Raw genomic sequence first — 115,343 nt, 5'->3', positions numbered from 1 at the left:
CCCGTCGCTGTACTCGGCCGTCCACGAGCAGGCTCGCCGGCTCGACGCGGCCCAGGTGCCGTGGGACATCACCCCCGGCGTGCCCGCCTACGCCGCGGCCGCCGCCATCGTGGGTGCCGAGCTGACCGTTCCCGAGCTGGCCCAGTCCGTTGTGCTCACCCGCGCCCAGGCCCGCTCGACGGCGATGCCCGAAGGGGAGAAGCTCGCCGCTTTCGCGGCGACCGGCGCGACACTGGCGCTGCACCTGGCGATCACCCGGACCCGGGAGCTGGCCGCCGAGCTGGCCGAGCATTACGGGGCGACCTGCCCTGCCGTGGTGGTGTCCCGGGCCACCCAGCCCGGTGAACTCGTGCTGCGCGGGACGCTGGCTGACATCGGAGAGCAGGTGGAGGCCGCACAGTTGCGCCAGGCCGCCGTCATCCTCGTCGGGCCGGCGCTGGCGCCAGATGTCCGCGGCGGCGAGTCGTTTCTGTACGCGGCCGGCCGCGAGCGGCGCGCCCGCGCCTGATCACCGCACGAATCGAGGACTCCAGACCTGGCCGTTGTCGGTGACGCGGGTGGCCGAGGCGCCGATGAGCACGAGACACCTCATGTCGATCGTCTCCGGCTCCAGCTCGCCGAGAGTCGTCACGGAGAGGCTCTCGCCGGGCCGTCCGACGTCGCGCCCGACGACCACGACCGTGGCCGGCGGCTTCTGTTCCAGCAGTACCGCCTTGGCCCGTGCCAACTGCTCGGTGCGTGAGCGCGAGCGCGGGTTGAACAGCGCGAGCACCAGGTCGGCCTCGGCCACGGCGCGCAGTCGCTTCTCCACCACCTCCCACGGCTTGAGCCGGTCGGAGAGGCTCAGCACCGCGAAATCGGCGCCGATCGGCGCGCCCGCACGCGCCGCGACGGCCTGGACCGCCGAGATGCCCGGCACCACGCGGACCGTGACGTCGGCGTAGCGAGGGTCCTCGGCAGCTTCGAACACGGCCGACGCCATGCCGAAGATGCCGGCGTCGCCACCGGATACCACCGCGACCCGCGCACCGGCCAACGCGAGATCGAGCGCAGCCCGGGCGCGGTCCACCTCGACGCTGTTGCCGGACGCGTGCCGTACCAGCCCGGGCCGTTGCGGCACACGCTGCACGTATGGTCCGTAACCGACGACGTGGTCCACCTCGGCCAACACGTGCGAGGCCTCGGGGGAAAGCCACTCGTCCGGTCCGGGCCCCAGCCCTACCACGACGACCTCCGCGCCGGGCACCGCCCGGACCGGCTCGCGTTCGGGCCGGTCGTAGCGGGCGACGCCGGGACGCGTGTCGCCCGGCACCAGGACGATAGAGAAGTACGGGACCGTCGCGGGGTCGACGTCGGAGACGGGGAGCACCCGTTCGGCGTCCGTCGAGGCGCGTTCGACGTACCAGGAACCCTCGATGCGGCCAGCCTGCTCCAACGCTGAGCGGACCTTCGCGAACGTGCGGCCGAGCTTCATGATCACCGCGCCGTCGGTGTCGGCCAGGCGCCGTGCCAGCTCCGGCTCGGGCAGGGTGCCTGACAGCACCGTGAGCACGTCGGTCTGGCGTACCAGGGGGAGCGCGGTGGTGGCGGTGGCGGCCGCGAACGCCGGGACACCGGCGACGACGTGCGTCTGGAATTCGTCGCTCAGGCGGTCGTGCAGGTACATGAACGATCCGTAGAGCATCGGGTCACCCTCGGACAGCACGACGACGTCGCGGCCCGCGGTCAGGTGGCGACGCAGGCGCTCGGCGCACTCGAGGTAGAAGTCGGCCATCGCGCCGGCATACCCGCCCAGGTGATCGGTCGCCTGCGTCGTGACCGGGTAGACGAGGGCCTCCTCGACCACGCCGTCCGGCAGCAGGCCAGCCGCGATCCGCCGGGCGTTCGAACTCTTGCCGACGCCTTGGTGGTAGGCCACCACGTCCGCCGAGCCGATGATCCGGGCGGCCTTGAGCGTGATCAGCTCGGGATCGCCGGGGCCGACGCCGACGCCGTACAGGACGCCGCTCATTCCTGCTCCTGTGCGAGGGCGTTGAGGGCCGAGGCGGCCATCGCCGAGCCGCCGCGGCGGCCGGTGACGACGAGGTACGGCACGTCGAGGTCCGGGTCGTCGCAGGCAAGGTCGATCAGCGCCTGCTTGGCCTCGGCGGCCCCGACGAAGCCGACCGGAGTGCCGATGACCGCAGCCGGCCGCGGTGCGCCGTCGTGCAGCATCTCCAGCAGGTGGAACAGCGCGGTCGGCGCGTTGCCGAACGCGACGACGGCGCCATCGAGGTGTTCAGCCCACAGCGAGACGGCGGCGGCCGAGCGCGTGGTCGACCAGGCGCGGGCGATGCCGGGGACGCGGGCGTCACGCAGCAGGCAGCGGACCTCGTTGTCGCGCGGCAACCTGGCCCGGGTCACGCCCGATGCGACCATCTGCGCATCGGTGAGGATCGGGGCGCCCGACTGCAGCGCCGAGCGGGCCGCGGCGACCAGCGCCGGGTGGATGACCAGGTCGCGAGCCAGGTCGGTCTGCCCGCACGCGTGAATCATCCGGACCGCGACTTTCTCCGCGTCGACCGGGATGCCCGACAGGTCGGCCTCGGCGCGGATGGTCGCGAACGAATCGACGTAGATCTGCGCGCCGTCGGTCACGTAGTCGTAGCGGCGTGTGGGCGGGGCGAGGGTCATGCGTTCTCCAGGTCGGGCACGATCAGGGTGCGCCACGGCGTGACGACGACGTGCGGGGTGCCCCAGGCGACGATCTCGTTTACCAGGCGCCGGTCCAGGCCGCTGCCGGGCACGGCGAGGTGCAGCGCGTGGCGCCCGTCGTCCTGGGTGATCATGCCAAGGGTCGGCGGGCCGGTGGCCACCCGGGTGCCGGGGAGGGCCGCGACGCGGTTGCCCAGCAGGGTTTCACCGCCTGCGGGCAGCTCGTCAACATGCCACGGGGACCCCGGCTGCGTTCCGGCGGCCTCGACGAAACGAGCGGCGAGCCTCGTCAGGGCCGGCGCGGCACGGTCGAGGGCCACCACTTCGCCCCAGTCCGAGCGGCCGGCACGGATCTGGGCATGGTCAGCGTCGACGGCGACCAGACCGAGGTCGAGGTCCCGGCCGGCCACATCACCGCGCCCGTCGTCGAGGACGAACAGGAACCGGCCGGGCAGTTCGACGAGACCGGCCTCGGCGCACACCAGTTCATCGAGCTGGCGTACGACCGGCCGCAGGTCGACCCGTCCACCGACCCGTCCGGTCAGCGGAGAGACCATGATGTTGCGCACCCGCTCGTGGGACGGCGACGGGATCAAATCCGTGGACATCACCGCATCGACGACCGGGTCGGGCAGAAACCCGCCGTCGTGGTCAAAGCCCCGCAGCTGGAGGTTGGCGCGGCTGGTCAGGCGTATCGCACCGTCGCCGTGCTGCTCGGCCACGTCCGTCAGGGCCACGAGCGCGCCGGTGGGAAGGATTCCCCCCGGCAACCGTACGCGGATCAGTGCGCCGTCCTCGGCGATCCACGGCCGCAGCAGGCCCGGACACAGGTCGCGTCGGGTGCGTGGAGTCATGGCGTCATGGTGCCAGGATCCGGCTGTTTCCTGCCTGACGGCCGGGCTGCTACGGTCCTCTCGCCAGTCGAACTCAGCGATGAGCCAGGGAACCCGGTGCGAATCCGGGACTGACGCGCAGCGGTGTGGGTGACGGGCGGAGCACGACGCCACTGGACCGACCGGTCTGGGAAGGCGCTCCGTCCGGACGATCCCGAGTCCGAAGACCTGCTGGCCCTCACGGCACTCGCCGTCTGGTCTGACCGGGCTTCGCGAAACAGCCCCCGACCTCGTAAGGGGAACACGTGCGGGTACCTCCGTCCGCCGTCGAGCGGTACAACCTCATGGACCTGGCGATGGGGCAGCGGCAGCCGTGAGCGTGCTCGTCCATGTCGCGACGCTGCTGCAGGACGCCGCCCGCACCGACCAGTTGCACCGGCGTGCGCAAGCCGCCGGCGCCCAGCTGGCGTTCCTGCAAGGCGGTGACCCGACGCTGACCCACCTGCTCGATCGGCTGCACGCCGACGGCGTCCGTGCCATCCGGTTGGAGCCGGTGAGCACGGAGGAGCGTGCGGATGCGCGATCCTGGATCGGTCGGGTTGCCGGCCACTGGCACCGACAGCAGGTCGACCCGCCGGTGATCGAATTCGTCGGTCGCACCATCACCGGCGGCGAGGCGTCCCTCTCGTCACCGGCGTGGGAGCGGCCGCCGCGGTACCGGCATCACCTGTTGGTCTGTCGCGGCCCGCGGTGCAGCGCCCGCGGCGCGGACGAGACGTACCGCGAGATCCTCCGCTGCCTCGTGGTGACGGGCCTCACCGACACCGACGTCCTGATGGCACAGACCGGTTGCCTGTTCCCGTGCAACCACGGGCCGGTGGCCGTGGTGCATCCCGACGGCACCTGGTACGGCCCGGTGCGCACCGACAGCGCCGAGCGGCTGGTCCGCGAGCACCTGGGCGCCGGCCGGCCCGTCGACGACCTGCGCATCCCGAGCATGCCTGCGCCCATCGAAGGAGAAGCATGACCCGTATCGCTCTGATGTCGACTTCGGACACCGACCTGCTCTCGGCACGTGCCAGCGGGGCGGGCTACTCCTGGTTGAACCCCGCCCGGGCCACCGACGAGCGCCGCGACGCGCTCGTCGCCGACGCGGATCTCGTCGTGCTGCGAGTCCTCGGGTCACCCGAGGACGTTCGCGACCTCACCGCGCTGGTCCACGCGTCCGGCCGTCCCTGCGTGGTGCTCGGCGGTGAACGCACGCCCAACGCCGCCCTGATGGAGCTGTCGACGGTTCCGATCGGGGTGTGCGCCGAAGCTCACCGTTACCTCGCCGAGGGCGGCCCGGAGAACCTGCGGCAGATGCACGCCTTTCTCTCCGACACCGTGCTGCTGACCGGCGAGGGCTTCGATCCCCCGGCGGTGCTGCCCGAGTGGGGGGTATCCCGCAAGGCCACCGGCGACCGGCCGCGCGTCGGCATCGTGTACTACCGGGCCCATGAGGTGAGCGGCAACCGCGGCTTCGCCCACGACCTGGCCGACGCGGTCGACGCCACCGGCAAGGCCACCGGCGTCCCGCTCTTCGTGTCGTCGCTGCGCGCGGCCCCCGACGACCTGTTCGACGAGCTCGCCACCCTCGACGCGATCGTCGTCACCGTGCTCGCGGCCGGGGGCTCCAGACCCGCCACGGCCGGCGCCGGCGGGGACGACGAGTCGTGGGACGTCGAGCGGCTCCGGGCACTGGACGTCCCCGTACTGCAGGCACTCGCGTTGACCTCGACGAAGGCCGAGTGGGAGGCCTCCGACGACGGCGTCACCCCGCTGGACTCGGCCACCCAGATCGCCATCCCCGAGTTCGACGGCCGGCTGATCACCGTACCGTTCTCGTTCAAGGAGGTCGATGACGACGGCCTGCCCCGCTACGAGACCGACGCCGAGCGGTGCGCCCGGGTCGCCAACATCGCGGTGAACCACGCGCGGCTGCGGCACCTGGCGCCCGCCGAGCGCAAGGTCGCGCTCGTGCTGTCCGCCTACCCGACCAAGCACAGCCGGATCGGCAACGCCGTCGGCCTGGATACGCCCGTCTCCGCGATCCGGCTGCTGCGTCGCATGCGTGCGGCCGGCTACGACCTCGGCGCGCCCGGCGAGATCCCGGGCCTGGACCCGCTGCCGGCGGTCGAGGGCGAGGACGCAGACACCACGTCGGGCAACGCGCTGATCCACGCACTCATCGCCGCCGGTGGTCAGGACGAGGAGTGGCTCACCCAGGCTCAACTGAGCGAGTCCCACGTCCGCATCAGCCGCGAGGAGTACCTGCGCTGGACCGCGGACCTGCCCGCCGCGCTGCGCGACGCGATGACCGAGACCTGGGGTGCGCCGCCCGGCTCGCTGTTCGTCGACGACGCCGGCGACATCGTATTGGCGACCCTGCGCGCGGGCAACGTGGTGATCCTCATCCAGCCGCCGCGTGGCTTCGGGGAGAACCCGATCGCGATCTACCACGACCCGGGCATGCCACCCTCACACCATTACCTGGCCGCCTACCGCTGGCTCGAGAACGGCTTCGGCGCCGATGCGGTCGTTCACCTCGGCAAGCACGGCTCGATGGAGTGGCTACCGGGCAAGAACGCGGCGCTGTCGGCCGCCTGCGCCACCGACGCGGCCATCGGCAGCATGCCACTCATCTACCCGTTCCTGGTCAACGACCCCGGCGAGGGAGCACAGGCCAAGCGCCGCGCCCACGCCACGATCGTCGACCACCTGGTTCCGCCGATGGCACGCGCCGAGGGGTACGGCGACATCGCCAAGCTGGAGCAACTGCTCGACGAGCACGCCAACGTCGCCGCAATGGACCCGGCCAAACTCCCGGCGGTCCGCCAGCAGATCTGGACCCTCATGCAGTCCGCCCAGATGCATCGTGACCTGGGTCTGGAGGAGCGCCCCGGCGACGAGGAGTTCGACGACTTCCTGCTGCACGTCGACGGCTGGCTGTGCGAAATCAAAGACGTGCAGATCCGCGACGGGCTGCACGTCCTGGGCCAGGCACCGGTCGGCGAGGCCCGCGTCAACCTCGTGCTGGCCGTACTGCGGGCGACCCAGGTCTGGGGCGGGCAGGAGAAGGCGCTGCCCGGGCTGCGCACGGCGCTTGGCCTGACCGAGGACGCCCCACTCGCCGAGGTCGACGCGGTCGAGACCCAGGCGCGAGCCCTCGTGAGCGCGATGGAGAAGGCGGGCTGGGACGTCGCGGCCGTCGAGTCCGTGCATCAGGACCCGGTAGTGCGAAACGTCCTGCGGTTCGCCGCCGAGCAGGTAGTTCCCCGCCTGGCGGCCACGACCGACGAGCTGAGCAACGTGCTGCACGCCCTGGACGGCGGGTTCGTCCCGGCCGGCCCGTCCGGGTCCCCGTTGCGCGGCCTGGTGAACGTCCTGCCCACCGGGCGAAACTTCTACACCGTCGACCCGAGGGCGGTGCCCTCCCGACTGGCCTGGGAGACCGGCCAGGCGATGGCGGAGTCGCTCGTCGCCCGGCACCTGGCGGACACCGGTGAGCACCCTCGCTCCGTCGGCCTGTCGGTATGGGGGACCTCCGCCATGCGTACCTCCGGCGACGACATCGCCGAGGTGCTCGCGCTGCTCGGTGTTCGGCCCACGTGGGATCCTGCCTCTCGGCGGGTCAACGGCCTGGAGGTCATCGACCTGAACGAGCTGGGTCGCCCCCGCATCGACGTGACCGTCCGCATCTCTGGCTTCTTCCGGGACGCCTTCCCACACGTCATCGAGATCCTCGACGACGCGGTGCAGCTCGTCGCGCAGCTCGACGAGCCCGACGAGCTCAACTTCGTGCGCGCCCACACCCGCCAGGACCTGGCCGAGCACGGCGACCTGCGCCGCGCCACGACGCGGATCTTCGGCTCGAAGCCCGGCTCGTACGGCGCGGGGATCCTGCAGGTGGTGGAGTCCGGCACCTGGCGCGACGACGCCGACCTCGCCGAGGTCTACACCGCGTGGGGCGGCTTCGCCTACGGCCGGGGGCTGAACGGGGTCGCCGCCAGCGACGAGCTGCGCAGCAGCTACCGACGCATCGCGGTAGCGGCCAAGAACATCGACTCCCGCGAGCACGACATCGCCGACTCCGACGACTACTTCCAATACCACGGAGGCATGATCGCGACGGTCCGCGCGCTGACCGGGACCGAACCGAGAGCGTACGTCGGCGACTCGACGACCCCCGACGCCGTACGCACCCGCAGCCTGCAGGAGGAAACGAACCGGGTCTTCCGTTCCCGGGTGGTCAATCCACGGTGGATCGCCGCGATGCAGCGCCACGGCTACAAGGGCGCATTCGAACTCGCGGCGACCGTCGACTATCTCTTCGGCTTCGACGCCACGGCCGGTGTCGTACACGACTGGATGTACGAGTCGCTGGCCAAGGAGTACGTCCTGGACGAGACGAACCAGCAGTTCATGCGCCGGGCAAATCCGTGGGCGCTGCGTGGCATCGTGGAGCGGCTGACGGAGGCGGCCGACCGCGGCCTGTGGGCCGAGCCGGACGCCACGGTGATGGCCGAGATGGCGCGTGTGTACCTCGAGATCGAGGGCGATCTGGAGGACGCTTCATGACCCGTCGCCTCGCCCTGGTGGGGCTCGGACCGGGAGATCCCGACCTGGTGACTGCCCAGGCCGTCCGGGTGCTCAACGAGGTCGACTACTTCCTCGTCGCCGACAAGACCGAGCAGCATCCCGGTACGGCGGACCTGATCGCCATGCGCGAGGCGATCTGCGCGCGGCATGTGCGGAAGAAGTGGCGCCTCGTTACCGTGCCCGACCCGGAACGGGATCGTACCGACCCGGCCGACTACCCGGACGCCGTCCGGGCCTGGCACGACGCCCGGGTCGTCCGCTGGGAGCAGACGCTGCTGGACCACCCCGGTGACGCCGCCGTCCTGGTGTGGGGCGACCCCGCGCTGTACGACTCGGCGATCAGGCTGGCCCACCGCATTGTCGAACGGGGAGTCGTAGACGTCGAGGTGGAGATCGTGCCGGGACTCAGCAGCGTCCAACTGCTCGCGGCCCGGCACGGCCTGGTCCTCAACACGATCGGCGGGCCGATCATGATCACGACCGGCCGACGCCTGCTCGAGGACGCCGCCAGCGGCGACAACCTGGTCGTCATGCTCGACGGGGCGCTGACCTGCCGGCGCCTACCCGACCCGGCCGGGTGGCGGATCTGGTGGGGCGCGAACCTCGGCTCGTCCCACGAGCAGCTCGTCGCAGGCCACCTCGACCGAGTCGCCGATGACATCTGGGCACGACGCGCCATCGCCCAGCGCGCCCGCGGCTGGGTGATGGACACCTATCTGCTGCGCCGAGGAGGAGCGTGCAACTAACCGGTTGACCGGGCTGCGGTAATCAGCGGTCCGTCTCGGCTGGGCCGGCCCTCCCAGTGACCTACGGCTCGGCACCGGCGGGCTCCAAAGGCGGCCGGCGCGGACAGCAGCAGCCCGGGCCAGCACCGCGACCACCACGACCTGCAGCAGCAGCGTCTGCCCTTGCGAGATCGACGTGGCGAAGCTGACCACGGTCGCGGCGCTCGACCGGTCGACCGGCAACAGGACGCACTTGCGGACTGGCCGTCAACTGTTCCGCTCGTCAGTGGCCGCTTCGGCGTCGCCGCGAGGGTCGTCGCATGTGGCAAGGTTGCCGCATGACCATCGAGCCCGCACCCGTGGACCGGCCCGCGCTGCTCGGATTCGCACCCATCTTTCCCGTCGCCGACCTGCGAAAGGCAGTCGTACACTATGAACGGCTCGGCTTCGAGGTGACGCCGTACGCCGACGGCGCGGAGTACGCGTTCGCGGTGCGCGACGGCGTTCAGCTGCACCTGGCGCACACCCCGGACCACGATCCGGCAAGCGGAGCAGCCTGCGTCTACCTCTACGTCGATGACGCCGCCGCGCTGGCGGCGGAATGGCACCAGCCGGGCATCGACGGCCGGACCGGCCCGCCCCGGGACATGGAGTACGGCATCCGAGAGGCCGTCCACATCGACCCGGACAACAACATGATCAAGTTTGGCTCCCGCATCGTCGACTGAGCGCGCTGTCCGCCGCCTTTCAGCAGGGTCGACGCCGGCACGTTTCTGATCACCCGTCCACGCACGACAATCAGAGTCGGCTCGCCGGTGCCACCGGCGCGATCATCGCGCCGGCGCTGCTGACCCTGGACCGGTCGCCGCTCGCCGCGCTCGGCATCGTCACCGCGCTGTCCGGCGCGGCCGAGGCGATGTCGCGGCCGGCCATCCGGTCCCTGATCCCCGGCTCCGCCCCGCCCGCGACAGCGCACTCGATCAGACCGACATCAGCGTCGTCCGCTGCGGCATGCAGCAGCGGCAGCCGGTCGTAGCGTCCCAGCCCGTCGGCGATCAGATCCGGATCCTCCGTGAGCACGCAGCTCGGACCAGCGGTGACGGCCGGTTGCGCGCCGGAGGCGTGTTGTCGAATTGGCAGCTATCGACGGCACCTACACCGGCGGGCGGGCGCAGCGCCGGCTCAGGGCCTCGCGGGCGTTCGGAGCGTACGAGTCGACAAACTCGGCGATCTCCACCTCAGCGAACGTGTCAGCGGCCTGCCGTTCTGCTACCACCGTGATCGCCCCGGTTCGACGCCGCTGCGGAGCCGGATGGGGGAGCGGCATTGGTCGTATATGGATCAGTTCGCGCCACGACATCCACGAAGCCTTCCCCCCACCCTCGCCTGCACCATCGTCTGCTGGCGCCGACTCCAACGCTCGAAGAGTGAGAAGCTTCAAGACGTCGTGGGGATATTCCTGTTCACGCCAGGCAGGAGGGTGCAGAGCACCGGCAGCTGACGGGAGGCACCGAGGACACTCCCGTCGGGGCGGACAATTGCTGCGTGGGCACCGCCGCTTCTGAGCCATCGCTGTAGTTCGCTGCCCGGTGGGGCGGCGAGGAGGACTGCTCCGCGCCGTTCGATGTCTGCTCGCTGCGTGGCGGAGGGCTCGGTGGACGTGACGATGACGAACCGGCCGGCGGCCACGTCGTCGAATCGGCGGTCGCCGTCGAGGATGGCGTTCGGGCACAGTCGACCCGCGAGGGTGCGGCGCAGGCGCGGCCGCTCCACCAGGTCGGACCGGCACAGCGGGGGTGTCTGGCTGTCGGTGGCCAGTTCCCTGAGGCCCGGTACGAGGTGCAGCCGTGGCGCCACCGCGCGGCGGATGACGTCCCCGACCCTGCCGCCGGCCGTCATCGCAGCACCGATGATCTTCGCCAGTCTGATCATGGCGCGGGCGTGGTGCTTGCGTTCGATCTGGTAGGTGTCGAGGACGTTCTCGGGCAGGTTTCCGTCGAGGACGCCGGTGAGTTTCCAGGCGAGGTTCATCGCATCGCGTAGTCCGGCGCCCATGCCCTGGCCGATGAACGGTGGGGTGAGGTGGGCGGCGTCGCCGAGCAGGAACACCCGTCGGTCGCGCCACCGGTCGGCGACCTGTGCGCGGAAGGTGTATTCAGCCGCACGGACGACCTCCAGCTCCCCGGCAGGGACCTTTCCCGTCCACGGCGCGATCAACGGATGCAGCCGGGTCAGGTCGCGGAAGTCGTCGGCGGTCTCACCGGACGCCAGTCGGAACTCCCAGCGGTAGCGGTTCTTGCCGACGCGCATGTACGTGCCGGCGCGGGCCGGATCGCAAAGCTGGTGTACCCCTTCCCACTGGTGGAGGTCGGCCTCGGTGACGACGTCGACGACGAGCCAGCGTTGTGTGAATCCCAGGTCCTGCATGCTGGCGCCGATCGACGCCCTGGTCAGGCTGTTGGCGCCGTCGCAGCCCAGGACATACGCCGCGCGGATGACCCGGTGCTCGCCGGTGGCCGGGTCGGCGACGTCGAGCCGTACGCCGGTGGCGTCCTGGCTCAGCGCGGTGACCTCGGTGCCGCCGTGCAGGGTGACGCTGCTGTGCTTCTGGAGATTCTGGCGGAGGATCGCCTCCAGCTCCGGCTGGTCGAACATGCTTCCCTGGGGGTAGCCGTGCCGGCCTGGCCCGACGTCACGCGAAAACTCGGCCAGCACCCGCATGCTTCGGTCGACGAGCCGTAGGCCCCGGTGTGGCCTGGAGATGGCGGCGAACTCGTCCCGGAGTCCGAGACGCGCCAGGATGCGGTGGACCTCGTCGTCGAGGGCGACGGCGCGGGGCAGGGGATAGACCGAGTCCCACCGGTCGAGAATCAGGCACTCCACGCCGTATTGGGCGAGCAGCGTCGCGGCGGTCAGCCCGGTGGGTCCCGCGCCGACGATTGCGACCGGAACTTCGCTCATCGTGTCGTCAGCACCTGAAGTACGAGGTAGGCCGCGACCAGGATTCCGCAGACGACGGCCGGGGCGTACTTCTGCGGGCCGTCTCCCTTGCGCAGGTGTACGACGAGGGCGCCACCGAGCAGAAGCAGCAGACCGGCACCGGCGAGGATACCGATCAGCGGCTGAACCAGGCCGACGAGCAGCCCGATCACCGCGGCGACCTCGAGCATGCCGATGCGGCGGTAGGCCGCGACGGAGAAGCCGGCCTCCGCGGCCAGCGCCCGCATCGGTTGCAGGGCCAGGATCTTGGCCGTGCCCAGGGCGGAGAAGATCAGCACGAGCAGCACCGCAAGGATGATCGAGGCGAGCGTCATGACACAACCACCAATCGCCATTCAATGGCATATCGACCCAGGATGTCCTTGACGGCGTCCTCCTGGGCAGTGGGATGAATGTTCACAGTGGCCACGATGGAGCTGCCCTCGATCGTGGCATCGATACCCAGCACTCCAGGGGTCCGCTCGAGCGCGGCACGGAGTTCCGCCCGGGCGGCGTCCCTGCGGAGGGCCCGTCCGGCGAGGAAGTTGAGCTCCAGAGCTGCTCCTGTTGTTACCGCGTGGCAAGCTCCTCGCCATGATCGATGACTTCGCGAAGGACTTCCTGCACGGCCGGTTGAAGGTGATCCGTGAGGCGCTGGTCTGGAAGCTCGATGGCCTGTCCGAGTACGACATCCGGCGTCCCCTGACGGCGACAGGGACCAACCTCCTGGGCCTGGTGAAGCATATGGCGACCTTGGAGGCCTGGTATTTCGGTGAGGTCCTCGGTCGCCCATCCCCGGAGCCGCTGGGGCGATGGCAGGACGCGGACGGCAGTGACCTGTGGGTGAGCCCAGATGAGACCCGCGAACAGATCATCGACTTCTACCAGCGTGCCTGGAAGCATGCGGACGCGACGATCAACGAGCTTCCCATCGACGCGCCTGGCCACGTGCCATGGTGGTCACACCCTGACGTGAAGCTGCTCAACATCATGATCCACGTCCTTCAGGAGACCACCCGGCATGCCGGCCACGCTGACATCCTGCGTGAGCAGCTCGACGGCCGGACCGGGCTGAGGGCTGAATACGAGGAGGAGATCGACACGGCGGCCCGGGCGACACACCGCGCGAAGATCGAGCGGGCTGCGCAGGAAGCGGCCGGCGGCGCGGGCCATGCCGGCCTATCTGCCCCACACGGCGCAGTCGAGACTACGCCGTGATCAGCCCGATCACCGGCGGCCCTGGCTGATCGACATGCCGCACGAGGCGGCACCGCCATCGTCACCCTCGACTGCAACCACGTCAGCGTCACCCACGCCTGCTGCCGGGAGCTGATCGACGCCGGTATCGCCCGCGTCGTCATCATGCCGAAGCGCGTTGCACCAACTTCGTGGGCAGGATGATGGACGAGGGTTCGCGCCCCGCGATGAGTTCGACGAGCATCCGGGTCATTTCTTTGCCCAGGGCTTGGACCGACTGGTGAACGGTGGTCAGCGGCGGATCGGTTCGTTCGGCTGTGCCGAGGTCGTCGAAGCCCACCACTGCCACGTCGGCTGGCACGGACCGGCCTGCGTCGACGAGGACGCGTAGGGCACCGGCCGCCGTGTCGTCGCTGGCGGCGAAGATGGCGTCGAGGTCGGGGTGGCTGTCAAGCAGTGATTTCATCGCTGCGGCGCCGCCGGTCTCGGTGAAGTCGCCCTCTGCCGTCGCGTACGGGGTCAGCCCAGCCATGATCATCGCTTCGTGGTAGCCGCGGTGGCGAGCCCGGCCGACGTCGGTGGACATGGGGCCGGTGATGGTGACGATCCGGGTGCGGCCGAGGCCGATGAGATATTCGGTGGCAAGTCGCGCGCCGCCGACGTTGTCTGAGTCGACGTACCACTCTGGCTCGAAATTCAAGGGCCGGCCGCCGTACACCGCGGGAAGGCCGGCCCGACGCACGATGTGAGTCAGCGGATCGTCGCCGTGCAGCGCCATCAGCATGATGCCGTCGACGCCGCGCGTGCGCAGGAGGTTGGTCAGCCGGGACCGGCCCCGGCCGGAGCTGGCAAGGCACAGCAGCAGGTGGAGGTCGGTCTCCTCGAGCGCTGCGGACACGCCGACGATGACCTGCGCAAAGAACGGGTCGGCGAACAACTCGGGATCGTCATGGGAGACCGCGAGCGCGACGATCCCCGTCTGCTGGGTGGCCAGGGCACGGGCGGTGCGGTTGGGTAGATAGCCCATCTCCTTGATGGCACGCTCCACGGCATCGCGCGTGGCGCGGCTGACATGCGGCGCCTTGTTGATGACCCGGGACGCGGCGGAACGTGACACACCGGCGCGCTCGGCCACCTCGTCGAGGGTTGGTTGCCGCCGAGGCCGCTGCGCTGCCATCGCGATGCCGAATCCTTCCTGCCCGACGTCGGGGCAGCCGCTACCACCGGCCGGCGCCGTTGTCGCTGACCGATCGTATCGGCCGGCATCGACGGCGTCGAGGTGGCTTACCGTCGCTCACCGGCTGGAAGCGGTCCCAGGAATCCCTGGATTCGATCTTGTCGTTCGGCTGGCTCCCCTTGACATGTGCCCGATATTTTCCGACGATCGGAACCAAAAGCATGGATGAACATCGCTGGAAGCGCTTCCAGTTTCCCTCGAAGGAGACCTGCTCATGAAACGATTCAGCCGCCCCTGGGGGCTTGCCGCCGCCCTGGCGTTGGCGGTGCCCGCGATCCTGCTCGGGGCATCGGCTGCGCACGCGGATCCGGTCAGCCAGACCAGCGGTTTCTACGTCGACCCCAACTCGAGTCCGGCGAGGTGGGCGGCCGCAAACCCGGGCGACGGACGCGCTGCCGCCATCCGCACCGAGATCGCGCAGAAACCGATGGCCAGATGGTTCGGCAACTGGAGCGGCGACATCGGGAGCGCGGTCAGGAGCTATGTGGGGGCAGCGGACGCCGTTGACAAGCTTCCGCTGCTGGTGGCCTACAACCTTCCCGGCCGGGACGCGTGCGGCGGCCACTCCGGCGGTGGTGCCGGCAGCGTGGCCGCCTACGACTCATGGATCGCCTCCTTCGCCTCCGCCATCGGCAGCCGTCCCGCCGTAGTGGTGCTCGAACCGGACTCTTTGGGCGACTTCAACTGCATGAGCCAGGCGCAGATCAACGACCGAGTGGGTATGCTCTCCCGCGCCGTCGGCCAATTCCGGTCCAAGGCGCCCAACACCTGGGCCTACATCGACGCCGGCAACCCCCGCTGGGTCGACGCCCAGACGATGGCGCAGCGACTCAACATGGCCGGCGTGGGCAACGCACGCGGCTTCGCACTGAACGTCTCGAATTACTTCACCACCGGCGAGAACACCAACTACGGCAATCAGGTCGCGTCCGCGCTGCAGCGGTTCGGGCACAATAAGCCATACGTGATTGACACCAGCCGCAACGGTAACGGCTCCAACGGCCAGTGGTGCAACCCCGGCGGCCGCAGGATCGGCACGCCCAGCCGGCTGGGCGGCGGCGCGGAAATGCTGCTGTGGCTCAAGACGCCGGGTGAGTCCGACGGCAACTGCGGCGTCGGCGGCGGATCCAGCGCCGGGCAGTTCCTGCCCGAGGTGGCCTACAAGATGATCTACGGTTACTAGCGCAGCGCATGGAGAGCATCGGTGTCGCGCGCACCCGATGCTCTCCATGCCCTGGTGTCCGCAGACACCGGGATCCGACTGCCCCCGTGACGGGTGCGCTGCGGCAGAAGCGCGCATGTGACCTTGATCAGCGCGTCCGGTCGAGCTGTCAGGCGTACGAGGGCCGGCGCGGGTCCAGCAACTCGGTGACGCGGCCACGGTCGAGGACTTCGATGAGTGCCTCGTACCGCGCCCTGAAGAGATGAGGCACCGCGGTCGTTTCAGCGGAGCTGTTCGGCCAGTCCGACGAGGATGCCCTCGGGCCCTCGGACATAGCAGAGCCGGTACCTGTCCTCGTACTGCGCCAGCTCGCCGACGAGCTCGGCGCCGTGGGCGCGCAGCCGGGTAACGACGTTCTCGATGTCGTCGACGGCGAACATGATGCGACGAATGCCCAGCGTGTTCGCCGGCGCGTCCTTCGGCTCGGCGCTGATCGCCGGCGGCGTGTGGAACCTCGCCAGCTCGATTCGGCCGTGACCGTCCGGGGTACGCAGCATTGCGACGTCCTGCCGGACGTCGTCGACTCCGATGACACGCTCCACCCAACGTCCCTCGATAGGCCCCTTGCCCTCCAACTCCATGCCAAGCTCGACGAAGAACGAAATAACAGCATCAAGATCGTCGACAACGATGAGGACGTTGTCCATCCGCTGGATCATGCCGGGTCTCCTTGGTCTCGTACGGCGACGGTCGCCGAGCTCGCTCCTGAGACGGAGCCGTCAGGCCGTTCTCGACATCCCTTGCACCACTCTCGTCGGTAGCCACACTCAGCGTGACCGGAAGCCGACGGCTCACCCCCTAGCCCAGACGTGAGGCCATGCCACGAGATACCGATGCCACCCGACGGACCTTCGTCTCGGATCGAGGCATGGTGACAGTCGCGTGTGGGTTGCTGGCCTGCCTCGTGGTGCTGTCATCGGCTGGTTGCGCGTCCGCCTCCGACCGGGCCCGTGAGCAGGTGCTGCAGCAGGCGAGGCAGATCGCCCACGAGACCGAGCCGTGGGCCACCGACTCGCACAACTTGGAGGGCTGGAAGAGCAACGAATCAGTACTCAACCGGCTGGTCCTCCAGACAGGTGGCACGCAGCTCACCTCCGTGGTCCACGACTCCGACGAGCACGGGGTGGGTCTACTGGCCACGGTCGAGGTCGTGATGACGGGCGCGGCCTCTGACGGCTGGTTGAGCGGGCAGGACGTCCACTACAACATCTGCGTGCGTTTCGTGATCAGCCGGGAGGCCACCGGGCCGCGCGAGATCACTCCGACCACGATCCAGTGCCCGCCCACGGTCCCCGCTACTCAATCACCCGGTCACGCCTACGACAACTGACACCGCGATCTCAGGTGTGGAGGCCCAGATCGAGCCGGACGTCAGCGTGCGCCGCGATGTCGGAAGTCGGGTCGCCAGAACTACCTGCCGTCGATGCGTCACGTCCTTTTAGCATGCCGTCATGACATGGTTTCAGATGGTGACCTTCGCTGGTGTGGTGGCTCTCGGTGCCATGTCGCCGGGTCCGGATTTCGTTGTCGTGGTTCGGCAGACGGTAGCCGGTGGCCGGAAGTCCGGCACCGCCGCAGCTGCCGGGGTGGCAGCCGGTGTGTTCCTCTGGGCCGTGGCCGCGGCGGTGGGGCTGATCGCCCTGATCTCGGCAGTCCCGGCGGTGCTGACCACTGTCCGGATCGTTGGCGCGGCGTACCTTGTCTACCTGGGCATCCAGGCGTGGCGCCACACCGCCGACGTGGACGCACCGCACATGCGCCGCGGCTCAGCCTTCCGGGACGGGCTGCTGTGCAACGTGCTCAACCCGAAGGCTGCGGTGTTCTTCGTGGCGTTGCTGCCACAGTTTCTGCCGACACGGCCGGATTCGCTGGACGTTCTACTGCTGTCCATAATGACCGTGGCGATCACGTTGGCCTGGTTCGCGGCGGTGGCGCAGTTGGTCTCGCTGCTACGGCGAATCCTGTCACGCCCCCGCGTGCGCCGCACGATCGACGCCGTCTCCGGCGCGGCTCTGATCGCACTGGGCGCGAGGCTGGCGATGAACACCGCCCGCTGACGTTCCTTCGGGACAACGGCGTGGCCAATGGTGCTCGTTACTATGGCGATGGGCTCCTGTGATTCAGCGCGCCCGGCGGTAGTGCATGGCCACCACGCCGTTGCGCAGCGGGTCCGCCGAGAGCAGCTCGAGCCGCCGCGTGCCGGGTAGCCCGCCCTGGTACAGCATGGGGCCGTGGCCGGCGATCCTGGGGTGGACGAGCAGTTTGTACTCGTCGATCAGGTCCAGTCGGTCGAGTTCGGTCGCGAGCTTGCCGCTTCGAGGAGGACCCCGGCCGGTGTCGCGTCCTTGAGCTTCTGCACGCCCTCGCGTAGATCGCCGGGGATGTCGGTCAGCGAGTCCGAGGTACACGCGCCCAACTCGCGCTCAGCCGGAGTTGTTGGCCGCGCTCGTCCCGGCCCCGGTGTCCTCCGGCATGGTCAGCGCCTCGCGTGCCCGCAGCTCCCAGGAGACCGCCCCGATCTCGGCGAAGACATCGGCACCGTGTTGCAGGCACGCGGCCGCGGCGTCGTCGTCGCCGATGTTGCGCAGCAGCAGCCCTCGCCGGTACGCGGCCATGCCCTCGCCGTACGGCATGTCGCAGTTCCGGAACTGTGCCTGTGCGGCCGCCATGGTCGCCTCGGCGTCGGCCAGCCGGCCCAACCCGGCGAGGTCCTGCGCGATCGACATCGTGGTCATCGCCTCGCCCACCTCAGTGCTGGCGGCGCCTGTCGCCCGGCGCTGCTGGTATGACCGCAACGCCGTACGGTGGATCTCCAATGCCTCAGCGCACCGGCCCAGCGCCGACAGAGCTGCACCGAGCACCCCGAGTGACGACTCGGTGCCGATGGCGAAGCCCAGCTCGCTGAAAATGGCCGCCGCGCGTCGGCTCAGTGCGACGGCCTTGTCGGGTTCGCTGGTCCGCAGCGCGATAGCGGCCAGATAGGCCATCGCCCACGCCTGCTCCCGGTCGTCGCCGAGCTGTTCGGCCTGCGCCCTGGCCTGCCGAAACATGGCCCGAGCGTCGTCGTAGCGCTCGGCGCAGAGGTAGAGCGCCCATCCGGTGAAGTTGCGCAGCGCGACCTCGTCGGAGGGCTGGTCGGCGGCCTGGGCGGCGGCGACGCCGAGGCCGAACACCTCGACCCAGGGGTGGCGGTGGGTGGCCGCGTCGGAGTACCAGTGCAGGGCCCGGGTGGCGGCGACAACTTCCGCATGTCGGCCGAGCCGCAGGCCGTCCCGCAGGGCGGCCAGCCAGTTCTCCGCTTCGTCGTCGAGCCAGGCCCGCGCCTGCGTCCGCTGCTCAGGCGTGCTGGTCGGATCGGCTGCCTCGGTGTCCAACAACCGTCCAGATTCCGTCGTTCGGGCCAACAGCCAGGACAGGATCCGATCTTCGGCGGCGCGCCGCACCGGCGGGGGCTCCTGGTTGAGTCGTTCCCTGGCGTAGAGACGTACCAGGTCGTGGAACCGGTAGCGGATCCCGATCGAGCCGAGCAAACCGGCATCCACCAGGGTTTCCAGCGCCGCCGAGGTGGTGGCGGAATCGTGCCCGGCCACGACGGCCGCCAGGTCCACTCCGAAGTCGTGACCGGGAATCAGCGCCGCGTGCCGGAACACCTGCGCGGCTGCCCGGTCCAGTTGTCGGTACGACACGTCGATGGCGGCGCGGACGCCGAGGTCCCCGGCGGTCAGCGCGGTCAGCCGTTGGTGTTCGTCGCGCAGCCGCTCCACCAGGTGCCGGACGGGCCAGTGCGGGCGGGTGGCGAGCCGGTTTCCGGCGATCCGAAGCGCCAGGGGCAGCGCGCCGCACAGGTCGACCAGTTCGCGGGCCTCGGCCGGCTCCGCAGCGACGCGGCGACCGACGATCGTGCCGAGCAGCCGGTGCCCGGCGGAGGCGGGCAGCACGTCCAGGCCGATGCGGTCGACGCACTCCAGGCCGAGCAGCGGGCGTCGGCTGGTGACCAGCACCAGACAGTGCGAGCCGGCCGGAAGCAGCGGGCGTACCTGTTCCTCGTCGGCCGCGTTGTCCAGCACCATCAGCAGTCGTACCCGGCTGGTGAGCGTACGAAGCAGCGCCGAGCGTTCGGGGAGCGAAGCCGGGATGCCGGCGTCGGACACACCCAACGCCCGGAGGAACCGCTCGACGACCTCACTGCTGTCCAGCGGATCGGGGTCGGTGCCATGCAGGTCGATGAAGAGCTGCCCGCCGGGAAAAAGTTCCCGCACGCCGGTGCCGGCGGACACCACCAGGCTGGTCTTGCCGATGCCGGGCGGGCCATGCACCGACACCACGACACTGGCGGGAAGATCGCCAGCGACGGCCGTACCCGCGTGGGCGCGGAGGAGGGCCAGCTCGCGGTCGCGTCCGGTGAGGTCGGAGACCGCCCCGGGAAGCTGCGCCGGGTAGCGGGAGCGCCCAGCGGGACCGGAGCGGTCCGGTCGGGTGCCGCAGCGCTGGTCGCGGTGCCGCTGCGAGCCTTCGACCGGTGCGCGGCCGGTGCGAGCGGCGGCCAGGAAGCCAGCCCGGAGTTCAGCGGTCAGCCCGAACACGTCCGCCAGCATGGTCACGGTACGCCGTTGCGGGACGCGGACGCGGCCCTGCTCCAGGTCGCGGATCGCCCGCACGCTCAACCCCGACAGATCGGCCAGCTCTTCCTGGGTGAGGCCGCCGATGCGGCGGTGCCGTCGCAGCAGCCGACCGAAGCCGGGCTGACTGTCTGCGCCAGCTGGCTGCGTGCCCACCGGTGCCCCCACCGTCCGGTCGTGTCCGGGCCGGCCGACCGGCCCGAAGGGTATGCGTGTACGTCGATGGTGTCAGCCGCAGCCGTACGGATCATACGATCCGGCCACAAAGGAGACAATCATCACCGGCAGTACTGCCGGTACACCGGCACCCGTACCGCTTCCTGCCGGCAGTTCTTCCTGGCGCGGCCGGCGACCCCACCGCGATGCTGGCGGCGCAGCGATTCCGCTGCCGATTCCACCGATGTTTCTTTAGGGGACGCAATGCGCGTACGAAGACTCGCGGTGCCGCTGGTGATGTCGATGCTGGCGACCGCCGCCGTCGTGGTCGGCACGCCCGGAGCGGCCCAGGCGAGCAGCTCCTACCACAGCATCACCGAGGCGTCGCCGGCCAACAAGACCTGGATGGGCGGGGTGCCGGACAACGCCAGCCTGGCTGATCTCTCCATCCCGGGCACGCATGACAGCATCGCGTTGTGCGGCTACTCGCCGCCCCGGGACGGCTCCGACTGCGACCTGCTGAGCACGAGCATCACGCAGACCCAGGAGCATCACGGCTACAGCGCACGGACCCTCACCACCCAGTTCAACGCCGGCGTCCGGGCCATCGACATCCGGGTGCGGGTGGACCAGGGCAGCGAAGGGCTGACGTTCACCGTCCACCACGGCGTCTACTACCAGTGGGCCAACTTCACCGACGTCCTCACCAAGATCGAGGCGTTCCTGGCGGAGAACCCCCGGGAGACCGTCCTGCTGCATTTGAAGGCGGAGTGCGTGGGCAACGGTCCGACGGACTGTTACGACGCCGACGGGTTCGGCACCCAGGAGTGGCACAAGAAGGTTTTCCGCTCCTACCTGGATGGGGCCTTCTACACGGGCGTCGGCGACGCGACCAGGCCGGCCAAGGCGTGGCGGAACCTGTTCTGGGACAAGTCGGTGACCGGCACCTCACAGGCGGATGTGCCGACCCTCGGCGAGGTCCGTGGAAAGATCGTGCTGCTCGGCTTCCGGGGGCACCGCGGGGGCATCTACAGCGGCTACGGGCTGAGCCAGCCCTATCCCGCCGGTGGGTCCAACGAGGAGTACGTCCAGGACCGGTACGAGGTCAAGAACATCAGCGACATCAACGACAAGTGGGAGACCGTCCGGGCGCACCTGCGGCGTACCAACGGGGTGTGGGACCTCACCCGGGCCGGGGAGCGGGAGTACGGGCACAAGCCGGACGCGCTGTACATCAACTACACCAGCGGCACCGGCAGCGGGGCGCACCCGTACACGGTGGCCGGTGGCACCCCGACGGCGACCGGCGTCAACGAGTTCCTCTACCAGTGCCTGCGCAACACCAACGGCAGGTGTCCGGAGTTCTATCCCGGCCGGGAGGACAAGTTCGGCGGGCGGCCGTCGATGGCCCGCACCGGCGTGCTGATGATGGACTTCCCCGGCGGTGGGCTCATCGACGAGATCCTCAAGCGGAACCCCACCGGAAGCGGGTTGGTCAACGGCGGCGTAGGCGACCCGATGGAGGTCCACCTCGGCGGCGACGACGGCGGGGCTCGGCCGAATCCGCCCAGCGACCATGCCGCGTGCCGCCCCGACGGGATGATCCCGACCGCGAGCGCCGCAGCGCCGTACTGCCGGATCTACGACGGCAACGGGCGGGAGTGGCTGGGCAACGGCCGGTCACGGCGAGTGGTTGCCTACTTCAACGGTGCCCGCACCGGGGCCGACGGCACGCCGTACTACCTGGTCAAGAACATCCCCTGGTCGAAGGTGACGCACATCAACTACGCCTTCGCCACCGTGGAGAACAACCGGATCTCGATCGGTCCGAGCGGGCCCGCCAACCCGGCCACCGGGATGACCTGGCCCGGTGTGCGGGGTGCCCAGATGGACGAGAGCCTGCCCTACCGGGGGCACTTCAACCAGCTCACCACGTACAAGCGGCTGCACCCGCGGGTGAAGACGCTGATCTCGGTGGGCGGCTGGGCCGGCAGCGGCGGCTTCTACACCATGACCACCAACGCGGACGGTACGACCAACCAGGCCGGCATCAACACGTTCGCCACCTCCGTGGTGGACTTCCTGCGCACGTACGGATTCGACGGGGTGGACATCGACTTCGAGTATCCGACGACGCTGGACGAGACCGGCAACCCGGCCGACTGGGGCGTCGCGAAGCCGCGCCGAGCTGGACTGTCGACGGCGTACACCGCGTTGATGAAGACCCTGCGCGAGCGGCTCGACTCCGCCGCCCGCGCCGACAACCGCTACTACCTGCTCACCTCGGCGTCATCCGCGTCCGGCTACCTGGTGCGCGGCATGGAGAACCAGAAGAACCTGCGCTACCAGGACTTCACGAACCTGATGGCGTACGACTACCACGGCACCTGGAACGACGTGGTTGGCCCGAACGCCACCCTGTACGACGACGGCAAGGACCCGGAGCTGGCCGAGCTGTACAACACGCCGGAGTACCAGAAGATCGGCTACTTCAACACCGACTGGGCCTTCCACTATCTGCGCGGCGCGCTGGCGGCGGGCCGGATCAACATCGGGGTGCCGTACTACACCCGGGGCTGGAAGAACGTGTCCGGCGGCACCAACGGGCTGTGGGGGACCGCCAGCAAGACCGGTTGCGAACCCGGCACCGGCATCAAGCGGCCGTGCGGCGACGGCGCGGTCGGCATCGACAACATCTGGCACGACCTGACCGCCAACGGTCGACAGGAACTCGGCTCGGGAACCAACCCGATGTGGCACGCCAAGAACCTGGAGGCCAACATCCTGCCCAACTACGCCCAGAACGTCGGTCTGAAGCCGGACACCGACCCGACGGACCGGCTGACCGGCCGGTACACGCGACACTGGGACGCCACGACCCGCACCTCCTGGCTGTGGAACGCGGACAAGAAGACCTTCCTGTCGACGGCGGACACGCAGGCCATCGACGAGATCGCCGACTATGTCAAGAACAGCGGAGCCGGCGGCGTGATGATGTGGGAGCTGTCCGGGGACTACGAATGCTCGACCAGGGTGACCGCCGCCACGCCGTGCCAGATGGGTTACACCCTCACCAACCGGCTGCACGACAAGCTCAACGGCGCCGGCGACTACGGCAACAGCCGTAGCCAGAACAGCTCCGCCAGGCCACCCACCTCGGCCATCGACGTGTCGGTGGACCTGGTGAACTACCCGGGCGACGCGACCAAACTGTGGCCGGTGACGCCCGTGGTGCGGCTGACCAACAACACCGGCGTGACCATCGGTGGCGGCAAGGACACCACCATCTCGTTCGACCTGCCCACCTCGACCCCCGCCCTGATCAAGGACGGGAACTGGCAGACCGGTGAGCAGGGCGGCCAGTGGAAGGTGACGGCCGGGCACACCGGCGCGAACGCCGGCACCGGCCTGAAGGGCTACTTCCATCGGGTGAGCACCACCCTGGACTACTGCCAGATCATCCCGGCAGGAAAGAGCCTCGACCTACCCATCATCTACTACCTGCCAGCCACCGGTCCGGTGAACACCGTCGTCAGGGTCGGCGGCACCAACTATGCGCCCCTCGCGGACCACAACCGGGGCGCCACGAAAGCGACCCCGGCGGCGGGCGGCTGCTCGGCGCCGGCCTGGAACGCGAACACCGTCTACAACCCGACGACCCAGTCGGTCGAGGCGGTGACCGTCAAGTACAACGGCAAGGTCTGGCAGGCCAAGTGGTGGACCCAGGGCAACCCGCCTGGCACCGGAGCCGACGCCGACCACGAGCCCTGGAAGTACGTGGGGCCGGCGGCCTGATCCCAGCCACCTTGGCAGCTGCGCGACCAGACCGGCCGGCCTGGTCCTCGGCAAGCGGCCGGGTGCGAGGGCGGCGCTGCCGCACTTGACCGGCGAAAACACGGCCCGGGTCACCCTTCGGGGTGACCCGGGACCGGCGTCGGCGTCAGCGCACCTGGTCACCCTCGCCGGTACGTGCCTGGGCCTGGTCCACGCCCTTGTCGATGTGCTGTTCGTACTTGCCACCGGTGCGCTTGTCGGCCATGTCGCCGCCCCGCTCCAGCCCTTGGTCGACCTGCTTGTCGTGCTTGTCCGCGAGGTTCTTGGCCTTGTTCATGAAGTCACCCACGACGGTCCTCCTTCTTCTAGGGGCCACCTTCTGCCGGATTCCCCTGGCCCCGCATCGCAAACGCCGACCGTTCGGACGAATCGCCCGGTATCGCCCGAGCTGGCACTTGGCCTGAAACGGTGATCAGGGATGACGGCTTCACGTCATTCACGGTGGCTGCCACGACAGCGCGAGACTGCTTACTCAGGACGGCGATCGGACCAGCGCGGCTTCACGCCACGGAGTGCGCGGATCGTTGCAACAGCGGATCGGTGCTGATCACTCGGTGAGGAATGCGGACAGGATCTTGAGGTGCTCATCTGGAACGTTCTCGTGCACCAGGTGGCCAGCCTCGATCGTCGCCACCTGGGCGTCGGCCAAACGATCGGCGAGTTCAGCGACGTACTCGTGGTGGACCGGGCTCGCGATACCTACGAGTGCGCCGGCGTCGCCCGCGGTGGTGGCGGAGCCGACCGGCCCGCAGGCGGACGTACCTCCGAACCATGGCGACAACAACGCCTGGAAGCAGCGGCGCGGGCTCTCCGAAGCGGACCAGCGCACCGGGAAGGAACTCATCGTGGTCGTTGTGCTGCTGGTCTCGGCGGTCCTGGGCCGGGTGTTGTTGCAGCGCCCCTGGACGGTGCAGGCGACAGCGGGCCACCGCAAGACTCTCGTCGCGCAGGTCGTGGGATTCCGTGCCGCGCTGCGTCGACGGGACGAGATCGCCCAGTCACTGGCGCGGGGAATCGTCCCTTCCTGCGACGAGCCGGACCGGGTGGGCCCGTAGTCGCTGCAGACCGTGCAGACGCTCGCACCGCAGACGACGACTACCTCCGGCATCGAGTGGAGATCCAGGTGGTACCTGAGCGATGCCCCCGACCTCGGTGACGGGGTCGTTTTCTGATTGACCAGTCGCTGTCTGCTCCCTTGACCACCGAATTACTGCTTTACTATGTTACTGGTAAAGCAGTAAGGGGCTACCGTGTTCGTCTTCCGGCTCGACACCCACTCCGGCGTGCCGCCGTACCTGCAACTCGTCCAGCAGGTCCGCCAGGCGGTGCTGCTGGGCTTTCTCCAACCCGGTGACCGCCTCCCGCTCATCCGCGAGGTGGTTGAGGACCTGGCGATCAATCCGAACACCGTCGCCAAGGCGTACCGGCAGATGGAGCAGGAGAACCTGGTCACCGGCCGGCCCGGCCAGGGCACGTTCGTCAATGAACAGCAGTCGGCCGTGATGCCGGCATCGACGTACACGTCGCTGCGCCGCGGTCTGACGACCTGGCTGCGCCGCGCCTACGCGGCCGGCCTCGACGAGCAGGCGGTCAACGCGCTCTTCACGTCCGTCCACCAGCAGACAAGAAACGAGGACGTGGCGTGACAGCGAATGAGTTCGCGCTGCGCACCGACGGTGTGGGCAAGCGGTACCGGAAAGGCTGGGCGCTGCGCGACTGCACCCTGGCCCTGCCGGCGGGCGGCGTGATCGCCCTGGTCGGGCCGAACGGCGCGGGCAAGACGACGCTGCTGCGCCTGGTCGTCGGGTTGCTGGCACCCAGCACCGGCACGGTGGAGGTCCTCGGCCACGACGTCACCGCCAGCACCCCGCAAACCCTGTCCCGGGTCGGGTTCCTGGCCCAGGACCACCCGCTGTACAAGCGCTTTACCGTCGCCGAGATGCTCCGCTTCGGCCGGGCCTGCAACCTGCGGTTCGACCAGGGGCTGGCCGAGCGTCGGCTGGCGAAGCTGGGCATCCCGCTCGACCGCCGGGCCGGCACGCTCTCCGGCGGGCAGCAGGCCCAGGTCGCATTGGCACTTGCCCTGGCGAAGCGGCCGGACCTGCTCGTCCTCGACGAGCCGGTGGCCAGCCTCGACCCGCTGGCCCGGCACGAGTTCCTCCAGGTCCTCATGGGCGGGGTGGCCGAAGGCGGGGTGACCGTCCTGTTCTCCTCGCACGTCGTGCACGAGCTGGAACGCGTCTGCGACCACCTGGTGGTGCTCAACCAGGGCCGGGTCACGCTCACCGGTGACATCGACACCCTCCTCGCCGAGCACCGGCTGCTCGTCGGCCCGCGTACGCCCACCGACCTCGACCGGGCCGGCGCCGTCGTGGAGGCCGTCCACAGCGACCGGCACACGACCCTGCTGGTACGCGACGGCGGGCTCCCGGCCGCGCCTGGGTGGCAGGCCCGGCAGGTCGCGCTGGACGACCTGGTGCTGGCGTACCTGCGCCGGCCGGCCGAGCCGAGCGCCACGGTTACGTCGGAGGTGGCGGCATGAGGTGGTTGATCTGGCGCCAGCACCGGACCGAGGTCTGCGTCCTGGGTCTGCTCGTCGGCATGTTCGGCATTGCCCTGCTCGTGCTCGGGGTGCAGGCCCACGACCTGTTCTCCGGCGGTGCCGCGCGGTGTGCGGGAGAGGCCGGTACCAGCGAGGCCTGCGCCGCCTCCTTCCGCCGGCTCGACGAGGAGTACGGGTACATCGAGAACCTCCTGGCGGGCTTCTATCTGGTCCCCGTCGTCATCGGTGCGTTCCTCGGTGCGCCGCTGCTCGCCCGCGAACTGGAGGACGGCACCTGGCAGCTCGCCTGGACGCAGGCCGTGCCGCGGATGCGCTGGCTGGCGGCCAAGCTCGCGGCACTGGCCGGGGTCACCGTCGCGCTCACCGGGATGTTCACCGCGGTGCTCACCTGGTTCCGTCAGCCGTTCGACGCGTGGGAAGGGCGGTTCCAGTACGACGCCTTCGACGTGGAGGGACTCGTGCCGGTGGCGTACGCGCTGTTCGCGTTCGGCGTCGCCACCGCCGCCGGGGCGATCCTGCGGCGCAGCCTGCCCGCGTTCGGCGTCGCGTTCGGGGCGTTCCTCGCCGCCCGGATGTCGGTGGCGCTGTTGGCCCGTCCCGCGTACGCCACCCCGCTCACCGCCATGCAGCCGGTCCCCGTCGGCGGCTCGGACCAGGCGGGGTACCGGCCCGTGTCCAACTTCGCCGACTGGGTGATCGAACAGGGCTACGCCGACGCCACCGGGCGCAGGCTGAGCTGGACCGACTACTACGAGTTGGAGGCCGCCGCCGACCGGGCCGGCACCAACCTCAACCAGTTCCTGCACGCGCGGGGCATCCAGCAGTTCGCGGTCTACCACCCGGCCGACCGGTTCTGGACGTTCCAGCTCATCGAGACGGCCCTGTTCGTGGCCGCCGCGGCGATCCTGATCGGTGTGGTGGTGTGGCGGGTACGTCGCCGTGTGATCTAGTGCGGTGTCCACTGACGTTCACCGGGTTTGTGGTGGGTGTTGTGGATCCTCGCCTGGTGGGCGAGCGACTCCCCTCCCGGATGGGTGGGGCGGGCCACCGCTGGCCAACCGATCCCGTGGTGCCGCCCGGGGTGGGCGGCGGGGGTCACGTCGGGACTGACCTGCACCGGGGAGGTGTCGGCCGGCTCGACGGTGCGTGATCACCTGCGGCAGCAGTGTGCTGGGCTGGTGGTGGGTCCGCCGCCCGGTGCCCGGGTGGCGATGGTGGCGGCCGCGGTCAGGTCGCGGTGCCCGCCGGGCCACCGCCCGGCGGCGGGCTTTCGGGTCGGTCAGGGGCATCCGATGCTCGGCACGGATGCCCCTGCCGGACACCAACAACCCCTGCCCGGCCGGCCCAGCCACATTAATGGACACCGCACTAGCCCTGACCATCCTCGCGCGGGTCCGTCGTGCTGCCGGCCGCGACTCTGGCGCCGCCACCCGATATGTTCGCCCGGTGGTGGTGATCGAAGGCACCCGGCTGCTGTTGGTGCGGCACGCGATGCCGGTGGTCGATCCAGCGGTGCCGGCCGAACGTTGGCAACTCAGCCCAGCCGCCCGGGCCGCCGCCCGCGCGCTGCGTCCGCTCGTGACCGGTCCGGCCTACCATGTGGCCAGCAGCGAGCCGAAGGCCGTGCAGACCGTGCAGGAGATCGCCGGGCCCAGCACCGTCGTCACCGACACCGCACTGGTCGAGGTACACCGCCCCCACCAGTGGTCGGACACCTCCAGCTACCGCGCCACCGCCCGCTCCTACATTCAGGGCGTCTGCCCCCACGGCTGGGAACCCCACGAGCAGGTCGTCCACCGCCTCGACGAGGCCATCACCCGCCATGCCGCAACCGCAGCCGACCAGGGCAGAACGCCGGTGGTGGGCACCCACGGAATGGCCGTCACAATCTGGCTGGCCAGCAGGCAGCTCCTCGGACCCGACTCGGTCGAGTTCTGGGCGACCCTGCGCTTCCCCGACCTCATCGAGATCGACCTGTTCAATGGTGTCGTTCGGCGCCTCAGCGACTGAACAGTCACCAGCCGGCACGACACCTCCCTCAGGAGTGCACGGACTGGTCGCTGATGGGGCGTCAGCGGATGTCCGGGAGATAGGTGGGAGGAGACAGTCCCGAACCAGGCGCGCTCGGCCTGTACCGAGGCCCGGCCGGTGCGGTCAGCGGCGGCAGTGGCCGGTGCATGTTGACCTTGACATGATCCTGAAAGGATTATCCGGTCGTTACCGCCCTGCTGGACAGAATTCCTGCATGGACCCCCGATCCGACGATCCGGTGATCGACGTCCGTGGTGCGGCGAAGACGTACCCCGTACCAGGCGGTGACTTCTCCGCGCTGAGCGAGGTGGATCTCCAGGTCCGCGCGGGGGAGTTCGTCGCCGTGGTGGGCCGGTCCGGCAGCGGCAAGACCACCCTGCTGAACCTGCTCGCCGGCATCGACCGGCCGACCGCCGGACAGATCCGGGTGGCCGGGACCGCCGTGCACGAGGTGCGCGAGGCCGGGTTGGCGGCGTGGCGGGGGCGCGCCGTGGGGCTCGTCTTTCAGTTCTTCCAGCTACTGCCGACGCTGACCGTGGCGGAGAACGTGATGCTGCCGATGGACTTCAGCGGCACCGTCCCGGCGCGCCGCCGCCGGCCGCTCGCCCTGGAACTGCTGGACCGGGTCGGGATCGCCGAGCACGCCGACAAGGTGCCGGCCGGGCTGTCGGGCGGGCAGCAGCAGCGGGCCGCGATCGCCCGGGCGCTGGCCAACGACCCACCGGTCATCCTCGCGGACGAACCGACCGGCAACCTGGACTCGGCCACTGCCGAGGCCGTCCTCGAACTGTTCCGCGAGCTGGCCCGCGCCGGCAAGGCCATCGTGATGGTCACCCATGAGCGCGACCTCTCCGGGTACGCCGACCGCCAGATCACCCTGATGGACGGGCGGGTCGCGGGCGACGTGGCGGTGTCGGCATGATGCCGCCGCGGACGGTGAAGATGTGGCGGGACCTGTCCGCCGCCCGCGGCCGGGTCGCGGTCATGGTCGTGGCGCTCGTGGTGGCCCTGTCGGGAGTAGGGGCGCTGCTCATCGCCCGTACCGTCATCGTCCGCGAGGCCGCGGCGGTCTATGCCGGCACCAACCCGGCCAGCGCCACCATCGACGTCGAGGGCGGGGCCGACGCCGCCCTGCTCGGCCAGGTCCGCACTCGACCCGGCGTCACGGATGCCACGACTCGGCAGACGGTCCACACCCGGGTTCGTGTCGGTGATCAATGGCGCCGCATGCTGCTGTTCGTCGTCGCACCGGACGACCCGATGCGGATCGCCAAGATTCGGGTGGAGTCCGGCGCCTGGCCGCCCGCCGACGGTGACCTGCTGATCGAACGAACCGCCGAACCGGTCCTGGACGCGGAAGTGGGCGACAGCCTGGCCATCGCCGGACCCTCCGGCGCGACCACCGCGGTCCGAGTCTCCGGCACCGTCTACGACCCCGCGCAGGCCCCCGCCGGGCAGGAAGCCACCGGCTATGGCTACCTCACCCCGGCAGGGCTGGCCCGTCTCGGCTTCACCGCGACCGCCGACGAGTTGCGCATCGTCACGTCAGCACGTGACCCGGCCGGCGTGGAGGCGACGGCGCACGCCGTGGCCGGATGGCTCACCTCGCAGGGTCACAAGGTGCATCTGATCCAGGTGCCTCCGTACCAGCACCCGCACCACAACCAGTCGGAAACGATCACCGGCATGTTCCTGATGTTCGCCATCGCGGCCCTGTTCCTCGCCGGCGTCCTGGTCGCGGCGACGCTCGGCGGGATGCTGGCGGCACAGACGCGCCAGATCGGCATCATGAAGACCGTCGGCGCCACCACCGGTCAACTGCTTCGTCTCTACCTCGGGGCGGTGGCCGTGATCGCCGCGGCCGCCACCCTGCTGGCCGTCGGCCCGGCACTGCTCGGCGGGTACGGGCTCACCCATCTCGTGGCCGGGATGCTCAACGTCGAGATCACCGACCACGCTTTGCCGTGGTGGGTGCCAGTTGTCTACGCGGCTGCCGGGCTTGCCATCCCGCTCGCGGTCGCACTTGTGCCACTGCTGCGGGCGGCTCGGATCACCGTTCGGTCCGCGCTCGACGAGTACGGCGCGGGCAGCGGTGTGGGAGGCAGGCGCAGTGACCGGTGGCTGACCCGGCTGCGCGGTGGCCGCCTCAGCAACCTCGCCGTCCGCAATCTGCTGCGCCGCCGGGTCCGGCTGGTGCTGACAGTGGCGTTGCTGGCCGCCGGTGGTGCTCTTTTCACCACCGGCCTCAACAGCTCTGCCGCGTGGGACCGCTGGGTCGATGACTCGATGGCCCGCCGCGCCTACGACGCGGAACTTCGCCTCGCCTCGCCGGCACCAGCCGGTACGGTCACGACGGCCGTGACCGCCGTCGACGGCGTCACCGCGGCCGAACCGGTGCTCTCCCTGCCGGCCACACCCGCGACCGCGGACGGACGCATCGAGGCGCAGCAGACCTACCCCGACGACGGGCACGGCCAGTTCGTGATCGCCGCGGTGCCCGCCCCCACCCACCTGCTCGACTTCGAGGTCACCGCCGGACGCTGGCTGCAGGCGGGCGACACCACCGCGATCGTGCTCAACCAGACCGCCCTCGCACGCCTCGACGAGCCCGCCATCGGCGACGACATCCACCTCGCCGTCGACGGCATCGTGCGGCGCTGGCAGCTCGTCGGCACCGTCGTGGAGGCCGGCGGACCGGCCACCGCCTACACCAGCCCGCAGGGCGTCACCGGGCTCACCGAAACGGGCACCACCATCGTGCGCATCAGCACCGCCGGCGACCCGGTAGCCGTCACCAGTCAGGTCGAGGCCGCGCTCGCCGCCGCCGGGCTACCGGTCGTCGACACGCTCCTCACCACAGACCTGCGTGCCGCGATCGACGAGCACGTCGCCATCTTCATCGGCACCCTGATCGCGCTGGCCGTGCTGATGGCCGCCGTCGGTGTCCTCGGGCTCGCGTCCACGATGAGCATCATCGTCACCGAACGCACCCGTGAGTACGGCGTCATGCAGGCCATCGGCGCCCGTCCCGCCACCATCCGCCGCCTGGTCCTCCTGGAAGGAACCCTCACCGGCATCCTCGGCGCCCTGATAGCCGTCATCCTCGGACTACCGCTGTCTCTCCTGATGGGTCGATTCCTGGGCACGCTCTCCTTCGGGCTGCCGCTGCCGCTGCAGCTGTCACCGGGCGGGATCTCCGTCTGGTTGCTGCTCTCAGTCGCCACAGCCGCCGTGGCGACGCTGGCGGCAGCCCGCCGAGCGGCCCGGCTCACCATCCGCGAAACGCTCAACTACCAGTGACGCCCGCGATCACGGCCGAATTCGCGCCCTTACCCGGCCATGGTCAGGCCGGCGGCGAGTGCCATCGGCCGCCGGTCCGCCGGACGCACAGCGGTCGCGCCGCGAGTAGCGCTGCCCTTAGCCTGCTCGGAGCGTGCGCTAATCCGTTGCGTGCTGGACTGCACCAGCAAGAAAGCGCTCGATGCAGCCGCCCGCATACGGATCTCACGCGCCCCGTCCACGGCCTCGCATGCCACGTGGCCGATGGCGCACCGGTCGTGAGCCGCGACAGCTGAACCTTGGTGGCGATCGTGACAACGCCATGTCCAGCCGCGCGCCGCCACCTGTGGGCCACCGGCTGCACACCGTAGCGCGCGGCCGGCGGCAGAGAAGAAGTACGCCGGCCGGAGTTCAGCGCCGCGGTGCGGTGGGCCTGGTGCCGGCGTCGATGTATTCGGCGAGCCGGGCGGCCCCGGTCAGCATGGCCTGGCCGCGCGCGGTCAGTTGTTCCCGCCACTGGCGCAGCGACGCGGCGAGCGGTTCGGCACCACCGGCTTCGCGCACCCGATGCAGCACGCCAGCGATGTGGTCGAGCCGGTATCCACCGCGACGCAGCAGGTGAGCGAGTTCGGCGTCGCGGACATCGTCTGGAGAGTAGACGCGGTAGCCGGTCGCCGGGTCGCGCGCCGGCTGCAGAATTCCAGCCCGCTCCCACTTGCGCAGGGTCGCGGGTCGTACGCCGAGCCGGTGGGCCAGCAGGCTGATCGGCACGGCTTTCCGGTTCTGCGGTCGCGGCGTCGAACCGGTGAGAACGGCGATCGTCGCCTCGACCGCGTCCACGGTTTCTCGGTCGCGTTGCAGCAGCGCATGGCTGTGGTCGATCGTGCGCAGCGCCGCGTCGATCTCGCCCCGGTTGACGGCACGCATGATGTCGCCGCTGGCCGCGTGGCCGTGGCCCGCGATCAGCGCGAGGTAGGCGCTCAGCGCCATGGCGTGCACCTCGGTGAACCGACGGTAGCCGGTCGGGCTGCGCTGGGCCGACGGCAGGACGCCATCTCGTTCGTAGTTGCGCACGGCCTGCGCGGAGAGGCCGTGCCGGCGCGCGAGGTCGACTGGTCGGTGTACCCCAGGGTTGGAGGGTTTCGTGGCTGTCACCGCGCTCCGTCTCTCACAAGTTTCAACCGGCGGTTCAAAGATACGGTTGATGGAATGACAGCCTTTCTCGACCTGTTTGGCGTATCGCCGGATCTGCTCGCGCTCGGCGAGCCGACCCACGGCGAGTCCGCCTTCCTCCAGATCCGCAACGAGGCCTTCATGGCGCTGGCCGAGCATGGCTACCGGTCGATCGCGCTGGAGAGCGACCGGGCTGCGGGGCTGATCGCCAACGAGTTCGTCCAAGGCTCCGCCGCAGTCACGCTCGACCGTGCGCTCGCCAACGGGTTCAGCCACGGGTTCGGCGTCGCCCCGGCCAACCGCGATCTGCTGCTGCGGATGCGCGAGTGGAACGCCGGACGGCCGGCCTCCGAGCGCCTGACGTTCCACGGCTTCGACGCCCCGCTGGAAATCGAGGGCGCCCCGAGTCCGCGGCGCTACCTCACCCAGGTTTGTGACTTTCTCGGTCTCGATCGATCAGCGGAGATCGACGACCTGATCGGGGACGAGGCGCGGTGGAGCGACACGGCAGCGATCTGGGAGCCCGGCAGGTCGATCGGGCGTTCGGCCGACGCCCAGCGCCTGCGGGTGATCGCCGACGACCTGCTGACCGAGCTGTACCAGCAGGCACCCCGCCGCCCCGATGGCTGGCAGGCGGCGTTCGTGCACGCCACGTCCGCCGTCGCGGTGCTGCGCTACCACGCTACGGCCGCCGCACCGCTGAAGCAGGAGGAACGCATCGCCCGCCTGGCCGGGGTCCGGGACGCACTGATGGCCGAGAACCTGCTCGCGATCCGGTCGACCGAGGCACACCGCGGACCCACGCTCGTCTTCGCGCACAACACGCACCTCCAGCGCCACTCGAGCACGATGACCATGGCCGGAACGGACATATCGTGGGCCGGTGCCGGCGCGATCATCGCATCGCTGCTGGACGACCGGTACGCGGTGATCGTCGGTAGCCTCGGCGCGAGCCCCGCGCTCGGCATCGAGGCGCCCGCCCCGTGGACCTACGAAGGTGTGCTCCAGCAGGAAACCACGCTTCCTCGGTACGTCCGGGCCTCCGAGATGGCGGCGGCCGAGAAGAGAACACACGACTACCGCTACTTCCCGCTGGACCAGGCCACCATCGACCACGCCGACGTGGTGCTGCACATCCCGACCGGTGTCGACGTGGCCGTGCTCGCCGACCGTGTTCTCGCGCTGCCCGACGTCGAGCAGGTCGTGGCGAGCGAGGAGAACGGGGCACCCGAGGGCGCCCGGGGTGACCGGTTCTTCTATGTCGGCCCGGACCGCCGCCAGCCCTTCGCCACTATCGTCGAGCACGACGTGCCCGGCTTCGACGAGGCCTCCCAGCTCGACCGTCCGGGCGTCTTCCGCCTCAACCTGGACCTGGGCCGAGCCGAGTTCGAGAGCCTGTTCGGCTTCCCACCCAAGGCCTTCGAGGACCACCGGCACGAGTTCGACTTCGCCCGGCTGGACACTCTCATGCCGCACCCGGGTTACGCGCTGTACGGCGTCGGCAGCATCGTCATGCCCGGCCCGCACATGCTGCCCGAGATCGATCGGCTCCTCGCGATCGCCCACACTCGAGCAGTCGACCGTCACGAGCGCTCAACACGCCGAGCGGCTGACCAGCAGGACTGAGCCACCGACCAGCGCCGCAGCGGTACGTGCGTCTGCCGGCGATCTCCGATCAGGGTCTTGCGGTACACGTCTGGACGGTCCCGTGATCGGTGCCCCACCAGGTGAATAGGTGTGGCGGGTGGTGCACGCCGATGAAGTCCCACGCGTTGAGCAGTTGTCGGAGGCCACTCACTTGTTGGTCCACGGTGCGATGCGTCAACCGCGTGGGGTCAGGCCCCGGCGATCCACGCGGGATAGGTGATCACGACATAGCTGGCGAACCGTCGCCGTCAGTTCCTGGTTGCTGCGTCCCCAGCCCTGGTCCCATTCGTCCGGGATCACGTGCAGGTCGGTGAACGGGCTGCGCAGGTTCCCACCCAGGTCCAGATGTGAGGAGACGAAGGCTGAGGCGTGCTCACTGACGGTGCGCTCGTCCACCACACCGTAGACCAGTTGCTGCGCCAGGGCCGCCAGCCACGCGTCCGCTGCTTCGGCTGCGGACGGGACAGGCGCGCCGGCTTCGATGAGGGCGTCGGGTAGCAGTTCACCGACGGGCCGGGTGTCGGTGTCGTTGAGTCCGGCGAGTTCACGCAGTGTCGGTCCGTCGTGTCCGTTGGCGAGTCAGTCCGCCGCGTACCAGGGCACCCGCTCGAGATCCACGTCACCCAGTGCGTACTCGGCGGCGACCAGGTTGGGTGGCTTACCCATCGGTCGGTTCCTGTTCCCGCAGACTCGTGCGGGTCTGCATGAGGGCGAAGCCGAGCAGGTTCAGCCCGCGCCAGCGTGTGGGGTAGGTGGCGTGCGGGTGGTCGGCGGCCACACCGATGCCCCAGACCCGGTCCAGCGGGCTGGCCTCCACGAGCACCCGCCTACCGGTACCGAGCAGGTAGGCGCGCAGCGCGGGATGCTGGCCGAACTTCGCCATGTTCCCGGCCACCACGATGGCGTAGCGGTGCTGCTCCCACACCTGCGGGTCGAAGCCGGTGACCTGCCGGCCCAGCGTCTTCGCCGCCTGCGGGTGCGCCACGGTCAGGATCTGGGCGGCCGTGGTGTGGTCGTCGAAGAGGCTGGCCTTGCACCACATCATGTAGTGCTCGGCGGTGGCGAAGCGCTGCCCGTCGATGGTGAACGCTGCCGGCCACCACTGACTCAGGCAGCCCGCCCCGATGCTGCCGTCGCGCTGCGACCGGTGGCCCCAGAAGGTGCCCCGACCAGTTGGCCCAGCCAGACACGCCGCTCACCGCCGTTCGGCGTGTTACCTGGTCACGGGGCCGATCCGCTGGGAGCGATACCAACGGGGCGGCAATCCGCACCGTCCGATCGCTACACTCCCGGACAAGGTCCGGAACCGCCCACTGGAACCGGTGCGGTGATCAGAGTCGGATGGAGACGCCGTTGACCCGCGACAAGGCCGCACCTCCCGGAATCGACCCCACCGTTCCCAGCGTGGCCCGGGTCTACGACTACTTCCTGGGCGGTAAGGACAACTTCGAGGTCGACCGGAAGGTCGCCGAGCACGCCCTGCGGATCACTCCGGACGGGCCGGCCGCCGGGCAGGCGAACCGGGCCTTCCTGCGCCGCGTGATCCGTTTCCTCGTCACCGAGGCCGGCATCGACCAGTTCCTCGACATCGGGTCAGGACTGCCCACGCAGGGCAACGTGCACGAGGTCGCCTCCGAGCACAACCCGGACGCCCGGGTGGTGTACGTGGACAACGACCCGATCGTCCTGACGCACGGGCGGGCCCTGCTCTCCGCGGAGGGCACGGCGACGGTGATTCAGGCCGACATCCGGCGACCGCAGGAGATCCTCGACGACCCGGACGTCCGCCGGTTCCTCGACCTCGACCGGCCGGTCGGGCTGTTGCTCTTCGCGATCCTGCACCACCTCGGTGACGACGAGGAGCCGCGAGCGGTGTCGGCAGAGTTGGTCGAAGCGCTGCCGTCGGGCAGCTACGTGGCGATCTCGCACTTCCGTGATCCGGGTGAGCGGGACCCGGAAGGCTCCCGAAAGGCCCGTGAGGTCGAGCGGATCTTCAACGAGTCGCTGGGCACCGGCCGCTGGCGTACCGACGAGGAGATTCTCTCCTTCGTCGATGGGCTGACGCTGCTGGAGCCAGGACTGGTGCCGTTGGCCGAGTGGCGTCCGGATCCGGACACACCCGCGTCGAAGCAGACCGACACCTACCACACCTTCGTCGGACTACTTGCCCGCAAACCGTAGAGCGTCGCGACGTAGCCGGCCGCTACGGCGGAGGTCTGGTTCGACCGCACCGTCGCATCCAGCGTGGACAGTGCTCGGAGGGCGGCCGCCTGGGCGGTCAGCAGCTGGGTGACCGCCGCGCCGAGGGGGCGGTGCGGCTCACGCTCGCCCGTGGCGAGGTGCCACAGGCGGCAAGCACCTCCGGCGAGACCCGTCCATCCGGGTCGGCGTGCGCAGCCGCCAGCCAGGACAGCTCGTGCTCCACCAGAGAGTGGGTGAACAGCCGGTTCGGCAACATCAGTGGGAACTCCAGGTCACCATTGCGCTGCGAATGCGGGATGGTCGCCATGTCGCGCGCTCCGGTAGGCGACCGCAGGCCGTGTCCGGCGTCGTTCCTGACTCCGCCCCGGCCCCAAAAGGGTATCGAATATCGTTTCCAATAGGCTAGATTTGGTGGAGCGGATGAACCGGCCGGTCCACCAAGGAGCCATACGTGCCGTTCGACGAAGGCGGCCAGTGCGCCGCGACGGCACTGGCGGCCCGCCGGCTGGCAGCGCACCCCTGGATCGATGTCGCGCACGTCGAGCCGGGCGGTGTCGTGCTCACGCCGGCGGCGGCCGCGCTGTCGGTCCGGCCGTCCCCCGGTGCGCTCATGCAGGAGTATCTGCGGCACTGGGGAGACATCTACGACTCGGTCTACGGTGAGACGCACGGGCGGACACCAGATCTGGACATTGCCGGATGGCGCAGGTCCGACACGGGAGCTGCGTTCGACGCTGAGCACATGCGGGACTGGGCGGACCAGGCCGCGGCGCTCGCCCTGCGAGACCGGCCACGCTGGGTGTTGGAGATCGGGTGCGGTACGGGTCTGCTCGCGCAACGCCTGCGCGAGCGTGTCGATGGCTATGTCGGGACTGACATCGTTCCCTCGGTTCTGGCGTCGCTCGCGGAGGTCGACGCTGGACGAACCGCCTTCGTTTCCGCCGCGGCCCACGAGGTCGACGATGATTCGGTCCGTCGTGCCCTGAACGCGGTGGGCTGCCCGGTCGACGGCCCGGACTGCGTGGTGCTGAACTCCGTCGTGCAGTACTTCCCCAACCTGGAGTATCTCGGCGTGGTGCTGCGCGCCGCAGTCGATCTGGTGGCTCCCGGCGGCCGGATCGTCGTCGGTGACGTCCGGCACGCGGGGTTGTTCGCCCGGTTCTGCGAATGGGTCGAACGCGGTGTCGAGCCGAGCGCCGATCCGGCGCTGATCGCCAGCCGGGCACGGGCGCGGGCCGACCGCGAACCTGAACTTCTCATCGACCCGGTAGGGCTGGCCCGGCTGCTGTGCCGGATCGCGGCGGAGACCGGTCGTCAGGTGTCGATGGCCGTGCAGCCCAAACAGCTGCGCGCCGACACGGAACTGACCCGCTACCGGTTCGACGCCGTGCTCCTGGTCGACCAGCCCGGGAACCCGGTCGAGCCCCCGGGGGTCGAGTGGGAACGGATCGGCCTCTCCGCGGTCCGGCTGGAGGCGTTGGCCGACCGGGTGGCCAGGGGTCCCGTGCGGATCTCCGGCATCCCGAACCGGCTGTTGGCGGCCGCGCCCGATGCTGTGACCGCGTACCAGCTCGGGCTGGCGGTCAGGGGGACCGGTGCCGTCGTGGCCCTGGAGCCCGGCGACCCGCACACGTTGGGCGTGGTCTGTCCCGCTGCGGCGGCGGCACGGCCGGTTGCGCTGATCGCCGCGAGCGGTCCGGGTGTCGCCCACGAGCCCTTCGAGCTCTTCGTCCGCCGCATGCTGATGCAGGTCGCCCGCCGGGTGTTGCGGGCCGAGCGGCTGGACGGCATCGACGTGTCCGTCGCCGTAGGCGTGCCGCTCGCGCGGTCCGTATCGGAATCCCTGGGGCGGGGGGCTGGAAGAGACCGCGGTCGGCCCTTATGATGACAATGAAAACCAATACCAAACTTGTGTGCGGCGCGGACGCATGACGACGGAAGCGGGTGACCGATGGACCGGACCGACGGTTGGTCCCCGCTCGACACGTCCCCTGCCGACGGCAGCGCTCTGGAACACCTGGTACGCCAGGCGTCAACCGCGGGCGGGCAGACGCTCGAAGATGTCCATCTGCCCGACGTGCTGGCCGTCGCCGATCGGCTCGACGAGGTGGCGCTCCTCGCCATCGCCTACACCCTCGGTCGCTGCGGCCTGTTCGACCGGCCCGAGACGGTCCACCCGCTCGGCACGATCTACGCGGCGACCAAGGTCGCACCGCGGCACCGACGCATCGTGCGACGGTGGCTTTCGGCGCTGACCTCGGCGGGCATGCTGACCGAGGATCCGGCCGGCCATCGCGGGCTACGCCGGGTCTCCGCCGCCGAACTGGAAGAGGCGACCGCCGACCTTGAGGACGGCGTGGCGCGGCTCGAGTACGGCCCGGCCATGAGCCATTTCCTGCTCAGCTCGGTGGCGTACCTGCCGGAGCTGCTGCGTGACGAGATCAGCCTCCAGGCGCTGCTGTTCAACGATGGTGACCTGGATGTCGCCGAGGCCGTCTACCGCGGAAACGTGGGCAGCCGCTACATCAACCGGGCCGCCGGCACGCTGCTGCGCGGCATCGCGAGTCGACACCGCGGCGCCGCGCCGTTGCGGGTGATGGAGGTCGGCGCCGGTATCGGCGGCACCACCCACGAGGCCCTCGCCGCGCTCACCGACGTGCCGGTCGACTACCTGTTCACCGACGTGAGCCGGTTCTTCCTCACCGCCGCGGGCCAGCGGTTCACGCACCCGGGAATGCGGTACGGCCTGTTCGACATGAACCGGGACTTCGCGGCGCAGGGCTACCACCGGGGCTGCGCCGACGTGATCCTCGCCGCGAACGTACTGCACAACTCCCGGCACGCCGGTGACGTCCTCGCCGGCCTCCGGACGCTGGTCGAGCCGGACGGATGGCTGCTGTTCATCGACACCAGCCGGGACCACCTGCAACTGATGACCTCGATGGAGTTCCTCATGTCGCCGGCCGCGGACGATCCGGACGTCGACTTCACCGACTTCCGTCGCGGTACCGACAGGTTGTTTCCCAGCCGTACGGAATGGCTCGACTGCATGCGGGTCGCCGGCTTCGACCCGGTGGCGGCGCTGCCGGCGGAGTCCGACGCCGTCGCCCGGTTCGGCCAGTTCGCCTACCTGGGACGCGCTTCCGCCGGTTGATCCTCAACGAAGGAGACCCCTTGATCGAGCCTGTCGCCGTGGTCGGCCTGGCCTGCCGCTTTCCGGAGGCCCCGGACGCGGACGCGCTGTGGGAGTTGCTGATCGCGGAGCGCGAAGGGCTGACGCGGTTCAGTGCCGCTGAGCTGACCCGGCGAGGGGTGCCCGCCGCACTGCGCCGCAACCCGTTCTACGTGCCCGTCGGCGGAGTGCTCGCCGATCAGGACCGCTTCGACCCGGACCCGTTCGGGATCGGTGCCCCCGAAGCTCAGGTGCTCGACCCGCAGCAGCGGCTGTTCCTGGAGTGCGCGTGGCACGCGCTGGAGGACGCCGGTCACGGCGGCACCCGTGACGCGGGCACCGTCGGGGTCTACGCCGGATCGGCGTTGTCGGCGTACCTGCTGACCAACCTGGCCGGCCGGTTCGACCCGACGGGCGGTGCCGACCCGGCCGGGAATCTGGACCTGCACGGCGCCAACGTCGCGGACTACCTGCCGCTGCGCACCGCGTACCGGCTCGGCCTGACCGGGCCCGCGGTGAGCGTCGGGGCCACCTGCGCCACCTCTCTGGTCGCGGTGCACCTGGCCGCCCAGGCACTGCTGAACGGAGAGTGCGACACGGCCATCGCCGGGGGTGTGTCGCTACGTGTACCGCAAGGGCTCGGCTACCTGTACGTGCCGGACGGCCCGTTCTCCCGAGACGGCCACACCCGCCCGTACGCCGCCGGGGCGAACGGGACGGTCTTCACCCAGGGCGTCGGGGTGGTGGTCCTGCGGCGGCTGTCCGACGCGCTGCGCGACCGGGACCCGGTCCGGGCCGTGATCGTGGGTTCCGCGGTCGGCAACGACGGCGCCGAACGGGTGGGCTTCACCGCTCCGTCCGTCACCGGGCAGGTCCGCACCATCGCGGAGGCACTCGGGACGGCCGATCTGCACCCCACCGACATCTCCTACATCGAGGGACACGGCACCGGCACGCCGCTCGGCGACCCCATCGAGGTACGCGCGCTGGCCCGTGTCTTCGGCAGTGCGCCCCGGCCCTGGTGCGGCCTGGGTTCGGTCAAGGGCAACATCGGCCACGCCGACTCCGCCGCCGGGGTCGCCGGGCTCATCAAGACCGTCCTGGCTCTGCAGCACCGGGTCATCCCCGCCTCCCGGTACGCCGACCAGCCGAACCCGCAGCTGGGTCTCTCCGGATCCGCCCTGCGACTGGTCGCCGAGACCACGCCGTGGGAGCCGGTCAACGGCGCACGTCGAGCCGGGGTCAGCTCCTTCGGCGTCGGCGGAGTCGACTGCCACGTCGTGTTGGCGGAGGCGCCGGCCACACCGTCGGCAGCCCGTGACGAGCGCAGTCAGCTGCTGCTCGTGTCGGCGGCGACCGGCGCGGCCTGCCAGGCCACCGCACTCCGCCTGGCCGACCGGCTGGCCGAAGGCCGCCCCGATGACCGGCTCGACGACGTCGCCTTCACCCTCGCCGCCGGCCGCCGGGAGCAGACGGCTCGCACCGCGGTGGCGGTGCGACCCGGACAGGATCCCGCCGAGGCGCTGCGCAGGGCCACTCCGCTCGCACCGTCGCCCAACCGGGCCGCCCGGGTGATCTTCGCCTTCCCCGGGGGTGACGCGCAGTATGCGGGCATGGCCCGCGGCCTCTACGCCGACGAGCCGGTCTTCGCCGCCGCGGCGGACGACATCGCCGCGGAGCTGTGCCGGCTGACCGGCGACGACCCGCGCGACATCATGCTCGCCGCGCCCGACGACGCGAACGCCCGCGCCGCGGCCCGAGCGCCGCGCACCGGTCTGCCCGCTCTGTTCACCACCGCGGTCGCCACGGCCACGCTGCTGGAGCACTACGACGTCCGCCCGGACCTGGTGCTGGGGCACAGCGTCGGTGAGTACGCGGCGGCGGTCGCGGCGGGGATCCTCTCCGCCGGTCAGGCCGCCGAACTGGTGGCGGAACGGTCCACGCGGATGGGTGAGCTGCCGCCCGGAGCCGTGCTGGCCGCCCAGATCACCGAGGACGACGCGCGCGCCCTGCTCGCCGAGCACCCCGAGTTGGACCTGGCCGCGGTCAACGCGCAGGATGCCTGCGCCCTCTCCGGGCCCCGCGTCGCCGTCGCGGAGGCGGCCAGGCAGCTCGCCGCCGCCGGACGGAACGTCCGGGTTCTTCCGATCGACACGCCGGCCCACTCCCGCCTGGTCGAACCGATCATGCCGGCACTGCGGGCGGTGGCCGCGCGCCTGACGGCCAAGCCGCCGGTGATTCCTCTGATCACCACGCTCACCGGCCGGCAGGTCACCCCCGACGAACTCGCCGACCCTGAACACTGGGCGCGGCACCTGCGCTCCACCGTGCGGTACGCCGAAGCCATGCGGACAGCGCTCGCCGACGGTCCCGCGATCGTGGTCCAGGTGGGTCCGGGCACCGGCCTCGCCTCGCTGGCGGCGCAGGCCGGACGGGAGGCGGTACCGGCCGCGCTGACCACCTTCGCGGACCCGCAGGACGCCTCGGCCACGGCGACGCGGCACGCCTTTCTCGAAGCGCTGGGCCAGCTCTGGTGCCACGGCGTAGCAATCGATTCCGAGGCCCTGGGCCGCGGCGACCGCCGCCGGCTGTCGCTACCCGGGTACGCCTTCCAGCGCGACCGCTACTGGATCGACGCGCCCACCGGTCGGCGTACCCGGAGCGTGATCGGCCCCGACACCGCCGAACCCGACGCCACCGAGCCGCTGCAGGTGCCGGCCTGGCGACAGCTGCCGCCCGCCGACGTCACCGGGCAGCTGGCCGGCACCCGCTGGCTGATCTGGGGCGACACCGACCGGGCACCGGTCTTCGAGGCCGCCCTACGGCGGGCCGGTGTCGACGTCCGGACCTCGACCTCCGACGGCGCGGACCACCGGATCGACGGCGTGCTGTGGGTGGCCGACTCGTCCGCCACGACTGCCGACGCGCAGGCCCGCGTGCGCGAAGATCTGCTCACGGCGGGCCGGCTCGCCGGTCTGCTCGCCGATCTACCCGGCCACACCGCCCCGGCGGGCCTCGCGTTGCTTCAGGTCACCGTGTGCGGGGAACGGGTGGCCGGCGACGAGCCGGTCGACCCGTCCGCGACCGCTGCCCGCGCAGTGCCGCGGGTGCTGGCTCAGGAGCTGCCGGCGATCCGCTGGCGCAGTGTCGACCTGCCCGGCGCGGACCAGGACGCGGCGCTCGACGCGGTGCTGGCCGAGGCCGCTGACCTGGTGGGTCCGGACGCTGCGTCCGGCTGGGAGTTGGCCTGGCGGGGCGGGCGGAGGTGGATCCGCGAGTGGGAGCCGTGGCGGCCGGCCGCCGGGGTGCCCGAACGCGTCGACGCGCCGGTCGTGCTGATCACCGGCGGGCTCGGCAACGTCGGGCTGGCGCTGGCCCGGCGGCTGGTCACCGAGGAGCACGCCCGGGTCGTGCTGGCCGGGCGTACCGGGGAGCCGGACGCCTCGGCCACCGAGCCACGGCTGGCCCACCGTCGAGAGGCGCTGGGTCAGCTTCGCGCCACCGGCGCTGGGGTGTGGGTGGAGACGCTGGACGTCACCGATACCGATGCCGTCGCTCGGCTGCTACACCGGGTTGTCGACCGGTGGGGGCGGATCGACCTGGTGGTCCACGCCCCGGTGGTGATCGAACTGACACCGCTGTCGGAACTCGACGCCGCCGCCGTGGACGCCGTGGTGGCCCCCAAGGTCGGCGGCGCGGTGGCGCTGGCAAGGACGATCGGCGGGCTGCAGCCGCAGGTCCGTCCGCGGGCCGTGCTGCTGATGTCCTCGGCCGCCGGGACGGTGGGCGGCTTCGGGCTGAGCCCCTACGTGGCGGCCAGCCGGTTCCTGGACGGCGTCGCCGTCGCCGGGGGAGCGGCCGAGGCGTCGTCGAGTGCACCGGAGGTCGGGGGGCGGACCGAGGGCACCCGCTGGCTGTCGGTGGACTCCGACCGCTGGCGGTTCGGCACCGCCGAGGAGCGGGAATCCGTATCCGAGATCACGATGCGGTACGCCCTGGACGCCGACGACGCCGTAACCGCGCTGATCCGGCTCGGCGCCCTCGCCCGCTCGGGCACCTGCCCACCCCAGGTGGCCGTCTCACCCGGGGAACTCAACGGCCGCTCGCTGGCTCTCGCCGCCCGCACGGTGCGGGCGACCAGCGGCTCCAGCGGAGCCGACGGCACCCTCGCCGACGACGCGGAGCGCCTGATCGCGGGGGTGTGGAGCGAGGCGCTGGGCCGGCCGGTCACCGACCGCGACGACGACTTCTTCGCACTGGGCGGGCACTCGCTGCTGGCGACCCGGGTGCTCGCGGTGTTGCGGGACCGGCACGGCGTGGAGGTCTCGCTGCGCGACCTGCTCGCCCATCCGACGGTCTCGGCCCTGGCCGGCCTCGTCGCGGTCGGGTCCCGGCAGCGCGGCGAGACCAGCCCGACACCGGCTCCTGCGCCCGCCTCGATCCCGCCACCGGCCGTGGTCACCGGACCGGCGTCCGTCACCGGGCCGGCCTCCGTCACCGGACCGACGAGTCGGCCGGTGCCCAGCGAGCCGTTTCCGCTCACGCGGGTGCAGCACGCCTACTGGATCGGCCGCTCCGGCACCTTCGACCTGGGCCAGGTCGGCTGCCACTTCTACTACGAGCACGACTGTGCGGGCCTCGACCTCGAGCGGTACCAGCGGGCGTGGAACCGGCTGATCGAGCGGCACGAGATGCTGCGCGCGGTGATCACCGACGACGGGCAGAATCTGGTGCTGGACCAGATCCCCACGTACCGGATCCCGGTCGTGGACTGCCGTGCCGTCGGACCAGAGCAGCGGGAGCAGGTGCTGCGGCAGCTGCGCGAGCGGCTCTCCCACCGGGTCGCCGCCCCTGGCCGCTGGCCACTCGTCGAGGTGCACGCCGTCCGGCTGTCGGAGGACGTGACGCGGGTGGCGCTCTCGGTGGACGTGCTGATGTGCGACTCCGCCAGCTACATGATCATGGACCGGGAGCTGGCGACGCTCTACCGCGATCCGCAGACCGAACTGCCGCCGATCGGGATCACGTTCGCGGAGTGCGTGACCGCCCTCGAACAGCGCAGCCACGGCGAACGGTACCGCCGTGCCGCCGCGTACTGGCGCGATCGGCTGGACGTGTTGCCCGGTGCGCCCGAGTTGCCGGCGCGACCTGCTGCGGGCCCGCCGCGGTTCGGACGCCGTCGCGCGGAACTGGAGCCCGACCGGTGGCGACGGTTGCGGGACAGGGCCGCCACGGCGGGAGTCACGCCGACCGCGGTGCTGCTCGCCGCGTACGGTGACGTGCTGGCCGACTGGTCGGGCGGGCAGCACTTCACCGTCACCCTGACCGTCTTCGACCGTCCGGAGATTCACCCCGATGTGGACCGGGTGGTGGGGGAGTTCTCCTCGCTGCTGCTGCTGGAGATGGACCGGCGAACCGGACGCAGCTTCGGCGACCGGGTGCGGGCGGTGCAGGAGCGCCTCTTCGCCGACCTGGACCACCGCGAGTTCTCCGGGCTGGAACTGTTGGCCGAGCGCGCCCGCCGCACGGGCTCCCAGACCAACGTTCCGGTCGTCTTCACCGGCATGCTCGGTCTCGACCGGGCCGGCGGAGCCGAGCCACACGAGCACGACTGGCTCGGCCCGGTCGTGTACGGCGTCAGCCAGACCCCCCAGGTCTGGTTGGACCACCAGGTGTTCGAGTTGCGTGACGCACTGGTGCTCCAGTGGGACGTCAACGAACAGGTCCTCGACCCGGCGCAGGCGGACGCCGCGTTCGGCAGCTACGTACGCCTGCTGGAACGGCTCAGCGACGTCGACGAGGCCTGGACGGACGGGACGCCGCGGCCCACGACGGCGGTCCGCCCCGCTGACCGGAGTCTGCCCGACCAGACCGAGGCCGCGCTGGCCGGCGTCTGGGCCGACCTGCTCGGCCTGGCCCCGGACGGCGTCCCGGTCGACGCGACCTTCCTCAACCTCGGCGGGGACTCGCTGCTGGCGGTCCGCATGGCGGCCCAGATCCGCCAGCGCCTCGGGGTGGGGTTGCCGTTGCCGCAGATCCGACCCACCTTGACCATCCGGCAGCTGGCCGAGCTGGTCCGGGCGCAGCCGGCGGGCACGGCTGCCCGGCCCGGCACGGACATCCGGCTGCGCCGCCGGATCGACCGGGACGCGCCGTTCCCCATGCTGCCGCTGCAGCAGGCGTACTTCGTCGGCCAGCACGGCGGCTGGGAGCTGTCCTATCCGTCGGTGCACGCGTACACGGACATCCGGCTGTCCGGACTGGACGCGGAGAAGGCCGCGCAGGCGTTGGACGACGCGGTTCGTCGGGTGGTCGCGCACCAGCCGATGATGCGCGCCCGACTGTTGCCGGACGGTACGCAGCGCATCCTCGACATCGAGGATCCGTCGGTCTACCGGCCGGTGCGCACCCTCGACCTGCGCGACGCCACCCCGGACGAGGCGGACCGGGCCCTCACCGCGCTGCGCGCCGAGATGAGCCGCCACGGTCCGGACCCCACCAGCGGTCCCGGCTACGACGCCCGGCTGACCTTCCTGCCCGGCGGGCAGGGCCGGCTGCACGTGTCGTTGAGCCTGCTCACCTGCGACGGGTGGGGTGCCGGCGTGTTCGACCGGGAGATGTTCACCTACGTCGCCGACCCGAACACGGTGCTGCCGCCGCTGCTGGTGGACTTTGGCGACTACGTGGCGGCGATGGACCGGGTCCGCCGGACGCCGGAGTGGCGCGCCGACTGGGAGTGGTGGCGGGCGCGGCTGCCGAACCTGCCGTACGCGCCCTCCGTACCCACCGTCGTCGACCCGTACCAGGTCGATCCGCCGCTGATGGGCATGCGGGAAACGCGACTGGACGGCGCGCAATGGACGACACTGCGCGAGCAGTGCGCCCGGCGCAACGTGACGCCGGCGACGGCGCTGCTGACCGCGTACTCGATCGCGCTGTCCCGGCTGACCGGGGAGCGCCGGTTCCTGCTCAACACACTCCAGTTCAACCGGTTGCCGTTGCACGCTGACGTGGATCGCATGATCGGCCCGTTCTCCACCACGGCCCTGGTCGCGGTGGATCTCACCACCGGGACCACCTTCGCGGAGTTGGCGGCGGCGGCGCAGGCCGAGGTCGGCGAGACCCTGGCGCACAACCTGGTCACCGGCGTCGAGGTCGCTCGGGAACTGGGCCGGCTGCGCGGGACGCGGCGTCCCGTCGCTCCGGTGGTGTTCCAGAGCACTCTCGGCATGGACAACGCGCTCGGCGGGGACCTGCCGGCCAGCGCGGGCCCACTGGGCGAGCTGGTCACCGGCGAGTACTACCAGCAGGTCCGGACGCCACAGATCTGGCTGGAGTGCCGGGTGTTCGAGCTGCGCGAGGAGTTGGTGATCAATTTCGCGCTGGTGGAGGAACTCTTCGGCCCCGGCGTGGTCGACCGCGTCGTCGCCGACACGACGACCCTGACCCACGCCCTGCTCGACGGCTCCGGCTGGGAACGACCGATCGATCTGCCCGCCCCGGTGGTCGCACGTCCCGGGGAGACCGGCCCCACCAGCTCCGCTCTGGCCGCCGGCTCAGCCGGCGGCCCACCCGCCGACGATCTGGAGCGCGAGCTGGCCGCCCTCTGGGCCGAGGTGCTCGGCCTCGACGTATCGGACCAGGCCGCCATGGACCGCCGCGCGGACTTCTTCGCGCTCGGCGGGGACTCGCTGCTGGCGGTCCGCATGCTGGGCAGAGTCGCGACCCGGCACGGTGGACCGGTCTCGCCGAGGGATTTCCTCAGCGTTCCCACGCTCGCAGGGCTGGCCGACGTGCTCCGCGACCGAAACACCGCCTCGGCCGTGACCACCGGGGACGTCACCGCTTCGGCGGTGACGGTCGCCGAGCCGGGTGCCGACATCGCGGTCCCGCTGCGGGAGGGCCGGGGAGCGCCGTTGTTCCTGGTGCATCCGTCCGGTGGAGACGTCATCTGCTATGCGGAGCTGGCCCGGGAACTCGACACCTCGCGTCCGATCGTCGCGCTGACCGACCCTGCGCTCGCCGGACACGAGGGGCCCTCGACCATTCCGGCCATGGTGCGGCAGTACCTGGACGTCATCCGACTCCAGCAGCCGGAGGGCCCCTACCTGCTCGGCGGTTGGTCGATGGGCGGCACGGTGGCCCACGACATGGCCGTCGAGCTCCGCCGTCGCGGCGATGATGTGTCCCGGCTCATCATGATCGACTCGAACAGCCCGGACCGCATCGTCGCTCTGGAGGGTCTGGACCGGCCGCGCACCCGAGACGAGCTGTGGCGGCGTTACCTGCGCTCGATCGCCGCCTTCCTCGACACCGATATGCCGGCAGACCTTCCGGCCCTGGAACAGCTGTTGCGCGGGCACGGCGTGCTGGGCCGGGACGAGCCGGCGACCAGCCGGCGCTTCGAGGTGTTTGCCCGGCACCTCGACGCCCTCGCCGGGCACACCGCCCACCCCCTCGGCCCGGAGGTACCGGTCCTCCTGCTGCGTACCGGCCGGACCTCGCCTGCCAACACCAGGGTCGGCATGGGCGTCGACGACGCGTTCGACGAGGCCGACCTCGGCTGGCGACCGTTCGTCGGCGGCGATCTGACCATCAGGGTCGTCGATGCGCATCACTACTCGTTGTTGCGCGCACCGGCGGTGCAGGCGGTCGCGCGGCACATCGGCGCGGCCCTTCCGCCGGCCTGAGAAAACCACTGATCAAGGAGAACGACCATATGGGGCAGATGTCTCGCCGTTCGATGCTTCGTGCAGGAATGCTGATCGCCGGCCTGGCGGCGTCGGGACCACTGGCCGCCGCGTGCGGGTCACGCGACGACAGCGCCACCAGCGGCGCCGAGGCGACCGGTGGCACGCTGCGCTTCGGCGGCATCGGATCCGCCACCGCGGTGACCACCGATCCGCACGGCGGAATCCCCAGCGAGTCGGACTGGGCGCGGATGAGCGCCCTGTACGACGTGCTGACGATGCCCGGCCGGGACGGCACCGTGCTGCCCTGGCTCGCCACCTCGTGGAACACCGAGTCCGGCGCGACGCGACACCGTTTCGAACTGCGCACCGACGCCGCGTTCAGCGACGGACGGCCGGTACGCGCCGCCGACGTGCTCTTCTCCCTGCGGCGGATAGCGGGCAAGAGCACGGAGAACGGCGGGCGCCTCGGCACCATCGACGTCGACCGCTGCCGTGCGGACGGCGACCACGCCGTGGTGCTGACCACCACCGCCCCCGAGGCCGACGTGGCCCGCGCGCTGGCCGGCCAGTGCTTCATCGTCCCCGACGGCACCGAGACCTTCGACGAGCCCGTCGGTTCCGGTCCTTTCCTGCTGTCGTCACTGCGGGGCAGCACGGCGGCGCTGACCCGTAACGATTCGTGGTGGGGCGACGGCCCGAAACTGGACGGCCTGGAGATTCGCGGATTCGCTGATCCGCAGGCGCTGGCCACCGCGGTGACCTCCGGTGAGATCGATCTGGCCGCCAACGTGGGCTACCCGACCGCACGCAGCGCCGAGCAGACCGGCCGGCTCACGGTCGTCCGGCGCAGCGCCGCGGCCAGCTACCCGCTGGTCATGAACATGTCCCATCAGCCGTTCGACCGGATCGAGGTGCGTCGGGCCGTCAAACTGGCACTCGACCGGCAGGCCCTGGTCGACGCCGTGCTACTCGGCTACGGCAGGCCGGGCAACGACGCGCCGTTCCCCGCCGACCCGTCGTATCCGAGCGACCTGCCCGCTCCCGCCCGTGACCTGGACCAGGCCCGTCGCCTGCTGGCCGAAGCCGGGCACGGTGACGGCTTCGAGGTCGTCATCCACGCCACCACCGCCTACCCCAGCATGACCAGCGCCGCGACCCTGATCGGTCAGCAACTCGCCGAGGTCGGCATCCGCGCCACGGTGAAGGAGCACCCGCCCGAGACGTACTGGGCGCAGATCTACACCAAGGAGCCGCTCTACATGGGCTACACCACGGACGCGCTGCCGATCCAGCACTGGGCGCGGGCGACGACGCTCAGCAGCGCCCCGTTCAACGAGACCGGCTGGCGCAACGCGCAGTTCGACGCCGCCTTCGCCGACGCCACGGCCATCACCGACGCCGACCAGCGGCGGCAGCAGCTGAACCAGCTCCAACGACAGCTCGCCGACGAGGGCGGCTGGGTGATGTGGGGGCTCGGCGACGGCGTGGACGTGACCGCCGCCGGCGTACGGGACGTGCCGACCGCCTCCGGCTTCGCGCGCTACTCCATGGCCGGCGTCCGGCTGAACGGGTGACCGGCACGTCGCGGCTGGCATCGGGGGCGCGGCCGAGCCGCGCCCGCCCGGCGCTTCTCGTCGCCGTGCGGATCGTCGCCACCATGCTCGGCATCTGCGTGGCGGTGTTCCTGCTCACGGAGCTGCTGCCCGGCAACGCCGCCACCGTGATCGCCGGCACCCAGGCCGATGCCACCCGCCTCGCCGCCATCGAGGCCAGCACCGGCCTGGACGCTCCAGCTTGGGAACGGTTCGGCCGCTGGGTGGGCGGGCTGCTCACCGGTGACTTCGGACGATCGCTGCACGACGACCGGCCGGTGCGCGAGCTGCTGGTCGAACGGCTCACCGCGACCCTGTGGATCGCCGTACCGGCCTGGCTGTCAGCCGTCACCGGCGGTGTGTTGATCGCCTTCCTGCTGGCGTGGCGGGCGGGCGCCCGCGGTGAACGGGTCGGATCCGGGGTGGTCTCCGCGCTCTGTGGCATGCCCGAGGTCGTGCTCGTCACCGTCCTCGTGGTGTTGCTGGCCGACGGTCTGCGACTGCTCCCCGCCGTGTCCCTGATCCCGGCCGGGGGCACACCCGCGGATCGACCCGAGATTCTGATCCTGCCGGTGCTGGCCATCGCGCTGCCGTCCATGGCCTGGTGCGGACGGCTGCTGCGCGGGCCGGCGGTGGACGTGCTGCGCAGGCCCTTCGTCGCCGACGCGCTGCTGCGCGGCGTACCGCCGTGGCGGGTGACGGTGCGTCACGGGTTGCCGCACCTGGCGGCGCCGCTGGCGCAGCTCGCGACCGTGCTGGCGGCGGCGACGCTCGCGAACACCGCCGTGGTGGAGGCCCTGCTGGCCTACCAGGGGCTGGGTCAGCTGCTGGCCGGCGCGATCGCGGGCCGCGACGTACCGGTGGTGCAGGCGGTCGCGGTGTTCCTGGCGGCCCTGGTGCTCGCGGCGTTCCTGGCCAGCGACGCGCTCGCCGCAGCGCTGGCCCGGCGCGGCGGTGCCCGGTGAGCCGCCGCGCCGCCGTCGCCGGTGGCGTGGGCGTGACGGCGGTCCTCGCCGCCGGCCTCGTCGGCGGCCGGTGGGCGCCGCACGACCCGCAGCGGATCCTCGGGCCACCCTGGTCCGGACCCGCGCCGGGTTACCCGCTCGGCACCGACGTGCTCGGGCGCGATGTGCTGTCCCGGCTGCTCGCCGGCGGCGACGACCTGGTCGTGATCGCCGTCCTGGTGGGCACCGCCACCGCCGTGCTCGGTGCCGCGGCCGGGCTGCTCGCCGCCTGGACTCCCGTCGCGGAGCGGGCCGTGCGTCACCTCAGCGCCGGCCTGCTCGCGGTGCCCGGGTCGATCGTGGTGCTGGTCAGCGCGGTGGCCTTCCCCGCCTGGCTGGCCGTGCTCACCGGCATGCTGCTGCTCGGGGTGCCGCTGTCCGCCCGGGTCGTGTACGCGGCCGCGGCGCCGCTGCGCGCCAGTGGCTTCGTGCAGGCCGCCGTTGCCCGGGGAGAGTCCACCGCGGCGACCCTCGGCCGCGAGCTGCTGCCCGCGGTGTCCGGCACGGTCCTCGCCGACGCGGGCCTGCGCATGGTGGCTGCCCTGCAACTTGCGGTCGCGGTGCACGTGCTGGGGTTCGGGCCGGCACCGCCGGCCGCCGACTGGGGTCTGATGATCCGGGAGAACCTGCCCGGGACCGCCCTCAACCCGCTGTCCGTTCTGGTCCCCGCGTTGGCCATCGCGGTGCTCGCGGTGGCGCTCACGGCCGGACTCGACATGGTCGCCGGTTGGCTGGTGCCGGCGACCACCGTGCCACCCCGGCCGGGCCGCGTCCGGCAGCTCCAGCGTGGCTCAGCTGCGGCTGTCCCGGAGACCGGCCCGCCGCCCGCCGTACGGCTGTGCGGGGTGCGCCTGTCCGACGGCGAGTTCGGGCTGGTCTGCGAGCGTCTGGACGTGCGGCACGGAGAGGTGCTCGGGCTGGTCGGCGGCTCCGGCGGAGGCAAGAGCACGCTGCTGAGGCTGCTCCTCGGCGACCTGCGGCCCGGTCTGCGGCTCGACCGCGGCTTCCTGCTGGTGCATGGTCGCCCGGTACGACCCGGTTCGGCGGCGAGCCGTCGCTGGCGCCGCACCGGGACCGGGTTGCTCACGCAGGATCCGGCGACCACGCTCGACCCACTGCGCCGGACCGGATCAGCCGTCGCCGACGGGTTGCCGCGCGGCGGCTCGCGGCACCACCGGCGTGAGCGCGTCGCGGCGGTCCTGGCCCGGCTCGGGCTCCCGCCCGGCGTCGAGGACCGCTTCCCGACCACCCTGTCCGGTGGCCAGGCGGCCCGGGTCGCCCTGGCCCGTGCGGTGGTCGGCGATCCGGTGCTGCTGCTGGCCGACGAACCGACCAGCGGGCTGGACGCGGCGACGGCCGGCCTCGTTCGGGCCGAGATCGACCGCCGCCGCCGGCTCGGACTGGCGACCGTGGTGGTCAGCCACGACCGGCGGTGGGTACAGCAGGTTGCCGACCGGGTTCTGGAGGTGTCGGACGGGACACTGCGACCCGCGGGCGCGGGCGCGGGGGCCGGGACGGCACGCGTGCCCACCCGGCCGGCCGGTCCGATGGTGCTGCGGGTCCGTGGTCTCGCCGTGGCCCAGCCACCCGACGCCGATCCCCTCCTGCGGGATTTCGACCTCGAGTTGCACCGGGGCGAGATGGTGGCCCTGCTCGGCCCTTCCGGGACGGGCAAGAGCACCCTGCTGCGCGCGCTCTGCGGCCTGCACCCGTGCGCAGCCGGGCAGTTGTCGCTGTTCCTCGACGGAACGTGGCAGCCCTTGCCGGACGCAGTGGCCCGGCGCACCGGCCGGCAACGCCGCGCGTTGGCACTGCTCGGCCAGAGCCCGGCGGCCGAGCTGAATCCGGCGCACCGACTGGTGACAGCCGTCGCGCGTCCCGCGCAGGTGCTGCGCGGCGTGCCGGCCGCTCAGGCCCGGCGGCAGGCCGCCGGGCTGCTGGCCGATGTCGGGCTCGGTGCGTCGTTCGGCCGCCGCCGCCCGGACGCCTGCTCCGGCGGGCAGCGCCAGCGGGCCGCGATGGCCCGTGCCCTCGCCGGTGAGCCCGACGTGCTGCTCGCCGACGAGCCCACGTCCGCCCTGGATGCGGTGACCGCTCACACGCTGCTCGACCTACTCGACGGTTTCCGCGCTCGGGGCCTGGCGGTTCTGCTGGTGACCCACGACAAAGCTGTCGCCGACCGGGCGGACCGCGTGTTGACGGTGCCCGCTGCGGCGGGCTCCCCGCCGAGCGAGAATTTCGCCCGACGATGAACTGCCCGAGCCCGGCTCACGCGGTGACGTCCCCGCCACCGCGCGCTCACCCGACGACACTGCCGCATCCCGGCTCCCGGGGTGACCAGCCGGACCGTGCCGGTCAGCGCCTGGCGGGCGGTGGGAACAGCGTGGGGTGATCCGTGCGGAACAGGTCGCCGTCGATCCACACCGCTGCTGCCTGACCGGCGGCGGCACCGGTGAGCACGAAGGTGAGCGCCACCGGGACCGCCTCGTCGCGGGCGAGGTCACCGGCCGCGTACACACCCGGCACGGTCGTCTGCTGCTGTCCGTCGACCTTGACCCAACCGTCCGCCAGGATCTCGCAACCCAGCTCGGCGGCGAGCGCGGAGTGCTGACGCTCCGCCGGGCGATGGAACAACGCCTGGCGCTCCAGTGGCCCACCCGCCGCGAACCGTACGGTCAGCGCGTCCGGCTCGCCCTCGACTCGCGCGACCGGCTCCTGACGCACCGCCACGCCACGCTCCTTCAACAGCGGTTCCAGCTGGTCGCCCAGCTCCGCTGGGCCGTTGGTCAGCAGCACCACGTCGTCGGTGAAGCGGTCCCGGACGTAGAGCGCCAGCATCGCGCCCGGCATCTTGTTGCCGAGGACCGCGACGGTCTTGCCGCTCACCTCGTGGCCGTGGCAGAACGGACAGTGGAAGATGCTCACACCGAACCGCTCGGCGAAGCCGTCGACCTGCGGCAGCTGGTCGGTGACACCGGTGGCCAGCAGCAGGCGCCGTGCCCGGTGGTGGCCACCGCCGGCCAGGTCCACCTCGAACCGCTCCGCCGAGCGTCGTACCGCGGTCACCCGGTCATCGACCACCTGCACCGCCGGGTAGGCGGCCAACTCGTCGCGGGCGACGCGACGCAGCTCCGCCGGGGAGAATCCGTCCCGCGAGGGGAACATGTGCAACGCGGGGGAGGCGGCGTTTCGCGGCTGGCCGCTGTCCACCACGAGGGTGCGGCGGCCCTGCCGGCCCAGCACCTGCGCTGCGGTCAGGCCAGCCGGGCCGGCCCCGACGACGATCACATCCAGCATCTTCAGGTCCTTTCGGTCATGACGGCGGCGGTACCTTCCTCGCCGGTCGGTGTGTCCGAGGTGATGCGCCATCCCCGGGCCCGCTCGCGGCGTGCCCAGAAGTCCGCGTAGCGCCCGCCCCGGCCGACCAGCTCGGTGTGGGTGCCCACCTCGACCACCTGTCCCGCGTCCAGGACGACGATCTGATCGGCGTGGCGCACCGTCTCGAGGCGGTGCGCCACCACCACCAGAGTGCGGCGGTGGGCCAGCTCGGCGAGGGCCGCGACGACGGCACCTTCGGTGCCGGGGTCGAGCGCGGCCGTCGCCTCGTCCAGCAGGACGATGGGGGAGTCCTTCAGCAGCGCTCGCGCGATCGAGACGCGTTGCCGCTCACCGCCGGACAGGGTGGAGCCGCCCTCACCGACCCGGGTCCGCCAGCCGTCCGGCAGCCGGGAGGCGATCTCGTCGACGCGGGCGAGCCGGGCTGCGGCATGCACCTCCTGCGGGATCGCGTCGTGTCGTCCGAGGCGGATGTTCTCCTCCAGCGTGCCCTCGAACAGGTAGACGTCCTGGAACACCACACACAGATGACTCATCAGATCATCGGCTCGCATGGATCTCACGTCCACGCCGCCGACGCGTACCACGCCGGCGTCGGCGTCCACGAACCGGGCGATCAGCCGCAGCAGGCTCGTCTTCCCCGCGCCGGAGGGGCCGACGATGGCGGTCATCCGGCGCGCGGGAATACGCAGCGACACGTTCCGCACGATGTCGTGGCCGCCGCGCCGCAGGCTAACCCCGCTCAGCTCGATGTCGTGCCCGCGCGGCACGCCGGAATCCGCCGGCTCCGGCAGCGCCGGAGTGTCCAGCAACTCCCGTATCCGGTCGACGGAACCGCTCGCCATCCGCACGGCGGCACCCAGCTCGGCCGCGGTCAGCGCAGGCTCGGTGAAGCGCACCGCGAGCACCAACAGGAACACCAGGGTCGGCGGGTCCAGCCGGGCGTCCGTGATCAGCGCGGCCACCACCACCAGCAGCAGGGTGAAGGCGGCCTGCACGGCCAGCGCGAAGCCGGCCAGCCCTGGCATCGCCGTGCGCAGCATCCGCCTGGCCGCCCGGTGCTGTTCGCGCAGCGCCGAGTCCAGTGCCTCGAGGCCGTGGATCGTCCGACCGAACGCCCGCAGCACGGGCTGCTGCTGCGCGAACTCGACCACCCGGGCAGCGGACTCCGCGGCCGCGGCGTCGGAGGCCCGGTCGGTCCGTTCCACCAACCGACCGGTCCACCGGTAGGCGGCGACGATGAACGGCGCGGCCAGCAGGGCCGCCAGGCCCAACCGCCAATCCACGGCAAACATGATCACCAGCACCGTCGCCGGGCCCACCACCGCCGTGATCAACGGGTCGAGCAGGTGGCTGACCACGCCCATCACGTTCATCGCGTTGGTGGTGACGAGTTGCCCCAGTGAGCCGATCCGCTGCGGTGTGAACCAGCCGAGCGGCAGCCGTACGACGTGATCGCCGATCCTGGTGTGCAGCACGTGGGACATGCCGAACGCCGCGCGGCGGCTCTCCGCGATGCCGAGGTAGTACAGGGCGGCGTACGTGGCGACCAGCGCGGCGAGGGCGGCCAGCCACGGCCACACCGGTCGGTCGGCCGCCAGGCCGCGCAGGATCGGCAGCAGCATGGCGATCGCCGCTGCCTGCAGGACGGCGGCGACGATCAGGTACCGAACGGTGCGTCGTACGGGCGCGGACTGTTCGGCTCCGAGCAGGCCGGTCAGGCGTCGAATCACCGGAGAGCACCCCCTTGCGCCGGCTGCGGGTCCGCGGACACGGGGGTCGATGACTCCTGCCGGGCGTGCCACAGCCGGGCGTAGCAACCGCCCGTCGCGACCAGCTCGGTGTGCGTCCCACGCTCGACCAGCTCGCCCTCGTCAATCACCGCGATCTGGTCGGCGTCGACGATGGTGGCCAGCCGGTGGGCGATCACGAGTACGGTGCGGCCCGCCACCAGAGTCGACAGCGCGTCCTGGATGTCGGCCTCGCACTCGGGATCGGCGAACGCCGTCGCCTCGTCCAGGATCAGCACCGGCGTGTCGGCGAGCAGCGCACGGGCGATCGACACCCGCTGTGCCTCTCCCATGGAGAGGGTAGCGTCCACGCCGACGACGCTGTCGTACCCCCGGGGGAGCTGCTCGATGCGGTCGTGGATCCGCGCGGCGCGGGCGGCCGCGCGCACCGTCTCGAGGTCGGCTGCCGGGCGGCCGAGCCGAATGTTGTCGGCCAGGCTGGCCCGCAGCAGGCGGACGTCCTGGAAGACGAAGCCGACCAGGCGGTACAGCTGTTCGCCGGTCAGCTCCCGCACGTCCGCCCCGGCGATCCGGACCTGGCCGCCGGTGACGTCGGCGAACCGGGCGGTCAGCGTGGCCAGCGTGGATTTGCCGGCGCCCGACGGTCCTACCAGGGCGGTGACCGTGCCGGGTCGAAGCGTCAGGGTGACGCCGCGAAGCACGTCCCGGACGCCGTCATAGCTGAACCGCACCGCGTCGAACGTCACCTCTGCGCCCGGACCGGGTTGCACGGTGGCGGGCGCGGAGGGCTGCGGCAGCGCCGGAGTGGACAGCAGTTCCCGGATCCGGCCGGCCGCGGCGCGGCCGGCCGCGACGTCCTGCATGCCGTAGCCGATGGTCAGGGCCGGGCCGCTGATGCCGAGCCCGATCACCGCGTACGGCGCCAGGTCCGCGAGCGTCAGCCGGCCGGTGGACACGAGGCTGGCCCCGCTCACCACCAGCACGAGCAGGACCACCGGGGGCGAGTAGAGGATCTGACTCGCGGCCATCCAGGGGGTGACGCTGGCGGACCAGTCGGCGATGAACGCCGCGTAGCGACGGGTGGCGTCGCGGAACCGGTGGTGCGCGCGGCCACCGCCGCCGAACACCTTCACCACGGAGATCCCCTGTACGAACTCCACCACGGCGGAGTTCAGCTGCTGGGTGGCGGCGAGGTACTCGCCCATCCGGGCGGCCACGTCGCGCATCGCCCGGCGGTAGGCGAGCGCGCCGAGGCCGAGCGGAAGCAGGGTGAGGACGGTGAGCAGCCAGTCCACGGTGAGCAGGTAGGCGACGGAGACGACCGGCGTCACCACCGCGGTGATGAGGTTCGGCAGCGCGTGTGCCATCAGGTGGTGCAGACCGCCGACGTCGTCGGAGACGGCACGCTTGACGGCGCCGGAGTTGCGCTCGCCGAACCAGCCGAGGGGCAGCCGCCCGAGATGCCGGGCCAGCTCGCGACGCAACCGCAGCTGCAGGGCGGTGTCGGCGACATGGGTCAGGGTCACGCCGGCCGCGGTGAGGACGACCCGCACGGCGAGCGCTCCCGCGGCCACCGTCACCAGCTGCCACGCGTCGGCGGCGGTCGCCTCGGTGGTGCCGAGCGCCCCGGCGGCGCCGAGCCGGGCGAGCTCGGCGACGGCAATGACCGGTACGGCCGCCGCCAGCGCGGCCCCGAGATGGCACAACACCCCGGCGAAGAGCCGGACACGCACCTCACCGTCCACCAGAGCCCGGTCGAACAAGCCTGCGGACCACCAGGTCCGGAGCATCCCGTCTCCCCGCCCTTGACTGCATCGGCACGGGCAGCATACTTGGAACTGATTTTCATCACCAGCGGCACCGGGCGCGTGTCGTCAAGAGCGCCACGGCGATGTCGCCGTGGCCGAAACTACGCAGGGAGCCGTGGTGGAAGGGTCTAGCCCCAATCTCGACCAAGTCAGTGGACCTACCCGCGATGGCTCGACAGACGGGCACCTGATCGACCTGATCCGATCCTTCCTGGCCGACGTGACCGGCTTGGCCGAGAGCCAGTTCGACACCGAGCGACAGTTCGCCGAACTCGGCCTGGAATCCTTCGGCGCTCAGCAACTGCGCCGGCTGCTCATGCAGCACACCGGTGTCCAGCTACCGCTGACCAGCTTCCTCGGCGCACAGACGCCGCACAGCGTGATCGAAGCCCTGCGAGCCTCGCCCGAGCCCGAGTCGGTGGTGCCCGCGGACAACGAGCCGCCGGCCGGTCCCGCACCGGACACCGATCCCGGCAGTGCTCCCTTGACTGCCGTGCAGGCGGCGTACTGGGTGGGTCGGCGGTCCGACTTCCCCCTGGGCAATGTCGCCACCTTCTGGTACCAGGAGTACGACCGCACTCCGGCGGACCGTGACGGTCAGGACCCGGAGGTCGACGTCGACCGGCTCGAAGCGGCGTGGAACCGACTGGTGGAACACCACCCGATGTTGCGGGCAACCGTCGGGCGCGACGGCCGGCAACGGTGCGCGGCATCCGGCAGGCACTACCCGATCAGACGCACCGACCTCCGGCATCTCGCGCCACCGGCCGTCGAGCAGCGGCTCGCCCGGCTGCGCCACGAGCACTCCCACCAGCTGCGCGACCCGGCGCAGTGGCCGCTCTTCGACCTGCACGCCGTCCACCTGCCCGGCGGCACCACGCGCCTCCTGCTGGGCTTCGACATCCTGGTGCTCGACTTCGCCAGCTGGCGACTGCTCATGCTCCAGTGGGGCCGGCTCGTGGACGACCCGGACACGGTCCTGCCGGATCCGCCCGTCCGCTTCATCGACACCGTCCACCACCGCCTGACCGACCCGGGAGAGCGCACCAGGCGTGAGCGGGCTCGCCGATACTGGCTGGGCCGACTCCACGACATGCCGCCCGGCCCTCGACTGCCTCTCCGACGCGCTGTCGAGCAGATCGACGCGCCCCGGTTCACGCGCTGCGCCCGTACCCTCGACGCGGCCGCGTGGAAGCAGTTGCGGGCCCGCTGCGCCGATCACGGGCTGAGCCCGACGGCCGTGCTGCTGGCCGCCTTCGGGCTGACCCTGCATCGCTGGGGAGCGACCGAGCGGATGGCCATCAACACCACGCTGTTCGACCGGCCGGAGGACATCCCCGGCGTCGAGCAGGTCGTCGGCGACTTCACCACCACCACCCTGGTGGCGATGCCGCCGATCGAGATGCTGCGCTGGCCCGGACTCGCCGCCTACGCCCGGCAGGTCAACCACGGGTTCTGGGAGGCGATGGACCACCGTGCCTTCTCCGCCGTCGAGCTGCTGCGGGAACTACCCGGCGGCGGCGCGCAGGCGGGGGCCGTCACCCACCCGGTGGTGTTCACCTCCGGCCTCGGCGTGGGAGACGAGTCCGTGCCGGCGGGGTGGCTCGGCACGGAGGCGTTCGGACTGTCCCAGACCCCGCAGGTGCTGATGGATCACCTGGTCTGGCAGGAGGGCGACGAACTGCGGATCGTCTTCGACGCCGTCGCCGAGGCATTCCCGGAAGGGTTCATCGACGGTATCGCCGACGCCCAGCACCGGCTGCTGCGACTGTTGGGCACGGACCACGACGCGTGGACCGCTGTGGACCTCGGCTGGGCGCCGGACTACTCCCGGCAGGAGCCGCTACGTGCCGCGCCGTTCCCCGCCGCCGGACCGCTGATCGACGACCCGCGGCAGCTGGTCGCCCGCCGCCGCCCGGACACACCGGCGGTTCTCGACTCCGGCACCGCACTCACGCACGGGGAACTGGACCGGCGGGCGCAGGAGGTCGCCGCGTACCTCCGCCAGCTCGGCGTACGCACCAACGACCTGGTCCTGATCGCCCTGCCCAAGTGCCCGGCCCAGATCATCGCCGTGCTCGGCACGCAACTCGTCGGCGCGGGCTTCGTGCCGGTCAACCCCGACTGGCCCGCCGTGCGGATCGCCGCCGTGTGCGACCGAGCCGGTCTCACCCACGCCCTGCAACTCGACGGCACCACCGTCAACCTCCCCGACATGGTCACCATCGGCTTCCTCGACCTCGACGGACGGCCGTCGCCCGCGCCGGAGGCCCCGACCGTGGCTCTCCCGTCCGGTGGGACACCCACGCCCGAGGACCTCGCGTACGTGATCTTCACGTCCGGCTCCACCGGCGTACCGAAGGGCGTCGCCATCGAACACCGGCAGGCCCGCACCACGATCGACGACATCACCGACCGGTTCGGTATCAACGCCGACGACAGACTGCTCGGCCTCTCCGCGTTGAGCTTCGACCTGTCCGTGTACGACATCTTCGGGCTGCTCGGCGCCGGCGGCGCACTGGTGCTCCCGAACGAGTCGCGGCAGCGGGACCCACAACACTGGTGCGAGTTGATCGGCCGCTTCGGCGTCACCGTCTGGAACACCGCGCCCGCCCTGCTGGAGATCCTGGTCGAGTACGCGGAGTCCGACCCCGACGCCGTGCGGGAGCTGTCCAGCCTCCGGCTGGTCATGCTCTCCGGCGACTGGATTCCGGTCACGCTTCCCGACCGGCTGCGCGCGCTCGCGCCCGGAGCGCGGGTCGTCAGCCTCGGCGGCGCCACCGAGGCGTCCATCTGGTCCATCACCTACCCCATCGAGACGGTGGGACCGGACTGGCCGAGCATCCCGTACGGCCGGCCGCTGCGTGACCAGTTCTTCCACATCCTCGACGAGGCCGGCCGACCCTGCCCGGCCGGTGAGGCCGGCGAGCTCTACATCGCCGGTGGCGGGGTGGCCCGGGGGTACCTGGGCGATCCGGCGCAGACCTGGGAACGCTTCGTCGTCCATCCGGTGCTGGGACAGCGGCTCTACCGCACCGGCGACCTGGGGCGTTGGCGCTACGACGGCACGATCCAGTTCCTGGGTCGGGTCGACCGCCAGGTCAAGGTCAACGGTCATCGCATCGAGCTCGGCGAGGTCGAGGCGGCGCTGGGCCGACTGCCCGCGGTACGGCAGGCGGTGGCGTCCGTGCTGCCCGGACCGGACGGCCGGCCGAGGCTGGTGGCGCACGCGGCAACCGCGGAGCAGATGGACGAGCGGGCACTCACCGCCGCCCTGCGTGAACGGCTGCCCGACTACATGGTTCCGAGCCGTCTGGTGCTGCTCGACCGGATGCCGGTCACCGACAACGGCAAGGTGGACCATCGGCGCCTGCCCAACCCGTTCCAGCGCGGCTCCGCCAGCGCGCCAGCGCCCGCGCCCGCCGATGTCGAACCCGTTCCGCAGACCTCGACGATTCCGGCCGTGACATCGACGCCGGCTCGGTTGCCCGCGCCTCCGGTGACGACATCCTCCCCGTTCATCAAGGCCGTTCAGGACATCCTCGGCGGCGACCCGGACATGTCGGCGGGACTCGTCGCCGCCGGTGCGACCTCACTGACCGTGGTGCGACTGGCCAACCTCATCGAGGATGTGACCGGCACCCGGCCGTCCTTCCAGGAGCTGGTCGGATTTCCCTCGGTCGGCGCGCTGGTGCAGGCCTACGCTCCGGCAACCCCGGACGAGGTCGCCGCGCCCGACCTGCGCCGCCGATCCGAGGCCCCATCCTCCGAACCGGGGGAGGCGCTGCGCCTGGAACCGCCGCCCGGCATGGACCTGGCGCTGCGGGTGACGTTGCCGCCAGATCGCCCACTGGCCGATGCCCTGGTCGACGCGGGTCAGTGGCTACGCCAGGTACACCAGCGCCTGATCGGCACGGGCTACCGAGTGCAGGAGCGCTTTGCACCGGGGGAGGGGGCCCTGATCGAGGTCTGCCTGTCCTCCGTGGCCGCCCCGCCAGAAGTGCATGCCTCCCCGACGGTCGACAATGAGCCCTTTCCACTGACCGAGATGCAGCTCGCCTACCTCCTCGGCCGGGCCGACACCTCGCTGGGCAGCCCGGTGGCGCCCTACTACTACACCGAGGTCGACATCCTGGACCTGGACCTGAACAGGTTGGCGGAGGCCTTACGCCGGCTCGTCGCACGACACCCGATGCTGCGCGCCGTCATCACCCCCGACACCCGCCAGATGGTGACCGAGGCCGCGCCGGACGTGCCGACAACCGTGGTCGACCTGCGTGGCGAACCGGCGGACGTCAGGGAGAAGCGGCTTCGGCAACTGCGGGACGAACGCTCACACCGGGTCGCCGACCCCGCGCACTGGCCGCTGTTCGAGATCGGCGTGACGCTGCTCGACGAACGGCTGTCCCGCCTGCATTTCGGGCTCGACCTGCTGTTCTGCGACGCACAGAGCGCGGTCATCCTCGCCGGGGAACTGGACACCCTCTACACGCGGCCCGAGGCCATGCCACCGGCACCCCGGATGTCCTTCGCCGACTGGGTGGCCCAGCTCCAGCAGGCCGAGGGCAGCGAACGCCGCCAGCGGGCACTGGAATACTGGCGACACGCCGCGGACGACATGCGGGACGGGCCGGCGCTGCCGCTGCGCACCCCGGCGGAAGCCCGGTACGTCCGACGCCGCGGTGTCCTGCCGCGCTCCGAGTGGCAACGGCTCCGCGAGGTGGCCCGGGCCGCCGACGTGACCCCGGCCGGCCTGCTGCTGAGCGCCTTCGGCGACGTGCTGCGCCTGGCGGGCGCGGGCGAACGGTTCACGCTGGTCCTGACCACCTTCGACCGTCCGAGCACGCACCACGGCGTCGTCGGCGACTACACCTCGACCGTGCTGCTCGATGTCGACCAGCGGGGGCAGCGATCCTTCGCCGACCGCGCCGCCGCCCTCCAACGGCGCCTCTGGCAGGATCTGGAACACTCCACCGGGCCGGACGGAGTGCACGGGAACGAGGTGCTCCGCGAGTTGAGCGCCCGTCGTCGGGGTCAGGTGCTCCTACCGGTGGTCTTCTCCAGCGGGCTGGGCAGCACCGTCACCGCGGACGGGCGGGGCGTCGACGCGTCCGAGCTGCTGGCGGAATTCGGTTCCACCGTCTACGCCATCAGCCAGACCCCTCGGGTAGCCCTGGACTGCCAGGTCTTCGACCACGACGGGGAGCTGAGAATCAACTGGGACGCCGTGGAGGCGGCGTTCGAGCCGGCTTACCTCGACACGCTTTTCGACGCCTACCTGCGGTCCTTGCGGACGCTTGCCGATCCGACCGGCTGGCGCAGCCGCGACCCGGCCGGTCTGGCCGACGTGCTGGCCCATGTGCGGCGGATCAGCCACGAAGGACGATCCGCTCCGCCGGCCGCGCCGTGGCCGTCCGGGCCGTCCGTCCGCCGACGCTCCGGCCGAGCGACCGCCACCGAGCGGGCGCTGGCGCAGGTGATCGCCGCCGAGCTGAACGCCGACCCCGAGCGCCTGCCCCCGGAAAGCTCCTTCTTCGACCTCGGAGCCACGTCCCTGACGCTCGTGAAGGTGCACCGCCGGTTGCGCGTCGAACTGAGCGACCGCCTGACCGTCCTGGACCTGTTCACCTATCCGTCGATCCAGGCACTGGCGGACCACATCGACCGGCCCGGGGCGCCGCCCTCGGACCCGATGGACGGAGATACCGGACCGCGTCGTGTCGCCACACCATCGGAGCCTGTGGATCCAGTTGTATCGGCGGCCCGCGACCGTGGTCAGACGCGCCGGATGCGGGTGGCGGCACGTTAGGCCGCGTCACATGAGGCACGGTCTTGTGAAACGCGGCCCAGAGCGGGGGCGGGCGCGGTGTCGCAGAGATCCCTGCGGAGTCCGGACCGAGAGGCGGCAGCCGACCGGGAGCAAGAGGTCCACGCTCCTCGGTCGGGCGGGCCGGTGGACGGGACCTCACGGCCGGCGCACGGCCCGAACGATGTCCGGTGCTCCGATCTCGCCGGTCAGGCCGGCCTCCGCCAGCTCGGCGAGCAGTGCCTCGGCCGGAACGACGTGCCAGAGGTGGCTGGTGTGATCCTCTCGCAGCGCGGTGCCGTCGGCGTCCAGGACCCGGTAGCGCATCCGCCAGGTCACCGTGTCCGGCCCGGACGGCTCGGCAGACCCGCCGCCCTCGTAGCTGTGGCGGCCGACCGGGACCGTGCCGAAGACCGCGAACGGGACCCGTGCCGGTTCTGCCGGTGGTTGCAGGTTCACCACCAGCGGCGCGCCGGGAACGAGGCGCTCGCCCACCCGTCGCAGGAACGTCCGGCGCCCGTCCGCGTCGAGGTGGCCGATCATGTTCATCGCCAGCACCGCACCGAGGCGGGCGGGCAGGTCGACACCGAGCGCGTCACCGGCCATGACCGTCACCCGTTGCCGCAGCTCCGGATGGGCGGCCACGCGTGACAACAGCACCGCCCGCAGCACCGGCGACGGCTCCACCGCGAGCACGTCGCCGGCCGGGACGGCCGCGGTGAGTACCTCCGTTCCCAGCCCGCTGCCAGCTCCCACGTCGAGCAGCATCGCGTCACCGGCCGCGCCGCGCAGCGCCTCGGTCACCGGTGCACGCAGGGCCTGCCAACCCGGCACGCTGAGCAGGTGCAGGTACTCCCCGGAGACCTGGTACTCATCACTCACAACCGCCACCATAATGGAAACGGTTCCCGTTATTGCTCGGTTCGGAGACCGCAACCGGCGCCGTGGGCGGAGTCCTCGGCGAGCGTGCTGACCCGACGCGCCCATCGGGGCCTGGGGAAGTGGCGGCAGCGGCTCGCGACCCGACGCCGGACCCGATGTGAAACTGAAAACCAGTATCGTTAAGCTGAGGTGATCCCTCGAGAAGGAGCCTCTGATGGCCGTACCGAAGCGGAAGATGTCGCGGTCGAACACCCGTCACCGGCGCGCGCAGTGGAAGGCGGCCGTGCCGCAGCTCACCCCGTGCCCGTGCCCCCGCAAGGAGATGGTGGTGCCACACCGCGCGTGTACGCACTGCGGTCTGTACAAGGGTCGTCAGGTGGTGGATCAGCCGTGACCGGCCGGCTGCCCGTGACGGTGCTCTCCGGCTTCCTCGGAGCCGGGAAGACCAGCCTGCTCAACCACGTGCTGGCGAACCGGGACGGGTTGCGGGTCGCAGTGATCGTCAATGACATGAGCGAGGTGAACGTCGACGCCGCGCTGGTGCGTGACGGTGGGACGCTGTCGCGGACGGAGGAGCGGCTGGTCGAGTTGACCAACGGCTGCATCTGCTGCACGCTGCGCGACGACCTGCTCGACGAGGTGGCCCGCCTCGCTCGGTTGAGTCGGTTCGATTACCTGTTGATTGAGTCCAGTGGCATCTCCGAGCCGATGCCGGTCGCCGCCACGTTCGCCTTCGGGGTGGAGGACGGGCAGGTCCTCGACGATCTGGCCCGACTGGACACGACCGTCACCGTGGTCGACGCGGCGGGACTGCTGGCCCGGGTCGAGGCGGGTGAGACGCTGGAGGCGCGTGGACTGGCCGCGTACGAGGGCGACGACCGCAGCATCGCGGATCTGCTGGTCGATCAGATCGAGTTCGCCGACGTGCTCGTGGTCAACAAGACCGACCTGGTCGCCCCGGACGAGCTGGCCGTGGTGGAGGCGCTCCTCGCCCGGCTGAACCCCGCTGCCCGGCAGATCCGAGCGACGCACGGACAGGTGCCGCCGATGGAGATCCTGAACACCGGGCGGTTCGACCTGGAACGGGCGGAGACCGCACCCGGCTGGGTCGCCGAACTCAACGGCGAGCATGTGCCGGAGACCGAGGAGTACGGCATCTCCAGCATCGTGTTCCGTGAACGTCGGCCATTTCATCCACAGCGGCTGTGGGACCTGCTCGCCGCCGGTTTGGACGACTTCGGTGTGGTGCGGTCGAAGGGGTTTCTGTGGTTGGCAAGTCGTCCGGATGTGCAGGCGCTGTGGTCGCAGGCCGGCCCGTCCGGGCGCTGCGATCCGGTCGGTGTTCCGGTCGCGGTGTCGGGGGAGTGGCCGGAGGATCCGGCGGAACGGGCGGAGTTGGCCGAGCGGTGGCATCCGCTCTTCGGTGACCGGCAGCAGGAACTGGTCCTCATCGGCGTAAGCCTGGACGGCGACGCGCTGCGTGCCGCACTGACCGGCTGCCTGCTCACCGATGCCGAGATCGTCGCTGGCGAGGCCGCCTGGCGGGCCTTGCCCGATCCGTTCCCACAGTGGGACCTCGGCGACCTGCATGACCATGAGCACGCCGGACCTGCCCGGGTCTGAACCGTGTCAGTGAAACCCGCCGCTGGTGACGTGGCGCGGTGGCGGCGGGACTGGGAAGCCATGATGTGCCACTACCAGCCCGGTCGTGGCGATCTCCTCGCCGCCGGTCTCGCCGCCGTCGAGGAGATCCACGGACGCACACCCGAGCGGGTACTGGACCTCGGCGGCGGGCCGGGCATCACCGCCGAGGCGATCCTGCGGCGCTGGCCGAACGCGCATATCACCGTGCTCGACGTGGACCCGGCCCTGTTGGCGTTGACCGACATCGCCCTGCCGCAGGTCCGCACGGTCCGCGCGGATCTCGGCACCGCGCAGTGGCTCGCGCCGGCCGGCCGACCGTACGACGTCGTCCTGGCCCTGATGACCGTGCACTACCTGTCCGAAGACCGCGTACCCCACTGGTACTCCGAAACCCGGCAGGTGTTGCGGCCAGGTGGCCTGCTGCTCGTCGCCGACGCGATGCGGACGCAGCGGCCGGCCGCGGCGCAGCGACCGGGCGCCGGGACCGATCCCTGGACTGCCTGGTGGAGGGCGTTGACCAGTGCACCGGCGATGGCCCCCCTGCTGCGCGAGCGCGCGGTCGCCCTGGCCGGTCTCGGCTGCGCGGAGTTTGTCGCACCGATCAGCTGGCATCGCCGCGTGGCCCGGGACGCGGGATTCACCGACGCGGCGCTGCTGTTCCGGCGGGGTGATCAGGCACTGATGGCATTTCGCCGACCAATGGACCACCGATGAGCGCCGCGGCCTTCGCCGCCGCCAGACTCACCGTGGTCTACTGCGACGGTCACCGCTGATCGCCTGGCGCCGTGTACAACGTGGGCGATGGCGGGCTTCCGGTTGTGAGCCACGACAGTTGCATGTCCAGCCGCGTTCCCCGTCGGCGCTGGTGGTCATCGGGCTCGCGCAGCCTCACATTCGCGATCACGCCGGTGACTTCGTCGCCGGCAGGACCGTCAGGGCTTGCGTGCCACCGTTCCGGCCGCCGCGGGGCCGGGCGCGCGATCGAACAACAGGTCGACCGCCCGCTGCGCGACCTCACCCCGGGTGCGCTGCTCGTGATCGGCGGCCAGGAAGTGCACGCCGATCGCCAGGCAGAAGGCGAGCAGGGCGCGGGCCTCGATCTCTTCCGGGTCGGAGTAGAAGGCGCCGATCATCTGGCGCAGCAGCGCCATTCGCCGGTTGTCCACCGCGCGCAGTCGCTCGGCGACCACCTCGTCGCGCCGCGCCCAGCTGCGGATCGCGAGGTCGATCGGCAGCAACCGGCTACTCGAGAACGTGAGCACACCGGCCCGCTTCATCTGGCTGCGCGGGTCACCACCCTCACGCTGGACGCGCGCGATCACCTCGTCCGTGCTCTCGCGCTCCCACACGTCGAGCATCGCGCGCAGTAGCGCGTCACGGTCGTCGAAGAAGCCGTAGAAACCGCCCTTGGTGACGCCGAGCCGCTTCGCGAGCACCTCGACCCGGACGGCGTCCGGGCCGCCCTCGGCCAAGACCAGCAGGCCCTCCTCGATCCACCTGTCGCGGGGCGTGCGGGTGACAGCCACTACGTCTCACCTCGTCCTGTTGTATACACCACCGTATAAACCCGCTACAGTGGCAATGTACGGCACCGTATATTACGAATGGAGCTGTCCCATGAGCGTAGGCGCCACCGTCAGCACCATCGGGGCCGAACATCTGCCCGCGTCGGTGCGTACCCTCAGCTCCCTGTCCCGGATCGACTATGCCGACCACTTCGTGCTGTCGACCGACGCCGCGGCAACGGTCGAACGGTGGGCCCGGGTGATGTTCGGTGACACGCCCGACGCCATCGAGCTGCTGCTGTGGCGGGGCCTGATGGGCCTGCGGCTCAGCCGGACCGTGTCGGCGGACACCGTAGCCGGCTGGCAGATCGGCGAGCAGGGTGACGAATGGATCCGACTGGAGGCCACCTCGTGGTTCCTGGCGGCCAACCTGGTCGTCCAGGCGACCGGTGACAGCGTGGCTCTGGGAACATTTCTACGCTACGACCGCTGGCTGGCGCACCTGGTCTGGCCACCGCTGTCGGTCCTGCATCGCCAGCTCGTGCCCGGCGTTCTGCGCAGGGCGGTGTCCCGGATCGCGGCGGGCAAGATCCGCAGCGGGGTGTCGAACCGATGATGAGGGCATTGGACCGGCCGATCGCCACGATGCAGGGCTTGTGGCTCAAGGCCACCATCAAGATGGCCCCGCCGGCGGCCGGGCCGACCACCGGCACGGTCGGAACGTCCACGGCATGCCAGCCCTTGCGCGTCGCCGTCCTCGGCGACTCCACGGCCGCCGGGTGTGGGGTCGACAACCATGACGAGAGCTTCACCGGGTGGCTCGCCCGGGAGCTGAGCTCGCGCACGCAGCGGCCCGTGCGGTGGCAGGTGGTCGGCCAGTTCGGCGCCACCGCGCGCCGGATCCGCTACCGGCTACTGTCGCAGATCGGCGAGGAACTCGATGCGGCTGTTCTCCTGGCCGGCGGCAACGACGTCCTGGGCGGCCGGCACCCCGACGAATGGGCCGCGGACCTGGCGGCCATCGTCGACGATCTCGTGGAGCGCTCCGGCCACGTGATCGTGGCCGGCATCCCGCCGTTCGCACTGCTTCCGTCGGTCCCTCCGGCCCTCGGCCGGGTGCTGACCGCGCGCGCGGAGGCACTCGACGACGTCTCGCGCGCCATCTGCCGGACGCGCCCGGGCACGACCTGGGTCACGATGACCGAGCTCCCGCCGCGGCACTTCTTCGCAACCGACCGATTCCATCTTTCCGCGGCCGGCTACCGGCGCTGGGCCCAGGTTGTCGCCGACCACATTCCGGCCTGACCCATCGCATCCCGCATTGCGGGTCGCCGGACAGTCGTTCGCCGCCCCATCTTGTCCACTTCGGCCGACGGAGGTTCACCGACGGCGCAGGCAGCAGCGGGGCAAGCTCGGATTACTGATCGAGTCATGCTGCAGCCGGAGGATCCGGGGTGACTGGGATCGTGGGCGACGCCGTGAGCGACAGCCGGCGGATGTCGACCACGGCGGTGCCGTCCAGCACCACTTCCACCGGCAAGGGCCGCCCGAGGAAGGCGAGCAGGCTCGCGGTCAGACCGTAAGCGCCGACATTCGGGATGGTCAGCAGGTCGCCGACCGCGGGCCGGTGAATGCGCGCTGCCCTGCTGATGATGTCCAGCGGAGTGCACAGTGGGCCCACCAGGCTGGCTGGCTCGGCGCCGGCCGCCTGACCGGCCGGCTGGGCGCTGCCCGGCAGCAGTCGGCCCAGCCCGGACATGCCGCCGAGGGTGTTCACCCCGGCGTCACAGATGACGTACGTACGACCACCGCTGTTCTTCACGTCCATCACTGTTGTCAACAGCTCTCCGGCGCCCGCTACGACGAATCGTCCCGACTCCACGGCCACCGCGGGTTCCCCGGATCGCCAGCCGGGGAGGTGCTCGTCCAGCATGGCGGCGAGCGCCGCACGCAGGCCCGGGTACTCGTGGGCGGACCCGGGAACGGCGTACGGCGCACCAAAGCCGCCGCCGATGTCGACCAGGCGGGGAGTGAAGCGGGACCGCCTCGCGGCCGTCGTCACCGTCCGCAGATTCGCGCCGAGCTCGGCGACCACCGCCGCCTCGTCTGGCAGGTTCGTCGCCGAGAAGACGTGGAAGCCGGCCGGCCGGATCGCACCCTCCGACGCGAGCAGGGGTGACCCCGGTCCCAACAGATCCAGCGGCACGCCGAACTGCGATGGCCCACCGGTCATCCGCAGACCTGCGCCGGTCGAGCGGTCGAGGCTGTTGAGCCGCACCAGATAGTCGGCGGCGGTGTCGCCAGCGCCGGTGACCAGCCGGTCACGGTCGTGCTCGGACTCGACCGAGAAAAGCCGGACACCGGCCCGGACGGCCTCGGTCAGCTCGACGACGGTCTTGGCCGGTCCGGAGTACAGGCAGCGGTCCGGTCCGATGCCAGCGGCCCGCACCGCCGCCAGCTCGCCGACCGAACTGATCTCCGGTTCCAGCCCGCCACCCACCACCGCCGCGACCAGAGCCGGATGCGGATTGGCCTTGAGCGAGTAGTAGGCCCGGACACCGTCGGGAAGAGTCGAGCGCAGCGTCGCGGCGGCCGCCCGTGCTCGGTCAGCGCGGTACAGGTAGAGGGGCGTGCCGTAGCGGGCGGCCAGTTCCTCCTTCAGCCGCTCACTCATCGGCCGCTCCACCACACGCGCGGCGCAGCGCCGCCCTGTCCACCTTTCCGTTCGGTGTAGCCGGCAACGCCTCGACGACCTCACACCGATCCGGGGCCCACGCCTGCCCGATCCGACGGGCCACGCCGAGCCGGACGTCGTCGGCGGAGACGTCACCCACCACCCAGGCGGTCAGTTCGCCGGTAGACGTCGGCGGAATCACCGCCGCGGCGACGACCCCGGGGATGTCCAGGAGCGCGGCCTCGACCTGCTGGGTACTCATCCGCACCCCGAGCCGCTTGAAGATGTCGTCGCGTCGCCCGACGAAGAAGAGCCGCCCGTCCGCGTCGAGCCTGCCGTAGTCGCCGGTCCGGAGTGTCGGCACCGACTGGTCGAGGCCGTCGAACCGGATGCGGGTGGCCTCCTCGTCCTGCCAGTACCCGGCCATCACGTGCGGACCGTGGACCTGGATCTCGCCCACCTCACCGAGTGGCACCGGCTGGCCGGCGGCGTCGACGACCAGCACCTCGGTGCCGGCCAATGCCCGACCGACGGTGTCCGGATGACGCAGGTCCTCATCGGGCTCGGCGATCGTGATCCGCTTGCACTCGGTCATGCCGTACATCGGGACGATCGTGGCCTTCGGGAACGCCGCCCGCAGGTCGGCCGCGAGACCGGAGGTCAGCGCGGCCCCGGTGTTGGTCAATAGGCGGACGTGTGTTCCACCGGTGTCCCGGGAGGCGAGCCGGGTGAGGATGGTGCCCAGGGTAGGCGTGACCGGCAGGATGGTCGCCTCGACAGAGCGCGCGACGCGCAGCGTGGCCGTCTCCGGCAGATCCGGCCGGAAGACCACGTGTGCACCGGCTTCGGCGGCGAGGAAGAGCTGGTAAAGGCCGTAGTCGAAGGAGACCGGCACGCGGCAGAGCACGGTGTCGCCGGCGGTGTACCCAAGCGCGGCGGCGACGGCGGCCACAGCGAAACGGATCCGCCCATGCGGACAGCTGACCGCCCGAGGCATGGCGGTGCTTCCCGAGGTGTAGAGCAGCAGGGCCAGATCGTCGGGTGACACCGGCCGTGAGCGCGGGGCCGGATCGCGCGGCGGCAGGTCTTCGCCGGCCGCCGGTGCGGTATGGACCGGGATCCCGGTCAGGCCGCGGCACAGCTCGACATCCTCCGGCGTGGTGACCACCAGCGACGGCGCGGCATCCTGCAGCATCCACCGCAGGTGGAGCGGGCCGGTGGTGGGATGCACCGGTACCACGACGGCGCCCAGCCGGGCTGCACCGTACAGCAGCCCGGCGAACTGTCGGCCGCCGGGCAGGCGCAGCACCACGCGGTCACCCAGCCGGACGCCCTGCGCGGCCAGCCAGCGCTCGCTCCGGTCGCTGCGGTCGGCGAGCTCGGCGTAGGAGTCGGTACCCGTGGCGTCGGAGACCGCCGGCGCCTGCCGGTGGCTCCGGACAGCCGCGTCGAGGAGACCGGTGATCAGCCCGTCGTCGTGCGGTGGCGTCATGAGGGATCGGCGATCAGCCGGGCCGGGAGGGTGGGGTGGACCCGGGTGCCGTTGTGCTGGATCACCGGCACCTCGTCGTCGCCGATCCGGGCCAGAATCGGCCCGATGGACCGGTACGGGTCCCAGTCGCCCGGATCCAGGGAGCCCCAACCGATCATGTTGCGGATCAACATGGGATCCACCGGTACCCACCTTTCTCCGACGCGGACGTCGGCCCAGCAGTGCTGCGCGGCGAACGGCGGCACGACGATGTAGCCGAACGACCGGCGCGCCGGCACACCGCGTCGCTCCGCCTCCTGGACCAGGAGTTCGGCTGTGCCGGCGCAGTCGGCGATCCGGCTCGAGCGGATGAAGTCGACGTCGCGGCGCAGCGGATGTCGAAGAACGACGTACTCCAGATCGGCCGCGACATCGAGCAGGTCGCGGGCTTCGTCGGGCAGCTGTGGCCAGTCGATCTCCGGCGAGACCACCACGTTGGCGAGCAGCCCCACCTCGCCGTCGGCCATCGTGCGGCACCGCATCTCACCGCCCGGGAGAGCCACCACGTAGCGGCACGGTGGCGGATGTCCCGGCTCGGGACACTGCGCGTGGAAGCCCACCTCGTAGCGGCTGCGAATGCCGCGGGCCGCTCGGTGCAGGGCCGCCGGCCAGTACCTGCGGGCCGATCGGCTGACCGGGCCGTGACCCAGTTGCATCCCGCAATTGAACAGGTCATACCGGTCGAACCGGAGGTGGCCGCCACGCCGGTCGGCCGGGAAACCGCGGTCGGTGAGGGCCCCCAGGAAGTCCGGCTTGAGACGTACGTTGCGCCAGGCCCAGTCCAGGTCGCGGTCAAAGGTCCGCACCTCGTCAGGAACCCGGTGTAGCCGGTCGATGAGGGTCGCGATGTCGTCGTCAATGGTCACGGAGGAACTCCGCGATGCGGGCATCGCTGGGCGAGGTGCCCATGCCGGACTCGACCTTGTCCCGTACATACCGCTGGAGGATCTCGACCGACGCCACGGGTGGGATGTCGTCGGGCCCGGACGACTCCAGGTCGAACAGGTCCTCCAGCGCGAAGACCAGTTCCACCAGGGTCAACGAGTTGTATCCCAGGTGGGTGACCAGGTGCTGGTCCGAGCCGGCCCGGTCGACGTCGAGTGGGGCGATGCGGCCGACCACCCCGGCGACCACGTCGTCAATGCGGGCGGCATCGACCTGCGGGCGGACCTCGTCGGTCATCGCGCGCCTCCGATCCGAGTGGTGACTATCGGCGACATGAGGGACAGCTCCGCCAGATGGGCCTTCACCGAGTCGGTGAGCAGGCCGACCGCGCCCAGCGTGGGCACGACCTTGGCGAACATCAGCGCGCGGAAGCGGACCATGTCCGGGTCGAAGCGGGCGTACCGCACGCCCGCGGCAACGTCGATACCGAGCCGCTCCCAAACCTCCTCCAGCTGGAAACGTCTCGCCATCAGCAGCAGCGACTCCTTGACGAACTCCTCGCGGTCGGCGCGTTCCCGACTGTCGAGGTCGTTGTAGAGGCCTTCCAGCGCCAATCGGCCGAACGCGACGTGCCGCGCCTCGTCTCTGGCGACCAGGTCGGTGATCTGCCGGATCACCGGGTCGAAGAAGGTGGTCTGACCGATCCGGAACACCGCCAGCGCCAGGCCCTCGACGATGACCTGCATGCCCAGGTAGATGATGTCCCACCTGCTGTCGGAGACGATGTCCGACAGCATGGTGCGTAGCGACGGCGTCACCGGGTAGGCGTGGCCGAGACGATCCATGTACATCGAGAACGCCTCGACGTGCCGTGCCTCGTCGGCGGCCTGCGCGGCGGCATAGAGCTTGTCGTCCATGCCGGGGGTCGTCTCCACGAGTCTCGCGGTGGCGAGCATCGCGCCCTGCTCCCCGTGCAGGAACTGGCTGCTCGTCCAGGCGTGGTACTCCCACCGGAACGCCTCCCAGAGGTGGGGCGGCACCGGGCACCCGTCGGGCGGTTCCAGCAGCGTGCTGGCCGCGGCGCTGGTGCCGTGTGCGGCCAGTTCGGTCAACGGTGTGCCAAAGGCGATCCGCTTGGACCAGTCGACATCGGTCACCGCGTTCCACTGGGCCGCCTTGCCCTTCTCATAGAGCGCGCGCAGTTTCGGCGCCCGAGAGGAGTAGTCCCAGTCGAAGCGCGTGGTCACTGTGGCTTCGACGGACGACGTCCGGGCATTGTCCGCCATGTCACCCACCCATCGTGGCGCGGATTGTCTTACTGCACCGAATCACGAGAACCCCCGTATCTGTTCGTGAAGCTCAGGACGCGGAGCCCGCGAGCTGCGCGGCGATCGTCCGGGTCGGGTAGGTCAGCGTCACCCGCCGCCCCTCGTGCTCGGTCAACGTCGCCGCCCCGGAACAGACCCGGCTGAGGATGCCCCCGGGGGAGCGGTGGCGGTTCCACCGTTCCTCGCTGAGCACACCCCAGTGCAGCATCGCGTCGATGAGCACCGGGTCGACCGGCACCCACCGCCGGTCCACCCGGACCTCGGCCCAGAAGTGCATGGTGGAGAAGAGCGGGACGGCGATGAAGCCTTGTGCGGACCGCACCCGGAGCCCGCGCCTACGGCCCTCCTCGACGAGCAGCGCCGCGGCTCCCGCGCAGTCGCTGAGCCCCGATCGGCGGATGAACCTCAGATCGCGTCGCAGTTCCTCCGGCAGCCGCATGAAGACCAGCCCCCGGGTCAGGTCGAGCAGGTCGCGCACGGCTGGCGGCAGGTCCGGCCAATCGCCGGTGGAGTCGATACGGACCGTCGCCAGCGTGGCGGGCTGGGCGGCGGGCACGACGTGCTCGGTACGGCGACCGTCGGGCAGCCGGATGCGGTAGCGGCAGCTGTCCCCGTGGCCGGGCGCGGGACAGGCAGGCGCAAGGTACCCGATCTCGAACGAGGGCCCCACGACTCCCTCGGGCCGATCCAGGGCCGAGGCCCAGAACCGCCGAGCCGCTCGTGACGCCGCATCGTCACCGAGGTGCAGGGCCAGGTTGACCAGATCGACCTTCGCGTACCGAGGTCCGTCGGCGGCGTCTCGGCATGGCAAGCCGAGGACCGTCAGGGCCTGGAGCGTCTCGGCGGAGAACTGGTACTGGCGTCGGGCGTCCTGTGCCGACATGGTGAAGTGTCGTACGGCGTCGGGGATGCGGGACAGCTTGTCGAGGATGTCGGTGGTCCGCCGGTCCGCCGGTCCCGGAGGCCTCACGCGGGGTCCTTGGCGCTGATCTCCCGGTTCACGGCCGTCCACAGGGTGGCTGCGGTGGAGAAGGTGGCGGTGGTCAGCGACTCGTCCGGCAACCGGATCGCGTACGCCTCCTCCAGGTCGACCAGAAGGCTTACCGCACCGAGGGAGTCGAGACCGTAGTCGGCGAGCTGGGCGTCCGGCTCGATCCGGCGCTCCGGAGCCAGGGTCAGCGTGGCACGCAGCTTCTCTTCGAATGTCGAGTCCCACATGCGGATCACGGTTCTCCTCAAGAGTCACAGGGTCGCTATCGCCGCATCGACCGCGTTCGGTTCAGGTACAACGGCCTGGCCGGCAGCGATCTTCGAGATCAAGAAGTCGCGGAGGCCCGCCACGGTGTCGCTCGGCGGCGCCTCGCCCATCACGGCAGGGTCCATGTCGAAGAGTTCCTCCACCATGAAGGCCAGCTCGATGAGCCGCAACGAGGTGAATCCCAGATCGCCCATCAGCGTCATGCCTGCGTCCACCGAGGCGGCAGGCTCGGGAGCGTAGGCGCCGACCAGGCGGCAGACGATTGAGTCGACCAGAGTGGATGCCCCGTCGACCGCGGGCTCGCTGTCGGTGCTCACTCAGGACCTCCTCGGACTGGTGGGCCGCGCGTGGCAGCGTGGTGACCGTCGACGGTCATTGGGGTGAGACGGGGCGGGGCTCGACGGAGAGCGGCGAGGGGCCGGACCGGGTGTGACAACCCGGCGGTACGCAGGGCCAGGCCAGCTGTCGATGTTCACGCACAAAGCTTCAATCCCCCGTGGATCCGCCGATGCGCAATTGATCGACGCATATCCTTGCACGGAACCGTTCACTGTGGAAGCTCCGCGTCGCCCTCGACGACACCGGGGCCGTCGGAGTCCCAGACCACCGTGCCGCCCAGTTGCCCGGAGGTGAACCGTTGCCACATGATCGCCCGTCGGGGCTTCCCGCTGCTGGTCCAGCTGATGCAGCCCGCTGGCACGGTGACGACCAGTACCCGCAACTCGTCGGCCCGCTTGACGATGGCCGAACCGATGGCGGAGGCGGCGTCGCCAACCGCACCCTCAACGAGCACCACCGCCGTGCTGCGACCCTGCCACGCGCCGAGCAGCGCCACCGTTCGCATCGGACGTGGTGACGCGGCCGCCGCGTACTGGTCGGCGTCCTCGGCGAACAACCAGCGGCCGAACTGTTTGACCGCGTCGCCGAGCCGCCCCACCACGAACAACTCGCCGTCGTGCCGGAAACCGGCGTCACCGGTACGGACGGTGTCGGTGGACGTCGACCCGGCGGCGGACCCGGCCGCGTCGTCGCCAGGATCCAGGACGCCGCTGGCCAGCGAGGTACCGGCGATCGCTATCTCGCCGAGCACGCCGTCGGCGACTACCCGTCCCTCCGTGTCCACCACCTGGGCGGACATGCCGCGCACCGGAACACCGCACCCGACGAGCCGGACTCCGGTGCCCGGATCGGCGGCCGGCCGGACCACGGCGCCCGACACCATCGATCGGCCATCCAAAGTGATCACCGTTCGGCGGCGGCCGCTCAACGTACCGGCTACCGCACAGGTGGACTCAGCCAGTCCGTAGGCCGGCCGAATCACGTCGGGCCCGAACCCGAACGGCGCGAGCAGCCGCTCCACGTCGTCCAGGACCGCGGGGTCCAATCTCTCGGCACCAACCACGAGGTGCCGCCAGCCGCTCAGATCGATACCGTCGAGGTCCCGCGGACGGACGCGGCGCAGGATGTGCCGCAGGCCGAACACCGGTATCCCGGTGGCGGTGCCGCCGCCGCGGTGGAAGTGCCGCAGCCATGTCGCGGGTGCCCGGACAAACTGCTCCGGGCTCATCAGGGTGATGGTCATCGTGCTGCGGACCGCCACCAGGGCGCACCCCACCAGGCCCATGTCGTGGTGCAGCGGCAACCAGGTGGCCGATCGGTCGTTCCGGGTCAGGCCGAGCCAGGCGGTGATGGCGTCGATGTTGCCCTGTAGCGCCGGAAGTGGGATGCGCAGCCCTTGTGGTGCCCGGGTGGAACCGGAGCTGAACTGGATCAGCGCGGTCTCGGGGAGCGGCACCGGCTCGCCGATCGGTCCCCGGCCGCTACCGGCGTCGGCGACCAGGAGGCGGCCGGCGGCCGCCACCGCGGGACCGATGACCGAAACAAGTTCGCTGCCGGTCGCCGTAGCGCGGACGCTGGGAAAGCGCAGCAGGGTGTCGAGCCGGCTCAGGTAGCCGTTGAGGTCCCGCAGCACCGCCGGCACCGGAACCGGCGCCGGCGTGGCGCCGGCCAGGAGGATGCCGAAGAAGTCCACGAAGAACTCCGCCACCGAGGGCCGAATCAACAACACGACGTCGCCGGGCCGGATGCCAGCGGCTTGAAAGCGGCCCGCCGCCCGCCGCACCAGAGCGGCCAGGTGGGCGTAGGAGTGAAAGCGCTCCGACCCGTCCGCCGGATCACGGTCGTACACGCCACGGTCGACCGGCGGTTTGTCCATCCAGGACAGCAGTGGCACGGAGTCATGTTCGGTACGCGTCGTCGCCACGGACCCGGTCACAGCGCGGCGATCCCCTTCGTGTCCGACAGGCTGAAGTCGCCGTCGGCGGCGCGGGTCAGCAGTTTCTCCATCGCGAGCAGGAACCTCTCGATCTCGGGCTTCGACAGGCACGAGATGTCCGCGGCGACATCCAGGGAGAGCCGACCCGCCGCGTTCGCCACCCGCACGTAGAAGGTGAGATCCGGGTTGGCCGTGTGCAGCAGTTCCCAGGTGATGCCGGTCGGTGCCGCCGCGGCACCCGGCTGGACGACCGGGTCACCGCTCCCGGGACGCTTGGTCAGGGGCCGGATGTCGTTGAACAGGAAGGTCAGGTCCGGTTGCTGGCCCCGCGCCGCCGTCACCTCCTGCACCACCGTGTACAGGGCGTCCGCGTCGTAACGGGCGCGGGAGTGGGCTCGTAGCAGGTCACCCGCGATGGCGCGGGTCAATCCGTCGAACGTGTCGGCGCCCGCGTCGACGACCACGATCGCGTGCTGGGACAGCGCACCCACGTAGCGCTGGAGGTCCCGGCTGAACCGGTTGCTGGTGGGGACGCGGAACAAGAACCGCGACGTGCCAGTCAGGTCCGCCAACACAGCGGCCGCCGCGCTGAGGAACACCGCACTGGAGGCCAGGCCAGTGCGCCGGGCCACCGTCGGCTCGGCGGCGTGCGCCGCGTCAGACCTGAGTACCCCGCGCCAGAGGGGAGAGTTCCCGGGAGGTGCCGCGGTGGGGAACGGGCTCGCCGGAGCGCTCTCGAGCGCCGACCGCCAGTAGGCGATCGCCCGCTGGGAGGTGCGACGACCACTCTCGCCGCCCTCCCACCGGGCGACTTCCGACGGCTGGCTGGCCCGGCCGTGCGACACCGGTTCCGCCGCCAACGCCCTGCGCATCTCCTCCACGAGCACCTCGGAGCTCTCGCCGTCGAGCACCATGTGGGAGCAGACGGAGACCACGTGATGCGGCGAACCGTTCCAGGTCAGGATCACGACCTTCCACGGGAACTCGCGGTCGACCGCCGGCTCGGTCTCCAGAAAGTCGTTCAGGGGACGCGACGCCGCGATGGCCGCCTTGTCCGGCGGAAGGTCGATGGTCCAGACGGCGATGGCTCCGTCACTGTGCACGATCTGCCACAGACGGCCGTCCGGATCCCGCCGCAGTGTCGTCCGTAGGGCCTCGTGACGGGTCGCCAGCTCGGTGAGGCATCGTTCGATCCGCTCCATCCCGCATCCGGGTGGAATCGGCACCGCCCACGGGACCTGGTAGTAACCGCTGGGCCGCAGCCGATTGATGATGTTCCAGAACTCACGCTGGCCCCAGGTGGCCGGATAGGTGCCTCCCGCAGTCCCGCTGAACCGGATCCACCCGGTCCTCTCCACCAGCACTCCCTTCGTCGTCGCGCGCAACCTGTGGAACGGCCGCCGCGGTCAACCGGTGGGAGCGGAATCACCCGCCCGCGACCGCCACCCCTCATCCACCTCGGCAAGCAGGTCGTCCTGTCCGTCGGCCAGTCGGTACGGCAGCGGCAACGGCACGAACCGAAAGCTGAGCACCAGACCGTCGTCCTCCCCGGGCGCCTCCACCCGGTGCTGCCAGGAGTCAGGGCAATCGGCGTCCACCTCGGCCAGGAAGAAGGTGGTGCGTCGAGGCGCGCCGGAAATCGGGTGCGGCTTCTCCTCCACGCCCACCTCGCGGATCAGCGAGATGCGGGTCAGCCCGCTCTCCTCCGTCACCTCCCGGGTGGCGGCCTCCGCGAGTGACTCGCCCTCCTCCACCCCGCCGGCGGGGATCTGGGTGCCTGCCTCCGGCATCCCGACATGGTCGAACACGAGCAGCTCGGGTGCGGTGTCCCGGCGTCGAACGACGTAGACCGCGACGCGGATCCTCGGTGTAGCCATCGTCAACCTCCATTGATCGTGTGTTCTGCGGGGATCCGGTCGGATGACCCGGCCGGCGACGGCGCGCCGGCCAGGGGATCGGTGTACTCGAAGCTGATGAGCAGGTAGAAGCGGCGCGCGGCGGCGAGCGCGGCGGCGATCGAACCGAATCCGCGGTCCAGGGCAGCGGTCTCCAGCATGTCGTCGCCCACCGCCCAGACCCTTCGCAACACGTCTCGCGCGTCCGGGTCGGTGATGTTGTCCGCGTTGAAGTCGGTGCGGTGCCGGCGCGCCAAGTCGTTGAGCTCGTCCGCCCGCCGAACCACCCGCTGCACGGCCGGCCACTGCGGCCGGACGCGGAGATGGTCCAGCACCAGCTCGTCGTACACGACCGCCGGCGCTACGCGGAAACTGCGGACGACGAAGAGCCGCAGCAACGCGTCCCTGCTTAACGTCCGGCGCTCGGCCGCAGTCGTCCAGCCGGTGAGGAACGGCAGTTCGGACAGCGGTGCCGAGGGCGAGAAGAGGCCACGGTGGCCGGCATGCGCGAGGGCGGTCGACGGTGCGTCCGCCGCCGCCTCCGTACCGCAGGAGGCGCGGCAGTCCGCGGCTAGCCAGTCGAACACCAGGTCGCGGTAGATGCCCGGCAGCAGTGGTGACAGCAGCTGGCAAGCTCGCAGCGCGACGATGTCGCCGGGCCGGCCTCCCGTGCCCGTGGAGGCATGCCGCCACCGGCGCAGGTAGATCGTCTCGGTGACTTGTGGCGGCGGGGCGGCCCCGCCGGCCGGGTCGGTCAGCACACGGACGAGGTCAAGGGTGTCTGCCTGCTTGCGGTCCGCAGCCGAGCGCCGGCAGAACTCGGCCAGCATGTCGTGCCGATGCTCGTCGAGCCCTTCATCACGGCCCAACTCGAGGAGCCGCCGGTAGCTCCGGAGGCGGTAGGGACTCGCGGCCAGACGGTCGATCAGCCGCCGGCCCATCCTGGCGTCGCAGACCCCGGCGGCTACCGCCAACCGGACCGTCTCGCGAATGTTGACCAGAGGCTCGGACATCGCGCGGTATCCGGACTCGGCCGGTCCGTGCAGGAGCACCACCTCGTCGTCGGCCTCCAGCCGTCCGTCGCGGTAGTCGGCGAAGATGCCGCCCACCCCCTCCATACCGAAGGGATGCAGCTCCGCTGCCCGCAGCGCGCCCATGCTCGCCGCCCCCAGCACACGCACGCCGCGTGCCAGCACGTCAAGAATCTCCTTGTGCTGCACGCTGCGGTTCTGATGAAAGTAGCCGTCGACGATGCCGACGACGTCACCGCGCCGCAACGGCAGCCGGAGGAGGTCGCCCGCCGCGATCGGCGGAAGGACCGTGATCCCGGACAGCGCGTCCGCGTGCGCCTCGACCGGAAGGCTGGGCCCGAGGAAGAGGTAGCGGTGAGGTCGGTCGGGCATCACATGTCCGCCGGACGGTCGAGCCCGGGACAGAGCACCCGGGTCACCGGGACGCCGAGTTCCGCGCGGGTGTGGTCGGCGAGCAGGGGCGGTTGCCCGGTGACGGCGGTGATCCGCCCGACGAGCAACCGCAGCTCCGGCTCGACTTCGTCGAAGACGGTCCGGGGCAGGTCCCGAGCGGCGATGGTGCGCGTCGGTGCCGAAGGCGCCGGCGCAGCGTGCCGCCCACTCCGGAAGATCGACCCCTCCAGATCCTCCCGAGTGCCGGAGATGGCGGCCACCCGCGACTGCGCCGCCTCAGTCAACGCCCGGCACAGCGCCACCTCGCCGTCGAGGTGGGCGCCCGCACCGAGGAACCGCCCCGGATAGTCATCACTGTGGATGTATGCGCGTACGCACGGCACGCTCATCCGCGACGGGACCAGTTCGACCTGCACGCTCACCGACACCGCGGCGAAGCGCTCGATGAGAGCCGCAGCGGTCTCCGGCCACGGTCCGACCACCGTGACTGCATCGTCTTCCGCCCGCGCCAGCGCGTCGCGCTCGACAACCTCGTAGAGTGCGTGCAGGGTGGCTTCGTCCAGGCTGTTCCCGCTGGCCAGGCCGTTGCTCGTGACGTCAAACAACGGCGGTTGCCAGGTCCGGGCGAAGCGGGCGTCGATGCGCAGGGCCGCCGTCGGCACGAGTGTCGCCGCCGGGCTCGGTTCCAGCGTGCGTGCCGGGGTCCAGTTCAGCGTCGTGCTTGGCGCCAGATGGTGCCTGGTGGCCAGTTGCAACTGGGCGATCTCGTACGGGAGCCCCGCCGACACCTCCGCGACGGGAGCCGTTACCGCACCGTCCGGCAGGTGCTCGGCGTGCCAGAGCTCGACGCACTCCATGGCGGCGGAGATCCGGGACAGCAACGGTGTCAAACCCTTGCCCTGCGAAACGGACAGGCTCCGTGCATTCGGCCGCACCGCCTGGAATACCGGGATCCCGATGTCGTCGAGCCAGGTCAGGTCGGCGATCCGGGTAATGCCCAGACGGGGGAGCAGCGGCGTGAGCAGCGCCCAGGTCTCCTCCGGTGGTCTGATCCGGTGCGTACCCGAGACGTAGCGTTTGCGCCCGTCCTGCACGGGCAGTGCCGTCGTCGTCATTCGTCGCCCAGCGCGGCCATCACCGGCCGCATCGAGGCCGGCCGGTCCGCCGGCGCGAAGGCCAGGCACGACTCGACGAGGTCGACGAGTTTCGCGGCGACCGGGACACGGGTCAGCTCCGCAAGCGGGGGAGCACCGTACCGGGGCATCACACCGGTCAGGATCCGGTACATCACCGTTCCCCATCCGAACACGTCGGCCGGTTCCCGCGCCTCGTGGTAGCGGTCCCGGTACTCCGGCGGCCAGTGCAACTCGTCGACGTGGGACCGCGGCGGCTCGGGCGTGTCGACCTGCCGCGCCGTACCCAGGTCGGCGATGACGACGTCCTCGCCCCGTAGGAGGATGTTCTCCGGGCTCAGGTCCCGATGCACGAAGCCGAGATCGTGCAGGGCCAGCAGACCTTCGGCGAGAGCCGTGCCGATGCGCCGTACCCGGGACGCGTCCACCTCCATCGTGGCGAGCGCACCGGCCAGGTTGCCGCCACTGCAGAACTCAAGTTCGTAGAAGGGGATCTCACCGTCGAGTTCGGCGCGTCCCACCTGAATCCAGGACGGGTGCCCGGCCAGCTTCGTCAGAACCTGATATTCCTGGGCGAACGCGGCCCGCCAGTTCCGGTACCGGTCGGCGGCGAAGCGCTTGTACCAGTAGTAGCCGTAGGCGGCGGGGTTGGCGCCGGCCGGAAGCCGGTCGCAGACGTGGTAGTAACCGAACAGACCTTTGACCGCGCCGTAGGGTGAGTCGGCAACCCGGACCACGGTGCTCAGACCGGTGAAGGCGACGACGTCGGTAGCGCCCCAGCCCAGCTCACGGAGGTGGTCGCGCAGGTACGCGCCGGGCCGCGACAGGTCCAGCTCGGTCATGACGGGCTCCGATCGGTGCCGGGTGGCGGCGCGAGGGACAGCAGTCGCGGCAGCAACTCCTCCTCGACCCGCTTCTCGACCTCGCCGCCGTCGTTGCGGAACCGGTGCAGGGGCGCGCCGGCTGCGGTGCCGTCGGCGAACAGCCGTTCGTACCCCGCGTAGAAGGCGGCCAGGCGCGGCCGCGTCTCGTATGCCCTGCGAGCCTTACCGCGGTCGAGTACCCGTTGGAACGCGACGTCGGGATCGGTGTCGACCCAGACCACCAGGTCCGGCTGCCGGCTGCCCCGGGCGGTGTGCAGCTTGAGGGTGTCCTGCATCGGGATGCCGTACAGCGACTCGTGGTAGACCGCGTCGCTGTAGAAGTAGCGGTCCGCCAACACGTACGCCTCGGCGGTCGTCGGTTCGATGTTGTGCCGCAGATGCAGCGACTTGTCGAGAGCGTACGCTTCGGAAATCTGTCGCCGGGACAGGCCGAGACGTTGCTGCCGCGCGGCGACGATGGTGCGGCTCGCGCGGATGTCGAGCCAGCTCTGCTGGCCCACCATGAAGCACGGCACCGAGTTCTTCCGCAACAGATGGTGCAGCAGGTCGCGGACGGTCGACTTGCCGCTGCCGTCGGTCCCCTCCAACACCACGAAAGGATAGGTGGGTCCGGTCATCGCGGCTTCCAAACCGCCGCCATGGAGAGGTCACCGCTGGCCGCAAGCACTTCGAGGTGCTGGTCCTTACCGGCGAAGTAGTCGTCACAGGCCCGCTTGACGCCAGGCAGTCCGTCCCAGGCGCGAGGGTTGGCGTCCAGGTCACAGTAGTCGTCGACGAGGATGACGCCACCGGGCGCCAGCCGGGGATAGACGAACTCAAGGCTGACCCGGATGGAGTCGTAGAAGTCGCCGTCCAGGTAGGCGAAGGCGATCTGCTCGACGCCGCACACTGGCAGGGTGTCGGTGAACCATCCGGCGTGCACGGTGGGTAGCGGCAGACCCCAGTAGGCGAAGTTCTTCTCCAGCGCCTCCCGGCTGGTCAGGCAGTCGCCCCGCCGCAGGTAGTCGTCATGCGGTCCGGGCTCGGGCAGCCCTTCGAACGAGTCGAAGACGTGCAGTTCGCGGGCCGGGTCGAGGTCCTCCATGATCTGTCGAAGCCACACCGAGGTGTAACCCGCGTTGCAGCCCAGCTCCACGACTGCGCCCTCGACGCCGTACCGGAGGACGCTGGAGAGTGCCCAGTAGATCGTCGGCAGCCGATCCATGTCGGTCATGCCGGAGTTGCGGTCGGCCAGCTTGAATGCCATGCGTGCGCGCACAGATGACTCCTGTGATCAGGTGAGCAGGAAACCGAGAACCTTGCTGACCCGGCCGCGGCGTACCGGCTCGGTACCGTGGGTCAGCTGAGAGCCGTAGATGAGAGCGTCGCCGGCGCGCGGTTTGGTGGACCATCTCGTCCTCGCAGCCGAGGTGAACCAGGTCGAGGAGAAGTCGCAGTCGCTGCGTGTCCGCGGGATCGACCCGGTCGCTGTCCGGTCCCACAGCTCCGGGTTCGTGGTCGTCTCCACGACGAACTCGCCGCCCTCGTAGGCCTCTGGCGCGGTGAGGGTGACCGAAATGCCGGCGACCTTCGGCCGTTCCCGGTCGTCATCGTTGTTGAGCAGGTCGATGTGCGGGGTGATGAACTGGCCGGGGCCGTAGCTGACGAAGATCCAGGGCGCGAAACCGCAGACCGTCGGCAGCACCGTGGCGATTGCGGGCAGCGCGCGCTCTGCGGCCTGGTCGAGGATCTTCTCGGCGGCGGCGGGAAGATCGGTGGTCTCCGCGCGGCCCTGCGGCTCGTAGATCTCCATGGCCTGCCGGGTGGTCATGCCTTCGATGCTGTGCACCGAGGAGGTTCGGCGGTCCTCGGCGAGCGCGCCGGACTCCGTGGCCGCCCACAGCGTCGCCAGCGCGTCGTGGAGCTCGGCGAGTTCTGCGGGGTTCAGGAATCCCTCGACGCTCGACACGGCCACCGTTTCAGCGATGTGCACGGTCAGCCTCCAGTCGGTTCATGTAGTCGAACGGTGAATCGAAGATGTGGGCCGCCCGTCCCTCGACCGGCCACCAGCAGCGCAGAAGCTCGGACGTGAGCGGCAGTTGCTCGTCCTGGCAGCCAACCGACGCCGGGTCCGGCGCCCACTCGCGCCGGGCCGCGGCCAGGTCGTCGGCCACCGGGCGTGGCACGTCCGGGTCGTCCGCCACCCGCCGCGCGCATTCCGCCACCAGGCAGTGCCCGAAGATGTCGCTCATCCGGGCGTGGCTCTCCGCTTCGCGTAGGCCGTAGACCCGTCGCTCCGCGCGGATCCACAGCGCCGCGTACGTCTGCCCGGCAGCGTGCAACAGGTGTCGGGTGAGTGCGGCGTCCGACCACAGGTCCGTCGGCAGCCGCACCGCGTGCGGGTTCGGCGGATCGGGTACGGCGTCGTCGTCGTGGCAGATCATCCCGACTGCGGACTCCAGGAACTGCAGCATCCGGAACCGGGACAGCAGCGTGGCGGCGCGGGTGAAGGCCGCCTCGACCAGGAACTCGCGGCTGCCCGGGGCGACGAGCAGTTCCAGGGACCGGCCAGTGACGTCGTAGGTGAACCGCTCGACGTCGCCGTAGCTGGTCAGGGCGTCCGCCAGCGACAGGTTGCCGGTGGCGGCGATGTGGACCGCCTCCGCCCGGTCGGTCGCGTTGTACCCACTCAGTCCGGCCACCCGGTGCGGCGCCACGTCGGCGGCGAGCAGCCGACGGCAGAGATCGTCGTGCTCGTCGGCGAGTTGCGGTTCAACGAGGGTGACGAACTGGTGCATCGCTCGGCCGTCGATCATCGCGGCCCAGTACCGGTCCGGAAGGATGGGGCCCCGCTCGATCACTGTCATGGGACACGCTCCGGCTCGGCGACGAACTGAGTCGCCGTGGTGATCTCGAACTTGTCGGTGGGTGCGTCGCGGTGCAGCTGCGCCGTCCGGACGACTCGGAGGCCCGCGGCGGCCAGCAGAGCCGGTACCTCGCGCTCCCGCGGCAGCCAGCGCACCGAGACGAAGTGGTACCGGCACTCGCCGCCGGCACCGATCAGATGACCGTTCTGGCGGAGACGGCCGTCGCCATCGACCCTGCCGTGCGTCAGCAGCACGCCGTCGCCGAGCGCGGAGCCGTCCGCCAGCCGGTGGGAGAGAGCCGTTCGAAGCGGCCAGGTGGCGACGGACTCGACGAGTTGCATGTCGACCAGCACTCGGCCGCCTGGCCGCACGGCCCACGCCGCCCGGCGCAGCACTCCGGCTGCCTCCGCTGGCGGCAGATGGTTGAGGGCCTCGTAGGTGAGCAAGACCGTGTCGAACGTGGCCGCCGGTGGATCCCACGTCCGTACGTCAGCGACCACGAAGGAGGCCGTCGCCGAGGCGAGGTGACGAGTGGCGTGATCGATCGCCGCCGGCGAGACGTCGACACCGAGGTAGGTCCCGACGCCGTGCCCGCCGGCCCGCAGGGTCCGCAGGTAGGCACCCGGGCCGCACATCAGGTCCAGCACAGCTCCCGCCGGGCGGCCGTCGAGTAGGAACGCGATCTCGGCAGCGCGGCGCGCCTCGCGTCGCGATCCGTTGTCGGTGTCCGGGTCGAGCTGAACCGCCAGCGCAGCCGCCCCGAAGACCTCCTCGCGGTGATCCCCACCCGCGTCGCCGTGCTCGGAAACCGTGCGCTCCCAGTCGAGGCACGCGGCCGGGAGCTCGCCGGTGGCCAGGAACAGGCTGGCGTGGTCGCGCGTCAGAACGCCGTCGGCCGTCGTCATGACGCTACTGCGGTCGGCTCGGCGGACGTCGCGACCGCATCGGTGTACGTCGAGACGAGCAGCTCTCGCAGGGCCGGGGCGGTCACTGACGGCAGGCAGCCCTCGAAGGACTCCCGTACGCTCCGCAGGTTGTCCTGCTCCTCGCTGACCCGGCGTCGGCAGTACCAACGCTCGTCCTCCGTTGCCTCCGGCCAGTGCTCGGCCGCGCGCCAGAACCGCAGGACCGCGGAGAACGCGAAGACCGCGTGGACCAGACCGAAAGCCGGGCGGTCGCAGCCCTTCCACGGGGAGTACCACCGCGCCTCGTCGTGCAGATCGATGTGGTAGGCGTCGAGCAGGGAATTCAGCATGGTATGGGCGCTCTCGTGCACCACGGCTTCGGCGACCCGCACCGGCGAGTCCGGGGTGTCGGTGAAGACCGTCGCGGCCAGCCCGGTGACTGCCCACGACCGGCTGGTGCCGAGGGCCGACACCCGGTCGACGCCGATCGCGATCCCGGCACCCTGACGACAGATCAGCTCGCAGTCACGATCCAGGGCCAGGAGCACGTCGATGGGGCCGGCCGCGGGCTGCTCGGGGATGGTGTGGCCGCCGACGAGATAGACCGGTGACAGGTACCGGTCATCGTCGACCTGGACGCAGTCGGCGGCGCGGAACCACACCGGTCCGTTGCCACGCCCACCGAGGAGGTCGCCGCGACGGCCCCAGACTCTCAGCAGCTCGTCGGCGAGCGCGTGGTTGCCGGTCGTGGCAGCGTGCCGGACACCGAAGAAGACCTGCCCGAGCAAGGCATAGGTCGCCAACCCGGCGTTGTCCCCAGGCACCTCGAACTCGGTGCTGAACGCCTGGAGCGCCTGCACCATCTTCTGCCGATGGGTCTGGCGGTGGTCACCGAGGGCGGAGAGCAGGTCGTTTTCCACCTCAGGCGAGAGCGGCATGCGTGGTCTCCCTCAGATGCTCGATGAGCTCGACTCGGTAGGAGCAGTAGTCCTCGTAGAGCGGCGTCCCGAGGTAGCGGATCCTGGTGGCCAGGCACCCGCCGCCGCAGGTGCTCTGGTATGGGCAGGTGTCGCACTTGGCGAGCACCTGGTTGAGATCCGCCTGCAGCGTCGGGTTGGTCTGCAGCCGGAGCAGATGCTCGAAGTCGGTCACCTGGTCGATGTGGCCCAGGCGGGCACCCGGCAGGCCAAGCTCGTCGCAGCTGCCGATGGTGCCGTTCGGATACAACGTCAGGGTGTGTGCGCACTTCTTCTCTGAGAAGTGGCAAGAGCGGCTCGCCCGGCCTGCGAGCTTCTGCAGGACGCTGGTCACCGGCTCGATCGCGAAGCGCCGGAACAGCCGCTGCTGCACCCAGGCGTCCACCGCCTCCCGGAGGAAGCCGGCGTACTCGGTCGGGGTGATCGCCCACCCCGGTTTCTCCTTGTCGGCCAGCAGCGGAAGCAGCGTCCGGCTGTTGCCCTTCGGGATACGCCGTGGCGTGACCTGATAGTCGAAGCACGGCGCGAAGTTGATGTTCTTGATGGCGGACCACCCGGCGAAGTAACCGAGGATGTCGGCCGCCCGCCCGAGGCTGGCACGGGTCACGACGGCGATCAGCCCGACACTGCGGCCACGGTCCGACAGCATCTGCAGCGCCGCCTCGACACGACGATCCGTCGGGCGGTCGGCGTAGTCGCGGCGGAACGCGTTCGCGTCGGCGTCACCATCGAGGCTGATGCCGATCTCCAGTTCCGGCCAATGCTCGTCGAAGAAGTCGATCCAACCCGCGTCGAGCAGGGTCCCGTTGGTCTGCATCGACACCCGGATCGGGCCGTCGTGCTCGCGGAGCGCCGCCAGCACCGAGGCCAGCATCTCTTTGCCGACCAGCAGTGGTTCGCCACCGTGCAGTTCGACGGCGAGCGGATGGCCGGCCGCCAACTGGACCAGGCGGGAGACGGCCTCGGTCTCGAGACGCTCGAACTTCTCGTACGGCTTGCGCTTCTCGTAGCAGTAGAAGCAGTTGATGTTGCAGGTGTCACCGGGCAGCTTGAGGATGACCGACAGCGGGTCCGTGCTGGTCGGGAGAAGGATCGACATTCGGGGACTCCTCTGCCGGTGGGCTGGGGGCGGACCTGGGGGTGGGATGCGACGACTCGCCGCATCCCACCTGATCGCGATTACTCGGACCGGTCGGCCGACCGGTCGAGCGCCTCCTCCTGGATGGTCTCCCAGTCCTTGACCGAGACGGCGGAGGTGTGGGAGGTGGCGGCCACGGCCCGATCCTCGAGATCGAGCTGCTGGACCGCCTGCACGAATGCTGCGAATTCGTGGTCGGCCATACTGAACCCCTTCCAGAGAACGGCACCTCGTTCGGTGACCACAGTTGTCCCCGAGCTGCTGCCGAATCGGATTTGAATCAACGGTATTGGCGTCGACTCGAATATGTCAATGATTGGTCACTGTTGTTGCTGAAGTCGATTTGCGCACCGATAAATGGGAAGGCGGAACCGTCGGTCCGGTAACAATGAGCCGGACCGTGGGATTGCGCCATCAAAGGCAGGCCGCCGGTAAAACCGACGGCGTCATTCAGCTGAGGTGCAACGTTCTACTGCTGGACTCCGCGTGCCCCGCAGGTGACACGGCCATGCTCATTCCCCGTTTCGAATGTGTAGCGACTACGCGACCCGGCGCAGCAGGCTGAGGCGGTCCTTGGCGTGCAGCCGCTCGCGCATGGTGCCGGACCAGGTCAGCGGGACCCCGCCCGATCCGTACGCGCTGGCCAGGAACGCCTCATCGGGCTGCGGGACGCCGAGATCGCTGCTCAACGTCGTGGCGAAGGTGCGGTCGGTGTGGGTCAGCACCCAACCGAGCGGCCGCCACAGGTCGAACCGCGCGATCACCGCCGGCAGCGACGATTCGATGACCGGCCGCTCCGCCGCCCAGAGCCGCAGCAGGTCGGCGTACTTGTAGAGCATGTCCTTACCCTTGGCCACCGTCTGCTCGAACCATGACTCCCGGAACAGGTGCAGGGCCACCGACAGGAACCGGAACTCGGGTGCGAGCGCCGGCAGGGTGACCCGCCCGTTCAGGGCCTCGACCGTCGTGCGCCCGGCGAGGACGACCGCCATGTCGATCTGCCACTCACTGGCGGACCAGGTCAGCGAGTTCGCAAAGTCGACCAGGACCCGGCCACCGTCGGTGTCGATGTGGCGAGTGAAGTGCGGCAGGTGGTCGGGACTGAGACGGTAGACAGCCCGCTGAGTAGCGGACATGTCGTTGATCCGGTCGGTCTGCCAGTCGTACTCCCCGTTGACGAAGCCCAGCTCGACCATGAGCTCGGAGACGGCGTGGCGGTCGTCGGGATGGATGATCAGGTCGGCGTCCATCATGCGCCGGACACCTCGGCCGCCATACACCGTGGGCTCCAGCACGATGCCCTTGGTCGCCGCCACGGGGATCCCCCGCTCGACGAGTCGGCTCGTCACCTCGGCTGCCGATCGGGTGAGAACGGCAACCGCCCGGCGATTGTTCATCAGTGAACTGACCAGCTCATTGCGCAACTGGTAAGGCACATACTTGGCCAGTTCATCGCGACACAAGGCGTCGGCCAGCATGGGCAACATCCGGTGGGACATCGCCTGGGTTATCAACTCACCGTAGTCGATCTGCCCTTCGCGGACGATGCCGTGAAAATGTTCGAGACGCTCCCCGTCGAGCGAACCAGGGCAGAGCAACTCAAGAAGAGTCCATTCCGGACCCAAGGGTTCCACCATGGTGGACACCACCTCCCCCGTGGAATCGCAGACACGATGCTACCTCACCCGGGATCGGCGACGGTACCCCGAGATCGACCGGATTCTATTGTGTACGCGTCGGTAGTGTTCAGACGACGATCCGGTCGCCGTGCAACGGGGGAGAGAACTTGCGAAACCGTGACTTCGTCAGGCTCGTGTGCCTCACCGATTCGCCGCGGGTTGCCGCCGTCTACCGTGCGTGGGACGGCGGATGCCCTGACGTGGCGGTCACCGTGACCGATCGTCTCCCGGTCCCGGCCGCCGCGGAGCCCGCCGTACTGGTGGCGGCCGGTCGGTCGGCGGCCGCAGCGCTCCGGATCGCCCGCGGGCCGCAGGGGGTCTACCCGCTGCTGCGCGTGATCGTCGTGGGTGAGCCGCCGGCCGGCGACGACGCGGTCGTTCCGGGGATCCCGACGACGGTAATCCTGCCCCGCCGGGTCGCCGGCGCGATCGGAACACCAGGTGGTTCGGCGGGTGGTACGAACGTGGCCGTGCGCTGCGTCGAGGCGGATTCCGACCCACTGCGGGAGGCACCGGACGAGGTGTTCGACGCGGTCGTCACGGAATTGGGGCTCCGGCGCGTCCACGCCGACCTGGGGCCTCCGGTGGTTCGGCCGGCCGGGACGCGGCCTCCGTGGACCGGCGGCACGCCGGCGCCGCCCGGCCCTGGCGTACCCCCGCCGGAACTGTCCGGTGCGGAGCTGGACCAGATCGGCGAGGTCGTGGGGATGCTGCGCCGGGTGCCGTTCGCCGCGCGACGCTTTGAGGTGTCGTCAGAGCAGGTCTGGTCGGCGTACCGGCTCTCTGCGGCCTGCCTCGACGCGGCCGTGGCAGCGGGCCTGCCGTACCTCCGGTACGGCACGAGCCGGCTGTTCGAGCGGGCTGACCTGATGAACATAGCCCTGTGCCCGGCGATGCGGACCCCGCTACGGGCGGCGCTGCGCTCCTGGCCCGAGATCCTGACACGGCCGGCCGAGGAGTCCCGGCGGTACCGGATCGACTTCCATGCCGTGTGTCCCGCACCGGGCCACGGCGGCGAATGCCGCTGGGAGGTGTGCTTGCCGGACGGCAGGATCAGCGCCGTCGAGGCGCCCGGTGACGGCCGGCTGCCCATCGCCCGAACGACGGCCCGTCTGGACGGCGCGGTTCCCGACCTGCCGCCGACGGTGCGTGAGCTGATCGCCGACCTCTCCGACATCCGGTTCCTGCGTATGCCGCAGGCAATCCGGTGGGACGGCGACTTCGTGGGTGCCAGCCGCCTGGGTGACTGCGCTGGCATCTGCCGGCTGACCGTTGCCGAGGGACGGCGGAGGGGCCTGCGGATGCGCGCGGTGTATGGCCTTGTCGTCGGTGTCCCATGGGCGACGCCGCACTACTGGGCCGAGGCCCTGGTGGATGGCCGGTGGGTGTCGTGTGACGTCGGCCTGCCGGGCGCGATGCGCCGCTGGGGCCTGCTGGCGCCGGGCACCTGGCCGGCGGAGGGCACCTCGGCCCCGATGGTCGTGCCGCTGTCGACCGCACGGGGTGCGGCGGTGACGCACGGCGTGTTCGCCGCGCCGGTGTCGTTCCGCGTGACCGACGCCCGGGCTCCGGAACTGGTCACGCCAGGGTGACCTCCTGGTCTGCCAGCAGCAACGTGCCAGTGGCCGTCAACAGGCGGTCGTCGGCGTAGTTCAGACTGGCCGAGCGGAGGTCCCGGAAGTGCCGTTCCAGCGGGATCGAGGAGTCGCGGCGATAGCCGGTGGACAAACCGGCGAGCACGACCAGGCGATCCACGGCACGGAAGGTCAGCTCGGCCGCGGTCACCTTCAGCGTGTTCAGGTGGATCTGGTGGACTGGATCAGCGGCCTGACCGCCGGCTGCCCGCCGTGCCAGCGCCTCGTCGCGGACCCGGTGCAGGTAAGCGCCGACCAGCTCGAGGTCCATCCGGCTGCGTGCCAGCCGTTCGCCGACCAGCTCCGAGGAGGGATCGAGACCACGCGGCCGCGACGGTGACCTGATGAGGCTGACAACCTCGCTCAGCGCGCCCCGGGCGCAGCCGAGCCAGCAGGCCGCCCAGCCAAGGTGGCCCGACTCGATCATGCTGGTCGCGGCGGCCTCCCGGAACCGGCCCGGCGCGCCTACCAGCTGATCGGCGGGAACGACGCCGTCCAGCCGGAAGGCCCGGCTGCGGGTGCCCCGCATGCCCAGGGCGTCCCACTCACCCAGCGCCTCGACCTTTAGCTGGTCGCGGCTGGCGTAGACCAGGCTCACCTCGTGAGCCGGGGCATCGGCACCCGCACGCATGGTGACGAGAAATCCGTCGGCCGCCTCGCCGCCGGTCACCACAGGCGCGTCCCGCCGGATGACCAGGGAGTCGCCGTCGCCGTGCACGGGAGCCTGGGCGCTGAGCAGATGACCGCCCTTGCCGGACTCAGTGGTCACCGACGCGACGTAGACCTCTCCCGCCGCGATCCTGGGCAGCAGCCGTTCCTTCAACGCTGCGCCGGCATGCCGGACCAAGCAGTCCACCTGTTGGCTGTGCATGGCCCAGATCAGGGCCGTCGACATGCACGACCGGGCCAGCTCCTGCGCGACGTCGACCATATCCGCGAGGTCTCCGCCCAGGCCGCCGTGTTCATGGGGCACCAGCAGGCCCATCAGGCCACTGCCGCGGATAGCCGCCAGCCCGGCCGCCGGGAAGCTGGCCGTCAGGTCCACCGCCGCGGCCTCCGCCGCGAGGACCGGCCGGAGCGCGCGGGCCCTTTCCGCCGGAGCCAGGCCAGGCTCGATCTCTACCCCCATGTCATCGCGCTCCTTTCACCGGTAGGCCCGTTCCTGTAACCGGTACAGCTCGGCATAGCCACCGCCCGCAGCCATCAGCTCCGCGTGGCTGCCCTGCTCGACCACCCGGCCGTCCTCGACGACCACGATCAGGTCGGCCATCCGTACGGTCGTGAAACGGTGCGACACCAGGACGGTGACCGCACCCCTTCGGATGGCGCCGCCGACCTCGGTGAGGAAGTCCTGGAACAGCCGATGCTCGGCGAGCGGGTCGAGCGCTGCCGTGGGCTCGTCGAGCACGACGCACAGCGGCGTGCGGTCCCCGGTCACCTCCCGCATCAACGAGCGGGCCAGCGCCAGCCGCTGCCACTGGCCAAGCGACGGCTCGACCCCGCCGAAAGGTGCGCCCAGCCGGGTGTCGAGACCGCCCAGCTGCGGTGCCTCCGCCCGGCCGATCGCAGCCCGCACCACCGGCTCGTCCCGGATGTGCCGGACATCGCCGACGCCGACGGTCTCGCGTAGCAGCAGGCGCAACCGCGCGAAGTCCTGATGGACGCCGCTGAGCCGCGCGGACCAGCCAGTGGCGCTGAGTTCGGTGAGCGGAGTGCCGTCCACCGTGATGCTCCCCGTGGTGGGCTCGCACAGACCCGTGAGCAGCTTGATCAGGGTGGACTTCCCGGCGCCGTTGGCGCCGACGACCGCCACGGTACGCCCGGCCGGCAGGTGCAGCGTGACGTCTCTCAGAGTGTCGTGCTTCGTACCCGGGTAGCGGTATCCGACCTGATGCAGCGTGATGCCGCGGGACAGCCGCGGTGGCGTCGGACCGCCCGGACGGCGCGCCTGCGCCGAGTACCGCTGCAGCCACCAGTAGTGCGACACCACCTGTCCGGCCTCGGCGGTCGCGGCCACGTTGTCGAGCACGACGCGCAACTGGGTCTGCAACTGGGTGGCGAGGGAGACGACCATGACCGCGGCACCGACCGTCGTCCGGCCGGACCGGATCGCGGAGACGACCACCAGCAGGGCGGCGGCGAGACCCGCCGCGTACAGCAGCCAGGCGCCGATCTGCGCGGCCGCGCCGCGCAACCGGGCCGTCACCTCCTGGTCGGTGGCGACCCGCCACAACTCGTCTGCTCGCCGACTCACCGTTGCCCCGGAGTCGGCGAGCATCAGTTCCTTGGCCGACTCGGGCCCGACACACATCTCGTGCAGGCGCTGCTCGCGGCGGAGCAGGGCGCTGCTGCGCTCCCGGGCGGTCCGCAGTAGCCGGTCGGCCCGACGGGTGGCCAGGGTCAGTGGCACCGCCAGCACTGCCAGCAGGGCCAGGGCCGGGCTGACCGAGACCAGCAGGCCAACCGTCACGGCCAGGCCGACGATGGTGACCGCGGCGTCGAGCACCGACCATGGCATCGCGGCGAGCGCCGGCGAACCCTGGAAGATGCGGTTCCAGCGGTCGACGAGCGGGCCGTGCTCGAGGTGGGCGATGGTCGGAATGCCCGAGAGGCGGCGCTGGACCTCCTCGGTCAGCCGCCCGCGTACCCGCCCGACCAGATAGATCCGCAAGTTGCTCTGGACCCTGCCGCCGCTTGCCGAGACCGTCCAGGCGAGCACCCCGAGGACGATCGCCCCCACGACCCCGGCCACGTCGCCCGCGGTGCTCTCGTCCACCAGCATGCGCTGGGAGAGCCCGATCGCGGCGATGACCCCGGCCTGCCCGATCGTGAGCACCGCCAGGACAACGGCGGTACGGCGATCGGCCGCCCAGGCCATCCGGGTGATGTGCCTGAACAGGCGGAGCCACTCGGCGATCCGACGCTGCCCGGTCATGACGCCCCCGTGAACGCCGACGCCTGGGTCTCGAAGAACCGGGCGTACCGCCCGCCCAGCGCCATCAGCTCGTCGTGCGTGCCGGCCTCAGCGACGCGGCCGGCGTCGATAACGACGATCCGGTCGGCGGCCCGCACGGTGGACAGCCGGTGTGAGATGATCACCACGGTCGCGCCGGGCACACTCCTGATCACCCGGTCGTGGAACTCGGTCTCCGCCCGAACATCCAGGCTCGCGGTGGGCTCATCGAGCACGAGCAGCCGTCGTCCGGCCTCGACGGCGTAGAGCACCCGAGCGAGCGCGAGCCGCTGCCACTGGCCACCGGACAGCTCGACGCCGCCCTCCTGCCACAACAGGGCGTCCAGATCGTCCGGAAGCCCGGTGGCGCCGGCGCGACGCAGCGCCTCCTCGACGGTGGCGTCGTCGGCCGGCCGCTCCGGAGCGGCCGACATGACGTTGTCCCGCACGCTGGCCGGATAACGCACGAAGTCCTGGAACAGTACGGCGATCGGGGGCCTGCGCTCGTGTGGATCCACCCCGTCCACGGTCACCCGCCCAGAGGTGGGCCGGTACAGGCCCGCGAGGAGTTTCACCAGCGTCGTCTTGCCGGCCCCGTTTGCGCCCACCACGGCGACCGTCTGCCCCGGTTCGATGGTCAAGCTCAGCCCGCGCAGGGCTGGCTCGACGTTTTCCGGATAGCTGAAGACGACGTCCTCGAACCGCACGGCTGGCGCCGCCGGCGAGGTTGGTGCCGGCTGCGGCCCAGCGGGACGGGCACCGTACGCGTCAGCCAGCTCGTCGGCCGCGGCCAACCCGCGCAGGCCGTACTCGATGTCGTACGCCTCCATGCCCATCGCGCTGATCGCCAGGACCCCGAAGCCGGCCAGGACGTAAGTGATCAGCAGACCAGGATCCAGCCGGCCGGTGAGCACGGCGACGGCGGGCACGGTCAGGACGGCCGTACCCGCCACCGCGGAGCCAGCGGCCACCCACCACTGTCGGCGCAGCACCCCGAGCATCTCCCGCCAGACCGGTGCGTACGTCCGGGCCACGGCACCCCGGAACCGGCTGGCGAACCAGTCACTGAGCCCGTAGAGCCGCACGTCCTTGGCTGCTCCGGAGACCGCCTGCGAGGCGATGTAGAACTCGTACCGCTGGCCTGCGGTGTCCGCGTCCAGCCGGTCGACGATGCGGATCCACTGCCGGCGGACGACGGCCCGGTTCAACAGGGCGAGCCCGAGTAGACCGGCGGCCAGGGTCACGGAGAAGGTGGCCAGCAGCGCCGCCGAGGCGATCGCGCTCACCATCCGGAAGACGAGCTCCAGCTGACCGGTTGCGGCTGCGCCGACCGAACGGTCCCGTCCGACGCCCATGCCTGCGTCCACCGCCCGGGCCGCCCGGTCCTGGAAGTCGCGGCTCTCAAGTGCGTCCAGGTTGGACACCCCGGCGGCCAGGGTGCGGACGCGGGACCGTACGTGCCCGTCGATGCGTCGGACGATGAGCACGCGCACCGGGCCGATCAGGGACCAGGTCGCCTGATCGGCGGCAACGAGCCCGGTGACCAGGCCGACGGCGGCCACCGACGAGGCGACCGCTTGACCGTCGAACAGAGTGGAGACCAGGTGTCCCACCGCCAGCGCCTGTGCGACCGGCACGGCCGCGCGGACCAGGTGGAGCGTGACCAGCAGGCTCCCCAGGAACGGTCCGCCGCGCGGTAACAGGCGCAACAACCGGACACGCGCAGCGATCAACGACAGACCCCCCGTGCGTCGATAGACGGTCATAGTGGCATTCAGGTACCGGTTGGGCAACCGCCTCCCGTCGGAGGTCAAGTCCGTCCCGGCTTGACCAGGAACAGCGACCTTCGGGGTGGTGACGGGGCCGTCGGACGGTGCGATGTCACGGCAGGATCGGCGAGCCTCCGGCACCGGCTGTGGCGGACTGGCGTCGACGTGCTGTTCAGACGGGCAGTTCGGGGAGCGGGCCGGAGGTGACCAGCGCGGCGAGCGTGAGGGGTTGGTCGCCGTCGCTGTGTCCGAGGATCAGGGCGAGGTGCCGGCCCGGCGCCTGGTCGGGCGCCCAGACAAGCAGGTCGCCGTAGACGCCAGGTGTTGGTCGCCGATTTCCAGCTGCTCGGACCACTGTGGGGCACGTAGGCCGGTAAGGTCAGGCCCCTCCCACAGCGGGACGAGAACGAAGGCGGCAGCCCGGGTGGCCAGCCATTCGCCGGTGGATGGGTCGGATTCGATCACGGTGGGGCTCCCTGCGGACGGTATCGGTCCGGTCAGGAGCGCCGCAACGGCCCCGAGGGCGCGGGACACATCGAAGGCAAGGCCACGAACGGCGGTCACCACACCCATCCTTGCCGCAATCCGTCGAACTGCCCAGCGGGCCCGGTCGGCGGTGGCCCTGCTGCGCTGCGGCGGCCGGTGCGGCAGACTCAGCGGAATCGTGCGTCACGAGCCCGGTGGTGGGTCGTTGGCGGCGTGGGCCGGTGCGCGGCGGGTGGAGGTGTGACGTGCGGATCGCGTTGTTCGTGACGTGTCTGGCGGACACCTTGTTTCCCGAGGCGGCGAAGGCGACGGTGCGGTTGCTGGAGCGGTTGGGTCACGAGGTGGTGTTCCCGCAGGGGCAGACGTGCTGTGGGCAGATGCACGTCAACACCGGCTATCAGGCTCAGGCGGTGCCGTTGGTGCGCCGGCACGTGCGGGCCTTCGACCCCTACGACGTGATCGTGGCGCCGGCCGGGTCGTGTGTGGGGTCGGTGCGTCACCAGCACGCGGTGGTGGCGCGGCGGGCCGGTGACGTCCGGCTGGCGTCTCGGGCGGAGTCGGTGGCGGGTCGCACGTTCGAGCTGTCCGAGCTGCTGGTCGACGTGCTCGGGGTGACCGATGTGGGTGCGTTCTTTCCGCACCGGGTGACGTACCACCCGACGTGCCACTCGCTTCGGATGCTGCGGGTGGGTGACCGGCCGGTGCGGCTGCTCCGTGAGGTGCGTGGTATGGACCTGGTGGAGCTGCCGGAGGCCGAGCAGTGCTGCGGGTTCGGGGGGACGTTCGCGGTGAAGAACGCGGACACGTCGACGGCGATGCTGGCGGACAAGATGCGGCACGTGATGTCCACCGGCGCCGACGTGTGCACGGCGGGGGACTCGTCATGCCTGATGCACATCGGCGGCGGGCTGTCCCGGCTGCGTACCGGGGTGCGTACGGTGCATCTGGCGGAGATCCTGGCCTCGACCGAGCAGGACGCCGTCACGGGCGAGCGCAGTGAAACCGTGGTGCGGTCATGACCCGGACCTTCCTCGGCATGCCGGCGACCGCCCCGGCGGGTGTCGGGCACCTGCGCGGTGACGAGCCCTTCCCGGCCGCCGCTCGGCGGGCACTGGGCGACGCGCAGCTGCGCCGTAACCTCGGGCACGCCACCGCCACCATCCGGGCCAAGTCGGGTGCGGTGATCGGTGAGGTGCCGGACTGGGAGCAGTTGCGGGCGGCCGGGTCGGCGATCAAGGCCGACGTCATGGCCCGGTTGCCGGAGCTGTTGGAGCAGCTCGAAGCAGAGGTGACGGCGGCCGGGGGAGTGGTGCACTGGGCGGCCGACGCGAACGAGGCGAACGCCATCGTCGTCGATCTGGTCCGGGCCACCGGCAACGACCAGGTGATCAAGGTGAAGTCGATGGCGACGCAGGAGATCGGCCTCAACGAGGCCCTCCACGCCGCCGGGATCGCGCCGGTGGAGACGGACCTGGCCGAACTCATCGTGCAGCTCGGCGACGACCGGCCGAGTCACATCCTGGTGCCGGCGATCCACCGTAACCGGGCCGAGATCCGGGACATCTTCCTGCGCGCGATGCCGGGGGTGGATCCGGCGTTGACCGACGAGCCGGCGGTCCTCGCGGCGGCGGCGCGCCGCTTCCTGCGGCGGACGTTCCTGTCCACGCCGGTGGCCGTGTCCGGGGCGAACTTCGCCGTGGCGGAGACGGGCACCCTGGCGGTGGTGGAGTCCGAGGGCAACGGTCGGATGTGCCTGACCCTGCCGCGAACGCTGATCACGGTGATGGGTGTGGAGAAGGTCGTGCCGACCTGGCGGGACCTGGAGGTGTTCCTGCAACTGTTGCCCCGCGCCTCGACCGGGGAGCGGATGAACCCGTACACCTCGATGTGGACCGGGGTCACCCCGGGTGACGGGCCGCAGGAGTTCCATCTGGTGCTGCTGGACAACGGTCGCAGCGCGGTGCTCGCCGACGAGGTGGGCCGGCAGGCGTTGCACTGCATCCGCTGCTCTGCGTGTCTGAACGTCTGCCCGGTCTACGAGCGCACCGGTGGGCACGCGTACGGGTCGGTCTATCCGGGACCGATCGGGGCGGTGCTGTCCCCGCAGCTGACCGGGGTGGCCGACAATGCCTCGCTGCCCTACGCGTCGTCGCTCTGCGGGGCCTGTTACGACGCCTGCCCAGTGAAGATCAACATTCCGGAACTGCTGGTGCACCTGCGGGACCGGGCGCCGCATCCACCCGGCGAGTCGGCCGCGATGGCGGTCGCCGCGTACGCCATGGACCATCCCGCCCTGTACGCGGCCGCGCAGCGCGCGACGCGGCTGAGCCGGCTGGCCGGTCCGCGTGGCCGTGGCCTGCCACCGCTGTTGTCCGGCTGGACCGCGGGCCGTGACCTGCCCGACCCGCCGGCGCAGACCTTCCGGCAATGGTGGGCGGCGCGGTGAACAGCCGGGAGGTGATCCTCGCCCGGCTGCGCGCCGCCGTCGGCACCACCACTCCGCCCCCGGTGGACGTGCCGCGCGACTACCGGCGCGACAGCAGCGCCGACCTCGACCGGCTGGTGGACCGGCTCAACGACTACCGCGCCCACGTACACCGGGTTGCCGAGACGGCCGTCGCCGGCACGATCGCCGGCATCCTGCCGACCAACGCGACCGTCGTCGTGCCGCCGGGGCTGCCGCCGACCTGGCTGCCGCCGACCGTGACCGTCCTGCCCGACGACGGCCTCGACAACGCCCGGATCGCTGCCGCCGACGGTGTCGTCACCGCCGCCGCGGTCGCCGTCGCCGACACCGGCACCGTCGTGCTCGACGGTTCCCCCGACCAGGGCCGCCGCGTGCTCAGCCTCCTGCCCGATCTGCACATCTGCGTGGTCCGTACCGCCCAGGTCGTCGCCAACGTGCCCCAGGCACTCACCCGACTCACCCCACACCGACCGCTGACCTGGATCAGCGGCCCGTCGGCCACCAGCGACATCGAACTCAACCGGGTCGAGGGCGTGCACGGCCCCCGCACCCTGCACGTCATCCTGCTGCCCTGAGCCGCCGCGCTGCTCGTAGGTGCCGACGGCATCCACTCGACCGTGCGCGGGCTGCTCGACCCGTCCGCGCCGACCACTCAGCCGGCGGCACGATGGCTCTGCTGCTTCAGGCGCTGAGGTCCTCCACCAATCGGGTGACAGCGATGCCGAACCGGATATCGTCCTGCCAGTCACTGAAATCAGGAATGAAGAATTCTCGAATCTTGACCGCGAGATCTTCCCCGGCATCCGCATCGAATAGTTTCCAGTTCTTCACGGCGTCGAAGTCAACGACGCGGATCGGGAAGAGTTTCCGTGATCCTGTCCGCCGCTCGACCTCCACGGCATGGCGGACTTCCGTCGCCACCCATCGACTCGACATGCTGGAGTGCGACAAAACCAGAATCAGCTTGACTCTGTCCTCGATCGCTTCGGCTATTTGATCGATCAGAAGTCTCCCTGCACGGATATCGTGCGGCGAGTACCAGGTTTTTACACCCATGGCGGTTAGTCGCAAATTTAGTGCGCCGACGAACTCCTCGTCAGCCGTACTGTAACTGATGAACGCGGTGTCGTATCTGTGGGCTGCAGGGCCAAGGAATCGGCTGTGCGCCTCAACCAGTGAACGGTCGACACCCGAATGTATGAAGAATCGGCGCAGTGAGAGTAGGCTCTCTCGAAACTGGCGCTCGGCCTCGCGGGCGTCGTCTCCCTCCTTCGTTGACGCTTCATTAAGCGCTCGTGCGCCCAGGTGCATGCAATAACTGACTGTTGCTGTGTCTATGTCGCTCATTGCGGTCGTCTGAACTCCGTTGAGGTTCGTGCCGACCAGCCGGCAGTCTCGCATCCGATTGAAACCGAATACAGCTGCACTGAACGAAGATCCGATAATTGTGACACGGTTCCATTTCGATCCTACGAAAAAGGCGTCATGGAAGTTGACCGCGACGATGCGGGTGTCATCCAGGTTGGCGTTGAAGAAGTCGGCCCTACCAAAGGCCGATTCCGAGATGTGCGCCCGAGTGAAGTCGCACCCGATGAACGTTGCCTGTATTGCGTTGCAGTGATCGAATTCGGCGCCGGTGAAGTCGCAGTTGCTAAAGCTGGTTCCGCCGAGCACGCAGTTGTCGAACATGCAGTCACGGAACCGTGAGCCGTCGAACGACGCCCCGGGCACTCTGATATTGGAAAGATCAAGTCCGGAGAAGTCCCGCTCACCGGACTCGTACCTGGATATCAGGTCTGTTGAGTTGTCCATGCGATGAACCCTTCGTGAGCTTCTCGAATGATCCCGGAGGTCGGCGCCCAGACAGGTCGCCTACGATCTTACTTCTCCTCCACTCGCCCAAGGATTTCGTGATGACACGATCGAGTGCTTGTCATGCCTCGATCCGGGCAAACAGGCCGGTGCTCGGAGCCGACCCCCGCAACATCGAGACCGTGATCGTGGCCGGCCAGGTGCGCAAGCGGAACGGACGGCTCGTCGGCGTGGAGATGGACGTGCTGCGCCGGGAGGTGACCTCATCCCGCGACGCGATCCGCAAGGCCGTCGCCACGGAGTGACGTCGGGTACCCGGTGGGATGGTGTACGGGAGCCTGACGGCGGGTTTCGTGACCGGATCGACGGGGGTAGAGATCACAGCGCCCGTCAGCCAACCCCCAAGGAGACTGCCATGTCGGTACAGGCGTTCCTCTATGTTGTCGCGGTCATCCTGCTCGTGCTCGCCGCGTTGCCCTTTCCCACCCGGGGTGTCTCGCTGGCGCTGCTCGGAGCGGCCTGCGCCCTGCTGGCCTATGCCTGGCCGGTGATCACCGGTTAGGTGACGGGTGCGCATCGGGCCAAGTCACCGGACACGCCACACAATCAAGGCCGTAACCAGCGGAAACGCGGGCTACGGCCTTGATTGTGCTAGCTTTCTTCGGCGCCCTTGCCGCATGGGAGGAGGTGGGACCGTGGTCACGATGACTGTCACGTGCTCCCACCCGGCCACGAGGGCGTCGAGGGTCTGAACGGGAGCGCATCGCTACCCGGAAGGAACCCCATGACCGACCTGGTCATCCGTCCCCTCGCTGTGGGCGAGGAGGATCTCTTCGAGTCCCTGCCCGATCCGGGCCTGGTCGGGTTCGGAGCCTTCGGCGACACCTACGCCGACATGGCCGCAGCCGGCCAGTACCGTCCGGAGTGGACGTGGGTGGCCCTGCGCGGCGGCGTGGTGGTCGCTCGTGCCGCCTGGTGGGCAGGCCCCAACGACGACGAACCGCTGGCCCTGGACTGGTTCGACTTCACCGACATGGACGCCGCGGTGCGGTTGCTGCGCACGGCGCCGTTGCGCGCCGAGTACTCCCTGATGCTGCCCACCGGCTGGCGCGAGGATCCCGCGATCCGGCGGCAGGCCCGGTCCCGTATCGACGCGGCCACGGCCGCCGGTCTGTCACTGCTGGTCGAACGGTACCGATACCGATGGACGCCGGACTGCGGCGTTCCCCGACGTCCGGCTCGCCTGGAATTTCGGCCCCAGCCCGATGACGCGGCGATCCTTGACGTCTTCCGCCGGATACACCAGGGCAGTCTCGACGCCCACGCACGCCGCACCATCGCCAGCTCCGGGCTGGACGCGGCCTGCCAGGAAGCACTGGACTACCTGCACTGGAAGCCGAGCCCTCGCGACTGGTGGCGCCTGGCCTACGACCATGCCGGGGACCTGGTCGGCCTGTGCGTCCCCAGCCGCAACTATGGCGACCCGGTCATCGGTTACATCGGTGTGGTGCCCGAACATCGCGGCCACGGATACGCCTACGACCTACTCGTCGAAGCGACGCACATGCTCCTTGACGAGGGGGCGGAGCACATCGTGGCCGGGACGGACCAGACCAACTTCCCCATGGTCGCCGCGTTCGCGAGGGCCGGCTATCCGATCGCCCAGGAACGCGTGGACCTGATCTGACAGGGACGGGCCAGGCCGTCGAGGGCGATCACCTCACGGTGGATCGACCCGGAGGCGGAGCGGTGCAGGGTCCCACCGCGGTGCTCGTTGTGGACGTAGTAGTCCTCGGGCACGATGCGGAGGAACACGAGCGCGGGGTCGACGTCCTGCGCTCCATTCCCGTGGCGGGGCGTTGACGAAATCGAGACAGCAGAAGCCGAGGCGCGGTGACAGGCGCCACGACGGCAGAACACGCCTCTCGGCGCGGCGCTGCGGCGGGATTGCTCCAGATCTCATGCGGGGGGTTGCCCGGGCACCTGGGCATCCTGCGGACCGAGCTGGCTGATGTCGTACCCGTCTGGGTAGGTCCTGGTGGTGATGCCGTCGGCGAACAACGGCGTGGCCGGTGGCGCTCCGAACCAGCGTTGCAGCCGCGCGCGCGTCTTCAGCGCCAGGTGCAGGCCGGCCCGGACGGGCCACGGGGGTGGCTCGACCCGCGTGGCGCGCCGCAGTGGTGTGTCGTACATGGCGCTGACGAGTGCGTTGCCGAGGGGGGCGAGGGGTCCGGGGATGCGGGTGAGCATCAGCATCCGGGTGGCGCGCTCGATGGCGGCGGCGTCGTCGTTGGGCTTCAGGTGGGCGGCGTCGTGGGCGTCGAACCAGGTCTCGAAGTCCTCGTAGGAGTCGGGGATGTCGGAGATGCCCATCCGCCGACCCAGCTTTCGATAGAACAGGTAGGTGGCCCGTCTTTCGTGGCAGCACGGACGGCGCCAGCCGTACCGGTGCAGCCAACGGGTGGGGATGACCACCAGGCAGCCGAGAACGTAGAGGAAGTCCTCGTTGCCGATGTCGTACGGGCGGTGGATCTGGTTGACGCGCCGCAGGGCGTCTCGGCCGCGGGGCTGGTCGAAGCCGTTGAGGATCATTTCGTACATCAGCAGGCCGGTGTCGTCGAGGCGCTTCTGGGTGCGTTCGGTCAGCTCACCGGTGGCGGTGTGCACGGCAGCGATGGCGGGGATGGAGAAGGAACGGTTGAAGGCGAGGTTGAGGCCGAGCTTCAGGTCCCAGGGGAACTCGCAGCGCAGCATCGTCTGGTAGATGGTCAGGTAGTCGCGCTCGGGGTCCAGAGCGCGGGTACGGGTCAGGTTGCGGTAGCGGCCTCTCATCGGCGGGCGTCTCCTGCGGGAGGCGATTGGCGTCGGAGATGTCTGTCGATCAGCACCCTATCGACGTGAGTTCCTGGCCGCGTCATTCAGCGGATCACCAGTCAGGTAGCTGACATGCCAGCCGTGTATCCGGTGGCGGCCTCCGCCGTCTTGCTTGTGGCGCGGTTCGCGCGCCCTCGTCGAACGGGAGGTTCCCATGTCACATCCACGTTCCCGCAGCCGGTGGTGGCGGCTCGGCCTCGGCATGGCCGTCGCCGGCACGACCGGAGCCGCAACCCTCGCTGCGTCTGGCGTCCCGGTTGCGGCCGCCGCGACCGCTGAACTGCCGATCTACCAGGTCCGCGCCACGGGCATCAGCGAGGCTCAGGCCGCCGCGCTGGGAAAGGCGTTCGGCATCGAACGCCTCTCCCGCTCCCAGGACGGCAGTGTGCGGTTCGCGGACGAGAAGGGATTCCTCGACATCCCGTCGATCACGGTCGGCGAGACGGGCAAGGACGAGGATGGCAACCCGACGGTCGGCAGCGTCCTGGACGAGGCGGCGTTGGCTCGCCTGCGTCCGATCGACGCTGACAAGGCGCTGAGCCTGACCCGGGACGCACTGACCCGCGCCGGCCTGTACCCCGAGCAGGCCCGCCCCACCGTCGGTCACACCACTCTGGAGATGGTCGACGCCAAGGGGGAGCAGAAGGTCTCGGCGGCGCTGGACACCACCGTGTCGTTCTCGTTCAACCTGAACGGGCTCCCGTACGAGGGTCCGGGCGCAAAGATCAGGGTCGGTTTCGGCCCTGACGGCGCGGTCACCCAGCTGTCCCACAGCACGCGCGTCCTGGTGCGGGGCGAGTCGGTGCGGGTCCTCGACACCGAAGCCGGCCGGGAACGGTGCGCCAAGGCCCTGCGTGGTGCCGTGCGGATCCAGCAGGCCGACTACGCCTACGTGGCGCCGGCCCTCGACGCGAAGCTGGACCGAATCGAGCCGAGCTTCCGCTGCTCAGGGGTGAACGCCGACGGCTCGGCGGCTCAGATCACCTTCGTCCCGGCGGCCGTGGACGCCGAGCTGCCCGAGGTCAATCCGTCACCGGTGCCGCCGCGGCGGCCGACGACGGGGCTCGCGGCACCGCGAGTTCAGGCCTACGGCGTCGTCGATGTGGGCAGCGAGGGCACCGGGCCTTGCTCCGGCCTGCCGTGGACCGGCACCAACCTCGCCTCGTTCAACGGCCAGTTCACCTCGCGCGGCATTCCGGTCGAGTTCAGCTGGTTGAATGCCAACGCCTGGGAGCGGGACTTCAAGGACCCGGCGTACGGTGGCGACGACAGCAACTGGACCGACCACGTCGACATGACCTACTGGCAGGGGCACGGATCGCCCACCGGGTTCAGCTTCGCCGGGTGCAGCAGCACCGACGACACGTCCCTGGACAACACCGAGGCCCGCTGGGGCAACGGAGACGTCGAGTGGATGAGCCTGTTCACCTGCCTGGTGCTCGCCAAGGAATCCGGCGGGCAGCGGTGGTGGCAGCGCTGGGGTGGCGCCTTCGACGGCCTGCACCAGATCAACAGCTTCGACACCGTGTCGTACCACAGTGCCAGCCACGGCGGAACGTTCGCCAACTACATGCTGCGTACGCCGTTCCTCTGGTGGAACAAGCCGATGCCGGTGCGTAAGGCGTGGGCGCAGGCCTCCATCGACGACCAGCCGCCGTCGGTGGTGTGGGCCACCATGGGTCCGGTCGGGCCGGGCGGCCTGGTCAATTTCGACGACTACTTCTGGGGCAAGGGCAGTGTCGGCCCGGACGTGCCCGCGTCGTCGTTGACCGGCTGGTGGTACATCTCCGGTCTCTCCTGATCGCTGACCCGCCGGGGGCCACGGGCGATGCCCGGCCCCCGGCGCGGTCACTCAGGCCGCCCCGTAGGCGGTCAGACCGCACCAGGTGACGAAGTCGGCCGGGGAGGCCGGCGGCTCGGCGGTCCGCACCGCCCACAACGCGCAGGCCAGCGACTCGCCGCGCACGATCCGGTCGTGCAGCTGTGGCATCAGCGCCAACGACGTACCGTCGGGCAGCGGTACGCCGGACGCGATCACCCCGGCCGCACCGCCCGCCATCAGCGCGCTGACGAAGCCCAGCACCTCGCCGCCCTCGTAGTCGCGTTCGACTCCGGAGTCACAGGCGGCCAGCACCACCCGGTGTGGGGCGACGGCGCGGCTGTGCAGCTCGTACACGGTGAGCGAACCGTCGCTGAGCTCGAGCGCCGAGAAGAGCGGGCTGTCCGAGCGCAGATGGCCGTGGCAGGCCAGATGCGCGAGGTCGGCCTGTCGGAGTGCGCCGACGACGGCCTCGACGGTGCTCGTCGGCGGCAGCAGCGTCGCCGCTCGGGGGTGTCGGGCCTGAAGGGCCTGAACCTCGGTCACGGCGCCGGTCAGATTGGGCCCGGCCACCAGCGCGACCCGGTGTCCCGGCCGCCGGGACTGGGCCGCCCGCCGGCTGCGCGCCCACATGGTGGCCGACGGTGCGCCGCAGACCGGCCCCTGATGCAGCGGGGACCAGGGAACCCGGAGCAGCTTCGCGGTCGGTACCACGACCAGTGGTGCCCCCGGCGGCACCCCGAGCGGGGCGATGAGCAGGTCGGCGAGGGCGTCGAGGGACGTCCGGGCGGCCGACCGGGCCTGGTCGGTGTAGCGACCGCCGCGCAGCAGCCGCCGCAGGGCGAAGTGCAGCGCGGCGGTCTCCCGTTCCACGACGGACAGCGCGCCGAGTCGGATCCGGCGGGTCCGGCGTGGCCCGACCACGACCGCGACGACCGTGTCGTCCACCGTGGCGAACTCGGCGAGCCAGCCGCCGTCGAGCAGATCACGGAGTTGGCCGGCGGTAGCGATCTCGGCCGACTGCGTCGTCCTCCCGTCGCGGCCCCAGGATCGCCGCCTGATCTGCGCCTCCAGCGCGGCTTGGCGGGCCAGCAGGTTTCGCGGTTGCGCACCACGTTCGCGCCGCGCCGCCCGCAGTTCCTGCTCGACCGTGCGCAGCGCGATCATGAGGTCGTCGATGTCGTCGCGGGCGGCGGGTTCCACGGTCAGCAGGGCAGCCGCTCGGGTGCGTTCCAGCCAGTGCAGGATCCGGCTCGGGGGCGCGGTGCGCAGCAGGTGGCGCAGACCGAGGTCGCCGAGTTCCACGCCGTGCCCGGCGGCCAGCACGCGCAGTTCCACCGACGGCAGCGCCGCCCGGTGTCGGGCGAGGTCGGCCAGTCCGGCGCCGCAGTGCCGCAACGTGGCACCCGGGCCGGGCGCTGCCTGACGAGCCGCCACACCCTGGCCGTACCTGGTGGCCGGTGCCGCGTGGCGTCGAGCGGTCGCGATGTCAGCTCCGCGCCGGGGGGCCTGCGCCGCGGCGTCGGCCAGCAGTGCCAGCGCCAACCGTCCGCGTAACCGCACCAGCAGCGTCTGGCCGCACGCCAGTGCGCCGGCCGCGGTGAGGTGGCGCTTCGCCCGCCGATGGTCGTCCGTGGCCAACGCCGCCCGCCCGGCCGCCAGATGAGCCTCCACCGCGTTGGCCCGCAGGCCGAGGCGATGCAGCGTGGCCGCCGCATGACCGAGTCGGCGTACCGTCATGGTGCTGAAACCGTCCGCGACGGCGTCCGCCTCCACGGCGGTGACGACGGCGCGCGCCGCCCAGGCGGCACGACGCTGCCGCCGGAAGTCCCGCACCGCGCTGATCGCGTCCGCGCGGGCCGTGTCGATATCGCCCAGCGCGAGCGCCAGCCGGGCACAGCGCAGCCGCGCCTCCGCGGCCATCAGTCGGGCACCGTGTCGCTCGAGGTCGGTAGCCGCCAGCCGGGCGACCGTGGCGGCCTCGTCCAGCAGACGCAGTTCGGTCAGCGCGTCGGTGTAGTCCAGATGGTGTTCGCCGAGCGGCAGCCCGGCTGCGGTGTAGAGCCGGCCGGCCTCCTCGAACCGGCGCAGACTCTCGGTGAACCGTCCGGCATGAAAGCTGGACCAGGCCCGGCTGTTCTCGATGACCGCCGACAGCATCGGTCCCAGTTCGCTGGCGAGCAGCGCGGCCGGTCCAGGTGGGCCAGCGCCGCCTGCGGACGACCGAGCTGGGTCTGCGCGTACGAAAGGTTGTTGGCCGCCTTCACCCAGATCGCCGGCGGGCAGGCGGGCTCGGCGAGCACCAGCCGGTACTGACGCGCGGCCGCGAGCACCCGACCGGCGTTGTGGTCCAGGATGGCAAGCTGCATGAGCAGTTCGGGACGCTGGTGCGCAGACACCAGGTCCGCTGCCCGCCGCAGGTCCCGCGTCGCCGCGGCGTACCGGCCGAGTTCCTGCAGCGCCACCGAGCGGGTGAGCAGCACCTCCCCGAGCCGGCGGTCCAGTCCGTTGCGGGTGGCCAGCCGGGCCGCCTGGTCCAGCAGGCTCTTGGCAGCCTCGTTGTCCAGTACCGCGTGGCGGGTCCAGGCCAACGCGCGCAGACCCGAGATCAGTGCCTCGTGGTTTCCTGCCCGGCGGGCCAGTTCGACGATTTCCCCCGCCGCGGCGGTGTATCTCGCGGGGTCGAGGACGACTCTGGAGTACGCGGCATCCGCCGCTGCCACGAGGTCCGTACCAAGATCAGTTGTCATCGTCGGACCGCTCGCCGCCGTACGTCAATATCTGCAGTCTATCCGCACTCTGCGTCAGGTTCCTGCTGGTGGTACCGACGAGCCGTGGCCGACTCTGACTGCCGTCACGGCAGTGGACATCACCACGATCTTCGATAGGAGCGTCACCGTGAACATGAAGACCAGGTCCTCCTCAACGCCGGCCCCGGACGAGTTCCCGGAGCACCGGTCCAGGGAGCAGCTGAAGATCGATGGCGCCCACGTACGCCGCCAGCTGCAGGTGTTGACCGCCGACGCGAGACAGGGGCGAACCAGCGAGATCATCGACCAGATGCAGGACCGGCAGGACAGGGCTCCCGGGCGGTTCGCCCTGCCGTTCGACCGGTACCCGGTGACCGACCTGGCCGGACGGCCGACCTATGTCCTCGTCGCGCGGGGACAGTTGGTGGTCGAGCTGGATTCGGCCGGGCCGGGAACCGACCCGCAGCAGGTGCTGCGCGAGTTGGGCTACCGGCCGTGGAAGCGAACCCTGTCGTCGCCGGAGCGGCGTACCGGGGTGTTCGAAGGCCGCAAGCGTCCGCAGGAGCTGGCCGGTGACGTCCGGAAACTCGCCCAGCTGGGCATCACCGCCGCACCGCATCTGGTCGTACCGCTCGGGCACATCATCAAGGGCGACGACTATCCGTTCGCCACCGCCGCGGTCGGCGACTTTCCGCCGGACGCCGCCGCAGGCAAGCCGGGCACCCCGGCGGTGCGCGTGGCGGTCATCGACACGGGCATCACCCCGGAGGATCGGACCGACAGCTGGCTGGACGCCATCGCCCGGCGGGCGGACAACACCGAGTTCCTCGACGTACTGCCGGTCACCGACGGCCGCGCGGGGGACGGCCGACTCGACTGGTCGGCCGGGCACGGCAGCTTCGCCGCCGGCATCGTGCAGCGGGTGGCCCCCCGCTGCGAGGTGACGGCATACCGGTTCACCCGCAGCGACGGGCTGGGCACCGACAAGGAGGCCGCCGAGGCGATGCTGCGCGCCGTGGACGAGGCGGCCGCCGACGGCGTACGGCTGATCATCAACGCCTCGATCGGCACCCCCGCCGTCGACGGCGTGCCACCGCTGGCCCTGCAGAGCGCGGTGCGGGAGATCGCGGACCGGTTCCCGGAGGTACTGATCGTGGCGAGCGCCGGAAACAACGGCAGCGCGGATCCGATGTATCCGGCGGCCTTCGACGGCGTGGTCGCGGTCGGCGCGCTGACCGGGGACCTGCTGCCGGCCCCGTTCTCCAGCCACGGCGACTGGGTCGACTGCTCCTGCGTCGGCCTCGGGGTGGTCGCCACCTTCGTGACCGGCATGCTGCCGCCGGTGCCGGACCCGGCGGTGGCCGACTACACGTTTCCGGCGAACTCCTGGGCGGTCTGGAGCGGCACGTCGTTCTCCGCACCGCAGATCAGCGGCATGGTCGCCAGGGCCTGCGTGGAGGATCCCGGCCTGACTCCCCGGGACGCGCTGGACGCATTGCTGGCAGGGCGGCGCACGATCCCCGGTTACGGGCGGGTGCTGCGGGTGCTGCCTGGTACGCCGGTCTGAGGACCACGGTGCCGGCCGGCGCGTCGCCGGCCGGCACCGTCAGTCCAGCCTGACCCAGGCCGTGGTGATCGCGGTCCGTCCCGGGCGATGCCAGGTCAGGCGCAGCAACCCGACGCGGACCGCCTCCACGACGAATCGTCCCTGGTCGTCGGCGTCCACCTGGCGGACGGTGTTGCCCTCGGGCTGCCGCACCTCGATCCTGGCCGCACCCGGCGGGTGCAGTTGGCCGAGCAGGCGACGGTCCCGGCCGCCGGAACTGCTCACCTCCACCTCGACCGCCTGTGGCTCACCGCTATCGGTGGGTGAATCAAACTCGAAGGCGAGCAGCCGTGGGACGGTTCCCCCGTCGCCGGCACGTACCGCGGTCCCGGCCGCGTCCACCGCCGAGTCGGCCACGAGCGCCGCCAACTCGGTGTCGACCTGGCGCAGACCGAAGCTCTGCTTGGCCAGCTCCACCGCCACGGCCGGCGGCGCGTCTTGCGCCCGGATCAGATCGCCAAGGGAGGTCAGCAGCCGGTCGTCCGCGCCCGGAGCCGGCGTCTGCGGCCCCGCGTGCTCGTCGTCCACGATTCCTCCCTCAGTTCTCGGGTTGCCGTCACCGCTTTCCTTCTACGAGTCGCGTGACGCGTCCCTGATACCTTCGGCGTCGAGTAGGCCGCGTAGTCGTGCCAGGCACCGCCCCCGGATCGGGCCGAGACTGCCCACCGGCATGTCGAGTGCCGCGGCGACCAGCTCGTAGGAGACCCGGCCGCCGTCCGGTTCGATCAGCAGGAGTCGCAGGATCTTCTGGCAGCGGACGTCGAGCCGGCCGAACTCGCGCCACAGCCGGGCGTTCCGGTCCGCGATCAGCGCCGGCTGGTCGGCCGACGAGGACGGTCCGCGGAGGCGGTCCAGCAACCGCTCGTCGTCCGTGGGCCGGACACGCTTGTCGCGGCGGAGGAGATTGAGGCACTCCCGGCGACAGGTCGTGCCGAGCCAGCCGGGCAGGCGGGCGGGATCCTGGATGGTGTCGAGGTGCTCCAGCAGCCGCAGCCAGGTGAGTTGAAACGCGTCAGCGGCGTCGGCTGAACTCAGACCGAAGTGCCGGCAGATGGACCAGAGCAGCGGGCTGAACCGGTCCACCAGATCGTTCCAGGCGACCTGGTCGCCGGAGACGGCGAGCCGCAGTTGATGCGCGACGTCGTGCTGCGCAGCGGGCACCGGCGGAGGTGAACCCGCTCCGGTATGCCGCTCGGTCATGCGAAGCCTTCCGACGTGCCGGCCGCGCAGCCGTAGGTGGGTGGGCCGGACTCCGGCCGCGCACCCGTCGAGGTGAGAGCTGAGCAGACCAGCGGATCCTATCGGATGCAGTGAATGCAGGAATGCGAACTGCTGCCTCCGCGGGTCGGCCCTTGACAACAATCCTGTGGAGGGTGGGGGTCACCTAGGCTCGCTCGGTCGTGGAAGAGACCGTGGTGCTCGGTGAGGTGGCGTGCCCGTCAGGAAAGCTCGTCCTGATGGACGGTGGTTACCACGCCGGGGAAGGCCGACAGCTACGGGTGACTCCACCTTCCGGTTCCCGCCCGAAGGGTGTAGGGGTGGACTCCCACCGCCACCGGGCTGCCGAAATAGGTGTAGCCCACGTGATAGAGGTGGCCCTGCTCGTCGGCCGTCGCCTCGTCGGTGAACGTGATCCGCAGGGTGGCGCTGTGGGTCTCGCCGGGCTGGAGAGTCGGGTAGGTGTCGGCATACCACCAGTAGTAGCTGCGGGTCGGCCCGCTCACCTGGGTCCACTGGTCGCCGTCCAGGCGTTCGACGAGAACCTGGTCGTTGCCGGAGCCGTACATCGCCAGGCCGGGCCGGAGAAGCGCGTACGTCAGCGGCGTCGTGTTGGTGAGGGACGCCGTGACCACGGCCGGGGTGCCGATGGTCAGCTGCTGCGGCCAACCGGTCAGCTCCGTGCGTGGCTCCACCAGCGCGATCTGGTCGGGCTCGTGGTCGGTCGCGAAGACGGTGCCGTAGCCGTCGAGCGCGGCGGTGGCCACCTCCACGGTCATCTCGTCGACGTGGTCGGCGATGCTGGTCGGCCGGGTGGAGATCTGCAGCCGGAAGATGGCGGTGCCGTCGGCGTCCACCCCGGACAGGTCCGGCGTGGTGGCGACGAGGGTGTCACCTCGGGTCTCGTAGCTCAGTTGGCGCTGCTGCCAGCCGAACTCGTAGGTCAGCAGCAGCGTCTCGGCCAGCGGCCGCACCTCGCTGCCGGCGGCGGGCGTGATGGTCATCCGGAGCCGCAGGCTCGACTGGAAGTCACCGCCGGTGTTGACCACCTGCACCGGCAGGTCAACGGGATTGAGCCCGGAGCCGACCACGGCCGGGGGAGTGACCTCGATGTACGGGCCGGTGACGGCGCTGGCCGGGGTGGTGGGCAGCGCCACGGCGCCGGCCAGGAGCAGGGCCGCTGTGGCGGCACGCAGAACGGCAAGACGCATGGCGAAATCCCCCCGTGACGGACAGCTGAGCCGGATCATAGCGAGCTTCATCGATGCTGTGGGGGCGTCGCGGCGGCGCCGGCCGCCAGCAGCGTGCGACCAACCCGACGAGTTCGTCGCCATCGCCCACCTCGTGCCGGCAGCTGTCGCAGGCGCTCAGTACGACCAGCACCCCGCTCCAGTCCCACTCCGCGAGCCGGGCCAGGCTCACCAGATCGGCGCCCGGCCCCGGCTGGGCGCTCGGGGCCGGCGAGCGCCCCGGCGAGCCAGGCCGAGGTGACCGCCGCGCCGGCCCGTCCCGTGCCGCCGAGCCGGACAGCCACGTAGGCGCACTCGGCACGCGCGTACGGCAGGTCACCGAGAGGGTCGCCGCACACGAGCACGCCGCCTGCCTCCGCCGAGCGCGCGTCGGGTTCATCGTCGACCGGGTAGGGGACCCGCCCCGGGTGTGGGGGCGGCCGATCCCGGTCGGGCACGCGCAGCTACCCACCGAGGTTCGGTCCGAACGACTGTCCTAGGACGATCTACGGATGTTGAGGAGTCTCACGTCAGACGCCCGCACGGGTACGGTTGTCGATGATCGGAAGGGACGGTCGTCGGTCGGGCGGAAACGATGGCCGGAGGCGACCGATCGGGGGAGGGGACGGGTGTGGTGCGGCGGAGAGCGCTTGTGGTCCGGGGCGGCTGGGAGGGACACCGGCCGGTCGAGGCGACGGAGTTGTTCATTCCGTTCCTCGAACGCAGCGGATACGAGGTACGGGTGGAGGGGTCGACGGAGGTCTACGCCGACGCCGCCGAACTGGCCGACACCGACCTGATCGTGCAATGCGTGACGATGTCGCAGATCACCGGGGAGCAGGTGGCGGGTCTGGCCGCGGCGGTCGTCGCCGGGACGGGCTTCACCGGCTGGCACGGCGGCATCGCCGACTCGTTCCGGGCCTCCTCCGACTACCTGCACCTGGTCGGCGGCCAGTTCGCCACCCATCCGGGCATCCAGCCGTGCGACCGAAGCGGCGGCGAGGAGGACAACTTCCTACCGCACTCGATCACGATCACCGACCTCGGCCGGCAGCATCCGATCACCGCCGGGATCGAGGACTTCGACCTGGTCACCGAGCAGTACTGGGTGCTGCACGACGACCTGATCGACGTCCTGGCCACCACCACCCACCCGACGCGGGACTGGCACCCGTGGCACCGGCCGGTCACCTCCCCGGCGATCTGGACCCGGAACTGGGGCGCCGGACGGATCGTCGTGACAACCCCGGGACACAGCCTCGACGTGCTGGAGCACCCGAGCGTCCGTACCGTCATCGAGAGGGGGATGGTGTGGGCGACCCGCACGGCGTCGGCATCGTAGGTCTTGGGTTCATCTCCCGCGCGTACCTGAACACGCTCGTCAACCATCCCACGGTGCGCGTCGCGGCGGTGGCCGACCTGGACCCGACCCGGGCCGTCGCTGCCGCCGCCACGATTCCCGGGGCCGAGGCGGTCAGTGTCGAGCGACTGCTCCACCACCCCGACGTGGCGACGGTACTCAACCTCACCATCCCGGCGGCGCACGCCGAGATCTCGGGCGCGGCGATCGATGCCGGCAGGAACGTCTACGTGGAGAAGCCGCTCACCGTCACGTTTCCGGAGGGCCGGTCGCTCATCGACCGGGCGGCGTCGGCCGGCGTCCGAGTCG

Annotated in this window: 97 protein-coding genes, 1 pseudogene and 1 riboswitch (2 of these 99 running past the window's edge); of the genes and pseudogenes, 42 read left to right on the top strand and 56 right to left on the bottom strand. The window is 70.7% G+C overall.

What is annotated here, in order from left to right; all coding sequences use genetic code 11:
- Positions 1 to 508 carry the 3' portion of a precorrin-4 C(11)-methyltransferase gene (gene cobM, locus SM447_RS20600; protein WP_474574468.1) on the top strand. It extends 248 nt beyond the left edge of the window, so only the last 508 of its 756 coding nucleotides appear in the window; the start codon falls outside the window, past its left edge; its stop codon occupies positions 506 to 508.
- Here cobM and SM447_RS20595 read toward each other — a convergent pair whose 3' ends face one another.
- The 3 genes from SM447_RS20595 to SM447_RS20585 are packed head-to-tail and all read right to left on the bottom strand — an operon-like array spanning position 509 to position 3,548.
- A complete protein-coding gene (locus tag SM447_RS20595) occupies positions 509 to 2,011 on the bottom strand; it encodes a precorrin-2 C(20)-methyltransferase (protein WP_474574467.1) in 1,503 nt (500 codons plus the stop codon).
- On the bottom strand, positions 2,008 to 2,637 hold the full coding sequence (locus tag SM447_RS20590; protein WP_474574466.1) for a precorrin-8X methylmutase: 630 nt from the start codon (positions 2,635 to 2,637) through the stop codon (positions 2,008 to 2,010). The genes SM447_RS20595 and SM447_RS20590 overlap by 4 nt, the downstream gene beginning before the upstream one ends.
- Positions 2,638 to 2,669: 32 nt before the next feature.
- The gene (locus SM447_RS20585; RefSeq protein ID WP_474574465.1) at positions 2,670 to 3,548 is read right to left on the bottom strand and encodes a sulfite reductase subunit beta; all 879 of its coding nucleotides are present in this window, start codon (positions 3,546 to 3,548) and stop codon (positions 2,670 to 2,672) included.
- Between the two features lie 47 nt (positions 3,549 to 3,595).
- Positions 3,596 to 3,777: riboswitch (cobalamin riboswitch) on the top strand.
- A gap of 123 nt (positions 3,778 to 3,900) precedes the next feature.
- Between SM447_RS20585 and SM447_RS20580 the strand changes: the two genes are divergently transcribed.
- The 4 genes from SM447_RS20580 (at position 3,901) to SM447_RS20565 (ending at position 9,621) form a co-directional block, all read left to right on the top strand.
- The gene (locus tag SM447_RS20580) at positions 3,901 to 4,554 is read left to right on the top strand and encodes a (2Fe-2S) ferredoxin domain-containing protein (RefSeq protein ID WP_474574464.1); all 654 of its coding nucleotides are present in this window, start codon (positions 3,901 to 3,903) and stop codon (positions 4,552 to 4,554) included.
- Positions 4,551 to 8,147 carry a cobaltochelatase subunit CobN gene (gene cobN, locus SM447_RS20575; RefSeq protein WP_474574463.1) on the top strand — a complete coding sequence of 1,199 codons (3,597 nt, stop codon included), beginning with the start codon at positions 4,551 to 4,553 and terminating at the stop codon, positions 8,145 to 8,147. The genes SM447_RS20580 and cobN overlap by 4 nt, the downstream gene beginning before the upstream one ends.
- On the top strand, positions 8,144 to 8,914 hold the full coding sequence (gene cobF, locus SM447_RS20570) for a precorrin-6A synthase (deacetylating) (protein WP_474574462.1): 771 nt from the start codon (positions 8,144 to 8,146) through the stop codon (positions 8,912 to 8,914). Before cobN ends, cobF begins: the two co-directional genes overlap by 4 nt.
- A gap of 317 nt (positions 8,915 to 9,231) precedes the next feature.
- The gene (locus SM447_RS20565; RefSeq protein ID WP_474574461.1) at positions 9,232 to 9,621 is read left to right on the top strand and encodes a bleomycin resistance protein; all 390 of its coding nucleotides are present in this window, start codon (positions 9,232 to 9,234) and stop codon (positions 9,619 to 9,621) included.
- A 70-nt stretch (positions 9,622 to 9,691) separates the two neighbouring features.
- Here the strand turns inward: SM447_RS20565 and SM447_RS20560 are convergent, their stop codons facing one another.
- The 4 genes from SM447_RS20560 to SM447_RS20545 all read right to left on the bottom strand — a co-directional run bounded on the left by SM447_RS20560 (position 9,692) and on the right by SM447_RS20545 (position 12,207).
- Entirely contained in the window at positions 9,692 to 9,973 is a 282-nt protein-coding gene (locus SM447_RS20560) for a hypothetical protein (RefSeq protein ID WP_474574460.1), read from the bottom strand.
- Between the two features lie 73 nt (positions 9,974 to 10,046).
- Complete coding sequence (locus tag SM447_RS20555; RefSeq protein WP_474574459.1) at positions 10,047 to 10,169, bottom strand: hypothetical protein; 123 nt, start codon at positions 10,167 to 10,169, stop codon at positions 10,047 to 10,049.
- A 161-nt stretch (positions 10,170 to 10,330) separates the two neighbouring features.
- Positions 10,331 to 11,854, bottom strand: a complete 1,524-nt coding sequence (mhpA, locus tag SM447_RS20550) for a bifunctional 3-(3-hydroxy-phenyl)propionate/3-hydroxycinnamic acid hydroxylase MhpA (RefSeq protein ID WP_474574458.1) — start codon at positions 11,852 to 11,854, stop codon at positions 10,331 to 10,333.
- Positions 11,851 to 12,207 (bottom strand): DoxX family protein, encoded by a 357-nt coding sequence (locus tag SM447_RS20545; protein WP_474574457.1) that lies wholly within the window; start codon positions 12,205 to 12,207, stop codon positions 11,851 to 11,853. The genes mhpA and SM447_RS20545 overlap by 4 nt, the downstream gene beginning before the upstream one ends.
- A gap of 259 nt (positions 12,208 to 12,466) precedes the next feature.
- Between SM447_RS20545 and SM447_RS20540 the strand changes: the two genes are divergently transcribed.
- A complete protein-coding gene (locus SM447_RS20540; RefSeq protein ID WP_474574456.1) occupies positions 12,467 to 13,090 on the top strand; it encodes a DinB family protein in 624 nt (207 codons plus the stop codon).
- A 142-nt stretch (positions 13,091 to 13,232) separates the two neighbouring features.
- Here the strand turns inward: SM447_RS20540 and SM447_RS20535 are convergent, their stop codons facing one another.
- Positions 13,233 to 14,246, bottom strand: coding sequence for a LacI family DNA-binding transcriptional regulator (locus SM447_RS20535; protein WP_474574455.1), 1,014 nt, complete (start codon positions 14,244 to 14,246; stop codon positions 13,233 to 13,235).
- A gap of 274 nt (positions 14,247 to 14,520) precedes the next feature.
- On the opposite strand from SM447_RS20535, the gene SM447_RS20530 reads away from it, so the two are divergent.
- On the top strand, positions 14,521 to 15,489 hold the full coding sequence (locus SM447_RS20530; RefSeq protein ID WP_474574454.1) for a glycoside hydrolase family 6 protein: 969 nt from the start codon (positions 14,521 to 14,523) through the stop codon (positions 15,487 to 15,489).
- Between the two features lie 260 nt (positions 15,490 to 15,749).
- Here the strand turns inward: SM447_RS20530 and SM447_RS20525 are convergent, their stop codons facing one another.
- Positions 15,750 to 16,187, bottom strand: a complete 438-nt coding sequence (locus SM447_RS20525) for a VOC family protein (RefSeq protein WP_474574453.1) — start codon at positions 16,185 to 16,187, stop codon at positions 15,750 to 15,752.
- A gap of 209 nt (positions 16,188 to 16,396) precedes the next feature.
- On the opposite strand from SM447_RS20525, the gene SM447_RS20520 reads away from it, so the two are divergent.
- Positions 16,397 to 16,858, top strand: coding sequence for a hypothetical protein (locus SM447_RS20520; protein WP_474574452.1), 462 nt, complete (start codon positions 16,397 to 16,399; stop codon positions 16,856 to 16,858).
- A 121-nt stretch (positions 16,859 to 16,979) separates the two neighbouring features.
- Positions 16,980 to 17,585, top strand: a complete 606-nt coding sequence (locus SM447_RS20515; protein ID WP_474574451.1) for a LysE family translocator — start codon at positions 16,980 to 16,982, stop codon at positions 17,583 to 17,585.
- Positions 17,586 to 17,648: 63 nt separating this feature from the next.
- Here the strand turns inward: SM447_RS20515 and SM447_RS20510 are convergent.
- Both SM447_RS20510 and SM447_RS20505 read right to left on the bottom strand, forming a co-directional pair.
- Positions 17,649 to 17,911 (bottom strand): annotated as a pseudogene (locus SM447_RS20510) (dihydrofolate reductase family protein); the annotation flags it as partial.
- Positions 17,912 to 17,951: 40 nt separating this feature from the next.
- Entirely contained in the window at positions 17,952 to 20,303 is a 2,352-nt protein-coding gene (locus SM447_RS20505) for an ATP-binding protein (RefSeq protein ID WP_474574450.1), read from the bottom strand.
- A 264-nt stretch (positions 20,304 to 20,567) separates the two neighbouring features.
- On the opposite strand from SM447_RS20505, the gene SM447_RS20500 reads away from it, so the two are divergent.
- Entirely contained in the window at positions 20,568 to 24,098 is a 3,531-nt protein-coding gene (locus tag SM447_RS20500) for a phosphatidylinositol-specific phospholipase C domain-containing protein (protein WP_474574449.1), read from the top strand.
- 145 nt (positions 24,099 to 24,243) lie between these two features.
- Here SM447_RS20500 and SM447_RS20495 read toward each other — a convergent pair whose 3' ends face one another.
- Both SM447_RS20495 and SM447_RS20490 read right to left on the bottom strand, forming a co-directional pair.
- Positions 24,244 to 24,426 carry an antitoxin gene (locus tag SM447_RS20495; protein ID WP_474574448.1) on the bottom strand — a complete coding sequence of 61 codons (183 nt, stop codon included), beginning with the start codon at positions 24,424 to 24,426 and terminating at the stop codon, positions 24,244 to 24,246.
- A gap of 258 nt (positions 24,427 to 24,684) precedes the next feature.
- Positions 24,685 to 24,981, bottom strand: coding sequence for a hypothetical protein (locus SM447_RS20490; protein WP_474574447.1), 297 nt, complete (start codon positions 24,979 to 24,981; stop codon positions 24,685 to 24,687).
- A 1-nt stretch (position 24,982) separates the two neighbouring features.
- Here SM447_RS20490 and SM447_RS20485 point away from each other — a divergent pair, with 1 nt between their 5' ends.
- The 7 genes from SM447_RS20485 (at position 24,983) to SM447_RS20455 (ending at position 32,031) form a co-directional block, all read left to right on the top strand.
- A complete protein-coding gene (locus SM447_RS20485) occupies positions 24,983 to 25,192 on the top strand; it encodes a hypothetical protein (RefSeq protein ID WP_474574446.1) in 210 nt (69 codons plus the stop codon).
- Between the two features lie 195 nt (positions 25,193 to 25,387).
- Positions 25,388 to 25,783 (top strand): GntR family transcriptional regulator, encoded by a 396-nt coding sequence (locus SM447_RS20480; RefSeq protein WP_474574445.1) that lies wholly within the window; start codon positions 25,388 to 25,390, stop codon positions 25,781 to 25,783.
- A complete protein-coding gene (locus tag SM447_RS20475) occupies positions 25,780 to 26,679 on the top strand; it encodes an ABC transporter ATP-binding protein (RefSeq protein ID WP_474574444.1) in 900 nt (299 codons plus the stop codon). The genes SM447_RS20480 and SM447_RS20475 overlap by 4 nt, the downstream gene beginning before the upstream one ends.
- Entirely contained in the window at positions 26,676 to 27,650 is a 975-nt protein-coding gene (locus SM447_RS20470) for an ABC transporter permease subunit (protein ID WP_474574443.1), read from the top strand. Before SM447_RS20475 ends, SM447_RS20470 begins: the two co-directional genes overlap by 4 nt.
- A 496-nt stretch (positions 27,651 to 28,146) precedes the next feature.
- Positions 28,147 to 28,710, top strand: a complete 564-nt coding sequence (locus SM447_RS20465) for a histidine phosphatase family protein (protein WP_474574442.1) — start codon at positions 28,147 to 28,149, stop codon at positions 28,708 to 28,710.
- Positions 28,711 to 28,945: 235 nt separating this feature from the next.
- Positions 28,946 to 29,653, top strand: coding sequence for an ABC transporter ATP-binding protein (locus SM447_RS20460; RefSeq protein ID WP_474574441.1), 708 nt, complete (start codon positions 28,946 to 28,948; stop codon positions 29,651 to 29,653).
- Positions 29,650 to 32,031 (top strand): FtsX-like permease family protein, encoded by a 2,382-nt coding sequence (locus SM447_RS20455; RefSeq protein WP_474574440.1) that lies wholly within the window; start codon positions 29,650 to 29,652, stop codon positions 32,029 to 32,031. Before SM447_RS20460 ends, SM447_RS20455 begins: the two co-directional genes overlap by 4 nt.
- A gap of 390 nt (positions 32,032 to 32,421) precedes the next feature.
- On the opposite strand, the gene SM447_RS20450 is transcribed toward SM447_RS20455, so the two are convergent.
- Positions 32,422 to 33,165 carry a TioE family transcriptional regulator gene (locus SM447_RS20450; protein WP_474574439.1) on the bottom strand — a complete coding sequence of 248 codons (744 nt, stop codon included), beginning with the start codon at positions 33,163 to 33,165 and terminating at the stop codon, positions 32,422 to 32,424.
- A gap of 54 nt (positions 33,166 to 33,219) precedes the next feature.
- Here SM447_RS20450 and SM447_RS20445 point away from each other — a divergent pair, with 54 nt between their 5' ends.
- A complete protein-coding gene (locus SM447_RS20445) occupies positions 33,220 to 34,809 on the top strand; it encodes a DUF6194 family protein (RefSeq protein WP_474574438.1) in 1,590 nt (529 codons plus the stop codon).
- A 195-nt stretch (positions 34,810 to 35,004) separates the two neighbouring features.
- Here the strand turns inward: SM447_RS20445 and SM447_RS20440 are convergent, their stop codons facing one another.
- Entirely contained in the window at positions 35,005 to 35,226 is a 222-nt protein-coding gene (locus tag SM447_RS20440) for a hypothetical protein (protein ID WP_474574437.1), read from the bottom strand.
- A gap of 262 nt (positions 35,227 to 35,488) precedes the next feature.
- Positions 35,489 to 36,016, bottom strand: coding sequence for an NADAR family protein (locus SM447_RS20435; RefSeq protein WP_474574493.1), 528 nt, complete (start codon positions 36,014 to 36,016; stop codon positions 35,489 to 35,491).
- Between the two features lie 167 nt (positions 36,017 to 36,183).
- Between SM447_RS20435 and SM447_RS20430 the strand changes: the two genes are divergently transcribed.
- Complete coding sequence (locus SM447_RS20430; protein WP_474574436.1) at positions 36,184 to 37,011, top strand: SAM-dependent methyltransferase; 828 nt, start codon at positions 36,184 to 36,186, stop codon at positions 37,009 to 37,011.
- Between the two features lie 97 nt (positions 37,012 to 37,108).
- On the opposite strand, the gene SM447_RS20425 is transcribed toward SM447_RS20430, so the two are convergent.
- A complete protein-coding gene (locus tag SM447_RS20425; RefSeq protein WP_474574435.1) occupies positions 37,109 to 37,339 on the bottom strand; it encodes a hypothetical protein in 231 nt (76 codons plus the stop codon).
- Positions 37,340 to 37,483: 144 nt separating this feature from the next.
- Between SM447_RS20425 and SM447_RS20420 the strand changes: the two genes are divergently transcribed.
- The 6 genes from SM447_RS20420 (at position 37,484) to SM447_RS20395 (ending at position 53,745) form a co-directional block, all read left to right on the top strand.
- Positions 37,484 to 38,917, top strand: coding sequence for a methyltransferase (locus SM447_RS20420; RefSeq protein ID WP_474574434.1), 1,434 nt, complete (start codon positions 37,484 to 37,486; stop codon positions 38,915 to 38,917).
- A gap of 66 nt (positions 38,918 to 38,983) precedes the next feature.
- A complete protein-coding gene (locus SM447_RS20415) occupies positions 38,984 to 40,186 on the top strand; it encodes a class I SAM-dependent methyltransferase (RefSeq protein WP_474574433.1) in 1,203 nt (400 codons plus the stop codon).
- 20 nt (positions 40,187 to 40,206) lie between these two features.
- Positions 40,207 to 48,894, top strand: a complete 8,688-nt coding sequence (locus SM447_RS20410; protein WP_474574432.1) for an SDR family NAD(P)-dependent oxidoreductase — start codon at positions 40,207 to 40,209, stop codon at positions 48,892 to 48,894.
- A 68-nt stretch (positions 48,895 to 48,962) separates the two neighbouring features.
- The gene (locus SM447_RS20405; protein ID WP_474574431.1) at positions 48,963 to 50,471 is read left to right on the top strand and encodes an ABC transporter substrate-binding protein; all 1,509 of its coding nucleotides are present in this window, start codon (positions 48,963 to 48,965) and stop codon (positions 50,469 to 50,471) included.
- On the top strand, positions 50,468 to 51,454 hold the full coding sequence (locus SM447_RS20400; RefSeq protein WP_474574430.1) for an ABC transporter permease: 987 nt from the start codon (positions 50,468 to 50,470) through the stop codon (positions 51,452 to 51,454). Before SM447_RS20405 ends, SM447_RS20400 begins: the two co-directional genes overlap by 4 nt.
- The gene (locus tag SM447_RS20395) at positions 51,451 to 53,745 is read left to right on the top strand and encodes an ABC transporter ATP-binding protein/permease (protein WP_474574429.1); all 2,295 of its coding nucleotides are present in this window, start codon (positions 51,451 to 51,453) and stop codon (positions 53,743 to 53,745) included. Before SM447_RS20400 ends, SM447_RS20395 begins: the two co-directional genes overlap by 4 nt.
- A 103-nt stretch (positions 53,746 to 53,848) precedes the next feature.
- Here the strand turns inward: SM447_RS20395 and SM447_RS20390 are convergent, their stop codons facing one another.
- From SM447_RS20390 to SM447_RS20380, 3 genes are read right to left on the bottom strand one after another with little or no spacing between them, the layout of a single operon-like run.
- Complete coding sequence (locus SM447_RS20390; protein WP_474574428.1) at positions 53,849 to 54,790, bottom strand: NAD(P)/FAD-dependent oxidoreductase; 942 nt, start codon at positions 54,788 to 54,790, stop codon at positions 53,849 to 53,851.
- Positions 54,791 to 54,792: 2 nt separating this feature from the next.
- Positions 54,793 to 56,562, bottom strand: a complete 1,770-nt coding sequence (locus SM447_RS20385; protein WP_474574427.1) for an ABC transporter ATP-binding protein — start codon at positions 56,560 to 56,562, stop codon at positions 54,793 to 54,795.
- Positions 56,559 to 58,370 (bottom strand): ABC transporter ATP-binding protein, encoded by a 1,812-nt coding sequence (locus SM447_RS20380; RefSeq protein ID WP_474574426.1) that lies wholly within the window; start codon positions 58,368 to 58,370, stop codon positions 56,559 to 56,561. Before SM447_RS20380 ends, SM447_RS20385 begins: the two co-directional genes overlap by 4 nt.
- Positions 58,371 to 58,479: 109 nt before the next feature.
- On the opposite strand from SM447_RS20380, the gene SM447_RS20375 reads away from it, so the two are divergent.
- On the top strand, positions 58,480 to 64,197 hold the full coding sequence (locus SM447_RS20375) for an amino acid adenylation domain-containing protein (protein WP_474574425.1): 5,718 nt from the start codon (positions 58,480 to 58,482) through the stop codon (positions 64,195 to 64,197).
- Between the two features lie 156 nt (positions 64,198 to 64,353).
- Here the strand turns inward: SM447_RS20375 and SM447_RS20370 are convergent, their stop codons facing one another.
- Complete coding sequence (locus tag SM447_RS20370) at positions 64,354 to 65,076, bottom strand: class I SAM-dependent methyltransferase (RefSeq protein ID WP_474574424.1); 723 nt, start codon at positions 65,074 to 65,076, stop codon at positions 64,354 to 64,356.
- A 214-nt stretch (positions 65,077 to 65,290) separates the two neighbouring features.
- Here SM447_RS20370 and rpmF point away from each other — a divergent pair, with 214 nt between their 5' ends.
- Genes rpmF through SM447_RS20355 form a run of 3 tightly spaced genes read left to right on the top strand, consistent with a single transcriptional unit; the run spans position 65,291 to position 67,434 of the window.
- Positions 65,291 to 65,470 carry a 50S ribosomal protein L32 gene (gene rpmF / locus SM447_RS20365; protein WP_216935120.1) on the top strand — a complete coding sequence of 60 codons (180 nt, stop codon included), beginning with the start codon at positions 65,291 to 65,293 and terminating at the stop codon, positions 65,468 to 65,470.
- Positions 65,467 to 66,699, top strand: a complete 1,233-nt coding sequence (locus SM447_RS20360) for a GTP-binding protein (protein ID WP_474574423.1) — start codon at positions 65,467 to 65,469, stop codon at positions 66,697 to 66,699. Before rpmF ends, SM447_RS20360 begins: the two co-directional genes overlap by 4 nt.
- A 3-nt stretch (positions 66,700 to 66,702) precedes the next feature.
- Entirely contained in the window at positions 66,703 to 67,434 is a 732-nt protein-coding gene (locus SM447_RS20355; RefSeq protein ID WP_474574422.1) for a class I SAM-dependent methyltransferase, read from the top strand.
- Between the two features lie 218 nt (positions 67,435 to 67,652).
- Here SM447_RS20355 and SM447_RS20350 read toward each other — a convergent pair whose 3' ends face one another.
- Positions 67,653 to 68,246 (bottom strand): TetR/AcrR family transcriptional regulator, encoded by a 594-nt coding sequence (locus SM447_RS20350; protein ID WP_474574421.1) that lies wholly within the window; start codon positions 68,244 to 68,246, stop codon positions 67,653 to 67,655.
- A 91-nt stretch (positions 68,247 to 68,337) separates the two neighbouring features.
- Between SM447_RS20350 and SM447_RS20345 the strand changes: the two genes are divergently transcribed.
- Both SM447_RS20345 and SM447_RS20340 read left to right on the top strand, forming a co-directional pair.
- Positions 68,338 to 68,841 carry a hypothetical protein gene (locus tag SM447_RS20345; RefSeq protein WP_474574420.1) on the top strand — a complete coding sequence of 168 codons (504 nt, stop codon included), beginning with the start codon at positions 68,338 to 68,340 and terminating at the stop codon, positions 68,839 to 68,841.
- 8 nt (positions 68,842 to 68,849) lie between these two features.
- A complete protein-coding gene (locus SM447_RS20340) occupies positions 68,850 to 69,530 on the top strand; it encodes an SGNH/GDSL hydrolase family protein (RefSeq protein WP_474574419.1) in 681 nt (226 codons plus the stop codon).
- Between the two features lie 124 nt (positions 69,531 to 69,654).
- Here the strand turns inward: SM447_RS20340 and SM447_RS20335 are convergent, their stop codons facing one another.
- From SM447_RS20335 to SM447_RS20225, 23 genes are all read right to left on the bottom strand, one after another.
- A complete protein-coding gene (locus tag SM447_RS20335; RefSeq protein WP_474574418.1) occupies positions 69,655 to 70,899 on the bottom strand; it encodes a type III PLP-dependent enzyme domain-containing protein in 1,245 nt (414 codons plus the stop codon).
- Entirely contained in the window at positions 70,892 to 72,391 is a 1,500-nt protein-coding gene (locus SM447_RS20330) for a class I adenylate-forming enzyme family protein (protein ID WP_474574417.1), read from the bottom strand. The genes SM447_RS20335 and SM447_RS20330 overlap by 8 nt, the downstream gene beginning before the upstream one ends.
- Positions 72,388 to 73,296, bottom strand: a complete 909-nt coding sequence (locus SM447_RS20325; protein ID WP_474574416.1) for a transglutaminase-like domain-containing protein — start codon at positions 73,294 to 73,296, stop codon at positions 72,388 to 72,390. The genes SM447_RS20330 and SM447_RS20325 overlap by 4 nt, the downstream gene beginning before the upstream one ends.
- Positions 73,286 to 73,612, bottom strand: a complete 327-nt coding sequence (locus SM447_RS20320) for an acyl carrier protein (protein ID WP_474574415.1) — start codon at positions 73,610 to 73,612, stop codon at positions 73,286 to 73,288. The genes SM447_RS20325 and SM447_RS20320 overlap by 11 nt, the downstream gene beginning before the upstream one ends.
- Complete coding sequence (locus tag SM447_RS20315) at positions 73,609 to 74,562, bottom strand: ferritin-like domain-containing protein (RefSeq protein ID WP_474574414.1); 954 nt, start codon at positions 74,560 to 74,562, stop codon at positions 73,609 to 73,611. Before SM447_RS20315 ends, SM447_RS20320 begins: the two co-directional genes overlap by 4 nt.
- Before the next feature lie 112 nt (positions 74,563 to 74,674).
- Complete coding sequence (locus SM447_RS20310) at positions 74,675 to 75,613, bottom strand: transglutaminase domain-containing protein (protein ID WP_474574413.1); 939 nt, start codon at positions 75,611 to 75,613, stop codon at positions 74,675 to 74,677.
- A complete protein-coding gene (locus tag SM447_RS20305; RefSeq protein WP_474574492.1) occupies positions 75,610 to 75,861 on the bottom strand; it encodes an acyl carrier protein in 252 nt (83 codons plus the stop codon). Before SM447_RS20305 ends, SM447_RS20310 begins: the two co-directional genes overlap by 4 nt.
- Positions 75,862 to 75,885: 24 nt before the next feature.
- A complete protein-coding gene (locus SM447_RS20300; protein WP_474574412.1) occupies positions 75,886 to 76,218 on the bottom strand; it encodes an acyl carrier protein in 333 nt (110 codons plus the stop codon).
- 230 nt (positions 76,219 to 76,448) lie between these two features.
- Positions 76,449 to 78,134 (bottom strand): AMP-binding protein, encoded by a 1,686-nt coding sequence (locus SM447_RS20295; protein WP_474574411.1) that lies wholly within the window; start codon positions 78,132 to 78,134, stop codon positions 76,449 to 76,451.
- Between the two features lie 38 nt (positions 78,135 to 78,172).
- Positions 78,173 to 79,534, bottom strand: coding sequence for a condensation domain-containing protein (locus tag SM447_RS20290; protein WP_474574410.1), 1,362 nt, complete (start codon positions 79,532 to 79,534; stop codon positions 78,173 to 78,175).
- Between the two features lie 48 nt (positions 79,535 to 79,582).
- Positions 79,583 to 80,053, bottom strand: coding sequence for an NUDIX hydrolase (locus SM447_RS20285; RefSeq protein ID WP_474574409.1), 471 nt, complete (start codon positions 80,051 to 80,053; stop codon positions 79,583 to 79,585).
- Between the two features lie 2 nt (positions 80,054 to 80,055).
- The gene (locus SM447_RS20280; protein WP_474574408.1) at positions 80,056 to 81,474 is read right to left on the bottom strand and encodes a TfuA-like protein; all 1,419 of its coding nucleotides are present in this window, start codon (positions 81,472 to 81,474) and stop codon (positions 80,056 to 80,058) included.
- On the bottom strand, positions 81,474 to 82,610 hold the full coding sequence (locus tag SM447_RS20275) for a YcaO-like family protein (RefSeq protein ID WP_474574407.1): 1,137 nt from the start codon (positions 82,608 to 82,610) through the stop codon (positions 81,474 to 81,476). Before SM447_RS20275 ends, SM447_RS20280 begins: the two co-directional genes overlap by 1 nt.
- Entirely contained in the window at positions 82,607 to 83,470 is an 864-nt protein-coding gene (locus SM447_RS20270; RefSeq protein WP_474574406.1) for a protein kinase domain-containing protein, read from the bottom strand. The genes SM447_RS20275 and SM447_RS20270 overlap by 4 nt, the downstream gene beginning before the upstream one ends.
- Complete coding sequence (locus SM447_RS20265) at positions 83,467 to 84,102, bottom strand: dTMP kinase (protein WP_474574405.1); 636 nt, start codon at positions 84,100 to 84,102, stop codon at positions 83,467 to 83,469. Before SM447_RS20265 ends, SM447_RS20270 begins: the two co-directional genes overlap by 4 nt.
- A 23-nt stretch (positions 84,103 to 84,125) precedes the next feature.
- Complete coding sequence (locus SM447_RS20260; protein ID WP_474574404.1) at positions 84,126 to 84,770, bottom strand: TylF/MycF/NovP-related O-methyltransferase; 645 nt, start codon at positions 84,768 to 84,770, stop codon at positions 84,126 to 84,128.
- A 15-nt stretch (positions 84,771 to 84,785) separates the two neighbouring features.
- Positions 84,786 to 85,484: a 2OG-Fe(II) oxygenase gene (locus SM447_RS20255; protein ID WP_474574403.1), complete on the bottom strand. Its 699-nt coding sequence runs from the start codon at positions 85,482 to 85,484 to the stop codon at positions 84,786 to 84,788.
- Positions 85,471 to 86,358, bottom strand: coding sequence for a hypothetical protein (locus SM447_RS20250; RefSeq protein WP_474574402.1), 888 nt, complete (start codon positions 86,356 to 86,358; stop codon positions 85,471 to 85,473). Before SM447_RS20250 ends, SM447_RS20255 begins: the two co-directional genes overlap by 14 nt.
- Entirely contained in the window at positions 86,355 to 87,263 is a 909-nt protein-coding gene (locus SM447_RS20245) for a class I SAM-dependent methyltransferase (RefSeq protein WP_474574401.1), read from the bottom strand. The genes SM447_RS20250 and SM447_RS20245 overlap by 4 nt, the downstream gene beginning before the upstream one ends.
- Positions 87,260 to 88,201 carry an aKG-HExxH-type peptide beta-hydroxylase gene (locus SM447_RS20240; RefSeq protein ID WP_474574400.1) on the bottom strand — a complete coding sequence of 314 codons (942 nt, stop codon included), beginning with the start codon at positions 88,199 to 88,201 and terminating at the stop codon, positions 87,260 to 87,262. The genes SM447_RS20245 and SM447_RS20240 overlap by 4 nt, the downstream gene beginning before the upstream one ends.
- Positions 88,185 to 89,339 carry a radical SAM protein gene (locus SM447_RS20235; protein ID WP_474574399.1) on the bottom strand — a complete coding sequence of 385 codons (1,155 nt, stop codon included), beginning with the start codon at positions 89,337 to 89,339 and terminating at the stop codon, positions 88,185 to 88,187. Before SM447_RS20235 ends, SM447_RS20240 begins: the two co-directional genes overlap by 17 nt.
- 80 nt (positions 89,340 to 89,419) lie before the next feature.
- The gene (locus SM447_RS20230) at positions 89,420 to 89,581 is read right to left on the bottom strand and encodes a hypothetical protein (protein WP_474574398.1); all 162 of its coding nucleotides are present in this window, start codon (positions 89,579 to 89,581) and stop codon (positions 89,420 to 89,422) included.
- Between the two features lie 336 nt (positions 89,582 to 89,917).
- The gene (locus SM447_RS20225) at positions 89,918 to 91,015 is read right to left on the bottom strand and encodes a nucleotidyltransferase family protein (RefSeq protein ID WP_474574397.1); all 1,098 of its coding nucleotides are present in this window, start codon (positions 91,013 to 91,015) and stop codon (positions 89,918 to 89,920) included.
- A gap of 254 nt (positions 91,016 to 91,269) precedes the next feature.
- Here SM447_RS20225 and SM447_RS20220 point away from each other — a divergent pair, with 254 nt between their 5' ends.
- Positions 91,270 to 92,649 (top strand): transglutaminase-like domain-containing protein, encoded by a 1,380-nt coding sequence (locus SM447_RS20220; RefSeq protein ID WP_474574396.1) that lies wholly within the window; start codon positions 91,270 to 91,272, stop codon positions 92,647 to 92,649.
- Here SM447_RS20220 and SM447_RS20215 read toward each other — a convergent pair.
- The 4 genes from SM447_RS20215 to SM447_RS20200 all read right to left on the bottom strand — a co-directional run bounded on the left by SM447_RS20215 (position 92,636) and on the right by SM447_RS20200 (position 97,768).
- Positions 92,636 to 93,820, bottom strand: coding sequence for an acyl-CoA dehydrogenase family protein (locus tag SM447_RS20215; protein ID WP_474574395.1), 1,185 nt, complete (start codon positions 93,818 to 93,820; stop codon positions 92,636 to 92,638). The genes SM447_RS20220 and SM447_RS20215 overlap by 14 nt on opposite strands.
- Before the next feature lie 15 nt (positions 93,821 to 93,835).
- Positions 93,836 to 95,626 carry an ATP-binding cassette domain-containing protein gene (locus SM447_RS20210; RefSeq protein ID WP_474574394.1) on the bottom strand — a complete coding sequence of 597 codons (1,791 nt, stop codon included), beginning with the start codon at positions 95,624 to 95,626 and terminating at the stop codon, positions 93,836 to 93,838.
- On the bottom strand, positions 95,623 to 97,377 hold the full coding sequence (locus SM447_RS20205; protein WP_474574393.1) for an ABC transporter ATP-binding protein: 1,755 nt from the start codon (positions 97,375 to 97,377) through the stop codon (positions 95,623 to 95,625). The genes SM447_RS20210 and SM447_RS20205 overlap by 4 nt, the downstream gene beginning before the upstream one ends.
- A gap of 208 nt (positions 97,378 to 97,585) precedes the next feature.
- Complete coding sequence (locus SM447_RS20200; RefSeq protein ID WP_474574392.1) at positions 97,586 to 97,768, bottom strand: hypothetical protein; 183 nt, start codon at positions 97,766 to 97,768, stop codon at positions 97,586 to 97,588.
- 376 nt (positions 97,769 to 98,144) lie between these two features.
- Here SM447_RS20200 and SM447_RS20195 point away from each other — a divergent pair, with 376 nt between their 5' ends.
- The 3 genes from SM447_RS20195 to SM447_RS20185 are packed head-to-tail and all read left to right on the top strand — an operon-like array spanning position 98,145 to position 100,941.
- Positions 98,145 to 98,918 carry a (Fe-S)-binding protein gene (locus tag SM447_RS20195; RefSeq protein ID WP_474574391.1) on the top strand — a complete coding sequence of 258 codons (774 nt, stop codon included), beginning with the start codon at positions 98,145 to 98,147 and terminating at the stop codon, positions 98,916 to 98,918.
- Complete coding sequence (locus SM447_RS20190) at positions 98,915 to 100,345, top strand: lactate utilization protein B (protein ID WP_474574390.1); 1,431 nt, start codon at positions 98,915 to 98,917, stop codon at positions 100,343 to 100,345. Before SM447_RS20195 ends, SM447_RS20190 begins: the two co-directional genes overlap by 4 nt.
- The gene (locus tag SM447_RS20185) at positions 100,342 to 100,941 is read left to right on the top strand and encodes a LutC/YkgG family protein (protein ID WP_474574389.1); all 600 of its coding nucleotides are present in this window, start codon (positions 100,342 to 100,344) and stop codon (positions 100,939 to 100,941) included. The genes SM447_RS20190 and SM447_RS20185 overlap by 4 nt, the downstream gene beginning before the upstream one ends.
- Before the next feature lie 106 nt (positions 100,942 to 101,047).
- Here SM447_RS20185 and SM447_RS20180 read toward each other — a convergent pair whose 3' ends face one another.
- Positions 101,048 to 102,178, bottom strand: coding sequence for a toll/interleukin-1 receptor domain-containing protein (locus tag SM447_RS20180; RefSeq protein ID WP_474574388.1), 1,131 nt, complete (start codon positions 102,176 to 102,178; stop codon positions 101,048 to 101,050).
- 101 nt (positions 102,179 to 102,279) lie between these two features.
- Between SM447_RS20180 and SM447_RS20175 the strand changes: the two genes are divergently transcribed.
- The 3 genes from SM447_RS20175 (at position 102,280) to SM447_RS20165 (ending at position 103,865) form a co-directional block, all read left to right on the top strand.
- Positions 102,280 to 102,483 (top strand): hypothetical protein, encoded by a 204-nt coding sequence (locus tag SM447_RS20175; RefSeq protein WP_474574387.1) that lies wholly within the window; start codon positions 102,280 to 102,282, stop codon positions 102,481 to 102,483.
- A gap of 110 nt (positions 102,484 to 102,593) precedes the next feature.
- Positions 102,594 to 102,740: a hypothetical protein gene (locus SM447_RS20170; protein WP_474574386.1), complete on the top strand. Its 147-nt coding sequence runs from the start codon at positions 102,594 to 102,596 to the stop codon at positions 102,738 to 102,740.
- A 222-nt stretch (positions 102,741 to 102,962) separates the two neighbouring features.
- A complete protein-coding gene (locus SM447_RS20165; RefSeq protein WP_474574385.1) occupies positions 102,963 to 103,865 on the top strand; it encodes a GNAT family N-acetyltransferase in 903 nt (300 codons plus the stop codon).
- Between the two features lie 272 nt (positions 103,866 to 104,137).
- On the opposite strand, the gene SM447_RS20160 is transcribed toward SM447_RS20165, so the two are convergent.
- Positions 104,138 to 105,010: an oxygenase MpaB family protein gene (locus SM447_RS20160; RefSeq protein WP_474574384.1), complete on the bottom strand. Its 873-nt coding sequence runs from the start codon at positions 105,008 to 105,010 to the stop codon at positions 104,138 to 104,140.
- Positions 105,011 to 105,206: 196 nt separating this feature from the next.
- Here SM447_RS20160 and SM447_RS20155 point away from each other — a divergent pair, with 196 nt between their 5' ends.
- Positions 105,207 to 106,853 carry a DUF6345 domain-containing protein gene (locus tag SM447_RS20155; protein WP_474574383.1) on the top strand — a complete coding sequence of 549 codons (1,647 nt, stop codon included), beginning with the start codon at positions 105,207 to 105,209 and terminating at the stop codon, positions 106,851 to 106,853.
- 51 nt (positions 106,854 to 106,904) lie between these two features.
- Here the strand turns inward: SM447_RS20155 and SM447_RS20150 are convergent, their stop codons facing one another.
- The gene (locus SM447_RS20150; protein ID WP_474574491.1) at positions 106,905 to 108,038 is read right to left on the bottom strand and encodes a CHAT domain-containing protein; all 1,134 of its coding nucleotides are present in this window, start codon (positions 108,036 to 108,038) and stop codon (positions 106,905 to 106,907) included.
- 836 nt (positions 108,039 to 108,874) lie between these two features.
- A complete protein-coding gene (locus tag SM447_RS20145) occupies positions 108,875 to 109,621 on the bottom strand; it encodes a hypothetical protein (protein WP_474574382.1) in 747 nt (248 codons plus the stop codon).
- A 154-nt stretch (positions 109,622 to 109,775) separates the two neighbouring features.
- Here SM447_RS20145 and SM447_RS20140 point away from each other — a divergent pair, with 154 nt between their 5' ends.
- Complete coding sequence (locus SM447_RS20140) at positions 109,776 to 111,188, top strand: S8 family peptidase (RefSeq protein ID WP_474574490.1); 1,413 nt, start codon at positions 109,776 to 109,778, stop codon at positions 111,186 to 111,188.
- Positions 111,189 to 111,227: 39 nt separating this feature from the next.
- On the opposite strand, the gene SM447_RS20135 is transcribed toward SM447_RS20140, so the two are convergent.
- The 3 genes from SM447_RS20135 to SM447_RS20125 form a co-directional block, all read right to left on the bottom strand.
- Positions 111,228 to 111,755, bottom strand: a complete 528-nt coding sequence (locus SM447_RS20135; RefSeq protein ID WP_474574381.1) for a hypothetical protein — start codon at positions 111,753 to 111,755, stop codon at positions 111,228 to 111,230.
- Between the two features lie 42 nt (positions 111,756 to 111,797).
- Positions 111,798 to 112,388 carry an RNA polymerase sigma factor gene (locus SM447_RS20130; RefSeq protein ID WP_474574380.1) on the bottom strand — a complete coding sequence of 197 codons (591 nt, stop codon included), beginning with the start codon at positions 112,386 to 112,388 and terminating at the stop codon, positions 111,798 to 111,800.
- Positions 112,389 to 112,720: 332 nt separating this feature from the next.
- A complete protein-coding gene (locus tag SM447_RS20125) occupies positions 112,721 to 113,656 on the bottom strand; it encodes a hypothetical protein (RefSeq protein WP_474574379.1) in 936 nt (311 codons plus the stop codon).
- Between the two features lie 649 nt (positions 113,657 to 114,305).
- On the opposite strand from SM447_RS20125, the gene SM447_RS20120 reads away from it, so the two are divergent.
- Together SM447_RS20120 and SM447_RS20115 are read left to right on the top strand one after the other, a co-directional pair.
- Positions 114,306 to 115,016: a ThuA domain-containing protein gene (locus SM447_RS20120; protein WP_474574378.1), complete on the top strand. Its 711-nt coding sequence runs from the start codon at positions 114,306 to 114,308 to the stop codon at positions 115,014 to 115,016.
- Positions 114,986 to 115,343 carry the 5' portion of a Gfo/Idh/MocA family protein gene (locus tag SM447_RS20115; RefSeq protein ID WP_474574377.1) on the top strand. 776 nt of this gene lie beyond the right edge of the window, so the window shows 358 of its 1,134 coding nt (coding positions 1-358); the start codon lies at positions 114,986 to 114,988; its stop codon lies off the right edge, out of view. Before SM447_RS20120 ends, SM447_RS20115 begins: the two co-directional genes overlap by 31 nt.

Source organism: Micromonospora aridisoli (assembly GCF_056150025.1).
This window is presented reverse-complemented; position numbering and strand designations above follow the sequence as displayed.

What these genes read in the sequence shown, in the direction of transcription:
- SM447_RS20540 (WP_474574456.1), top strand. Translation starts at nt 12,467, where the DNA reads ATGATCGATGACTTCGCGAAGGACTTCCTGCACGGCCGGTTGAAGGTG.
- SM447_RS20250 (WP_474574402.1), bottom strand. Translation starts at nt 86,358, where the DNA reads ATGACAGTGATCGAGCGGGGCCCCATCCTTCCGGACCGGTACTGGGCC.
- SM447_RS20515 (WP_474574451.1), top strand. Translation starts at nt 16,980, where the DNA reads ATGACATGGTTTCAGATGGTGACCTTCGCTGGTGTGGTGGCTCTCGGT.
- SM447_RS20345 (WP_474574420.1), top strand. Translation starts at nt 68,338, where the DNA reads ATGAGCGTAGGCGCCACCGTCAGCACCATCGGGGCCGAACATCTGCCC.
- SM447_RS20390 (WP_474574428.1), bottom strand. Translation starts at nt 54,790, where the DNA reads ATGCTGGATGTGATCGTCGTCGGGGCCGGCCCGGCTGGCCTGACCGCA.
- mhpA (WP_474574458.1), bottom strand. Translation starts at nt 11,854, where the DNA reads ATGAGCGAAGTTCCGGTCGCAATCGTCGGCGCGGGACCCACCGGGCTG.
- SM447_RS20155 (WP_474574383.1), top strand. Translation starts at nt 105,207, where the DNA reads ATGTCACATCCACGTTCCCGCAGCCGGTGGTGGCGGCTCGGCCTCGGC.
- SM447_RS20445 (WP_474574438.1), top strand. Translation starts at nt 33,220, where the DNA reads ATGACAGCCTTTCTCGACCTGTTTGGCGTATCGCCGGATCTGCTCGCG.
- SM447_RS20330 (WP_474574417.1), bottom strand. Translation starts at nt 72,391, where the DNA reads ATGACGCCACCGCACGACGACGGGCTGATCACCGGTCTCCTCGACGCG.
- SM447_RS20545 (WP_474574457.1), bottom strand. Translation starts at nt 12,207, where the DNA reads ATGACGCTCGCCTCGATCATCCTTGCGGTGCTGCTCGTGCTGATCTTC.
- SM447_RS20245 (WP_474574401.1), bottom strand. Translation starts at nt 87,263, where the DNA reads ATGACGACGGCCGACGGCGTTCTGACGCGCGACCACGCCAGCCTGTTC.
- SM447_RS20520 (WP_474574452.1), top strand. Translation starts at nt 16,397, where the DNA reads ATGGTGACAGTCGCGTGTGGGTTGCTGGCCTGCCTCGTGGTGCTGTCA.
- rpmF (WP_216935120.1), top strand. Translation starts at nt 65,291, where the DNA reads ATGGCCGTACCGAAGCGGAAGATGTCGCGGTCGAACACCCGTCACCGG.
- SM447_RS20270 (WP_474574406.1), bottom strand. Translation starts at nt 83,470, where the DNA reads ATGACCGAGCTGGACCTGTCGCGGCCCGGCGCGTACCTGCGCGACCAC.
- SM447_RS20380 (WP_474574426.1), bottom strand. Translation starts at nt 58,370, where the DNA reads ATGCTCCGGACCTGGTGGTCCGCAGGCTTGTTCGACCGGGCTCTGGTG.
- SM447_RS20175 (WP_474574387.1), top strand. Translation starts at nt 102,280, where the DNA reads ATGACACGATCGAGTGCTTGTCATGCCTCGATCCGGGCAAACAGGCCG.
- SM447_RS20145 (WP_474574382.1), bottom strand. Translation starts at nt 109,621, where the DNA reads ATGACAACTGATCTTGGTACGGACCTCGTGGCAGCGGCGGATGCCGCG.
- SM447_RS20405 (WP_474574431.1), top strand. Translation starts at nt 48,963, where the DNA reads ATGCTGATCGCCGGCCTGGCGGCGTCGGGACCACTGGCCGCCGCGTGC.
- SM447_RS20335 (WP_474574418.1), bottom strand. Translation starts at nt 70,899, where the DNA reads ATGAGTGAGCGGCTGAAGGAGGAACTGGCCGCCCGCTACGGCACGCCC.
- SM447_RS20180 (WP_474574388.1), bottom strand. Translation starts at nt 102,178, where the DNA reads ATGGACAACTCAACAGACCTGATATCCAGGTACGAGTCCGGTGAGCGG.
- SM447_RS20240 (WP_474574400.1), bottom strand. Translation starts at nt 88,201, where the DNA reads ATGCCGCTCTCGCCTGAGGTGGAAAACGACCTGCTCTCCGCCCTCGGT.
- cobN (WP_474574463.1), top strand. Translation starts at nt 4,551, where the DNA reads ATGACCCGTATCGCTCTGATGTCGACTTCGGACACCGACCTGCTCTCG.
- SM447_RS20500 (WP_474574449.1), top strand. Translation starts at nt 20,568, where the DNA reads ATGCGCGTACGAAGACTCGCGGTGCCGCTGGTGATGTCGATGCTGGCG.
- SM447_RS20460 (WP_474574441.1), top strand. Translation starts at nt 28,946, where the DNA reads ATGGACCCCCGATCCGACGATCCGGTGATCGACGTCCGTGGTGCGGCG.
- SM447_RS20525 (WP_474574453.1), bottom strand. Translation starts at nt 16,187, where the DNA reads ATGATCCAGCGGATGGACAACGTCCTCATCGTTGTCGACGATCTTGAT.
- SM447_RS20595 (WP_474574467.1), bottom strand. Translation starts at nt 2,011, where the DNA reads ATGAGCGGCGTCCTGTACGGCGTCGGCGTCGGCCCCGGCGATCCCGAG.
- SM447_RS20455 (WP_474574440.1), top strand. Translation starts at nt 29,650, where the DNA reads ATGATGCCGCCGCGGACGGTGAAGATGTGGCGGGACCTGTCCGCCGCC.
- SM447_RS20225 (WP_474574397.1), bottom strand. Translation starts at nt 91,015, where the DNA reads ATGGTGGAACCCTTGGGTCCGGAATGGACTCTTCTTGAGTTGCTCTGC.
- SM447_RS20170 (WP_474574386.1), top strand. Translation starts at nt 102,594, where the DNA reads ATGTCGGTACAGGCGTTCCTCTATGTTGTCGCGGTCATCCTGCTCGTG.
- SM447_RS20230 (WP_474574398.1), bottom strand. Translation starts at nt 89,581, where the DNA reads ATGGCCGACCACGAATTCGCAGCATTCGTGCAGGCGGTCCAGCAGCTC.
- SM447_RS20235 (WP_474574399.1), bottom strand. Translation starts at nt 89,339, where the DNA reads ATGTCGATCCTTCTCCCGACCAGCACGGACCCGCTGTCGGTCATCCTC.
- SM447_RS20470 (WP_474574443.1), top strand. Translation starts at nt 26,676, where the DNA reads ATGAGGTGGTTGATCTGGCGCCAGCACCGGACCGAGGTCTGCGTCCTG.
- SM447_RS20490 (WP_474574447.1), bottom strand. Translation starts at nt 24,981, where the DNA reads ATGAGTTCCTTCCCGGTGCGCTGGTCCGCTTCGGAGAGCCCGCGCCGC.
- SM447_RS20535 (WP_474574455.1), bottom strand. Translation starts at nt 14,246, where the DNA reads ATGGCAGCGCAGCGGCCTCGGCGGCAACCAACCCTCGACGAGGTGGCC.
- SM447_RS20190 (WP_474574390.1), top strand. Translation starts at nt 98,915, where the DNA reads ATGACCCGGACCTTCCTCGGCATGCCGGCGACCGCCCCGGCGGGTGTC.
- SM447_RS20280 (WP_474574408.1), bottom strand. Translation starts at nt 81,474, where the DNA reads ATGCCCGACCGACCTCACCGCTACCTCTTCCTCGGGCCCAGCCTTCCG.
- SM447_RS20150 (WP_474574491.1), bottom strand. Translation starts at nt 108,038, where the DNA reads ATGATCGCGCTGCGCACGGTCGAGCAGGAACTGCGGGCGGCGCGGCGC.
- SM447_RS20160 (WP_474574384.1), bottom strand. Translation starts at nt 105,010, where the DNA reads ATGAGAGGCCGCTACCGCAACCTGACCCGTACCCGCGCTCTGGACCCC.
- SM447_RS20565 (WP_474574461.1), top strand. Translation starts at nt 9,232, where the DNA reads ATGACCATCGAGCCCGCACCCGTGGACCGGCCCGCGCTGCTCGGATTC.
- SM447_RS20425 (WP_474574435.1), bottom strand. Translation starts at nt 37,339, where the DNA reads ATGGCGACCATCCCGCATTCGCAGCGCAATGGTGACCTGGAGTTCCCA.
- SM447_RS20210 (WP_474574394.1), bottom strand. Translation starts at nt 95,626, where the DNA reads ATGACCGGGCAGCGTCGGATCGCCGAGTGGCTCCGCCTGTTCAGGCAC.
- cobF (WP_474574462.1), top strand. Translation starts at nt 8,144, where the DNA reads ATGACCCGTCGCCTCGCCCTGGTGGGGCTCGGACCGGGAGATCCCGAC.
- SM447_RS20530 (WP_474574454.1), top strand. Translation starts at nt 14,521, where the DNA reads ATGAAACGATTCAGCCGCCCCTGGGGGCTTGCCGCCGCCCTGGCGTTG.
- SM447_RS20165 (WP_474574385.1), top strand. Translation starts at nt 102,963, where the DNA reads ATGACCGACCTGGTCATCCGTCCCCTCGCTGTGGGCGAGGAGGATCTC.
- SM447_RS20140 (WP_474574490.1), top strand. Translation starts at nt 109,776, where the DNA reads ATGAAGACCAGGTCCTCCTCAACGCCGGCCCCGGACGAGTTCCCGGAG.
- SM447_RS20305 (WP_474574492.1), bottom strand. Translation starts at nt 75,861, where the DNA reads ATGTGGGACTCGACATTCGAAGAGAAGCTGCGTGCCACGCTGACCCTG.
- SM447_RS20585 (WP_474574465.1), bottom strand. Translation starts at nt 3,548, where the DNA reads ATGACTCCACGCACCCGACGCGACCTGTGTCCGGGCCTGCTGCGGCCG.
- SM447_RS20320 (WP_474574415.1), bottom strand. Translation starts at nt 73,612, where the DNA reads ATGACCGACGAGGTCCGCCCGCAGGTCGATGCCGCCCGCATTGACGAC.
- SM447_RS20415 (WP_474574433.1), top strand. Translation starts at nt 38,984, where the DNA reads ATGGACCGGACCGACGGTTGGTCCCCGCTCGACACGTCCCCTGCCGAC.
- SM447_RS20275 (WP_474574407.1), bottom strand. Translation starts at nt 82,610, where the DNA reads ATGACGACGACGGCACTGCCCGTGCAGGACGGGCGCAAACGCTACGTC.
- SM447_RS20125 (WP_474574379.1), bottom strand. Translation starts at nt 113,656, where the DNA reads ATGCGTCTTGCCGTTCTGCGTGCCGCCACAGCGGCCCTGCTCCTGGCC.
- SM447_RS20215 (WP_474574395.1), bottom strand. Translation starts at nt 93,820, where the DNA reads ATGGGGGTAGAGATCGAGCCTGGCCTGGCTCCGGCGGAAAGGGCCCGC.
- SM447_RS20285 (WP_474574409.1), bottom strand. Translation starts at nt 80,053, where the DNA reads ATGGCTACACCGAGGATCCGCGTCGCGGTCTACGTCGTTCGACGCCGG.